This window comes from Rhodococcus sp. USK10, assembly GCF_019378875.1.
In the GTDB taxonomy this organism is placed as follows: domain Bacteria; phylum Actinomycetota; class Actinomycetes; order Mycobacteriales; family Mycobacteriaceae; genus Rhodococcus_F; species Rhodococcus_F pseudokoreensis.
Genome location: NZ_CP076048.1, coordinates 4,723,207 through 4,835,730, shown reverse-complemented (window position 1 = coordinate 4,835,730; position 112,524 = coordinate 4,723,207). Strand labels below are relative to the sequence as shown.

The following is a 112,524-nucleotide window of genomic DNA, read 5'->3' as shown; positions in this document are numbered from 1 at the left end:
GACGAGTCGGCCTTCGACCGGTACACGTCGATGCGGCAGTGTCCCGACAGTTCGAGCCGCAGCACCACGGAGTTCAGCGTGCTCCACCGGCGCCAGTAGCTGGCCGGGAACGCGTTGAAGTAGGTGCAGAACGACGCCTCCGACTCGGCGCCGACCGACAGCGACGTCCGCGACAGCGAATGCGCGCGGCGGCTGTTGGTCTTCGCTTCCTCCAGGTAGAGGGTGCGCACGTCCAGCGGTTCACCGGCGCGCGGCAGGATCACCCGCTGCAGCAGCGACTTGCCGAGAAGCGGCGCGTCCTCGGTGACCTTCTCCGATTCGAGCAGATGCCGGGCGCTCATTCGGCCTCCCCCACGAGGTCCGCACCGGATTCGAAATGCGGACGCAGCGAGTTGTCGAACATCGACAGCGCGCTGGCGATCGCCATGTGCATGTCCAGGTACTGGTAGGTGCCGAGACGGCCGCCGAACAGGACCTTGTTCGCGGCCATCTCCTCCTTGGCGCGGTCGCGGTAGGCGGCGAGCATGGCGCGGTCGTCCGGGGTGTTGATCGGGTAGTACGGCTCGTCCTTGCTCTCCGCGAACCGGGAGAACTCCCGCATGATGACCGTCTTGTCCTTGGGGTAGTCCCGCTCAGGGTGGAAGTGGCGGAACTCGTGGATCCGGGTGAAGGGCACGTCGGCGTCGTTGTAGTTCATGACCGGCGTTCCCTGGAAGTCACCGGTCTCGAGAACCTCGGTCTCGAAGTCGAGGGTGCGCCAGCCCAGCTCGCCCTCGGAGTAGTCGAAGTAGCGGTCGAGGGGGCCCGTGTAGACGACGGGGGCGCCGGGGCTCTCCGCGCGCAGGTCGTCGCGGACGTCGAACCAGTCGGTCTCGAGCCGGACCTCGATCTTCGGGTCCTTCGCCATGTTCTCGAGCCACGCGGTGTAGCCGTCGACGGGCAGGCCCTCGTACGTGTCGTTGAAGTACCGGTTGTCGAACGTGTACCGCACCGGCAGGCGGGTGATGTTGCCCGCGGGCAGATTCTTCGGATCCGTCTGCCACTGCTTGGCGGTGTAGTCGCGCACGAACGCCTCGTACAGCGGCCGGCCGATCAGGGAGATCGCCTTCTCCTCCAGGTTCGACGCCTCCTTGGAGTCGATCTCGGAGGACTGTTCGGCGATCAGCTTCCGCGCCTCGTCCGGGGTGAAGTAGCGCCCGAAGAACTGCGACACCAGACCCAGCCCCATCGGGAACTGGTACGCCTGGCCCTTGTGCAGCGCGAACACCCGGTGCTGGTAGTTGGTGAATTCGGTGAACTGGGTGACGTAGTCCCACACCCTCTTGTTCGAGGTGTGGAACAGGTGCGCTCCGTACTTGTGGATCTCGATGCCGGTCTCGGGCTCGGCCTCCGAATAGGCGTTTCCGCCCAGGTGATGACGGCGGTCGAGCACCAGCACACGCTTACCCAGCTGTGTTGCTGCACGCTCGGCGACGGTCAGTCCGAAAAATCCGGAGCCGACGACGATGAGGTCGTACCGGCCAGGGGCGGTTGTCTCTGGGGTTGCAGCGGTCACGATGAACCAGGGTAAGCGACTCCGCGACCTGTGCGCGGCCAAGGGGTGCAGGGACCCCTTCGGCACGCACGAGGAGTTCTCCCTGTATTCACCGGTTCTGCAGACCTCGTTGTTCCCGCCGACGCGGCGATCGCGCTTCATGAGCGGGTGCGCATCGTCCAGCTGGCGAACTTCTACGGACCGCGGTCGGGTGGGCTCCGCACCGCCCTCCACAACTGGGGTCACGGGTACGTCGAACGCGGACACGAGGTGATCCTCGTCGTCCCAGGTCAGCGCGACTGTGAGGAGCTGTTGCCGAGCGGAGTCCTGCGGATCACCCGGTCCGCCCCGACCATCCCGTGGACCGGGGGTTATCGCGTCGTCGATCCGCGCCGGGTGGCCGACGTCGTCACCGGTCTCGGACCGGACGTCCTGGAGGTATCCGACCGGCTGACGCTGCGCGGTTTCGGGGGCTGGGCCCGCGCCCGCGGAGTGCGCAGCGTCGTCGTGTCACACGAGCGCCTCGACCGGCTGCTCGGCCAGTTCGCTCCCCGGCGCGTGGCCCGCGGCTGGGCCGACGTCGCGAACCGCCGGATGGCGCGCAACTACGACGCCGTCGTCTGCACGACGGACTTCGCGAGCGAGGAGTTCACCCGGATCGGGGCCCCCAACCTGCACCGAGTTCCGCTCGGTGTCGACCTCGCGATGTTCCACCCCGGCAAACACGACCAGGTGATGCGAGACTCCTTCGCCGATCCGGCGCAGCGCTTCCTTCTGCACTGCGGCCGGTTGTCGGTGGAGAAGCAGGTGGAACGGAGCATCGACGCCGTCCGGTTGTTGCGGCGGCAGGGGCACGACGCCCGGCTCGTCATCGCGGGCGACGGCCCCCGGCGCGACGCGCTGCAGTACCGGGCCCGGGGGCTCCCCGTGCACTTCGCCGGGTTCATCAGCGACAAGGACCGCCTGGCGTCGCTGTTCGCGTCGGCGGACGTGTCGCTGGCGCCCGGACCGCACGAGACGTTCTGCCTGTCGGCGCTCGAGTCGCTGGCGGCGGGCACCCCGGTGGTCGCGTCACAGTCGTCGGCTCTCGCCGAGATCATCACACCCGGGTGCGGCGCCCTGGCCCGGGACCGGGGTCCGGCGTTCGCCGAAGCGGTGAGCGGCATCCTCGAGATCCCCTCGCGCACCCGCCGGGCGTCGGCCCGGCGGCGGGCCGAGGACTTCGGCTGGGCCGAGTCCGTCGACGGGATGCTCGCCGTGCTCGAGGGGTCCGCTCCTCTGTCTTCGGTCTAGCGTGTTCGGCCTAGCTGCCGCCGGTCGGGAGCCACTCGCGGAGCACGCTGGCGTCGATCACCTGCGCTCCCAGTTTCTTCGTCCAGATGATGGTTCCATTGGTGAACATCCGGAACTTGCCCGCCTCCGACGGCAGCATCATCTCGGGACCGATCGGCGCGCCGAGTGTGCTGTTGACGCCGCCGAGTTCCTTGTACTTCTCGGCGATCGGCGAACCCTCGGTGGTGCCGACGGTGTCCTCGTCCTCGCCCGCGGAAGCGAGGATGGACGGATCGGGTTCGCCGGGGACGGCAGGCGGCGCCGGCACCGCGAGTCCGTCACCGAGCGTGAACCAGTCGGACTTGAGCTTCAGCTTCGCCCTCGCCTCGGCGCCGGTCGCCTCGGCGGTCCCCGACGTTCCGACCACCTTCACACCGGTGACGCGTCCGCCGTCGACCCCGAAGTTGTTGCGCGTGACCACCTCGAACGATTCGAGTTCGCCGACGTTGAACGCGGACGCGATGTCGCCCGCGGTGAGGGTCACCACCCAGTCGTGGTTCGGCGACACCGTGTCGCCCTGGTCCTCGACGGCCGGGAACTCGCCACCCGCGGTGTATCCGCCTGTGGACGAGGAGAATTCGGCAGCGACGGGCTTGTTGTCCTTCGTCAGGATCATGCCCTTGGTGGAACGGACGGCATCCGTGGTCCGCGGGTCCTCCTTCGAGGAACCGCCGTAGACCTGGCAGCTCTGGGTGTCGCAGGTCTTCGCGTACTCTTCCCGATTCTCGGCGGCGGCGTAGGAGCGGGCCGCGACGGCCTGCGCCCGAAGCGCCTCGGCCCCACCGGTGTCGGCCCAGCCGGCCTTCGCCTCGGCAGGCACCACACCCAGCAGGTAGTCGTCCATGTCGACGACGTTGACGGTGCGCACGGCGGCGCCGTCGAGCGCGACCCCGAGGGCACCGCGGTAGGGGGTGTCACCGGCGCACAGCTTGAGGTGCTCGTTCGCGGGACGGTCCGGGGCGAGGTCGATCGGGTCGACCCACGGGTGGTCGGTGGCGTCCTGCCACAGGACGTCGCCTGCACATCCGCGGGTGACGACGACGTTGGCGCCGCCGTCCGCGGTCGGGGTCAGGTGGACGGCCTCGCCCGGTCCGACGGGCTTGCCGGCGACGACCGCGCCGGCGTCGGAGTAGACGTCGAGCGGCTGGTCGTCGCGCGCCTGCAGCCGGACGCTGATCTGTGCGTCGGCGAGGGTGCCGAGCGTGGTGCCGCCGTAGTAGTGGCCGAGGATGCGCTCGGCCGCCCACCCCTGATCCTTCGCGTATCCGTAGGCGCCCCACTGGCCCATCCCGCGGCCGTGGCCGTTGCCGTGCCCGGACAGCGTGAACGGCGTGTCGGACGCGACGGTTTCCCGGACGTCCTGACCGGAGGAGCGCACCTGCAGGACCACGCCGGTGACGGCGCCGACGACGAGGACGGGTGCGATGCCGAGCGCCGACGCGCGCAGAAGTGTGGCCCTGAACCCGCGCCGGGCGGGAGGGCCCGCGATGTACCGCCTCCTGCGAGTCCAGGCAGGTCTACCTGCACGAACCCCGAATTCGGTCTTCGCCATCACTGCACTCCTCATCGCTGAACAACGAGCGCTGAGACGGGGCGTGCACCTCGTCTCAGCGGGTCCGAGAAATTCGGGATAAAGTCTCAATGTAAGGTTGAGCGTTATGGACCTGTGTGACTAGTGTGGCAAGAGTGATTGGAGTTAGCAACAACAGTCTCTTCCGTCACACAAGCATCACGAGTTGCAGACACGCGAGGTCGCTCGCAGGAAACTACAACTGAGGAGAGTCCCCCTTGCCGCACCGTCGACCGAAGCCCTCGATCGTCCTCGGGGCTGTCGCCGCGCTGGCTGTCGCAAGTCCCGTTGCGGTCTACGGCATCAGTAGCGCACCCTCGGACGTCCGATCCACGAACGAAACCTCCAACTCCGTTGTGTCCACCGAGATCGCGCAGGTAGTGCTGTCGCAGATCCCGGACATCGTGATTCCGCTGAAGGAACTGACCGGGCTGAACCTGCCGGACGTGAACATCGGCGACCTCCGGAACCTGAAGATCCCGCCGTACCTCCACATCCCCAGCAACGTGCAACTCCCCGGCGGAATCCAGATCCCCAGCCTGCAGATCCCGCTGAAAATCCCCGCCCCGGGCGACGTCTCCGACCCCGCGATCCTGCCCCCGGCCGATCAGCAGCCCGGCGCGATCGTCAAGGAACTGTCCCGCGACACCCCGTTCAGCATGGTGGCGCTCACGTCCGAAACCCTCGCGTCCGCGGAGTCGAAGGTCCGTGCGCTGCAGGCCGACGGAACGTGGGGACAGTGGGTCTCCCCCGACATGATCGACACCCGCCGCACCGACAAGACCGCGTCGGACGGCAAGGTCGCCACCGAACCCGTCTACGTCGGGCTGACGAAGGCGATCCAGATCCTGACCCCCACCTCCGCACCCGCGCAGGCAGGAACACCGGCACCGGACGCGGTCCCCGCTCCCGCCCCGGCACCCGAAGCCCCCGCTCCCGCACCGGCGCCCGCCGCCGACGGGGCCGCGCCGCTCGGGTACACCCCCGCCGCCGTCAACACGCCGCTGCGACAGCAGCCTGCCCGCGCGGGCGCCGACGACGTCACCGCCGTACTGATCGAACCGGGCAGCAGCCCCGGCGACTCCACACTCAGCGACATCGCGAGCCCGCTCGACAGCGGCGGCCCGAAGGTCATCAGCCGCCAGCAGTGGGGCGCGGACGAGTCGATCCGCTGCCAGGACCCCGACTACGACGACTTCATCGGCGGTGCCACCGTGCACCACACCGCGGGCGCCAACGACTACTCGAAGGCCGAATCGGCCGAGATCGTCCGGGCGATCTACGCGTACCACGCGCAGACGCTCGGCTGGTGCGACATCGGCTACAACGCGCTGGTCGACAAATACGGCCAGATCTTCGAGGGCCGCGCAGGCGGTCTCGACCGTCCCGTCCAGGGCGCACACGCGGGCGGGTTCAACGAGAACACCACCGGTGTCGCGATGATGGGCGACTTCTCGTCCGAGGATCCGCCGCAGGCCACGCTCGACGCCGTCGGCAAGTTTCTCGGCTGGAAGCTCGGCAAGGCCGGGCTCGACCCGCTCGGTGAGACGACGATGTACTCCGAGGGCACCGAGTTCACTCCGTACGCGGAGGGTGAGGCCGTCGACCTCCCGGTGATCTTCGCGCACCGCGACGTCGGCAACACGTCCTGCCCGGGCGACGCGGCGTACTCGCACATGGACGAGATCCGGCAGATCGCGGCCGCCAACCTGAGCGGCGGCGGCAACGCCTCGCTGGCCTCGGATGCACCTGCGGGTGAGGCTCCGGCGCCGTCCGGCGGTCCGGGCACGGATGCCAGCGGCAGCCTCGGCGCCGGGATCCCCGCCCTGGTCACCGAATTGCTGCGGCTCACCGATCCATCGCCGGTCGCCCAGAAGTGGGTCGCGGAAGGCGGCGACACCGGCAGGCTCGGCCAGGCCATCACGGGACTACTGCAGGCCAAGGCCGGGAACTCCGGCGCAGAGTTCGCCAACGGCGCCATCTTCACCTCGCCCAACGGCGGCGTGTGGGCGGTCCTCGGCCAGATCTTCAAGACGTGGCAGAACCTCGGGGCCGACAACGGCGAACTGGGCCTGCCGACCAGTGACGAGTACACGATCCCGGGCGGTCTGCGCACCGACTTCGAGAACGGCTCGCTGATCTTCAACGAGCTCACCGGCATCGTCACCAAGGTGTTGAAGACGTACAACGACACCTACGCGGAGGCCTACAAGAACGGCGCCCGGGTCGACGCCGCGGCCCCCGTCGCACCGCCCGCGGACCCGGCACAGACTCCGCCGGCTCCCGCCGAGCCCGCACCGGCGCCGGCTCCTGAACCGGCGCCTGCGCCCGAACCGGCTCCCGCGCCCTCTCCCGTCGAGCCGGCACCGGTTCCGGCCGGCTGACCGGATTTACCCCCTCTCGGGCGCTGGTGGTCTCAGGACCACCAGCGCTCGAGTACTTTCGCGACCCCGTCGTCCCAGTTGGTGGCCGTCACCTCGTCGGCGGCGGCCTTGGCGTCGGGGTGGGCGTTCTCGACGGCGACACCGCGGCCCGCGAGGTTCAGCATCGGAATGTCGTTGGGCATGTCACCGAACGCCACGATCTGCGACGCCGTCACGCCGAGCCGTTCCGCGACCAGCGCGAGACCGGACGCCTTCGTGATGCCCGCCGCCGACAGTTCGATCAGCCCGTTGTCGGTGGAGAACGTGACGTCGGCGCGGCGCCCGATGTGCGGCGCCAGCGCGTCGACCATCGCCTGACTGGACATTTCCGGCACCCGGATCAGCAACTTCACCGCGGGGGCCGCGACGACCTCGTTCTCGGACATCTCGGTGTTGTCGGGGTTGAGCCAGGCGTGCTGGTAGCCGGGGGAACTGACGAACTGCGGTGTCGCGGCGTCGTGGGCGCTGACCCCGACCCGCTCGGCCGCGAGCCCGGCACCGGGCAGCACGTCGAGCGCGATCGCCGACAACCAGGTGAGGGTGTCCACGTCGAGGGTCGCGGCACTGAGCACGCGGTCGCTGTCACTGTCGTAGATGACGGCGCCGTTCGCGCAGACGGCGAGCGGCGCGTAGCCGAGGCCCTCGACCACGGGATGGATCCAGCGCGGCGGCCTGCCGGTGGCCAGCACGAAGGGTGTCCCCGACGCGACGACCGACGCGACGGCGTCCCGGGTGCGGGCGCTGATGCGCTCGTCCTCCCCGATCAGGGTGCCGTCGACATCGGACGCTACAAGGCTCGGTCGGTCTGGGCTCACCCAGCCATTCTGCCTGCCGGGCCGGCGACGCCGCCGGGCGGCCGTTACCGGGACCGGCGTTCCTCCGCCTCGCGGCGGTCCATCTCGGCGGCCTCCTCGATGGTGGGCGCGCTGCCGCCGAGGCGCCGGGGCACCCAGTCCGCGCCCGCCGGGTGGTCGAATCCGTCCTGCACCCGGCGCAGGATCGCGTCCATCTCCGCGTGCAGGGTCTCGGTGAGGGCGTCCGCCGGTTCGCGCGGCTCGATCGGCCGTCCCACCTCGACGGTCACGGGGAACCGATGCCGCCCAAGATTTTTCGGCCTGCCCTTCGTGGCGATCCGCTGGGCACCCCACACGATGACGGGCACGATCGGCACCCCGGCGTCGAGGGCCATGCGCGCCGCACCCGACTTCAGTTCCTTGATCTCGAAGCTCCGGCTGATGGTCGCCTCCGGGTACACGCCCACCAGTTCGCCCTCGCGCAGTCGCTCCACCGCGGCGAGGTAGGCGCCCGCTCCCGCGGTCCGGTCGACGGGGATGACGCCGCATCCGCGCATCAGGAACGCCATCACCTTGTTGTTCGCCAGTTCGGCCTTGGCCATGAGCCGCAGTTTGCGGTCCACCGCGCCGACGGCCAGCGCCAACTGGACGAAATCCAGGTACCCGGTGTGATTGACCGCGAGCACCGCACCGCCCTCGGCTGGGATGTTGTCCAGGCCGACCCGGGTCATCCTCAGCCCCTGGAACAGGGACAACGCCTTGGCCGCCGACTCGACGGCCGTATAGACAGGCTCCACCGCCACCGTCTAGCTACCGGTCTCCCTGGCCCGACGGGACTGCGCCTTCGCCTCGGCGTCGGCGGCGTCCATCTTGTTCGCCTCGTCGAGCGTCGGTGCGCTGCCGCCGAGACGCGCAGGCACCCAGTACTCGCCTGCCGGGTGCTCGTACCCCTGCTGGAGGTCGGCGAGCATCGCCGTCATCGTGGCGTGCAGCTTCTCGGTCAGCTCGGATGCGGGCTCGAACGGCTGGATCGGCTCACCGACGGCGATCGAGATGGGAGTGTTCGTGCGGCCCAGCCGCTTCGGGAACCCCTTGGTCCACACCCGCTGCGCACCCCAGATGACCATCGGGACGATCGGCACGTTCGCCTCGATCGCCATGCGGGCGGCACCCGACTTGAATTCCTTGATCTCGAAGCTCCGGCTGATGGTGGCCTCCGGGTAGACGCCCACCAGCTCGCCGCGACGCAGGAAGTCGACGGCCGCCTTGTACGAATCCGAACCCGCCGACCGGTCGACGGGAATGTGCTTGAGCGCGCGCATGATCGGGCCCGAGATCTTGTTGTCGAACACTTCCTTCTTCGCCATGAAGCGCACGTAGCGCTTCACGCTGCGGACCGGAAGTCCGGCGTAGGTGAAGTCCATGTAGCCGGTGTGATTGATCGCGATCACCGCCCCACCCGTCGCCGGAATGTGCTGATCACCCTTGACCGTGAACTTCAGCCCCTCGAGGGTGAATACGGTGCGGGCGATGCCGATGACGGTTCGGTAGACGGGTTCCACAATCGGCTAGCGTAGCCGGGTATCCGCGATCTGGCCCGCCGTCGGGGACGGACATTGGGTGGGGAGTCGAGAGAAAGGGCGCGCTGGAGATGGGTGTCAGGGGTAGGAGGGCGCTCATCGCGCCGGTCGTCGCGGTGATCCTCGGGGCGGGAGTGGCGTGCGATTCGCAGTCCGGCATCCCGACGGAGGAGCCCCCGGCCGACACCGTGTCCGCGCCCACCTCCGCGGCCGAGCCCACGACCACGGCGCCGCCGGCCCCCGTGCCGCAGGTGGTCGTCGGCGAGGTGCCCGGCAACCCCGCAGCGGTGGACGCCGTCCGCGCCTGGGCCACCGACCTGGTCACCCGCCCCGCCGCCGTCCCCGCGAAATGCTGGACGCTGCCGGCCGCGCAGGCCGCCGACCAGTACGCCGACACGGCCGCGATCCTCGGGGCGCTCGCGCAACCCGGCGTCGACGGGCAGTTCGCGGTGTCGTGGACGGGCGGCGGCACCACGGTGTCCGTCAAACGCAGCGAGATCGCGTCCGGCTACGCCTGCCCGCACGTCCACCCCGCCGGGACCGTCGACTTCTACACCCCCGCCGACGCCGAATACGCCGTCACCCGGTTCCTGTCGCGGGAGTCCGGGGCGCCGGTGAACCGGGCGGACACCGAGACCGCCTACCCGCTGATCTGCCCCGGCCTGAGCCCGTGGGATCCGGCGGGCACGGGCGCGGGTGGCCGGCCGCCGCTCCGGCTCGACCCCGACGTCCTGGCCGGGACCACCGCGTTCGCCGCCGACGCGATGACCGCCACACCCGTCCGCGGCGACTACCTGGACGTGTCCGTTCCGGTCACCGACGTGTCCGGTGTGACCGTCACCAAGCAGATCACGCTGTCCATCGGACCCGACGGTTATTGCCTGGGCGAAGTGACCTGACCCCACGTGAGTGGCACGGTGTGCTGGAGCGCGCATTGTCACTCACCTGGGGGGAACGCCTACCCTGGAACAGTCGCTCAGCTCCCAGGAGGCATACCAGTGCAGGTCACCAGCGTCGGACACGCCGGATTCCACATCCAGACCGAGGCAGGCTCGATCCTGTGCGACCCCTGGGTGAACCCCGCGTACTTCGGGTCCTGGTTCCCGTTCCCGGACAACACCCAGCTCGACTGGGACACCCTCGGCAACTGCGACTACCTGTACGTCTCGCACCTGCACAAGGACCACTTCGACCCGGAGAACCTGGCCAAGCACGTCGACAAGGACGCGACGGTGCTGCTCCCCGACTATCCGGTGCCGGACCTCAGGCGTGAGCTCGAGGCGCTGGGCTTCCACAAGTTCTTCGAGACCGAGGACTCCGTCAAACACACGGTCACCGGCCCCAAGGGTGACCTGGACATCATGATCATCGCGCTGCGTGCGCCCGCCGACGGTCCGATCGGCGACTCGGGTCTCGTGGTGTCCGACGGCGAGACCACCTGTTTCAACATGAACGACGCCCGGCCCGTCGACATGGACGTCCTGCACGACGAGTTCGGCCAGATCGACATCCACCTGCTGCAGTACTCGGGGGCCATCTGGTACCCGATGGTGTACGACATTCCGACCAAGACGAAGGCCAACTTCGGCAAGCAGAAGCGTCAGCGCGGCATGGACCGCTGCCGCAGCTACATCGAGCAGGTCGCGGCCACGTGGGTGGTGCCGTCCGCCGGACCGCCGGTGTTCCTCGACGACGCCCTGCGCTACCTCAACGACGACCGGGGCGACGAGGGCAACATCTTCCCCGACCAGATCACGTTCCTCGAGCAGATGCGGATCCACGGCAACGACGGCGGCATCCTCATGATCCCGGGGTCCACCGCGGACCTGAAGGGCGGCGAGCTGACGCTCACGCACCCGATCCCGGACGCCGAGGTCGACAAGATCTTCTCCGAGAAGGCCGCGTACATCGAGAGCATGGCGCAGCGGATGGCGCCGGTCCTCGCCGCCGAGAAGGCCACCTGGGCACCCGCCGAGGGGGAACCGCTGCTCGAGGCGCTGAAGGCGAAGTTCGAGCCGATCATGAAGCAGTCCGACCTGATCTGCGACGGCATCGGCTACCCCGTCGGCCTGGTGATGGGCGACGAGACCGTCGTCCTCGACTTCCCGGCGCGCACCGTCCGCCCGCGCGGCGAGAAGGACGGCAAGTACCGGTACGGCTTCCGCATCGCCCCCGAACTGGTGCGCACGGTGCTGCGCGACGACGAGCCCGACTGGGTGAACACCATCTTCCTGTCCACCCGCTTCGAGGCGTGGCGTGTCGGCGGGTACAACGAGTTCCTCTACACGTTCTTCAAGTGCCTCACCGACGAGCGCATCGCGTACGCCGACGGCTGGTTCGCCGAGGCCCACGACGACTCCGCGTCGATCGAACTCGGTGGTTACGAGATCCAGCGCCGCTGCCCGCACCTGAAGGCCGACCTGTCGAAGTTCGGCGTCGTCGACGGCACCAACCTCACCTGCAACCTGCACGGCTGGCAGTGGGACCTCGAGTCGGGGCGCTGCAAGACGTCCAAGGGGCACGAACTGCGGTCCACCAAGCTCTGACCGCGGCGGGCGAACGTATCCTTCGGCGCGCCCGAGGCGTCGAAAGGTACGTTCACCCGGCGGCGGCGGGTGTCGCCCGGTCTAGCCGACGGTCGGCGGTTGATCGACGAGCTGGGCCATGTAGAGCTGGTCGCCCATCTTGTCCATCAGCTCGATCTGCGTCTCGAGGTAGTCGATGTGATCCTCTTCTTCCTTGAGGATCCCCTCGAGCAGCTTCGCCGACGTGGCGTCGCCCTTCTCGCGGCACATCTGGATGCCCGGACGCAAGCGTTCGACGACCTCGACTTCGATGGAGAGGTCGGAGTGGAACTGCTCGCGCAGGTCCTGCCCGATGCGCAGCGGCAGCAGCTTCTGATAGTTCGGAAGCGCTTCGAGAAACAGGATCCGGTCGGTGAGGATCTCGGCGTGAGTCATCTCTTCGATGGACTCTGCGCGAGTCTTGTCCGCGAGTTTCGTGAAGCCCCAATTGGCTTGCATCTTCGAGTGCAGGAAGTACTGGTTGATCGCGGTCAGCTCACTGGTCAACTGTTCGTTGAGAAGAGCAATGATCTCGTCGTCGCCACGCATGACTTCTCCGTTCGCCCCGGTTGAGGCGAACGTACCACTGGCTATACGCCTGTGAGGCGAATCACGGGATTCAGTTGTGAGGCAGTTACGTCACGCGGCCGTGCTGCCGACGACCGTCCGCTCGCCCAGAATCTCCTTCAACCGATCTACGCAGGTTCCACATCCCCAGCCGGCGCCGCAACGCTCGCCGATCGCATCCGCGCTGTCGGCCCCGGCGGCACAGTGCTCATGCACTTCGTCTTCCGTCACGGCCCTGCAGATGCACACGAACATGTGGAGCTCCTTACCAACGAGATTAGGTAAGGGTTACATCATTCTGCCGTTCGCGCAAGGGTAGCCTTCCCAAAATCTCAGGAAAGCGCATCACGGTTTCAGAACATCCGTCCCGACGAACGGCACGAGCGCCTCCGGCACCCGCACGGTGCCGTCGGACTGCTGGTGGTTCTCCAGGATGGCGACGATCCACCGGGTGGTGGCGAGGGTGCCGTTGAGGGTTGCGGCCGTCTGCGGCTTCCCGTTCTCGTCGCGGTACCGCACGCCGAGGCGACGAGCCTGGAACGTCGTGCAGTTGGACGTCGACGTGAGCTCGCGGTACGCCTGCTGCGTCGGCACCCAGGCCTCGCAGTCGAACTTGCGAGCCGCCGACGACCCCAGGTCGCCGCCGGCCACGTCGATCACGCGGTACGGCACGTCGATGGCGGCGAGCATGTCGCGCTCCCACGCGAGCAGGCGCTGGTGCTCGGCGTCGGCGTCCTCGGGCTTGCAGTAGGTGAACATCTCCACCTTGTCGAACTGATGCACCCGGATGATGCCGCGGGTGTCCTTGCCGTAAGTGCCTGCCTCGCGGCGGAAGCACGTCGACCAGCCGGCGTACCGCTTGGGGCCGTCGGCGAGGTCGAGGATCTCCCCCGAGTGGTACCCGGCCAGCGGGACCTCGGACGTGCCGACGAGGTAGAGGTCGTCGTCGGCGAGGTGGTAGATCTCGTCCGCGTGGGCGCCAAGGAACCCGGTTCCCGCCATGATCTCCGGCCGCACCAGCACCGGCGGGATCATCATCTGGAAGCCGTTGGCCATCGCCTTCTGCGCGGCCAGCTGCAGCATTCCCAGCTGCAGCATGGCGCCGAAGCCGGTGAGGAAGTAGAAGCGGGCGCCCGAGACCTTGGCCCCGCGCTCCATGTCGATCAGGCCCAGCGACTCACCCAGCTCGAGGTGGTCCTTGGGTTCGAAGTCGAACGCCGGAATCTCCCCGACCGTCTCGAGTGTGACGAAGTCGTCCTCACCGCCGGCGGGGGCGCCGTCCTGGACGACGTTGGAGATCGCCCGGTGCGCGGCGTCGAGCGCGGCCTGCGCCTCGTGCTGCTCGGCCTCGGCCTGCTTCACCTTGGCCGCGAGTTCCTTGGATCCCTCGAGCAGCGCCGGACGCTCCTCCGGGGACGCCTGACCGACCTTCTTCCCGAACGCCTTCTGCTCGGCACGCAGGTTGTCGCCGGCGAGAACGGCGGCGCGACGGGACGCGTCGGCCTCGAGCAGCGCGTCGACCAGGGCGGGATCTTCGCCACGGGTGCGCTGCGACTCGCGGACGGCGTCGGGGTTCTCGCGGAGGAACTTCAGGTCAATCACGGCTTCAAACCCTACCGGGCGCCGCCGAGCGGCTCACTCCGGTTTCGGTTCCAGCAGGGTCAGGAGGTCCTCGCGGCCGAACATCCGGGCGGCGTCGACGGCGGTCGGATGGCCCGCGGTGGCGTCGGCACCACCGGCGACGAGCGCTCGCACCACGGCGTCCTCGCCCTTGAACAGCGCCCCTGCCAGCGGAGACTGCCCCTTGTCGTTGAGCCGGTCGACGTCGGCCCCGCGGTCGATCAGAACCTGAACGGCCTCGGCGTGACCGTGGTAGGCGGCCAGCATCACCAGCGTGTCGCCGTTCTGATTGGCGAGGTTCACCGGGACGCCCGCGTCGAGGTACGTGGCGAGGGACACGGCGTCGCCGGATCGTGCCGTATCGAACACGCGCCCGGCGAGCTCCTGCAGTTCGGGATCCACCGGTTCGGCGGAGCGTTGAGGGTCGTCACTCATGGTGATCGAAGTTACCCCGGGTTCGAGCCGATTGCGGGAGTTGTTCTGCTTCCTCGATCGGAACGGGCATTATGGAAATCGATGTCCTCAGATCAGTCGAACGGCGCCGACCCCCAGCCGCAGAATGCCGGGCAACCGGAGAAGGCTCCCCGCAGCATGTCCGCGACCACGACGCGTCGCGCGCTCGCGGCCGTCGCGGCAGGTGCCGTGGTGGCGGCGATCGCCACGGTCGCGATCGCCGGCGGTTTCAACCGGAGCGAGAACCTCCCCACGCACTCGACCGATGCCGGACCGCAGGCGACGGGTTCGGCGGAGGGCGACGCGTTCTCTTCGGCGACGGCAGGCGACTGCCTCGACTGGACGCCGTCGACCGACCCCCAGGAAGACCGGAAGGACGTCGCGAAGGTCGACTGCGCGGACGAGCACCGCTTCGAGGTGGCGGCACCGCTGGATCTCAGCGTGTACCCGGGGGCCGAGTTCGGTCCCGGTTCGCGTTACCCGGGTGCGCTGCGGTTCGCCGCGCTGCGGGACGAGCACTGCGTGCCCGCCGTCGACTCCTACCTCGGCGCGAAGTTCGATCCGTACGGCAAGTTCAGTGTGGGTCTGATGTTCCCCAGCGAGTCCGGCTGGGCGGCGGGCGAACGCACCCTGCGGTGCGGCCTCCAATTCTCCAGCACGGCAGGAACGTTGCTGCCGTTCACCGGGAAGGTGGCCGAGCAGGACCAATCCAACATCTGGGACCCGGGCACGTGCATCGGCATCAACCAGAACGTGCCGACCGATCCCGTCGACTGCGCGCAACCCCATGCCTTCGAAGTGATCTCCGTCGTCGACCTGGCCACTCAGTTCCCGTCGTCGATGCCGTCCGTCGAGGATCAGGACAAGTACCTCGAGGGCGTGTGCACGCAGGCCGCCAACGAATACCTCGGCTCCGCCGACGCGCTGCGGAACAAGACGCTCACGCTGTTCTGGGACAACCTGGAACTCGACAGCTGGCTCGCGGGCAGCCGGCGGGTGAACTGCTCGGTCGGCAAGGAGACCGACGCGGGCGGCTTCTCGACCATCACCGGTTCGGCGAAGGGTGAGATCCTCATCAACGGCGCCGCACCCGTGCCTCCGCCGCCGGTCCCGGAGGGCAGGTCGATGCCGACGCCGCTCCCCGGCGCGGCCCCGCCCCCCGGGAACTGATGTGGCGGTGAGCATGACGCCCGACCGATTCGAGGAATTGGTGGGCGACGCACTCGATCTGATCCCACCCCAGCTCGCGGCCGCGATCGACAACGTCGTCGTCCTGGTCGACGACCGCAACGACGAGGACCCGTATCTGCTGGGCCTCTACCACGGAATCGCGCTGACGGAACGGGACAGTCATTACGGCGGATCGCTGCCCGATACGATTACCGTCTATCGCGAGGCCCTCCTCGAAATCTGCAGTTCGGAGGAGGAAGTCGTCCACGAGGTAGCCGTAACCGTCATACACGAGGTTGCGCACTACTTCGGGATAGAAGAAGATCGCTTGCACGAGCTCGGCTGGGGATGAACGGTTTTCCCGAGAAGAAATTTCTCGGGATCGGGGGGAACCGAAGAGCGCGGTGCGGCGTCCAAGTGTGTAGGGACAGCTGCACATGCAGTTCGTTTGCCGGGGGGCAACTGCCTTCCGCCTGCCTAGGTCAGAAGGAGTTCGACGCACATGCCAGATCTGCACGTCGCACCTGAAGCACTCGTCGCCGCCGCCGTGGAACTCGACGCGCTCGCGGCGCGTCTCGAGACAGCGGTCGCTCTCAGCTCCGCGGCCATCCGCGTGCTCCCCTCCGGGAGCGAAGAGGTGTCCCTGCACGCGGCCGGTTACTTCAACACCGTCGCAAGCACGTTCACCCCCGCTGTCGCGCAGGGCATCCTCGAGATGCGCGAGACCGCGAACACGCTCCGCACCCAGGCCGCGTTGTATGTCGCCGAGGACGTCGCGCTCGGCGCGACCCTCGCTGCGGGCATGTGACGGCCGGCGCCTCGAAACCACCAGGAGATCAGACATGACCATGGGACTGACAGGTGTCATCTGGTTGCCCCGCGGGGCAACCGTCAACTCGACCACTCTCATCGCGGGCGCGGGACCGGTGCCGCTGAGCGTGGCGAGCGCGGCGTGGACGGCGCTGTCCACCAGCTTCGTCGATGCCAACCTCACGCTGGTCCGCGTGATGGCCGAACTCGCGGCCGGCTGGCAGGGTGTGTCCGCGGTCGCGGCACTCGCGAAGATCACGCCGTTCACGGTGTGGACGGCCGAATGCGCGGAACTCGCCGCGGACACGGCCGCGAAGGCAGGCCTCGAAGCGGGCGCGTACACCACCGCCGCGCTGATCATGCCGAGCATTCCCGAGATCGTCGCCGTGAAGACCGCGAAGGCCACCGCGTACACGACGGGTGGCGCGCTCAACGGCACCGCCGCGGCCGCGGAGGCCGCCGACCGTGCGATGGACATCCGCGCGGGGCTCGTGATGGAGGGTTACGAGGCCGCGTCGAACATCCTGGCGCTGAAACGCACCTATCGGCAGCCCCCTCGGATCGTCACCAAGGCCGATTCGAAGGAGGTCGGGAGTTTCGACGAAATCCCGTCCGACGGTGAATTCGATCCGACGCGCGCTGCCGCGGCCGCTGTGATGGCCGTGGGCCAGAATCCGGCCGTCACCACGGCCGCGTCGCAGGTCGGCAGCATCGCGGGCACCACCGTCTCCACCGCCACGTCGGCGGCGAGCAACATCGGTGGCGCGGCGTTGTCCGCGGTCACCGGTGGCGGCGCCCCGATGACGGTCGGTGCGCCGATGCTGTCCGGTGGCTCGTACGGCGGCGGTTCCGCGGCGACCAGTGCCGCGGCGGCCCGCACCTCTGTCGGTGGCATCGCGGCCGGCGCGGCAGGCGGGGCGACGCTGCCCGAGGGCTGGGGCCGGGCCGACGGCAGCGGCCAGGGCGCACGGCCCGGCGCACCGGCGGCCGCACCCGGCGGGGTGATCGGAGACGTTCGCGCCGACGTGAACCCGGCCGCGGCGGCGCGCGGCGGCACCGGCAACGGACCGATGTCGGTCGGTCGCGGGGCGGGCGCGGCCGGTTCACAGGACGACGACGAGCGGGAGACCCCCGACTACCTGAAGAACTTCGAGCACTTCTCGGACGGACGCACGGTCATCCCCTCGGTCATCGGCGCGAACCCCGACCACCGGGAGTCCGGACGGTGATCGACCTGGGCACCCAGCCGGGCGTACCGACCCTGCCGGCGGTGACCCTGAGCCTCGACGAAATGGATTATCTCGTCGACACGCTCGCGCTCGACGTGCTGCCGGTGGTGCTCGACGCCACCCCGCGGTACGACACGTACGACGCCAGGGACGCCGCGTTCCGCGGCGCCGCAGGCACCCTCGCCGCCCGGGATCTGCTCCCGGGCGGTGGGGTCCACCCCGAACTCGCCGACCGACTGCGGGTTCTGGCCCGGCCGTTGTGGGAGATCGCCCTGCGCTGGTACGTCGACGGCAGCATCTCGAGACTGTGCGTCTCCCAGGGTGAGGCACTGTCGGTGCTGGCGCTGCGGGCCGGCGACACGTACGTCGTCCAGGATGCGGGCACCGACATCTTCGCGCCGGTGATCGGCGCGCTGGGGGCGGTGGAACCGATGAACGTCGGCGTCGTCAACGCACCCACGGCCTCGCTCGGCGAGGCCTTCGATCAGGGCGGGGACGGCAAGTCGCTCGCGGCCGCGCTCGCCGCGCTCGGTGTGCCCGCGGTCGACGCGACCGTACTGGGCAACGCGATGGCCGGCTGCACCACCTACGCCGAGATCGTCGGAATCGTCTACGGCGACGGGCAATACGATCCGGTTGGCGGCCCCGTCACGGTGTTCGACACAGGGGCCGGGCGCATCGTCGGCACGTCCAGTGTGTCCGCGCACGGGGTGGCGTGGTCGTCGCTCAGCCCCGGCACCCCGCAACGCCTGCGGCAGGCGCTGGAGTCGCTGGCCGACCGGCTCCGCTGACTCATACCGGTTGCCGCTTCCACCACGCACCGGTCTCGCGGCGCTCTTTCCAGGTGGTGAACTCGTACCGGTACATACGGGCACGCACGTGTTTCGGCGGCCGATCAGGGAACGGGTTGTACTGCAACAACTTCAGGGTATCCGGGTCGTTGCGTAGCAGCCGCTCGACGAATCCCCGGAACCACGGTTCGGCGTAGCCGGGCGAGATCGCCGTGAACCAGAGCAGCCAGTCGAGCCGTAGGTGATACGGCGCGAACTGGCGCGGTCGCCGGTTGACGTCGCCCGGTTTCCCCTTGAAGCCGTACTCCTTCCACTCGGAATGCACGCCGAGGTGGGCGTCGGACGTACCCTCCACGATCACCTCGTACCGCACCCGGGTGATGCTGCCGAACGCTCCGTACGTGTTGACGAAGTGCCATTTGTTGAACGACGCATTCATCCGCTGCCCGTGGGAGATCAAGTTGCGAATCGGCCAGTAACTCAACACGACGACGAGCGTGGTCACCGCGATCACCAGCGCGGCGAACGGGACGGGCGCCGAGTCGCTGCCCGCCGGGACGTCGAGGGGCAGCACCGCCTCGTACACGCTGTCGGGGACGACGGACAGGCCGAGCACGATGGTCGTCCAGTTCAGCCACGAGAAGTTACCACTCGCCACCAGCCACAGCTGGGTGACGATCATGATCGTCGCGGCGACGGCGGCGACCGGTTGCGGCGCGAACAGCCCGAACGGCACCACCAACTGAGCGAAGTGGTTGCCGAGTACCTCCACGCGGTGCAGCGGCTTCGGCAGCCGGTGGAAGTACCAGCTGAACGGTCCGGGCATGGGCTGGGTTTCGTGGTGGTAGTACAGGCAGGTGAGGTTCTTCCAGCATCGGTCGCCGCGCATCTTGATCAGCCCGGCTCCGAATTCGAGGCGGAACAGCAACCACCTCAGCATGAGCAGCACCAGGATCGGCGGCCCGACCGACGCGTTGCCCAGGAAGATCGCCAGGAAACCCGCTTCGAGCAGCAGCGACTCCCAGCCGAAGCTGTACCAGAGCTGGGAGACGTTGACGATCGACAGATAGAGCACCCACAGGGCGAACCACACCAGCATGCACACGGCGAGCGGGACGACCTGCGTCAGACCGAGCAGCGCGGCGAGGGACAGTCCGGCGCCGGTCCAGCAGATCCCCTCGAAGAACCGGTCCGAGTAGTGCAGGTGGAAGATGCTCGGCGAACGCGTGAACGGGACGACGCGGAGAAACCTCGGGATGGGCAGCATCCCGGTGCTGCCGACGAGCGGCCGGAACTGGTTTCGCGCGGCCAGGAACGCGACGAGGTAGATCGCGGCGAGCCCCTCGGTGACGAGCAGCCGACCGAGCGAATAGTTTTCGCCAACGAACCAATCCACCGCCGTCACTCCTCGAGGACGGTTTCCTCCATCGTCGCGCAACCCCGGGTTGCGCGCAACGACGCCGACCGGCGGCGATCAGGTCGCTGTTGTCACCCCATCGGGTCGTCGGCGCCGGGGATCACCCGGTGCTCGAACGGCGGCTCCACGGTTCCCCAGCGCACGCACGCCCAGCCGCCGCCCGCGAGCGGGGTCAACTCCACCGTCTGGGTGTTGGCCAGGTGGTTGTTGGCGGCGAACAGGCCGGGCACCCCGGCGAGTTGTGCTGCCACGAGCCGGATGGCGGCGCCGTGGCTGACCAGCACGACGTCGCCCGAGGCCGCCGGGTCGTCGAGGTACTGCTCGCGCAGGGAGTCCACGACCGGGACGTACCGGTCGAGGATGTCGTTGGCGGATTCCCCGCCGGGAACCCGGGCGTCCAGTTCGCCGGTGTGCCACAGGTGGAACGTCTTCATGAACAGCTTGTGCGACTCCTCGTCGCTGCGGTCCTCGAGTTCGCCGGCCTGCGCCTCGTGCAGTCCTTCCCGCACCTGGACGGCGATGCCCGATGCCAGTTCCACGAACCGCGCCGTCTGCCGGGCGCGCAGTGCCTCCGAGGACACGAGGGCGGCCGTCGTCGCCTGCGCGGCGAGGTCGTTACCGAGCCGCTCCGCCTGGGAGAGTCCTTCGGGTGTCAGCCGGGCGCCGGGCAGCCTCGTGTCGAGCCTGCGCTCGACGTTCGCCTCGGTCTGCCCGTGCCGAACCAGGATCAGCTTGCCGCTCACGATTCCCTCTCTCCCTGACGGATTCGTTCGATCCAGTCCGCCGCGTCTCCGTCGGACGGCGGGGGCGGGCCGCTCGGGTTGGCGGCGGGCCAGGACCCGAGGAACCGCACGTGCGACTTCCGGTGCAGCGCACGGAACGCCTCGGCGACGAGCGGGTCGTCGATGTGCCCGATGCAGTCGACGAAGAAGCGGTAACGGCCGGGGGTGGTGCGCACCGGGCGTGATTCGATGCGGATGAGATCGATTCCGCGCGTCGCGAACTCGGAGAGCACACCGACGAGGGAGCCGGGGATGTTGTGCGGTTCGAGGACGGCGGAGGTGCGGTCTCCGCCGGTGCGGGCGGGCACCCGGGTGGGCGCGGTGACCAGAACGAATCGGGTGCGGGCGCTCTTCTCGTCGGCGACCCCGTCGGCGAGGCTGCGCAGCCCGAGCCGTTCGCCGGCGAGTGCGGTGGACACGGCGGCGTCGGCGAGGCCGTTCGCCACGTCCTCGGCGGCACCGGAGTTGGAGGACGCCGTCTGGAGTTGGGCTCCGGGGCAGTTCTCCTCCAGCCAGATTCGCACCTGACCGGCCGCCACCGGGTAAGCCCGCACGGTGCGCACCTGGTCGAGCCGTTCGACGCCCGCCCCGCCGAGGATCGTGAACGCCACGTCGAGTTCGGTCTCGGCCACGATCTGCAGGCGGTCGCCCAGCGCGAGCGTGTCCAGGGTGGGCACCACGGCCCCTTCGACGGAGCTCTCGATGGGAACGACGGCGCCGTCGACGACGCCGTCACGCACCATGGCCAGGGTGGCGGGCGGGCTCGTCGCGGCCACCCGTTCGACGGGCCCGTCGAAGGCACCCGCGGCCTCGAGCTGGGCGAGCGCCATCTCCGTGAAGGTTCCCGATGGTCCGAAATACGCGATCTTTGGCACGCCTACGAGATTACGCACCGAGCGTTGACGGTCCGGCGCATTGACGGTGAATGTTTACCGCAGACCTGCGTCCGCCAGCTCACGGGCGACGAGCACCGGGTCGTCGACCTCGACCCCGAGCAGCACCTCGCGGACGGCCTCCGCGGCCTCGGGGATCAGCGAGGTGAGCCTGGTGGGATCCGGGGTCGCGAGCGCCGCCCGCACGTCGTCGCCGCGGAGCGACGCGACCGTCCCAGACAGCAGCGCGAGCACCTCGGCGGTGTCACGTGCCCGCGCCACGTATCCGACGTCGGCGTGCGCGAGGACGGCGAGGAAGTCGGCGACCTCGCCGATGGAGTGCCCGCTCGCGAGTCCCGGGATGCGGCCGGCGTCCGCGAGGTGCTGCGCCATCTCGGCCAGGCCTGCGTCGTCGCTTCCGTCCGCGGTGACGAACACGGCGAGCGGTGACGGCAGCCGCAGCGCGACCGCGTCGCCGAGCTGGGCCGCCGGGCAGTCGAGGTGGAAGCGGACGGCCTCGTAGGAGGCCTGCTCACTGGTGCGGAGAACGGCCGGATCGACGTCGAGCCCCACGATCACACGGCCGGCGTCGGTGCCGACGGCGTCGAGCAGCGCGGACGCCGCGACCACCCGCGGCCCGAATGCGCCGCCGGCGCCCGGGCTCGTGTCCCCGGCACCGCTGAGCAGATCCGCGAGCAGCGACTGCGGTCCGCGGGAGCGCGGGACACCGAGGGAGAGAGGTATGGCCACCGCCCCACCGTATGCCCGTCTCGTGGACCGGAATCTTTTCGGGGTCTTGCCTCGCCGACTCCGTCACATTAGGTTAGGGTTACCTCAGTATCGCGGAACCCTGAAGGAGGCTCCATGCCCGTCACGACCACCGGTCCGTCCACCGCCGAGCGTGTGCGTAGCTCGTGCGCACGGACCCAGGACGCGGTACTCGCCGTCGAAGGCAGCGCACCGACCGTCACGTCGGTCCACCACCTGCGGTCCAGCGGCGACGTCGTCGTCGCGGTGCCCACCGAGTCGGCGGCCGCCACGCTGTCCTGGCTCGCCGGCGGCGGCGGCATCCCGGCCGTGCTCGAACTGACCGACAACTCACCGCTCGCGCTGCGTGAGCCCGTGCGGTCGCTCGTCTGGCTGCGCGGCACCCTCCACGCGCTGTGCGAGGCGCACACCCGCACCGTCGCCGACGAAGTGGCCTCCGAATACCCGCACCCCGGACTTCTCGACGTCGGGCACGATGCGACGCTGCTGCAACTGCGCCTCGAATCGGCGGTGGTCGCCGATTCGAGTGGCGCCGAACCCGTCGCCCTGGGCGATCTGCTCGCCGCCCGGCCCGACCCGTTCTGGGAGATGGAGACCTCCTGGCTCCAGCACCTCGACGAAGACCACCGCGACCTCATCGACATGCTGTCCCGCAAACTTCCACCGCACATGCGGCGCGGACGCGTCCGCCCCCTGGGCCTCGACCGGTACGGACTGCGGCTGCGCGTCGAGAACGAACACGGCGACCGCGACATCTGGATGCCGTTTTCCGCTCCGGTCGACGACACCGTTGCCCTGAGCAGGGCGATCCGGCTGCTGGTGGGATGCCCGTTCGTGAACGGACTCCGCGCGCGCGGCTGACCGGCCTTCCGGCACGCCGCACGCTAGCGTGTGCGGCGTGATCTCGCGCGCAACGCTCACCTCCTGGCTGCAGCCGGCCGCACCCGAACCGGCCGCCCCGGTGGCCACCGGCACCGAGCGCCGCGCCCTGTGGATCGAGATCACGATCGTCCTGCTCGTCACGTTCGGGACGAGCGGGCTGTCGGGACTGCTGTCGCTGACCGAATCGCTGCTGACACCGGGCAACCTCGCCGACCAGGCCGTCGCACTCAACGTCGCCCGCGCCGAGAACCAGATCATCGACGTCGCCCGGCAACTGCTCGGCATCGTGAAACTCCTCTCGTGGGCCGCCCTGGGGCTGTATCTCCTGTGGCGGAGCGGTGTCCGCCCGCGCGACGTCGGGCTCGGCCGATTCCGCTGGCGCCCCGACGCGACGCACGGTGTCGGGCTGGCCGCGCTCATCGGTCTGCCCGGGCTCGGCTTCTACCTGCTGGCCCGGGCGATCGGCGCCAACCTCACCGTCGTCCCCAGCACGATCGGGGACCACTGGTGGCGACTGCCCGCCCTGATCCTGTGGGCGATCGCGAACTCCGGCGCCGAGGAAGTGCTCGTCGTCGCGTATCTGATCACCCGGCTGCGGCAACTCCGGTGGAGCGAGAATTCGTCACTGCTGGCGTCGGCGCTGCTGCGGGGGACGTACCACCTCTACCAGGGCTTCGGCGGCGGGCTGGGCAACGTCGCGATGGGTCTGGTGTTCGGCCGGTACTGGCAGAAGACCGGACGGTTGTGGCCTCTCGTGATCGCGCACGCCACCATCGATTCGGTCGCGTTCGTCGGCTACGCCGCGCTGCGAGGGCACGTCGGCTGGATTCCGTAATCCGGCCGGACCAGTAAAGTCGTGCGGGTGACCGGCGACGCCCCCTATCCTCCGCTGCCGCCCCGTCCGCCTCGGCGGACGCCGGGCGGGCAGCAGGTGCCGCCACCCCAGAACCGCCGAATTCCGCCCCCTGACCAGCGAGTCCCTCCGCAGACGCGGCGAGTGCCGCCGCAGGGACCGCCGCAACAGGGGCCTCCTGCGCCCCGCCCGCGACACCCCGCACCCCGTCAGGGCCCCCGCCGCCGCAGGAGGGCACCCAGGTGATCCGCCGCGACGGCCGTGGCGCCCCGCCGCCGCCCCAGCAGGCGTGGTCGCAGGCCCCGGAACCGCAGCTGTCCCGCTCGGCCCCGCCGCAGGGTCCGCGCGGCTACGCACCCACCCAGACGCCGCAGCCGTACCGCGACGCGCCACCACCACCGCCGCCGCAACGGGTGCCCGACCGGCGTCCCCCGCGCACGCCACCACCACCCCCGCCGCCCGCACCGTCGCGGACCCCGGAGCCGCCGCAGCAGCGCAGGCCCCGGCGGCCACGGCACTGGGGGCGTCGCATCGGCATCCTGTTCCTGGTGCTGGTCCTGGCGCTCGCGGGCATGACCTACTACCTCGACAGTTCGCTGAACCGAATCGACGCACTGGCCGACTACCCCGGCAGGATCGGCGACACCCCCGGCACGAACTGGCTGCTGGTCGGTTCGGACAGCCGCACCGGGCTGACCCCCGAGCAGGAACAGCAGCTGTCGACCGGCGGCAACAGCGGTCCCGACCGAACCGACACCATCATCGTGGTGCACGTCCCCAGCGGCGGCGGCCCGGCGACGATGGTGAGCATTCCGCGCGACTCGTACGTGTCGATTCCCGGCTACGGCGAGGACAAGATCAACGCGTCGTTCGCATTCGGTGGTCCGCAACTGCTGACCCAGACGGTCGAGGAAGCGTCCGGTCTGCACATCGACCACTACGCGGAAATCGGGTTCGGTGGTTTCGCCGGCATCGTCGACGCGATCGGCGGCGTCGAGATGTGCCTGGACACCGCCATCGACGACCCGCTCGCGGGGATCAACCTCGCGCCCGGCTGCCAGGAACTGGCGGGAGCGGAGGCGCTCGGCTTCGTCCGCAGCCGCGCGACCGCGCTCGCCGACATCGACCGGATGAACCATCAGCGGATGTTCATGGCGGCGTTGATGTCGAAGGCCACCAGTCCGGCGACGTGGCTCAACCCGTTCCGTGTCTGGCCGCTCGTCACCGACACCGCCGCATCGTTGCGCGTCGACGAGAGCGACCACATCTGGAATCTCGCCGCACTCGCCTGGGCGGTCAAGGGCGACATGGTCACGACGACCGTCCCGGTCGGCGGTTTCGAGGACGTCGACGGCTCCGGGAACGTGTTGCTCTGGGATCACGACCGGGCGTCGCGGTTCTTCGACGCGCTGGCCAACGACCGTCAGGTTCCGGCCGAACTTGTCACCACCGGTCCGTGACGCCCGGCCGTAAACTGACATCCATGACGCAACCGGCGGCGAAAGCACCCAGCGAGTTCCATGCCCTCCTGCAGCAGCAGATCCGCAACGAATTCACCGCATCCCAGCAGTACATCGCGGTGGCCGTCTATTTCGACTCGCACGCTCTCCCGCAACTGGCTCGCCGCTTCTATTCGCAGGCCGCCGAGGAGCGCGGCCACGCGATGATGATGATCCAGTACCTGATCGACAACAACCTCGAGGTGAAAGTCACCGGCATCGACGACGTGGTCACCGATTTCGACTCGGTGCGCGCCCCCGTCGCACTCGCGGTGGAGCGCGAACGCGCCGTCACGGAACAGATCACCAAGCTCGCCCGCACGGCCCGCGAGAGCGGCGACTACCTCGGCGAGCGGTTCATCCAGTGGTTCCTCGAGGAACAGGTCGAGGAGGTCTCGGACATGCACACGCTCCTGACGATCGTCGAGCGTGCCGGCGACAACCTGTTCGACATCGAGGATTTCATCGCCCGCGAGATGAGCGGCAACGCGCCGGTCCGGCCGGGTGCGCCGAAGAGAGCGGGCGGCGGCGTCTGACCTGACGGGTCAGCAGCGGGTGGGCGCCGGTTCGCCGCGGAATCGCGCGGCCACGTATTCGTAGGCGTCCGGAAAGCCCACCACTGCCGTCGTCATGTGCTCGGATATCTCGTACGGGACGAACGTCAGCCGGGCGCCGGCAGCGCAATAGCGGTGCGCGGTCTCCGCGATCGAATCGAACGGCGTCAGCCCGTCGAGGGTGCCGTGCCACAGGTAGAGGGGCGCGGTCGGGACGCCCTCGAAGTAGCGCAGGCTGTTCTCGCGCAACACCTGGTGCGCACCCGAACTCGCCATGAGGCTGGTGGACGCGGCCAGCTGTCCGGCGCTGCGGAAGGCGCCGTGGAACAGCAGGAACCGGCGGCATTCGTTCGACATCCACTCGCGCAACCACAACCCGGTCTCGTTCAGCTGCGACGAGATAGGCAGCTGCTCCGGGTATTCGCGTTCCAAACCGATCGCGGCGGCGAACGCGAGCCCGAACCCCGGATGCGGATTGAACCCCAGACCCAGGGCCATCTGCTCGAGGTCCGCGGGAATCCCACCCGCCACCACCGCGTCGAGTTTCAATTCCGGCGCATACGTCGGGGCCAGTGCCGCCGCCCACGCGCTGGCCATGCCGCCCCCGGAATAGCCGGCCAGCGCCACCGGGCTGTGCGTCAACCCCAGTTCGGCGACCCGCTGCACCGCCCGCACGCTGTCGAGGGTGATCATGCCGCCGAGCTTTGCGGCGCCGTACGCGCCCGTCGGGCCGAGATGATCGGGCACCGACACCGCCCAGCCGCGCTGCAGACCCAGATACAGGCCCGGCGACTCCTGCAGTTCCAGATTGAACAACGAGTGCGACGGGGCGCATTTGGTGCCCAGTGAATTCACGATCGCCTGATACGACACGAGCGGAGGGTTCGCGACACCGCGGGGAAGCAGCACGGTGGTGACGGCGACGATCGGATGTCCCGCCGAGTTCGTCGACCGGAACGCGATCTGCCACCCGTCGGAGTTCGCATACATCCAGGTGTCGATCCGCCGTGTCCGCACGACGTCGCCGGGATTCAGGACACCGAGGTCGGCGGGGGCCGAATAGAAGGGGTCGGGGTCCGGCCAGGGATACAACGGGTCGGCTTGCGCGGGAACCGGAATCGTCACGCCCAGGAAAAGGACACCGAGAATCAACGCTATCCACGCACTGGATCGTCTCAACAATTGCCTGCCCCTCCGGGCCGCGCCGTCAGAACGGTGTGAATTTTATACAAGGGCCGGCGCCCGGCGACGCGGATTGCGCCGTTCCGTCCCACCGTTCGTCACCAGTTCACGTTAGGAAAATGAAATCAGAATGGTCCCGGAATTAGGTTGACTTTAGTTTGGGAACGCTTGCCAATATTAGGTCGAACTTGGATGACACGTGCTCTGACCAGCGATATTATCCATTTCATGACTTCGACCGACGCGCACAAGACGAAATTCCACGCTCTGCTTCACGACCAGATTCGCAACGAATTCAACGCGTCACACCAGTACATCGCGACTGCCGTCTATTTCGACAACTCCGACCTGCCGCAGCTGGCCAAGCACTTCTACAAGCAGGCCGTCGAAGAGCGCAACCACGCCATGATGATCGTCCAGTACTTCCTCGACCGCGACATCTCGGTGGAACTGTCGGGTGTCGACGCGGCGAAGGGCCAGTTCGAGAACGCACGCGAGCCGATCGCACTCGCTCTGACGCAGGAGAAGACGGTCACCGAGCAGATCGTGCAGCTGGCGAGCACCGCCCGCGAGGAGGGTGACTACCTCGGCGAGCAGTTCATGCAGTGGTTCCTCAAGGAGCAGGTCGAGGAGGTCGCGAGCATGACGACGCTGCTGACCATCGCCGACCGCGCGGGCAGCAACCTGTTCGACCTCGAGGAGTTCGTCGCACGCGAGATGAGCGGCCCGGCAGACACGTCCGGCGCCCCGCACGCGGCGGGCGGTTCCATCTAGGCGGCTCCGCCGCCTGTGAGTGGTTGACGAGTGCAGAGACTCGTTAACCACTCACAGGCGCGAAGCGCCTACCGCAGGGTGACCTGCCGGCCCCGCAGTCCGTCGCGGGCGCGTCGCTCCTCGGTGGTGAGGGGCGCGTCGACGGCCAGGGCCTCGGCCAGTCGCTGACCGAGTTCGACGGTGGCGGCGGCCCATTCGTTCGCGTGCTTCTCACGGTCCAGGTCGAACACCGGGACCAGCAGACCGTGCGTCCGGAACGACCCGGCGTAGCGCGAACCCTCACCGAGGTGCAGGCCACCGGTCGCGTGCACGCGTGCCAGGGCCAGCATCAGATCGTCCTCGTTCTCCGGGCGCACCCAGCGGATGTGCGCCTTCTCGCCCGCGTCGACCCACCACGCGGCGACGACACCCTCGGCCTCGACGCGCGCGGACGGCATGATCGCCGCGTTCGCGTGCTGCACGGTGGTCGCGACCTCGGGGGCCGGCTCCACGCCTTCGGGGATCCACCAGTTGAAATCCTGGTGCACGGTGATGTCGAGCGGGGTGTCCGCGTCGATCACGTCGGCCAGTGCCGGGGTGTCGGATCCGGGGTTGGCGGAGGCCAGCGATTCGCCGGCGGCGGCGTCACGGACCCAGGCGACGGACGCGGCCAGGTCGGCGCCGAGGTCGGCGGAATGCGCCTGGACCTGCACACCGACGAACCCGGTGGCACTGTCCCCCTCGTCGCGGACCAGCGCCGCGACGGCTCCGGGCAGCACCGTCGCGAGCGTCACCGGACGGGACGAATCCTTGACGGGAAGCGGGGCAGTCGCCGACGGGACGAACTCGCGCAGCGCCACCAGATCGCATTCGGCGGTGAGGCCTTCGAACGGCCGGGTCACGGCCGCCGCAGCGCTCTCCCGTTCCGCCTGCCGCTGCGCGAGCTTCTCGGCGCGGCCACTGTCGGGCTTCGGACCACTGTTTCTCTTGCTCTTCTTTGCCACGAGGCCAAAACCTACACGCCGACGCCGGTCCGGTCAGGAGGCCAGCCACTTCTTGGTGCGCCCGGGGTGGTTGGTGGCTACCCAGCTGACCCCGAGTTCGCGGCACAGTTCGACGTCGCTGCGGTTGTCGACGGTCCAGCAGTACGTGGCCCGTCCCGCGGCGGCGGCCTTGTCGACGATGTCCGGGTGTTCGTGCAGCGTTTTCACCGACGGACCGACCGCGGTGGCGCCGACGGTGGTCGCGGCTCCCCCGCCGAGGTACCGGGCGGATTCGCCGAGCAGGACGGTCGGGAGCATCGGCGCCGACCGCCGGATCCGCCAGACCGCTCCGGCGGAGAACGACATCACGACGGCGCGGGAGTGGTCGGCAGACGGGGGTGCCGCGATGCCGAAACGTTGCAGTTCGGCGAGGACCTTGCTTTCGACCAGGCCGCCGAAGCGCACCGGGTGCTTGGTTTCGATGAAGAGTTTCACCGGGCGCGCCGTCCAGTCCAGGGTGAGCGCGATCAGCGCGCTCAGCTCGAGCAGTTCGGCGGGCTCCTCCTCGGTTCCGTAGTTGAACTCCGTCAGTTCCTCGAGCGTCATCTCGCTGACGACGCCGGTGCCGGTGGACGTCCGGTCGACGGTGCGGTCGTGGACGCACACAAGGTGGCCGTCCCGGGTGAGCCGCACGTCGCACTCGAGTCCGTCCGCGCCTTCTTCCAGTGCCAGTTCGTAGGCGGCGAGCGTGTGTTCCGGCATGGCCGCGGATGCGCCTCGGTGGGCCACCACCAGGGGCCCGCGCCGGTCGGGGCTCACGACGCGACGGCTTCCCGGTCGGCGTTCCCGGACGACTTCTCGGTCTTCTCCGCCGACTTCCCGGCGAGCTTGTCCGCATCGGTCTGCGGCAGCGGATCGGTGGCGATCACCCAGCGCGTGACGGGTTCTTTCGCGCCCTTCAACGTCCGGCCCTCGAGCCGCCGGAGCACCATCAGCGTGAGGAGCGCGGTCGCCGACGCGACCAGCGCCGTGAACGCGGCCAGCAGGACGCCGTCCGCCATGGCCTGCAGGCCCGGCCTGGACCGCCAGAACCAGTTGAAGACGACGAGTACGGCGCCGAAGACCCACAGACTCCACCAGGCGCGGACCAGCAGGACTGCGCGGGGGTCGCGGCGGATCACCTCGAGCAGGAACACACCGGGCATGACCAGGTTCAGGCCCGGCACCGCGCACCCGACGACGACGTCGGTAGGCGTGCGGGGGTCGGATTTCTTCGCCCGGGCGAACGTGCGGCGACGCATGCGCAGCAGCCAGCACACTCCGGCGATGCCCGACAGCAGCGCGAAGAGCATCCCGCCGGCCTGGCCGAGGAACACCGCGATGTCGGACACGGCGAGCACGGTGGGGTCGATCAGCCGGGTCCGGTTGCGGAGGAGAACGGCGTACCGGCCCAGTTCGGCGAGCACTCCGAATGCGTACAGGCCCGTGGTGATTGCGAGGAAGCGCGCGGCCTTGCCGGCGAGCAGTTCCGGCCAGTCGCGGCGGGTGGAGGGCGCGTCGACGTGATCGTGGAGTCCCCAGCGGGGGATCTCGGTGTAGTGCGGGGTGGGGCTCGGTGTCGACGGCTCGTCGGCGAGACCGCTGCGCTGCAGCGGAGGTCGCGCGATCCAGCGGAATCCGCGGCTTGCGGGCGGCTGGTTGTGGTCGGTCCGGACGGGGGCGAGCAGCACACCGTGGCAGCGCGGGCACCACTGCGCCGGGGCGCCGAGGACCGGCCACCGGGCCGCGCACCGCGCGCACACCTGAACGACGACGCTCATGCCCTCCGCACCCACTTCACATTGCCGATTCTGTCACGGCCCGCGAATACGGGCAGCCCACGACCGAATCGTCCTTTTTGGGGAGAATGTGTGAGCTGCAGCACCAGAAATGCCGAGTTATCCACAGTTTCCACAGGTTCATGCACAGTTATGGACAGTGTGAGTAGTGCTTATACACAGGTCAGAGCGCATGTGAATCCGGCGTTGTTGACAGCTTCGGGTGAACGGTCCACAGCGGTGGATGAACTTGACATCGCAGCTCGGTGAACAACCGGTTTCGGGTGACCGACGGCTCGGCCCGGAATTACCCCTCCAGTTCGGATCGCCCGCGAAGCGACCCGAGAACTCCGGACCGGCCGTCGTCTCCCCCACCTGTGCCGGGCGAAAATATCCCGACACTTGATCTGACGCAGCCCGGCGCGGTTTGGTTCCACCCAATCTGTAATCTCGGAAACCGATGACGGAAGACGCCGGATCGCGGTGGCACCTCGGGCCCGCCCGTGTCCTCCGGGTGGCCGCCGCCCTGATCGTGGCGCAACTTCTCGTGCGGACGTGGGTGGCCGCGAACAGCGACTTCTACTGGGACGACCTGATCCTCGCCGGGCGCGGCGGCAGCCTCCCCCTGCTCTCGGGCGACCTCCTGCTCTACGACCACGACGGTCACCTCATGCCGGGGGCCTTCCTGGTGGCGGGTATCGCGACGCGGATCGCGCCGTATCAGTGGCTCCTGCCGATGCTGACGATGGTCGCGCTGCAGGCGATGGCGTCGTACGCGGTGTTCCGCTTACTTCGGAAGATCCTCGGTCCGCGGCCCGTGCTACTGGTTCCGCTGGCGCTCTATCTGTTCTCGCCGCTGACCGTGCCGGCGTTCGCGTGGTGGGCGGCGGCGCTCAACGCGCTGCCTCTGCAGATCGCGCTGGCGTGGGTGGCAGGCGACGCGCTCGAACTGTGCCGCACCGGACGGCGGCGGTACGCGGTGTCCGGCACGCTCGTGCTGATCGCGTCGCTGCTGTTCTTCGAGAAGTCCGTCGTCGTCCCGTTCGCCGCGTTCGCGACCGTCGCCCTGCTCGCCCACGTCGCCGAGCGGGAGCGGCCGCTGCGGTCGACGGTGCGGCGGGGCGCGGCCCTGTGGATCCCGTCGGCGGCGGTGCTCGCGGTGTGGGCCGCGTTCTACTTCTCCACCGTCGCGTCGCAGTGGGAGTGGGCGGGGGCGTCGCGCGCGTTGGAACTGCTCCACCACGGCACGTCGCTCGGACTGCTGCCCACGTTCGTGGGTGGGCCGTGGACGTGGGAGCGGTGGATTCCGAGCCCCCCGTGGGCCTCGCCGTCGACGGCGCTGGAGGTGATCGGCTGGGTCGCCCTCGTCGTGGCGGTCGCCGCGACGGTCCGGCTGAAGCGCCGGATCGGCTGGGTGTGGATCCTCACGGCGGCGTACTTCCTGCTGTCGGTGACGGCGATGGTCGTCACCCGGTGGGGCGCCGACACCACGTACGAGCTCGCGCAGACCCTGCGCTACTTCACCGACACCGCAGTGATCCTCGCGATCGCCGTCGCCGTGATCGCCCGCGCACCCCGTCGCCGCGCCGAACCGGTCCGGTTGCGACCCCTGGTGGCGGCCTGTGCCGTGGTCGCGTTCGTCGCGAGCAGCCTGTGGTCGACCTACACGTTCACCCGCAGCTGGGAGGAGAACCCGACCACCGACTACCTCGCGACCGCGCGTGCGTCGCTCGCCGACCGGAACGACGCGCCGATCCTCCAGCAACCCACGTCCATCTGGGTGCTGTTGCCGGTGGCGTACCCGAACAACCTGGTGAGCCGGGTCTTCGCCCCGCTCCGCGACCGCCCCGCGTTCTCCGACAGCACCCCCGACCTCCGGATGATCGACGACGCCGGTTCGGTGGTCGACGCCCAGGTGACGTGGGTGCGCGCGATCGAGCCCGGCCCCGTCCCGGACTGCGGGCACCTGGTGGACCGGCGCAGCTTCGACACGATTCCCCTCGACGGGCCGCTGACCGGCTGGGAGTGGACGGCGCAGCTCAACTACCTGGCCACGGCGGACGGTGAGATCGCCGTCGCGATGGAGGAGGGCAGCCCGGTGCGGGTGCCCGTGCGCCGCGGCCCGAATTCGGTGTTCGTGCGGCTCACCGGTGGCGGTCATGGCCTGCGCGTGAGCACCCTGACCCCGGACCTGTCCGTGTGCATCGGGGTGGGCCCGGTCGGGGTGGTCGTGCCGAAGTAGTTACCGCCCGTAGCGCGACCAGGCGACGCGGGTGTTCGCCGCACCGACGATCGCGGCGGCCACGTCGTCCCAGCTCGCGGCGGGCAGCCCGAGTTTCGCGAAGAGGGAGCGGCGCGGCCCGGTCATCTCGATCGTGGCGTCGGGGAATCGCTTCTCCACCACCTCGCGCAGGGTGCCGATCCCGTCGACGATGCCGAGTTCGACGGCACGGCGCCCCAGCCAGACGTCGCCGTCGAACAGTTCCGCCTCGGCCGCCTTCAGCTTGTCCCCGCGGCGGCCGACCACCCAGTCGCGGAACTCGTCGTGGATGCCTTCCTGGATCTGTTCGAGCCACTGCACGTCCTCGGACTTCTCCGCGAAGAACGGGTCGAGGCGGGCCTTCGCCTCGCCCGCCGAATGCAGCCGTCGTTCGATGCCCAGGCGGTCGATCAGTTCGGAGAACCCGAAGCCCGCGGAGATGACGCCGACGGAGCCGACGACCGACGTGGCGGTCGCGTAGATCTCGTCGGCCGCGCAGGCCAGCCAGTAGCCGCCGGACGCGACGACGTCCTCACAGAACGCGAGCACGGGCAGTTCGTGTTCGGTGGCGAGCTGACGGATACGGGCGGCGATGTATTCGCTCTGCGTCGGGGATCCGCCGGGACTGTTGATCAGCAGCGCCACCGCCTTCGCGCCGTGCGTGGTGAACGCGCGCCGCAACGGTTCCTCGACGGATTCCGCGCTCAGCACCCGCCCGAAACCCGCTCCGCCGGACGCGATCATCCCCTGCAGCCGCACGACCGGGACCACCCCGGCGGCGGAGCCCCCGAACGCGTCGGGCAGCTTGTCGGCCAGCGGTTTCGGCAGGTTCAGTGGGATCTTCGCCATGAAATCAGCGTACCGATCACGGATCGGGCAGAGTGGTTCACATGGAGTTGCGAATCTTTACCGAACCCCAGCAGGGTGCCACCTACGACGAACTTCTGGCGGTGGCGCAGGCCGCCGAACGTTTCGGGTACGGCGCGTTCTTCCGCTCGGATCACTACCTCGCGATGAACACCGAAGGCCTGCCCGGACCGACGGATGCGTGGATCACGCTGGCGGGCATCGCCCGCGAGACGTCCACGATCCGCCTCGGCACCCTCGTCACCTCCGCGACGTTCCGGTACCCGGGGCCGCTGGCGGTGTCGGTGGCGCAGGTCGATCAGATGAGCGGCGGTCGCGTCGACCTCGGCATCGGCGCCGGCTGGTACGAGGAGGAGCACCAGGCGTACGGCATCCCGTTCCCGCCGCTGAAGGAGCGGTTCGAGCGGCTCGAGGAGTCCCTCGCCGTGATCACGGGACTGTGGCGCACCCCGCTCGGGGAGACGTTCTCCTACGACGGGACGCATCTGACGGTCAAGAATTCGCCGGCACTCCCGAAGCCGCGGCAGCCGCAGGGTCCGCCCGTCCTGATCGGCGGCACCGGTAAGAAGAAGACCCCCGCGCTGGCCGCGAAGTACGCGAACGAGTTCAACGTCCCGTTCCAGTCGGTCGACGAGACGCGGGACGTGTTCGACCGGGTCCGGCTCGCATGCAAGACGATCGACCGCGACCCCGAGGAACTGGTGTATTCCAACGCGCTCGTCCTGTGCTGTGGGCGGACGGAGGAGGAGATCGCGAAGCGCGCCCTGAACATCGGACGCGAGGTCAGCGAACTGCGGGAGAACGGACTCGCCGGGTCGCCCGCCGAACTCGTCGACAAGATCGGCCGGTACGCGGAGGCCGGGTCGCAGCGGATCTACCTGCAGACCCTCGACCTCGCCGACCTCGACCACCTGGAACTGGTCGCCAGTGAGGTCGTCCCGCAGCTGAGCTAAGGGGAGGCGGAACCGCCCGTTCGAGACCGGCAGGTTCGTTCGGCGGGCTCAGCAACGTTCCGTTCCTTCCCCCGCGGTGGAATGCTCGAAGCACGCGTCCGGAACGACCGTGCGTCGACTCCACGAGGAGATGAACAGGTGCGATGAAGTACGTGATTACGTGGACGGTGCGTGAGGGCGGTTCCGCCGCCGAGAACGAGGAGGCCGCACGGCGGAGCCTCGAAGTGTTCGCAAGATGGACGCCGGCCGAAGGGGCGAACTTCCATCAGTTCCTCGGCCGCCTGGACGGCACCGGCGGATTCGCGTTCGTCGAGGCGGACGATCCGAACGACATCCTGGACGGTCCGACGAAGTTCGGGCCCTTCTTCGAGTTCCACGTCTACCCGGTCGCCGACATCGCCGTCACCACGCAGGCCGCGCAGCACGCGGTCGAGTTCCGGGGTGCGATCAGCTGATCCCGGCTCAGTGCCGGGTGGTCGAATCCAGGAACTGTCGGAGGTCGCGGTCCCACTGCGCGTCGCGGGAGCGGTTCAGGGAGGCGCGGCAGATGAGGAAGCCGGACAGCGCGATCATCATCACCGCGAACCAGGTGAACAGTCCGGCGATCACGCCGGCCACGCGGGCGGCGGACGACGACATCGGTTCGGTGGTGAGGTTACCGTCGGCGTTGACCCAGATGTCCTGCCTGGTTCCCGAGGGGGTGGCGGGGTCGACGGTGATGTCGGCGTGCCGGGTTTCGTTACCCCAGGTCCACTTGGCGGGGGCGGTGTCGACGCCCGACGGTGCGACGTCGGAGGTGACGGACACGCCGGTGGAGTCGGCGACCGTGGTGGCGGTGACGGTGCGGTAGTCCGCGACCTGCTTCTCCGCCAGCGTCAGCTGACTGTCGATGGTCCGGGCGCCGACGAGGATGGCGAGGGGCAGCATCGCGAAGGCGAGCACCACGACCGCGAGGGTGAGCATGTTCTCGATCCGGTCCGAGCGCCGGAGAAGCGGGTTGTGCCGCTGACGAGCCGACCGCTTGCGCAGCCCCCGCGCTTGAGAGTTGTACCACATTCCGGATCCGGTCCTCTCGCCGACAATTCCCTACCATCCAGAGTCGTACGCAAGGCAAACAAGATCAAGTCGATCCGGTGTGTTATTGGGCACTGTGCCGTAATACACTCATCTGCTTCCCGCCATCTCACGATGCTCCTTGGGGCTCATTCCGCGGACGCGTTTGAACGCAGCACTCAGCGCGAATGCGCTTCCGTACCCCACCCTCTGCGCCACCGACGCGACCGTGGCGTCGGGTTCGCGGAGCAGATCCGCGGCGAGTGACAGCCGCCAGCCTGCGAGGAAGGTCATAGGCGGTTCGCCGACGAGGTCCGTGAACCGGCGTGCGAGGGCCGCCCGCGACAGTCCGGTTTCCGCGGCGAGCGACTCTACCGTCCACTGGTGTGAGGGGTTGTTCTGGAGGATGCGCATCGCCTTGCCGACCACCGGGTCGCCCTGCGCCCGCACCCAGGACGGCGCTTCGGCCGCCGGCCTCGCGAACCAGGCGCGCAGCACTGCGATCAGCAGCAGGTCGAGGAGGCGGTCGAGGACCGCTTCCTGGCCGGGCTCGTCGCGCACCACTTCGTCGTGCATCAGCGTGACGAGCCGGGAGTCCCAGTCGGCGCGGCGCTGCACGACGAGTTCGGGGAGCGCGGACAGCAGCCGCCTGCTGATCTCGCCGGGGGTCTGATACGTGCCGGTCAGCATGACGGTGCGGCCGTTCGCACTGTTGCCCCAGGTGCGCACCCCGAGGTGCATCGCCTCGGCGAGCGGTTCGCCGCGGAGTGTCGTGCAACTCTGGTCGGGGTTGATGATCACGTGCGGAGGGGTGTCCGGGTGGTCGGCGACGACGTACCGCTCGGGGCCGCGGATGATCGCGACGTCGCCTTCGCTGAGCTGCACCGGTTCGCCGGTGTGCGGGAGAATCCAGGCTTCGCCGCGTCCCATCGCGACGAGGCTGAGGGGCGCGTGGTCGTCGATCTGCAGCGACCACGGCGGTTCCATGATCGATCGGAGCACGAACGCTCCGGTGGCGCGGGGACCACTGATGAGACCGGCGAGGGGATCCACACGTCCAGCGTAGACGCTCGCGTATGGAATGGCGCTTTTCAACCATGGAAAGTCTCGATGCCGCCGTCTTGACTGAACACATGACAACGACTCCGCACACCCTCGTCCTCACCGCCACCGGCAAGGTCGGCAGCCGCGCCCTCAACCGGGACACCTGGCGCCCGGCACTGGACGGCATCACGTCGGTCTACATCGCCTACTACCCGGACCTCGCGGCGCCGGGAGCGGCGGAGGTCGTCGAGGAGATCGCGGAGGCGGCCGGCCGCGAAATCCGTTACACACCAGTCACTTCGGAGGAGTGTTCGACGGATTTGGCAGGCCAGGGGGTACCGTCCGACGCGATCGGCCTGCTCACCTACCTGTTCGACGAGGTGCTGGACGGACGCAACGCCTCACTCACCGACGGGGTGGAACGCACACTGGGGCGCGCGCCCCGCGACTTTACCGACTACGTCCGCGCCGCGGCAGCGGCCGGGGTCTGGAGGGTCTGATCATGGAGCGTTATCTGACGATCGTCACGGCGGTCGGTGCCGGTGTGGTGGGCGGCGTGATGTTCGCGTTCTCCACGTTCATCATGACCGGGCTCGGACGTCTGGATCCGGCTCAGGGCATCTCGGCGATGCAGGCGATCAACCGCGAGGCGCCGAACTTCTGGTTCATGACGGCGCTGTTCGGCACCGCGCTGACGTCGATCGCGCTCGCGATCGTCAGCGTAGTGCGGCACGACGGATCCGCCGTCTACGCGGTGATCGCGTGCGCGCTGTATCTCGTGGGGATCGTCCTGACCATCGTCTACCACGTGCCGCACAACAACGCGCTGGACGCGATCGACCCCACTGCGGCGGGCTCGGCGGACTACTGGCGCGACTACGTGTCGGGTTGGACGGGGTGGAACCACGTGCGCACCGTCAGCGCCATCGCGGCGTCCGCGGTGCTCACGTGGTCCGCGACTCGTGGTCGATAGTCCGGGATCTACGAGGGCGGCAGGATGTCGGTCTGCGCCGGGACCTCGTCCTGCTTCAACAGGCCGACGGGGCAGCTGACGCCGGTGGCGTGCACGGGGCAGTATCCGCCGGGGTTCTTCGCGAGGTACTGCTGGTGGTAGTCCTCGGCGTAGTAGAACTGCGTGAGTGGGGCGATCTCCGTGGTGATCGCGCCGTACCCGGCCTCGGCGAGCCGCTTCTCGAACGCCTCACCGGTGGCCTCGGCGATCTCCACCTGCTGCTCGTCGATGGTGTAGATGGCCGAACGGTACTGCGTTCCCTGGTCGTTGCCCTGCCGCATGCCCTGCGTGGGATCGTGGTTCTCCCAGAACTCCTTGAGGATCTCGGCGTACGAGATCACCTTCGGGTCGAAGACCACGAGCACCACCTCGGTGTGCCCGGTGCGTCCCGAGCAGGTTTCCTCGTAGGTGGGGTTCGGCGTGTAGCCGCCGGCATACCCCACCGCGGTGGTGTAGACACCGTCGAGTTGCCAGAACTCCTTCTCGGCGCCCCAGAAACATCCCATGCCCAGCACCGCGGTCTGCATGCCCTCGGGGAACGGGGGTTTCAGGGGGTGACCGTTGACGTAGTGCGTCGCCGGAACCGGGATCGGCTGACTTCGTCCGGGGAGGGCGTCCTCGGCGGTGACCATCACGGACTTAGCGGCTGCTCGACCCAGAAGCTCGTCGTACCAAGACATGGTTCGATGCTACGCGCGGTGCCGGAGTGGTCTCCCGGGCGAGCGCCGACCGCATGCGCATCCGTTCGGCGCGGGCGGTGACCCAGCCCGTCGCGGGCACCTCCACCCACCGGTAGAGCGCCTCCGATACCAGCGCCGTCACCACCAGAAACGCGATGACGGCCCCGGTCTCGCCGAACGAGCCGACCGTGTGCTCGTACACCCGATAGAGGATCAGGGTGTGGACGAGGTAGATCGCGTAACTGCGGGTCGCGGTCCACCGCACGACGCCCCAGTGCGCCGCAGGTCCGTCGTACCGGCCCACCAGCACGACGCACGCGGTGACGACGGCGAACGTCCAGAGGTAGTGATCGCCCGCCCAATACACCCGGAAGTCGGTGGCGAGGCGGATCACCTCGACCTGGGCCAGCCCGGCGACGACGATCCACCGGCAGTCCGCGAGCCGCGCCCAGCCGAGGTAGATGATCTGCCCGAGGAACACGGCAGGAAGCGTCGCGGCGATCTTCGACAGCATCGGGACAGTGTACGGCTGCGGCGCGTACAGGTTGTAGAGCAGGATCAGGGCGCAGATCGAGGCACCGGCCATCGGCATCGCGATGGGCAGGGTGCGCAGCACGGGTCGCGCGGCGACGCAGGCGAAGTAGAACAGGATCTGCACGGCGAGGGTCCACGTGACCCCGAGCACCGCGACCTCCGGTTTGAGGAAGAACCCGCCGAGCACGAAACTCAGCGCGGCTTCGATGTTCGACACACCCTCCTGGCCGCTGAACATGCCGTTGATGCCGAGGCGGACCAAGACGATCGCGGCGAGGACGGCCACCCAGAATGCGGGAAGGATGCGGCCGAGCCGATTGAACAGGAAGTGCCCGGGTTCGTGGCGAATGGCCGAACGGGTGATCAGCAAACCGGTCAGCATCATGAAGACGGCGACCCCGAGGAACGACAGATGCTGGTTGAGTCCGCCCCGCTCGATGAAGATCTGATAGACCACGTCGATGAACCACCATCCGGTTCCGAGGTCGTCGATCAGATAGAACGAGATGTGCGAGTAAATCACGGCCAGAACTGCGAGAAAGCGGAGCAGATTCGCGCCCGTGAGTTCCACACGCGGCGCGGCCGCATGCGAATCTGCAACGGGTATCAGCGAAGGCATCGCGTCAGCTTAAGGTTCCGTTCACCGCTCGGACGAATTCTCACGACATTCAGTGTCGCCGCGCCAGCCTTTTTTCGGGTGCCCGAACTTTCCGTTCCGGGAATCGCTCCGTGACCCCAACTGTTGCGCAGGGTGTACCAATGAGATTGGGTATATACCCGAGAACGATTCGCCAAAGGCGGGTGTCAGACGCGTGTCCACGTGTCGTCGACACCCGGAAAACACCAGGGCTCACAGCCCGTTGATGAAGGGACCCTCGTGTCTGTTTACACGCTGCCGGAACTCCCGTACGACTATGCAGCTCTCGAGCCGCACATCTCCGGCAAGATCATGGAACTGCACCACGACAAGCATCACGCCGCGTACGTGACCGGTGCCAACACGGCGCTCGACAAGCTGGCCGAGCTCCGCGAGTCGGACACCCTGCCCGCCGTGGTCAACCTGCACGAGAAGAACCTCGCCTTCCACCTGGGCGGCCACACGAACCACACCGTCTTCTGGAACAACCTCTCCCCGGACGGCGGCGACAAGCCGACCGGTGAGCTCGCGGCCGCGATCGACGACCAGTTCGGCGGCTTCGACGCATTCCGCAACCACTTCTCGGCCAACGCCAACGCCATCCAGGGCTCCGGCTGGTCCATCCTGGCCTGGGATTCCATCGGCCAGCGCCTGCTCATCGTCCAGCTGTACGACCAGCAGGGCAACATCCCGATCGGCCTCACGCCGCTGCTGCTCCTCGACATGTGGGAGCACGCCTTCTACCTCGACTACCAGAACGTCAAGGGCGACTACGTCAAGGCCTTCTGGAACATCGTGAACTGGGCGGACGTCGCCGCTCGCTTCGAGAAGGCACGCACCCAGACCGCGGGCCTGATCGTCTAGTTCTCGCTTGTCACGGCCACGGGCGCGAAATCCCGTCCGAGCAGGCCGAGCGTCCAATAGGCTTTTCGAGTGACCGAGTTCAGCACCCCCGCCAGGGACGACACCGTCGTCCACGCCTTCCGCGACGACGCGCTCGGCGACCTCGACGCCACCGCCCTCGCGGCCCGGATCGCCGCCGGGGAGGTGTCGGTCCGCGAGGTGACGGAGGCGGCGATCGCGCGCGCCGAGTCGGTCGGGCCGGCCCTGAACGCCCTGGCGTTCGCCGACTTCGACCGAGCGCTGGCGGAGGCGGACCGCCCGCACGAAGGCGTCTTCGCCGGAGTGCCGACCGTCGTCAAGGACAACGTGGACGTCGCCGGAGTGCCCACCCAGCACGGCAGCGTCGCGTTCGCCGCGAAACCCGCCCGGGTGGACAGCGACTTCGTCACGCAGTACCTGTCCACGGGTGTGCTCTCGCTGGGCAAGAGCAGGCTGCCCGAGTTCGGGTTCAGTGCGTCCACCGAGTTCATGGACGCCGAGGCCGTGCACAATCCGTGGAATCCCGCGTTCTCGCCGGGTGCGTCCTCGGGTGGTTCGGCGGCGCTCGTCGCGTCGGGGGTGGTGCCCATCGCGCACGCCAACGACGGTGGCGGATCCATCCGCATCCCCGCCGCCGCCTGTGGGCTCGTCGGCCTGAAACCGTCCCGCGGGCGGACGGTCCCCGACGCCATGGACAAGACGCTGCCGATCCGGATCATCGCGCAGGGCGCCGTCACCCGCTCGGTTCGGGACACCGCGCGGTGGATGGCGGCCGCCGAACGCCACTACCGCAATCCCACGCTGCCGCCCATCCGGTTGGTCGAGGGGCCGAGCAGCACCCGACTGAAGGTCGGGGTGGTGGTCGATTCGGTCACCGCGTCCCGCACGGACGACGAGACCCGCAAGTCGGTCCACGCGACCGCCGATCTGCTCGCGGACCTCGGCCACCACGTCGAGGAGTGCCCGATGCCGGTGGGCACGTCGTTCGTCGAGGACTTCTGCATCTACTGGGGGTTCCTGTCGTTCGTCATCTCCAGCAACGGCAAGCGGATGCTCGGACCGGACTTCGACCGCGACGCCACCGACAACCTGACGCGTGGACTCGCCGCGATGTACCGCAAGAACATCGCGAAGACGCCGCGGGTGCTGTACCGGTTGCGGCGCACGTACCGCGAGTACGCGCAGATCTTCCAGAAATACGACGTGATCCTGTCCCCGACCCTGGCCCACACCACTCCGGAGCTCGGATACCTCTCGCCGACGCAGAGTTTCGAGGAACTGTTCGACAAGCTGATCGCCTACACCGCGTTCACGCCGCTGAACAACGCGTCGGGCGGGCCCGCCATCTCGCTGCCGATACACGAGACGTCCCGCGGTCTGCCGCTGGCGTCGCACTTCTCCGCCGACCACGGCGACGAGCGGACCCTGCTCGAGTTGGCGTTCGAACTCGAGCAGGCCGCCCCGTGGCGTCGGATCCAGGACGCCGGCTGACGGTCAGGCCCTGCGCCGCAGACCCATCCACACGACGGCACCGGCGAGCAGCACGGTGGTGATCCCGAAGGCGACGGCGAGGTGCTCGGCGGTGAGGATCGGCGCCGGTGCGGACAGGGTGCGCGTCACCGCGACCGGTTCGGCGAGCACCGTCGCCAACTGATTCTGCTGGGCCGCCGTCCGCACCGGCATCGCCGCGACCCCGTTGTTGAGGTCGGTGGACAGCTGCCCGGACAGCGTCTTCAGCTTCGCGAACCCGTCGACGATCTGCGAGGTGGCGCCTTCGAGCATCGCAGGCGCCTGATCGGCGATCGGGACGATGCCGTCGTTCAGTTGCCGTGCCCCGCTGCTCAGCTGATCGCTGGCGTCGGTGAGTTGACCCATCGCCACCCGCACGAGTTCGCCGAGGTCGGTGTCGGGGCCGACCTGCCCGCCGAGCAGACCCGGCACCGAACCCAGCTGGGAGGAGAGCAGGTCGAGGTCGGCACCGACCTGCCGGAGCGACGGGACCACATCCGGTGCTACGGGAGTGCCGTCGAGGACGCGGAACGCGTCGTCGATCCTGGTGCGCATCTGGGACGCGCTGTCGTTCGCCTCGCCCAGGGTCAGCCCGAGCGCGCTCAACCGGTCCGCGAGATTATTGGCCGTTCCCGATGTCTCGCCGACCACGCCCGCCACCTGATCCGCCACATCCAGCAGTTGCACCGAGCCGGCTCGCGCGGTCTCGAGATACGGGAGCAGGGTGTCGGCGCCCTCGGTGAGTTGTTGCGCCGCATCGTCCGCCGCGGCCGTCCCGGCCGCGAGGAACCCCGCCGTCATTCCCGCCTGCTGGAACCGCGTCCGCGACGAGGACATGTCCGCCAGCAGATCCGTGATGCCGTCCGCGCCGATCTGGGAGGACACCACCCCGGACAGTTCCTCGGACGCGGCGGAGTCGGAACCCGCGACGTCGACGTCGAGGGTCGCCTGCCGCGGCTTCGCACCCCACACCGAGGAGACGGCCTCGCTGAAGTCCTCGGGCACGGTCACCGTGGCGAACCAGTCGCCGTCCGCCGCCGCACTCGCGTCGACCACCTGCCAGTCGAAGGCCTCGTTCGCCTCGAGCTTCTCGATCAGGGTGTCGCTCGCCCGCACCGGTTTTCCGTCCACGGTCGCGCCGGCGTCGGTGTTGACGATCGCCACGGTCCGGCTGTCGGCCGAGCCGTCGCCGAGGAACACATATCCGAGCCCGCCTGCGGATGCCAGGACCAGACCTGCCATGGCGGCCGCGGCGACCCGCCGCGGTGTGAGGACCTTTCGCGTCGACTCGGCTCGGGCGTGATTCGCGGAATTCCGTGTGCGCTCAGAGGTCATTCCGGTGAGGGTAGGTGGCTTTCGTAGCGGCAGATTGTGACGAGTCTGAGGATTCTCTGAGACATCTTTTTCCGGCTGAGATTTCTACCCGGCGACGATCACCTCGTTCGCGGCCAGCGCGTCGGTGCGGGTCTGCAGCCGCGCACGCAGGGTCAGGGCGTCCGACGCAAGCTTCTCGGCGCTCAACCCGTCGGATACCGGTACGGTCTGCGCGATCTCGTCGAGGATCTCGACGGCCCGGCCGCTGCCGAACAACTGCGCGTAGAGGTCGCGGTACGCGTCGTCGTACACGCCCGTGAACGCCGCCGAAGCCAGAAACCGCTCCTTCAGCGCGTTCCCGCCACCGGGCATGCCGCCGCCGGGCATCTCACCACCGGGCATTCCACCGCCGAGGGCACCTTCCGGCGTGGCTCCGCCGCCCGAGCGGCCCCCGCCGCCCATTCCGATCGAGTCGTGCGGGCCCGCATCGGAGTTGCCGCTCAGCGCGAGGTTGAGATCCCAGGACACGACGGAGATCTTCTTCGTCCCCAGGTCGTACCAGAGGTAGTAGTTCTTGCCCGAACCCGCCATGTCGTCGCTGTTGACCAGCAGATTCTGGGTGGCGACGTACCGGGCGAAGGAGTCGACGTCCACCCGGTCGGCGAGTTCGGCGTCGAACTGCTCATCGGACGCACCGTCAAGCCACTTCAGGAACGTGATGATCGGCTGCAGGTCCTGCGAGCCTTCGGCGTTGACCTGGACGAACTGATCGGTGTAGGTGGTCTGGTCGTCGCCCTGATACGTGAAACTCGAGTTGGCGTCAGCCTTGTAGAGGACGCCGTCGCTGTCGAACAGCGAGTTCGCGTACCCCTCGTCCGGGTGCTCGAGCACGAGCCGGGTCTGCGCCGGCGACCCGTTCACCGAATACGTGGTGTAGGCGTACCGCTGGGTGGGCTGACCGGATTCGGCGGTCAGCGACAGCGCCACCGCCTCGTTCAGCACGGGCGAGCCCGGCCGGACCGACAGTTGCGTCATCCCCTGGTATGCCCGCCCCGACACGTACTTGTCGAAGCTGATCAGCAGTGGCAGCGACGCGGGGTCGTCGGCCGACAGCGCGACCATGCCGCCGCCGGCGCCTCCGCCCTCCGGCATCGCCATTCCCGCGGGAGGTTCCCGCCCCTCCGACGTCCTGGGTTGCCCGCCGCCCGGACCACCACCGAGGCCGCCGCCGGTCCCGCGGAGTCCCATCAGCGTGGAGTTGCCCTTCAGCCGCACCCCGACGTCGGTGACGAGGGTCCCGTCGATCGTGATGTCGGCGGTGATCCACTCCTTCTCGCCCTCGTCCCGGTAGGCGGCGATCATGTCGTCGTAATCGGATTGCGAGTACTCGATGCTCACGTCGTGCGAGCTCCCCGTGTCGAAGAAATCGACCGAGCCGGCGACGTTCTCGGTGATGTCGGAGGCGATGACCGTCGCGTCGCCGGTGATGTACGGCCGCACCCGCGCCTGACCGAACACGCCGACCGCCACCGCCACGAACGTGAGGAAGGCGGCGAGGATCTTCCAGTGCTGACGGAGCGGCGTCGGCAGCCGGTGGACGAGTCTGCGGCGCATCAGATGTCGGTTTGGTCGTAACCGGTGAGGACGGTGACCCGCTGACCCGTGTTGACCCCGCTGAGCGCCGAGATGAGTTCCGCCGGTTTCCTGCCCGGCTTCAACCGCGCCGTGTAATACAGCTCGGTGAGGGCGCCCGACCGCACCGACTCGGTGCTCACCAATTCGAACTCCTTGGTGTACTCGATCAGCACGTCCTCCACGAGGGCGGCGTACCCCGCCTCCGGCGGCACCTGCACCTTCACCACCTGCCGCTGCACGTCCAGCTTGAACATGTCGAACCGGCTCATCAGGACGAGCACGAGGCAGATCGCGACGGTGGCGGCGATGGCGAGCACGTAGAACCGGGTGCCCGTCGTCATGCCGATGGCCATCACCAGGAAGATGAATCCGACGTCGCGGGTTTCCTTGATCGCGTTGCGGAATCGCACCACCGACAGCGCGCCGACGAGCGCGAACGCGCGGGCGATGTTGGAACCGACCACCAGCATGATCAGGGTGATCACCATGCCGACCATCACGAGGGTCTGGACGTAGGACTGGCTGTAGGAGACGTTCTTGTGCGTCAGGCGATAGACGTACCCGATGATCGCCGACAACACGAACGACAACGCGAGCGAGACGACGATGTCGAACGTCGAGAACGTTCCACTGAGATCCTGGAGATCGAAATTCATGACGGGGTTCCGGTTTTCGCGAGGGTGCGACCGTGGCTGGCCGGGGACGGGAAGAGTTCGTCAGGCACGTGCGTGCGGGATCGGGGTGCAAGCCCGAACGCCTCCACGCTCTGGCAGTACTTCGACACCCGGACCACCGACATGTCCAGTCGCGCGGTGAGATCGGTGACCCAGTAGGGCACCCGCTCGTTGGCCTTGATCTCGACGATGCACAGGTGCGGCGGGATGATGAAACGGTTCTCGGCCGGTGCCGCGAAGTGGAAGTCGCGGTCGCGGCCGTGCACCCGGTGGTCGATCGTGACGCGCAGCCCCAGATCGGCGTCCGTGCCCACGAACGCTTCCCGGAGGTACCCGGTGGTGACGGTCGGGCACAGGTCGAGGTTGCCGACGAGCATCGTCACCTCGTTCACGAAGGGCCGGGCCGAGGGGTCGTGGTCGATCGGCCGGCGGGCGTTGCACAGCCGCATCGCATCCGAGTACGGCAGCCGGATCCGGCGCTTCTGCGTGACCCGGTTGACCCGCTGCTTGATCTCCACGTAGACGGGGGTCTCGGCGGTAGCCTCCGCTGGCGGCCCGTACAGCCGGACCCGCAGTTTGCGGCGGAACTTCAGGCCCTCGATCTTCTCCCAGTAGAAGCGCAGATTCTGGGTGTCGTAGTAGAGGCTCGTCACGGGGTAGCCGCCCACCGGCGAGAATTCGTCGGACGCCATGTGCGCGGCGAGCGCCTCGCGGAGGCGGGGAACGTCCGACTCCTGGGCGAGGTACTTGATCTCGTAGCGGTTGAACGCGTGCAGCGCGCTGGCGGTCTTCAGGTATCCGGACGCTTCCGGTTCGGGCGCGGACGATCCCATACTTTTTCGGCCTTTCGTCGGTGGGCTCTCCCACCTCAACCGCCGCGCCTCGAGTAAACCTGCAGTAAAGCTGGCAGTTTTCTGTACGCCGGGCCGTCAGATGCCGTTCACCCGTGAGTGGATTCGCGTTCACTGGGGACAATTAGCACTCACATGCTCTTGTGTGCCAGGCACTGTCGGGCGCATTCTTCAAGTACCCAACGAGGTGTGCAGAACGAATCATGTTCGCAGCGTGTCATCACACCGAGGAGGCAGAGATGAACAGGGACGGCTACATCGGCATCTCGCCCTTCCAGGCCGCGGGTACTTTGCGGGGATTCGTCATTTCGGGGCGCTGGCCCGACACCACCAAGGAATGGGCGCAGCTTCTGGCGCTCGCCGTACGGGTGGCGTGCGTTCCGGGGCTGCTCCACACCACCACGGTCTTCGGCGCGCACGAGGATCTGCCCGAGGAGCCCGAACCCGAGACGGTCGGTCTCGTGGTGGCGGAGGGCACCGTCCTCGGGGAGTTCGCGCTCGCCCCCGGCCGCTTCGCGGATCATCAGCCGCCGGCGCTGATGATGCTGCACCCGCCGTCGGAGACCACCCCGTCGCTCCCCGAGTGCGCGGGCGCCGCCTCGGGTTGCGTCCTGCTGCCGGGCCTGCCCCATCTCGGGCTCGAACACCGGGCGGCGTGGGTGGAGGCAGAGGCGGACGGGACGGTGACGTCCATGGTCAGCCGGGTCGGCATCGACCCGATCAGCGATCCCGACACCGCCGTTTTGGCTATGCTGCTGGCCTCGTGAGGGTACCCGAAGTTTGAGCCCCCGGGAGCCCAAACTTCTTGTCGCTTTTGCCTTTTCGTTCGACCCTCGCTAACGTGGGTCGCAACGAAGGGGAGTAGCCCCCAATCGCCTGTGTCGACATACTGGCGCGGCAATCTCGCACTGTGAGGTTCCGGGCCCGGCCTGGCGGACCGGTTCCGACACCGGTGGGCGAGACCTTCGGCCGACAGACGCATCGCCGCGTCTGCCAGGCCGGAGGAATCCATTCCATCCTCCGACCCACTACTGGAGGAGGATGTGCCGTGCTGACCGCCGCGCTGCTGAGTTTCGGCGTGATCTTCGTCGCCGAACTCGGCGACAAGTCCCAGCTGATGGCGATGACGTTCGCTCTGCGCTACCGCTGGTGGGTCGTGATCGCCGGCATCACCGTCGCGACCACCGTGGTCCACCTGGTGTCCGTGGCCGTCGGCCACTACCTCGGCGTCGCGCTGCCGACCGCGGCGATCAGCATCGTCGGCGGGATCGCCTTCCTCATCTTCGGCGCCTGGACGCTGCGCGGCGACAACCTCAGCGAAGACGAGCAACTCAAGGCCCGCCGCGCCACCCGCTCCGCGTTCCTCGCCGTCACGTCCGCCTTCTTCCTCGCCGAACTCGGCGACAAGACCATGCTCGCCACCATCACCCTCGCCACCGACCACGACACGATCGGCGTGTGGATCGGCTCGACCGTCGGCATGGTGGCGGCCGATGCCCTGGCCATCGTCGTCGGCGCCGTCCTGGGCAAGCATCTGCCCGAGAGCGTCATCCGCATCGGCGCGGCCGTACTGTTCTTCGCGTTCGGCGTCTGGCTGCTGCTCGAGGGCCTGTTCCCCGGCAACATTGCCGGTCCGATCGCCGGGGCCGCCGTCGTCGTTCTGGCGCTGGCCGGTGCGGCCGGACGCACCGCGTGGTCGCGGCGTCGTCGCGCTGCCGCGGCAGAGCCCGAACAGATGCAGCACCAGGACTGAACCCGGTCGACAAAGACGCGCCCCGGGGCAATACTCGGAGTCCTTGGAGTACCTCGCAGTTCTCACGGACGAGAGGGCGTGTGTGAACCATCCCGTAGCGAGCGGCAAGCCTGCGATTCTCACCGTCGACGACGACCCCGGGGTGTCGCGCGCCGTCGCCCGCGATCTGCGGCGCCGATACGGTGAGAAGTACCGCATCATCCGCGCCGAATCCGGCGAGTCCGCGCTCGACGCGATGAAGCAGATGAAGCTGCGCGGCGATCCCGTCGCGGCCATCCTCGCGGACTACCGCATGCCGGCGATGAGCGGGATCGAGTTCCTCGAGAAGGCCATGGACCTGTACCCGGTCGCGCGCCGGGTGCTGCTCACCGCGTACGCCGACACGGACGCGGCCATCGAGGCGATCAACGTCATCGACCTCGACCACTACCTGCTCAAACCGTGGGATCCGCCCGAAGAGAAGCTGTACCCGGTGGTCGACGCCCTGCTCGAGGCGTGGGCGTCGTCCGATCACCACCCCGCCGAGGAAACGAAGGTCGTGGGGCATCGCTGGGCGCCGCGGTCCTCGGAGGTGCGCGAGTTCCTGGCCCGCAACCAGCTGTCCTACCGCTGGTACATGTCGGACGAGCCGGAGGGCGGGCGGTTGCTCAGCGCCGCCGGCGAGGACGGCCGGCGCCTGCCGGTCGTGATCTGCGCCGACGGCGAATGCCTGGTGGAACCGTCGGACACCGAACTGGGCCGGCATCTCGGACTGCGGACCGACCCGTCGGAGAACTTCTACGACCTCGTCGTCGTCGGCGGAGGCCCGGCCGGTCTCGGCGCCGCCGTGTACGGCGCCTCGGAGGGGCTGCGCACCGCGCTGATCGAGCGGACGGCCACCGGTGGGCAGGCGGGGCAGAGTTCGCGCATCGAGAACTACCTCGGGTTCCCCGACGGCGTGTCCGGCGCGCAACTCGCCGAACGGGCCCGCAGGCAGGCCACCCGGTTCGGGGCCGAACTGATCACCACCCGCGACGTCGTGGCGCTCGAGGTCAACGGCTCGGCGCGGACGGTCCGGTTCGCGGACGGCGACACCGTCGACGCGCACACGATCATCCTGGCGACCGGCGTCTCGTACCGGCGACATCCCGCGCCCGGTGTCGACGACCTCACCGGCCGCGGCGTCTACTACGGTTCCGCAGTCACCGAGGCGGCCCGCTGCACCGACCAGGACGTATACATCGTCGGCGGGGCCAACTCCGCCGGACAGGCCGCCGTCTACCTGTCACGGGGCGCCCGGACGGTCACCATCGTCGTGCGGGCGCAGTCGCTCGAGGATTCGATGTCGTACTACCTCGTCCAGCAGATCGAACGGAACCCGCGCATCCGCGTGCGGCCGTGCACCGAGGTGATCGGCGTCGAGGGCGACGCGCACCTCGAGAAGATCCGGCTGCGCAACAACGCGACCGGGGACGAGCAGACCGTCGACGCCGGGTTCCTGTTCCTGTTCATCGGCGCCGCCCCGCGGACCGACTGGCTCGACGGCGTCGTCGCGCGGGACGAGAACGGGTTCGTCGTGTCCGGCCCCGATCTCGTCGTCGACGGCAAGCCGCCGCGCGGCTGGCCCCTCGACCGCCTCCCGCACCACCTCGAGACGAGTGTTCCGGGCATCTTCGCCGCCGGGGACGTGCGCTCGGAGTCGGCGAAGCGGGTGGCGTCGGCGGTCGGCGAAGGCGCCATGGCCGTGATGCTCGTCCACCGCTACATCGGCCAACCATGACCAGGGGCAGACCATGACCAGGGGCAGACCATGAGCCGACTTCCGTGCGATCCCCCCGAGCTGAGGACGCTGTTCCTCTTCGAGAAGCTCACCGACCACCAGCTCGAGCAGCTCTGCGAGAAGGGGCACGTCGAGCTGATCGAACCCGGGCCGGTGTTCGCGGAGGGTGAGGTCGCGACGTGCTTCTACGTGCTGATCGAGGGCGAACTCGTGCTGAGCAAGCTGTCGGGCGGCGAGGACATCGAGTTCAACCGGACGTCGCAGCGGGGCGTGTACTCCGGGGCCTGGCAGTCGTACCTCGGCGACCGCGCACCCCAGACGTACACCGCGTCGATGCGCGTCACCGCGCCGTCGAGGTTCTTCGTCCTCGACGCCGACCGGTTCGGGCAGCTGATGCGCGAATGGTTCCCGATGGCCGTGCACCTGCTGGAGGGACTGTTCTTCGGCAACCAGAACGCGAAGCAGGTCGTCGATCAGCGGGAGCGCCTCCTCGCGCTGGGGTCACTGTCGGCGGGGCTCACGCACGAGCTGAACAACCCGGCGGCCGCCGCGGTCCGGGCGACGGCGTCGCTACGCGACCGGGTATCGCACATGCGGCAGAAACTCGGTGTCATCGCGTCGGGGGTGTACGACCGGCAGGCGCTGGCCACGTTGATCCGGTTGCAGGAGGAGACCGCCGAACTGGTGGCGAAGGCGCCGACGCTCACCCCGCTCGAGGCGTCCGACCGCGAGGACGAACTCGGCGACTGGTTCGACGACCACGGCGTCTCCGGGGGCTGGGATCTGGCGCCCACGTTCGTGCAGGCGGGTCTCGACGTGCCGTGGCTGGAACGGATCGTCGCCAGTGTCGACGACGCAGCGATGGTCGAGAGCGCGATCCGCTGGCTCAACTACACCATCGAGACCGAACTGCTGATGAACGAGATCGCCGACTCCACCGCCCGGGTCTCCACGCTCGTGAACGCCGCGAAGCAGTACTCGCAGATGGACCGTGCCCCCTACCAGCGAATCGACCTGCGGGAACTGCTCGACAGCTCGCTGGTGATGCTCGGCCGCAAGATCGGCGACTCGGTCGCGGTGGTCAAGGAATACGATCCCACGCTGCCGCAGATCCCCGCCTACGCCGCCGAACTCAATCAGGTGTGGACGAACCTCATCGACAACGCGGTCGCCGCCATGGACGGCCACGGCACCCTCACCGTCCGGACCCGGCGCGACGGCGACATGGCGCTCATCGAGATCGGCGACACCGGACCGGGTGTGCCCGAAGAGATCCGGTCACGCATCTTCGAACCGTTCTTCACCACGAAACCCGTGGGCGAGGGAACCGGGCTCGGCCTCGACATCTCCTGGCGCATCGTCGTGAAGAAGCACCGCGGCGACCTGCGTGTGGAATCCGAACCGGGCGACACCCGGTTCCAGGTCCGCATTCCGATCGAACCCGAAGTCGCAGCAGCAGAAGGAGTCACCGATGGGTGAGCTGGACGGAATCGACCCGAGCGTGCCGCCGAGCGGGGAAGGCTGCGTCGAATGCGACAGCGCCGGCGGGTGGTGGGTGCACCTGCGCCGCTGCGCGCAGTGCGGTCACATCGGTTGCTGCGACTCCTCCCCGGAACAGCACGCCACCAAACACGCCGCCGACACCGGGCACCCCGTCGTGCGGAGCTTCGAACCGGGCGAGGCCTGGTTCTGGAACTACGCCACCGAGACGGCGTTCGAAGGTCCCGAACTGTCCCCGCCGCAACATCATCCGATCGACCAGACCGTCCCCGGTCCCGGCCCCCGGGTTCCGTCGGACTGGCAGGCGCACGTTCACTGACTCAGAGTTGCGCGAAACGCCGTGCAGTCTCCGCGTCCTGCTCGTCGTACCGGGCCAGCGCCGCTTCGAACTTCGCCTTCAGGTCCAGGGCGTAACGCTCGTGCGCGGCGAACGTCCCGACCGCCGAATTCTCTTCCGCGACGCCCGGGCCGCCGATCGCCGTCGCCCGGAACCGCGCGGCCAGTTCCGCCGCCGACCGCAGATGGGTTTCGCCGAGGCCGAAGTTCTCCGGCGCGAGCTCGCGGTGCGCCCGCTCCTGCAGATCCCGCATGTCCGCCGCCAGCACCTCGCACGCGGCGATGCATCGCACCAACGCGTCCCGATCCACTTCGAGCCAATCGTCAGTCATCCGTCCCCCTACGGTCGTCGCTCCACCCGCGAGAGAAACTACCCGCTCCCCCGCCGGCAATGCTTCCCTCGCCTCTGCCGTCACACCGAGCGACCGTTATGGTGCAGGTCACCAGGGTCGGCCAACGGAGGTCGCCGGAAACGAAGGATGCGCACTGTGGAAATTCAGGGAACCGCCGCACTGGTCACCGGAGCGGCCTCGGGCCTCGGTGCCGCCACCGCCAAGCGTCTCGCCGACGCCGGAGCCACCGTGTTCGGACTGGACCTGCAGCAGTCCATCGAACGGGCAGGCGACACCGTCCCCGACGGCGTCACCCTGATCGCCACCGACGTCACCAGCGGCGACGAGGTCCAGGCCGCGATCGAGAAGATCGTCGAGTCGGGTCTGCCGCTGCGCATCGTCGTCAACTGCGCCGGCGTCGGCTGGGCCGGCCGCATTCTGTCGAAGAAGGGCCCGCACGACCTCGAACTGTTCCGCACCGTCATCACCGTCAACCTGCTCGGCACGTTCAACGTGATGCGCCTCGCCGCCGACGCCATCTCCAAGACCGACACCGTCGACGAGTCCGGGCAGCGCGGCGTCGTCGTCAACACCGCGTCCGTCGCCGCATTCGAGGGGCAGATCGGCCAGATCGCCTACTCCGCGTCCAAGGGCGGGGTGCACGGCATGACCGTCCCCGCCGCCCGCGACCTCGCCCAGTTCGGCATCCGCGTCAACACCATCGCCCCCGGCATCATCGACACCCCCATGCTCGCCGGTGTCACCGACGAGTACCGCAAGGGCCTCGAAGCCGGCGTGCCGTTCCCGTCCCGCCTCGGACAGCCCGCCGAGTACGCACAACTGGTCCAGATGATCGTCGAACACGACTACCTCAACGGTGAGACCATTCGTATGGACGGCGCCCTGCGCATGGCGCCGCGGTAGGCGGCTCCGCCGCCCGTGCGTGGTTAACGAGTCTCTGGACTCTTCAACCGCGCACGGGCGCGAAGCGCCCTAGGAGGGCTGAAATGGGGTTCTACTCGGACCGGATCGTTCCGCGGCTCGTCGACATCAGTTGCGGGATGAAGTTCACGGAACCGACGCGGCGGCGCGTCTGCGCCGGGCTGCACGGGCGCGTGGTGGAGATCGGATTCGGATCGGGCCTCAACGTCCCGTTCTATCCGACCGCCGTCGAGTCGGTGAGCGCCGTCGAACCCGCCGATCTCGGCTGGAAGCTGGCAGGCAAGCGTCTGGCGGCGTCGACGACGCCGGTCGAAAGGTCCGGCCTCGACGGTCAGTCACTCCCCCTCCCCGACAACAGTTTCGATACCGCACTGTCCACCTGGACGATGTGCACCATCCCCGACGCCGACGCCGCGCTCCGAGAGGTCCGGCGGGTCCTGAAACCCGGCGGCACACTGCACTTCGTCGAGCACGGTCTCGCGCCGGAAGAGAACGTCCAGCGCTGGCAGCGCCGGCTCGAACCGATCCAGAAAACCGTCGCCGGCGGTTGCCACCTCACCCGCGACATCCCCGCCCTGGTCACGAACGCCGGTTTCGACATCCAGGACCTCGACCGCTTCTACGAGACAGCCACACCGAAAATCGTCGGCGCCTACTCACTCGGGATCGCGGCTTCGCCGCCCGTGCGCGCCTGAGGAGTCCGGGGGCTCGTCAACCACTCACGGGGCGCTAGGCTGCTGTCGATTCGTGAACAGACGAGGGGGGCTTCGTGGGAATGTTGAAAGCTGATCTGGAAGAGCTCGAACGGCTGGGGGGAACCTTGCACGGGCTGGCCGACGAGGCGGGCGGTCTGAGAACCGGCCCGGCGGCGGGCCCCTATTCGTCGTCCGCAGGCGGCGTGATGGCCTCGGTCATCGAGGCGTCGAGCATTTCCGCGGATCTCGTGGATGCAGCGCTCGTCCCGGCGATCAAGGAACGACTCGGCGAGACCGGGGACGTGATGATCCATGTCGCGCAGGAGTACCGGAACCAGGACGAATCGTCGGCCGACCGGTTCGTCGCCGCGTACACGAACGCCACCGGCGAGTGGAGCGGTGAAGCATGAGCCTCACTCGCACCCAGATCGAGTCCTGGAATCCCGCGACTCTGACCGAGATCGGTGACGCATGGATCGCTCTCGGCACGAAGGTCGAAGACCTCTTCACCCGATACGTCGACGGCGTAACCAGGGTCAACGACGCCTACTGGGAGGGTAAGACCGCCGAAGCCGCCCAGAACCGGGCGAACGCCGACAAGAAGACGGCACTTGTCGTGGTGGATCAACTGGAAGCACTCGCCAACCGTGCGAAGCAGGGTTTCCACGACGTCGACGCACCACTGCAGCGGGCGCGGATGGCGATCGTGGCCGCCGAGTCTGCGGGTTTCCGCGTAGCCGACGACCTGACGGTCACCGATCCCGGGACCCCCGATCCCGACAACGATCGCGTGAACGACATGATTGGGTGGCAACGCGACATCGCCGACGCCGCGTCGGCAACGGAGACTGCCGACGCAACCGTCAGGGACGCATTCGCTTCCGCTCGCGACGGGCTGCGGGCAACGTTCACCTCCGCCGCGGCGCTGGGCTCCGATCAGGGTGCGTCCGACGGGACGCAACTCGTCTCCGACCCCGCCGGATTGAATCCCGAACAGATCCAGAGGCTGACCGAGGCCGGGGAACTGACCCCCGAACAACTCGACGCCGTGAACTCCGGCAACGCCGCGACGATACCTGCGTCACAGATGGAGTACCTGAATCAGGTCAGCCGGTCACTGGACGGAAAGAGTCCACAGGAGATCCAGCAGATCATGGACAAACTGCCTCCGGACTCTGCGCGCGCCCTCGCGAACTCGCTTCAGATCGTGTCGAACGACAAGATCACCGCCACCGTCAAGGGCGACTCGCAGGTGCCGACAACCGGCGGCCTGAACCTGCTACCCGACAAGATGGTCGAATCGCTGACCCGGGACGATCTCGTGACCCGAGATTTCAAAATGGTCGGGGCAACCGGTGCATCCAGCGTCGAACTGCACGGAGTCGCCGACAACCAGGCGATCGCCGAAATCGTTCAGGCAGGCGATGCGCAGTACAAGAACGGCAGCAGCCTCGACCAGCACCTGCTGGACGTCGGACGCCAGTACCTCGACGCCCAGGTCGCGCACGAACAGAACCCGAACCACAAATTCGAGTACTTCACGGTCGACGGGCGGGGAACGGAGAACACGGCGATCACCGAAGGCATCTTCACCGCCGTCGGCGACGACAAGATCGCCGTCCAGCATGCGGTCACCCAGCCCGACACCGGCCAGAGTCTGGTTCGCGACGTCCTCACTCACAACTGGTCAGACAACGGGCAAGCGGCAGCCTCGATGTTCCGGTTCGACGACGCAGAGGCCACTGTCGAGGACCCCGGCAACCCGGCCGACGTCGAAGCCGCGACACGCAGCGGGCAGATCATGTCAGCCGTCGCCGAGAACATGAGCACCGACTGGGACACGCTCCGAGGGATCCCCGGCACCGACGGGCAAACCGTCGGGCAAGTCAACCCGGACCTCCTTCGGACCATGTCGCACAGCATGAGTCCGTACATCAGCGACCTCGCGGGCGCAGGCCGACCGGAGAACCCCGGCTTCGACATCGGCACCTGGGCAGACCCCGCCGACAACAACCACTTCGGCGGCTCGTCGAACGTATTCGCGGTGATGAACACCGATCCCGAGGCCGGAACGCACTTCACCCAGTACTCGATGCAGGAAATCCTTGCCGCCGAGGGCCGGTACGCACACGACCCCGCGGCGCCCCTGGCCGGTGGCGACCTCTCCACCGCAGGCCGAATCCACGGACTCATGGACAGGGGACTACTCCTCTCGACCGAGGACAGCTACAGCGACAAGGCCGAGCAGGCGCAGGCCATCTACGACCGCAAAGCTGCGGCCTACGGCGCTCTCACCAGCATCGGGTCCGTAGGCCTGGACCGCCTTCCCGGCGGGGAATTCATCAACACCATGATCGGCGCGGGCGGCGACCCCCTGCAGGACGCCGTCATCGGCAAGGCGCCGGGGCCGGCACCCTCCGTCGCCCTGGAAGCTCCGGACTTCTACCGCGACTACTACAACATTCTCCAAGCGACGCCGGAGCTTCCCGCGAGCTTCCGAGCGGATTACCCCTGGGCATTCGATTCGTCTGGCGGCCTCCTGTCCTGGGAGGACCTCCGTTCGAATGCCGAGCTGAAAGGTTACGGAAAAGACCCTCTCCAAACCATGTTCAGCAACCTCGGCGATCCCGCCGACGGGAATGGGGAACGTATCCGAAACGGCTACGACGACGTGGTACGCAACGATGGTTGATCGCGCGAGTTTCGCTCTCACCTTGGGAACCGTGGTTCTTCTGTCGACCAGCTGCGCCGAGGAAAACGCCCCTGAATCGGATCCACCTCCTCCGGCAGAGACAACGGTCTTGTACTCCAACGTCTGGTCCGGCGGGCCCGGTGTCGATCTGTCCAACCGTGGCGCCGAACTCATACGCGCGGCCTACGAGGCGGGAGAACTCACGTCCTATGTAGGCCTGAGCAACTCGTATCCCGGATATGAAAGCGCTGTCGGCGGGCCCGCGAGACACAGTAATCGCGACAAGGAGGAGTTCCTCACCTGGCGAGAACCCGAGGACACTCGCCAGGCTGCGGGAACGAACTTCGCACACATCGCTGACTTTGCAACCACGGATTCAAGCGTGGCAGCCACGGTATGTAGTTACGAGATCTTTTCCGAGCCGCACGCAAACATCACCCTGAATCCATTGAACGCGGCCTTCCGTGTCGAGCTCGAGCGAACCGCCGACGACGCGGGGCAGCCGGGAATTCCCGACACCGACCCCGCCCGGCAGGATCCTCGTGCGAATCGGGTGCCGACGTGGAATGTGTTCGAGGGCTGGAAGATCACCAAGCTCCACTACCTACGCCGGCTGGACGGTGATGTGATTCCCCAGGGGTGCACGGACTGGTGGCAGCAGCAGTTCCCGGCATTCGCGGCGAATGCGTCCGGCAACCTCGTTCCGCCTCCCGGTTTCGAGCCCCCGACGATGCCTGTCGCCGTCCAGTATCCGGAGTGGATCGGGCCCGCGAATTCGGAGTAGGCGGCTTCGCCGCCCGTGCGTGCGAAAGGAGTCCCTGGACCCGTCAACCACTCACGGAACCCGCCTCGGTGGCGGCATCGCCGGCGTGAGGGGTAGTGTTCGCCCGCGACGCGACTGTGGGGGTCGTGCAGTCACACCGTGCTGCGGCAGGGTGTGGCGCGAGATGTCAAGGGGGGATTCATGTTCGACCGTGAAGGCCTGCGGGTGCGTGAGCAAGAGCTGCAGGGTCAGATCGATTCGATGCTGGCCACACTCGACCGGCAGACGCAGGATCTGCATGCCGCTCAGCAACAGGTGACACAGCTACGCGTCACGGGTGAGTCCGCTGACGGGCTGGTGCAGGTGGTGGTGAACTCGGTCGGCGGAGTGATCGAGGTGCACCTGGCACCGGACGCGTTCCGGCGCTCGAGCCCCGAATCGCTGGGACGGGCGATGACCGACGCCGCCCGCCGCGCCGGCGTGGCCGCGCACGCGGAGTCGATGCGCATCATGGGATCGATCGTGTCCGCGACCGAGACCCTGCCGGATCTGCCGGACCTCGTTCCCGGCGCGCCGAGCGTGCGGGACTTCCTCCCGCCGCTGGTCCCCGAGGGCGGTGGTACCCCGGTGGATCCGGAACCGGCCCGGGACGATGACGGCGACGGGTCGTGGAGTCGGCCGCTGCTGCGGGACGGGTGGCAGTGAGCGCGCAGCTGTGGGTGGACCCTGCGCATCTGCGCGGCGTCGCACCCCGATTCGCCGCCCTGTCGCAGCGGATGACCGAGGTCGCCGCCACCTTGACCGCGACCCTCGACGGTGAGGGTGAGTGCTGGGGCGCCGACGAGACCGGGACGGCGTTCGCGAGCGGGTATCTGCCGTCCGCGGACGCGGCCGAACACTCACTGGGATTCGCCGTCGCCGCCTTGGCGGCGGTCGGGTCGAAGCTCCGGAGTACCGCCGACTCGTTCGACGACACCGACCGCGGCACCGCGTCCAGCCTCGCCGGGCTGTTCTGATGGGCATCGAGGTTCCGGGCGGGGTCCGCTGGTTGGCGGAGAAGGTGGTCGGGGCGGACTGGCCCGATGCGGACGAGACGGCGATGGAACGGCTCGGGCAGGGGTGGAAGGACGCCGGCACCTCGCTCGACGAGATCATCGACGAGGCCGATGCCGCGATCCGGTCGGCGTTGTCCGGTGTCAGTGGTGACGTCGAGACGGCGATGGCGCAGGAGTGGGCGCGGATCGGTGCGGACGGTGCGTTGCGCGAGTTGTCGGAGTTGTTCCACGAACTCGGGGACACCCTGGACTGGTCGGCCGACGACGTCCGGGTCGCGAAGCTGTCGATCATCGCGGCGCTGGTGGTGCTGGCGGCCGAACTCGTCGCGGTGGCCGTGGCCAGCGCGATGACGTTCGGTGCGGCAAGTCCGGCCGCGTTCGCGGCGGAGGCCGCCACGCAGGTCACCGTACGGATGATCATGCGGCAGCTGATCACCTCGATCCTCAGACGCGCCGCCGTCGGCGCTCTGAAGGGCGCGGCACAGGGTGCCGGCCTTCAAGCAATTCTGGAGACTGCCGTCCAGGTGTACGAGAACAAGGAAGGACGACGCGACGGATACGACCTCGGTAACATCGCCGAGGCCGGCGCGAAGGGTGTAGTCAGCGGGACCGTCGAAGGTGCGCTCAACGGTGTCGTCGGCATCGAGAAGATATACGACCCTCGCGGTGTCGTCACGGGATACGTCGGCGCCGAGGCGCAGAATGCGACGGTCGGAGTCAACCGGGCACCCGGATTTGTCGTGGATGAGGCACTTTCGCGAACAGGGCTCGACGATGCGATCGCCGACCTCAGCGGGCAGCCGGATGGGGACACACGATCGTGAGCGAAACCTGGACACTTCACGCGCGGGGGCCGGTTCCGGTAGGCCCTGAGCGATACCCGTCGCCTCGCCGACTCCGTCGCACGTTGGCATTCGTGATCGATGCCGGCCTCCATCTCGGCGCCGCCGTTCTCGCCGATAGCGTCGGGGGCGCTGTACTTCCACCCGAGGACTCCATGGTGGCGCTTGCTGTCGCCGTTGGCACGTGGATGCTGTTGTCCTTCGTGCACCGCACCGTTGTTCAATCGATCTATCACGTCACTTTGGGCAAGTGGCTTCTCGGTTTGTGCGTCATCCGACCAGCGGACGGTCGATGGCCCACCTTCGGCGCTCTGGTGTGGTGCTGGGTCCTGGGATTCGTGGCATTTCTGTTCCAGAACACACCCACCGAGGGCAAAGACGGGTTTCCGCTCGTGGTACGCCGCAGGGACGTTCACCAATAGGCGGCTTCGCCACCCGTGCGTGCGAAAGGAGTCCCTGGACTCGTCAACCACTCACGGGCGGCGGCGCCGCACGTCGTCGACGTAGAACAGGATGAGGGCGACGGTGAGGAGGGCGGCGGGGATCCAGGCGGCGGATCCGCCGAAGTAGCGGGTGGCGTACGCGCCGAGAACGGCACCGCCGGCGAAGCTGCTGATGATCGCGGCGTACACCCGGGTGTGCTGCCGTGATTCGGGGACCTTCTCGATGAATCCGGCGTACGCCGCTTCGGTGAAGCGCATGAGGTTGCCGGTGGTGGCGACGGCGATGTACGACAGCGATCCGATGGTGCGGAACAGGCCGAATTGCATGGCCGCGACGAACGCGATGGGAACGGTGACGAGCGCGTTGGGGACGTCCGGGGGGACGAACGCGACCGCGACGAGGACGACGATCTGCGCGACCATCGCGATCCGGATCGGGTGGTCGAAGACGCTGTGGGCGAGTTCGCCCTTGAGCAGGTGCGCGAATGCGACGCCGACGATGAACGCAAGGATCGGCCACAGGTGTGCGCGTGCGGCGTGGAAGTGTCGCTCGGACAGGTCGATGGCCATGAGGATGACGTTGCCGGTCTGGGCGTTCGCGAAGACGCCGCCACGGCTGACGTAGGTGTAGGCGTCGAGGAAGCCACCCGCGGCGGTGAGGAGCAGCGCGAACCGCAGCGTCGTGGATGTCTTCGGCAAGTCCACCTGACCACCCCTACCGTCGCGGGTCTGCTTGCAGCCTAGAGGTCGGAGGCGAGCGGGATCTCGTTCTCGGCCCGATCCGACATCCATTCGCGCAGTACTTTCGTGGCGATGACGTCGTCCTCGTTGTATTGCAGGAGTCGTTCGCGCTGTGTGAGGTCGGGTTCGCCGTCGTAGCCGACGGCTTCGCGGTACCAGCTCATCGATGCTTCGCCGCCGGCGTCGGCGTCGCGCCACCGGAATCCGGCGACGGGGGCGATCTTCTTGAGGCCCTTGCCGCCGGGGCAGATGAACTGGTCGCTGACGGCCTGGTAGATGTCGACCCATTGTGGGCTGTCGATGAATTCGCGGATCTCGGCTTCGGTGGGGATTCCGGGTGCCCCGGCGAACCGGCGGGCGGAGTCCAGCAACCATTTGTCCTCGGCGGACCGTGAATAGCAGTAGGCGGCGAAGGTTCTGCCGCTCAGCGCCGCCGCTTCCCGCTCCGCCATCAGCCACGTCCAGAATTCCGCGAACGACCGCGCCTCGTCCTGGGTCGGCACCGGATCCCAGCTGACGAACGGCCGGTACGCGGACACGCCGTCCACGTTGAGCAGCGTCCCCCACAGGTAGGCGCCGTGTTCTTGGTAGCTCTCCATGTCGACGTCGACCTCGACGTCGGCGCGTGTCACCCGGATCTCGGGGAAGCGTCGCACCAGCGGCGCCCCCGCGAGCCAGGCCTTGGCGGTGACGACGGCGTCCTCGAACGCGCCGTGCGGCCAGTCCTCGAGGGGTTCGCGGTCCCACGCCGCGAGGTCGTCGATGGTGTGGCATCCCGCGTCGCGCAGCATGTCGGCCCGGGAACCGGTGGCCACCAGGCTGACGTCGTGGGTCTGTGTGAGCTGTTCCTCGCATCCGGGCCACCACGGGCACGAACGGCATTCGCCGACCCGGGACGGCACGGTCGCCGATTCGCCGCGGGCGACGGCGAGCCGGTCGGCGAAGCGTTCGTCGTAGTCGTCGAGGATGGTGGTGAGGTCGTGCACGTAGATGACGTCGGAGCCGTAACCGATGGCGCCGGCCACCAGGGCGGGGCTCGCCAGCCCGTGCCGCTCGAGCATTCGGTAAACCTGAGCGACGCGCATCTGGTCGCGGACCTGGCTGCGGGGCTTCCGCGTCGAGTCCTCCTGCGGTTTCCATTCGAACATTCCCGATGTCACCGCGCCGCGGCCGGGATCGGTGACCTTGTGGTTGACGACGATCACCGGGATGTACCCACCGTGGTCCTCGTCGCGGAGCAGGATCTCGCAGCGGGCCCTCCGGCCGGCGTCGCGGTCGAGAGGGAGCACGGCTCCCCAGATGCGGTCCGCGCCCGCCTCGCATGCGGCGAGCGTGTCCTCGGCGCGCCGGCGCAGGCTCTGCTCGGTGTCGATCTGCACCCACCGTTCCGGTGCGTGCTCGGTGAGGGTCCGGCGGACGTCTTCGCGTTTGGCGGCCGCGGCATCCTGCCGTTGGCGGACGCCCGGGTCCTCCGGCGCGGCCGCGAGTTGTTCGGGGAACGCCGCGTCGAGGTGCACCCGGTGGCGGCACCGCGTCAGGGCGCTGGCATCGATCACCGTCCCCGACACCTTTCCGGGAGAGGCGTCGGGTTCTGATTGCTGACCGATATGGGAACACACGATGACGAAGATTATGTGCTCCCCTAGGCTGATCCCGAAGCACCGGATGCAGTTGGTAGCGTGGGCTCCGCTGAAACACCAGGAAAAGGGGTCTTTTCGATGGGGTTGTTGAAGAAACGTAAGTCCCGAGCCACCCGCAAGGCGGAAGCCAAGGCACTCCGGCACAAGGCTGGGGTGGAGGCGAAGCTGAGCGCGAGGAACGAACGGAAACGCGACAAGCAGGCCGCGAAGGCCGGGCGCAAGCTCGAGGCCGCCGAGCTGAAGTCGCTGAAGAAGGTCGAGAAGGCTCAGATCGCTGCGTTGAAGGCCGAGGAGAAGGCCGCCGCCCAGAAGGGTTTCACCGTTGCCTCCGTCCGCAAGTACCTCGGCGTCGCTCGACTGCTGACGCCGGTGCTGCTGCCGATCGCCTACCGCGCCGCCACCGTCGTGCGCGGGCAGATCGACGCCCGGCGTGCCGACCGGATGGGCATCGACGTCGACCAGCTCGCCAACTTCACCGGGCACGGCGCCAAGCTCAGCGCCCGCATCGCCGGTGCCGAAAGCACCACCACGGAGATCCTCGCGCAGAAGCCGGACGACGCGGAGACGCAGAAGTTCGCCGCCGCCATCCGCGACCGCCTCAGTGATCTCAACACCGCCGTCCGCGCGGCCGAGCAGATGCCGCAGGCCCGCCGCAAGGCCGCCCATCACGCCATCTCGTCCGAACTCGACGGAGTCGAAGCCGATCTCCTCGCCCGCCTCGGCGTGCGCTGAACGACCCGACCACTCGATGTCCCCGCCCGCCCCGCCGCGACCGCCACCCTTCGTGGGTCGGCGGTCGGTGCGCTCGTCGCCGGTCTCGCGGTCGCGGCGCACGGCATCGGCGGGGGCGGCCTTCACGAATCCGCGGCCCTGACCCTGCTGCTCGTCACGTGCAGCGGTGTCGGCGCGGTCACCGCACAACTGCCCGCCCGCTTCCACGGACCGCTCGCACTCGTGGCGGCCCTCGGCGCCGGCCAGGTTGCCGCGCACTTCGCGCTCACGCTCACCTCGCACATGCACTCGGCGGTCCCCGCCGTGCCGATGGTCGCCGCGCACGCGGCCGCCACCGTCGTCTGCGCGCTGCTGATCGCCAACGCCGAGCGGCTGTACGGTCCCCTCGTCCACGTCTGGCGGGTGGTTCTGCGCGGTGAACCGCAACCCGTCTCGGCAGCAAAAACGGCGCACCTCCCCGCGCGTCCCGCGAATCCCGTGGACGCCCTCCTGCGCGCGAGCATTTCGCGTCGCGGCCCACCGGTCCTGGTCTGATTCTCATCTTTTCTCCCTTCAGACCTTTCAAAGGACCTTTGATGAATTCCCTCGTTTCCCGTGCCCTTTTCACGGCCGGTGCGGCCGGTGGCGCCATGCTGCTCGCGGCCGGTGTGGCCGCTGCCCACGTGACCGTCGTCGCCCCCGGCGCCGCGCAGGGCGGCTACTCCGTCCTGACGTTCCGCGTTCCCACCGAGTCCGAGACGGCGTCCACCACCAAGCTGACCGTCACGCTCCCCGACCTGAAGTCGGCCCGCACCACACCGATGCCGGGGTGGACGTCCGTCGTCGAGAAGGACCCGGCGTCCCAGGTCGCGAAGTCCGTGACGTGGACCGCCGACCCCGGTGTCGGTGTCGCGCCCGGACAGTTCCAGCAGTTCGAGCTGTCCGCCGGACCGCTGCCGGAGCAGGAAGACGTGTCGTTCCCGGCCACCCAGACGTACAGCGACGGGGAGGTCGTCAACTGGGATCAGGCGGAAGGCCCCGACGGCGCGGAGCCCGACAAGCCGGCCCCCACCCTCACCCTCGCCGCGGCGAGCGGTGAAGACCACAGCCACGACGCCGGCGGCGCCACGACGTCCGAGGAGACCGAGACGACGGCGTCCGGCACCGACGACACGGCCCGCTGGCTCGGCGGCATCGGTCTGATCCTGGGCGCGCTCGGTGCGGCACTCGGTCTCGGCGCAATGGTCCGGAGCCGTCGAAAATGAGAAGGCACACCACTGTCACGTCGGTGAAGGTGATCGCGGTCGGACTGCTGACGATGCTCGCGAGCATGCTCGGCGCCGGCACCGCTCTCGCCCATTCCGTCGTGATCAGCTCCACCCCCGAGAACGGCGCGGAGATCGCGTCCGGTCCGGAACGGGTCAGCGTCACGTTCAACGAGGCGCTGCAGGAATCGTTCGCGTCGCTGACCGTGGTGGGACCCGACGGGAACCTGTGGACCAAGGGCGACCCCGTCGTCGAAGGGCCCACGGTCAGTGCCGAACTCGGCGAGCTGGGACCGGCAGGCGTGTACACCGTCGCGTTTCGCGTCACCTCCGCCGACGGGCATCCGGTGAGCGGCACCCGCACGTTCACCCTCACCAAGGAGGGGTCGGGCACACCCGGCGCCGCCGCCGACAGCTCCGGTGAATCCGGCAGCGGCGGAGTTCCGCTGTGGCCGTTCATCGTTGCCGGGGTGGTCGTGTTCGGCGGCGGACTGTGGTTCGCCCTCCGCAAGCCGCGCGGCGAGAACTGAGCGCGGTGGGTACGGCGCGACAGTCGTGGCTGCTGTTCGCCGTACCCACGTCGCTCGTCGGGGTCGCCTGCGGTTGGGCGCTGGCGCAACCGGAAGACCCGTCACCGTCGAGCGCGGTCCGGGCGCTGTGCCTGGTGCTCGGTTCGGCGGTCCTCGGGCTCGCTGCGCTGGGCTGGTGGAGTCGTGCGGACAGCCGTCCCCTCGTGCGGGACCAACGGCTGTGGCGGTTGTCGACCGCGATCGCCGGCGCGTGGATGCTCGCCGAGGCCGTGCTGCTGTCGATGACGGCGGCGGAGGCCGACGCCCTGGAGTTTTCGCAGTTGTCGGTCGGACGGTTCGGCGCGTACGTGACCGAGATCAGTGCGGGACGCGTCGACCTCGCCGTTCTCGTGTGCACGGCCACGGCCACCGTGTGGTCAGCGGTCGCGTTCCGCCGCAGCGATGCCCGGCTCCCCGTCCCGGTGGTGGTGCTCGCGGCACTGGCCCTGGTGGCCCGGCCGATCACCGGCCACATGTCGCAGCAGGTTCTCGGCTCGGTCCTCGACGTCGTCCACGCGCTGTCCGCCGCCGTGTGGTTCGGGCTCCTCGCCGCGCTCGCCCTGATGCTCCGGTCGCGTGGGGACTGGTCGTCGTGGCTGCCGCGGTACTCCGTCGTCGCGTGGCGGTGCGTGTGGCTGCTGACCGCGACCGGTGTGATCGACGCGGCCGTCCGGCTGGGTGGGGTGACGCCCCTGTTCGACACCGGCTACGGCCGCATCGTGCTCGCCAAGGCGGTGGCGTTGGCGGCGCTGCTCGGGCTCGGCTGGTGGTGGCGGCGAACGTGGGTCGTCCAGGCCGCCGCGCACCGGATCACCGCGGAAGGGTCCCTGCGGCGCGCGATCGTCGAGGTGGTGGTGATGGCCGTTCCGTTCGGTCTCGCCGCCGCTTTGGCCACCACCGCCTAACCCGTGAGTACTTGTTAACCACGGGCGGTTAACAAGTACTCACGGGCGCAGCAGGAGCTTCCCGCGGCTGCCGCCCTTCTCGCCGGCGCGCTGCGCGTCGGTCGCTTCGGCCAGAGGGAACGTGCGGGCCGGCGGGAGGGCCAGCTTCCCGTCCACGACGAGGGCGCCCAGCCTGCGCAGTGTCTCCGCGCTCCGGTCGCCGGCGTTGCCGGACGAGAAGGTGATTCCCAGCCCGAACGCGGCACCGTCCGACAGTGTCACGATCCGGTCGGTGCCCCCGCGCAGGTCCATCGCCGCGTCGAGCCCGCCGAAGCCGAGGTCGAGGACGGCGTCCACGCCGTTCGGGGCGAGTTCGCGGACCCGGTCCGCCAGTCCCTCGCCGTACGTCGTGGGGGTCACGCCCAGCTCCCGCAGCGTGTCGTGGTGTTTCTCGCTCGCGGTGCCGATCACAGTGACTCCCGCGTCCAGCGCCAGTTGCGCCGCAATGGTTCCCACCGCACCCGAGGCGCCGTTCACCAGCAGCGTCTCACCGGACTTCAGCCGCAGGAGCCGCAGCCCGCGATCCGCGGCCTCGCCCGCCACGGGGATGGTGGCCGCGTCCGTCCAGCTCAGCCCTTTCGGTTTCGGCACGACTATCGAGGCGAGCGCGTATTCGGCGTAGCCGCCGGTGTCGGACCAGCCGAACACGTCGTCGCCCACCAGCACACCGGTCGCGTCCGGCCCGACCGCGTCGACGACGCCGGCGACCTCGCTGCCGGGGATCTTCGGGAACTGCACGGACATCACCTCGGCCATCGATCCCGACCGCAGCTTCCAATCGATCGGGTTGACGCCTGCGGCCCTGATGAGGAGGCGCACCTGGTTTCCGGTGGGCTCGGGTACCGGAACGTCGTGGATCTCGAGCACCTCGGGACCGCCGTAGGACGAGTAGGAGACTGCCTTCATGGTCTGGTTCGAATTCGTCATGCCCTCAATCTCGTCCTCGGCGGTCCGTCGCGCCAGGAGTTCGGCCGGACTTCGCTTCCCAGACCCTGTCAATTAGTTTAGCGCTAAGATATAGTGGTCGGAGCAGCCCACCGAGAAAGCGAGCCTCCATGTCCCTCACCGAAGTCACCGCCCACCACCCCTACAGCCCGGCCGTGGTCGCGGGCGGACTGGCGTTCGTCTCCGGCGCACTGTCCGTCGACGCCGAGGGCACCGCCGTCCCGGGCCGCACCGAGGCGCTCGACGCCGCCGTCGACCGCATGGTCGATCGTCTCGCCACCGTCGGCGGGCAGCTGCAGGACGTCGTCAAGCTCACCTACTACGTCACCGACCTGTCGCTGCGCGAGGAGGCGAACCGCCAGTTCGAGCGCATCTTCGACGAGCCGCGTCCCGCGCGCACGTTCCTCGAGGTGAGCAGCCTCCCCTACGGCGCCATCGCCGAGATCGACGCCGTCGCGGCGGTCGCGGCCCACTGACGGCACCGGCGTCCGGCCGCGCCGCGGGTCCCCGTTCGAGCAATCGACGGGGACCCGCGGCGTCGCCGTCACTTATGCTCGTTTCGATATCTTGGTACTAAACAGATGAGACCCTCGAGAATCCAGGAGGTGCGCCCGGTGACGCAACGCCCCGTTCCAGATCGCGATGCCGTCGACGACATCGTCGACCAGTGGGCCCACCAGTGGCCGGACCTGGATGTGAGTCCGCTGAAAGTGCTGGGGCGCCTGCACCGTTCGTATCTGCGGTACCAGTCGTCCCTCGCCGCGGTGTTCGAGGAGCACGGCATCAACATGGCGTCGTTCGACGTCATGGCCGCCCTCCGACGTTCGGGTCCGCCGTATCGGATGACGTCCGGACAGTTGGCGGAGTCCGCCCTCGTCACCACCGGGGGTGTGACACTGCGCGTCGACCGTCTCGAGAAGGCGGGACTCGTGCAGCGGGAGCGCGACGCCGAGGACCGCCGCATCGTGCACGCGCAACTCACCGACGAGGGTCTGCGGGTGATCGAGAAGGTCGCGGAGGCCCACTTCGCCAACGAGTCCCAGATCCTCAGCGGGATGTCGAAGGACGATCAGGCGGCGCTGGCCGAATTGCTCCGCAAGCTCGAGCACTCGATCGTCGAGAACCAGGCCCCCACCGCCTGAGCGGAAAACTCAGCTGGCCGCGCGGGCGGTCAGATCGGCGACCTCACCGAATCCGATGAATCGTTCGGATGCGGCCGTCATCTCCACGATGAAGCGTCGCTGTTCGTCGGGCGACGCACCGATCAGGCGCGCCGCACCCGTCCACTGCGCCTCGGCCAGTTTGCGGGCGAGTTGGGCGGGTTCGGCGCACGGCGTCGCGATGCCGGCCTGGTTGAGTCGTTCGATGAACCGGATGTACCGGCCGAGGATCCGGTTGTGTGCCGCCTCGAGTTGTTCGCCGATCACGGGGTCGACGGCCGCGCGGTCCTCGATCATCGTGAACAGGCGGCCGCTGCTGTAGACGGTCTCGATGAACGCGGCGGTGGCGGCGCGCAGGACGCTGCGCGGGTCCGCGTCCGGCGGGACCGGGATGCGCTGGGCCTCGACGAACGTGTCGAACACTTCCGCCGCGACGGCACGGAAGGCATCGTCGCGGGACGCGAACCGGGCGCGGAACTCGGCCTCGGACACTCCGGCCGCAGCGGCGATGACCGCCTCGGTGGTGCGCTCGTATCCCAGTTCGGCGAAGCACCGGCCCGCCGCTTCGATCAGCGCAAGCCGACCCCGATCGTCACCGTTCGTAAGCACCGCTCGCGCCTCCTCGCACCCGGCCGGCGCCCGACGTGTCGGCCGTCACACATTCTTAGTTGACATTTCACTCGAGTCAACCCGCGCGACCTTACGCCTCCTGGAGCGCCTTCGCCTGGGCCTCGGCCTGCGCCCGGTACAGCCTGCGGAGCCGGATGACGCCGAGGTCGTGCTGGTACAGGTTCTCCGCCTGGTCCGCGTCGAATGCCATCGCCTCGAGCATGGTGCGGTCCTGCTCGAGCACCACCCAGTGCCGTTCCTCGAGCTTCGTCCGGTACAGGAACCGCCAGACGTCGCGCTCCCAGCCCTCGACGCGGCGGTACCGCCAGAAGAACACCGCGGTGGTCTCGGCGTCGATCGGCGTTCCCATGCCGACGATGCCGAACGACCCGCCCGGGCCCGCGGTCGGCGGGTACGGGATCTCGAGGTCCACCCAGTCGATGCCGGTCCGGCAGAATTCGACCCAGTCGAAGTTCACGCCCCGCTGGTCGGTCTTCTCGAAGAAGAACCCGCGGTCGGTTTCGCGGATCCGGAACTTCGCGGACGTCTCCCCGCCGAACATCGAATGCGATTCCCGGTGCAGGAACGCCCCGTGCATCGGGTCGAGCAAATTCTCCAGCGTGAACCGCCACGGCGCCTTCCACTCCGCGTAGCAGAGGAAGTGCGAGATGCCGTCGTCGGTGAGGCGCTCGGGCAGTTCGAGGGGTGCGGGTTCGGCGTCGGGGTCGGTGCCGAACCAGGCGAGCACGGCGCCGGCCACTTCCTGCACGGGGAGGCTGGTCACCAGCCGCTTGCCTTCGAGGTTGCAGCCGGGCATCCCGGGGACGGAGACGACGGTGCCGCCGCCGTCGACCTGCACACCGTGGTACTGGCAGGCGACGCGGTCGCCGAGGTGCTGCCCCTGCGACAGCGGGGCGCCGCGGTGCGGGCAGCGGTCGGCGAGCATGCGGAGGGTGCCGTCGGACTGGCGGAACAGCAGCCAGTCCTCGCCGAGGCGGCGGATCTTCTTCATGTCGCCGCGCGCGACGAAGTCGGACGGGCACACCGCGTGCCACTGGTCGCGCATCCCGGTCGCGAAGATCTCGTCGCCGGTCAGTGCCGCCTTGTGCAGTCGGTTCACCATGTCAGGCCCCCATCCGTCGGATCTCGTCCGTGAAAGTGTCGGTGGTCCAGGCGTCGCCGCCGGGACTGTGGATGCCGAGGGCGTTCAGGCCCTTCACCAGGCCTTCGAGGTGGTGCACCCCGGTGCCGAAGACCTCTTCGATCGCCCCGGCCAGTTTCCGTTCGTACGGGGTGGGCGCCGCGCCGGACTGGCGTGGTTGCAGATACAGGCTCATGGTTCTTCCCTTCTAGAGATCCAGCACGAGCTCGTCGGAGCGGGCGCGGGAAACGCAGATCATGATGGTGGTGCCGGACTCCTGCTCGGAGCTGGAGAGCAGGGAATCGCGGTGGTCGGGGGTGCCGGCGAGGACGCGGGTTTCGCAGGTCCCGCAGATGCCTTCGCGGCAGGAGTTGGGGACGTCGACGCCGGATTCCTCGAGGGTTTCGAGGATGGTCCGGTCGGGTGCGACGGTGGCGGAGATACCGGATCGTTCGCAGATCACGCGGACGGGACGGTCGCCGGCGAGGGTGTCGGCGGGGATCTCCTTGGCCTTGAACCGCTCGAGCCGGATCGCGCCGTCCGGCCAGGAGCCGGCGTACCCCTCGACCGCGCCGAGCAGTCCCTCGGGGCCGCAGGCGTAGACGAGCGTCTCCGCGCGGGCGGTGCCGAGGATGCCGGCCAGGTCGAGGATGCCGTCGGCCTCCTCGGTGACGACGTGGACGCGGTCGCCGTACGGGGACAGCTCGTCGAGGAACGCCATCGACGAGCGGGCGCGGCCGCCGTAGTGCAGTTCCCATTCGGCGCCCATGCGTTCGGCCTCGCCGATCATCGCGAGGATCGGCGTGATGCCGATGCCGCCGGCGATGAACACGTAGCGCGGCGACGGCAGGAGTTCGAAGTTGTTGCGGGGTACGCTCACCGACAGACTGTCGCCGGGCCGCAGCGTCTCGTGGACGTGCCGCGAACCGCCGCGGCCGGTCACCTCGTGGAGGATCGCGACGCGGTACCCGGTCTTGTCGTCGGGGTCTCCGCAGAGGGAGTACTGACGGATCGTCCCGCGGTTCAGGTGCAGGTCCAGGTGGGCGCCCGGCGTCCACCGGTCGACCGTGCCGCCGTCCTGCCGTTCGAGGCGGAGCGAGACGACGCCCGAGGACTCGACCCGCATCTGACGCACCATCATGGGGACGGTGTCTGCGTCTGTTGTCATCGCTCACTCCCAAGCTCGACCCGAAGGCATAGTTCCTTAGTGCTCAATAATTTAGCACTAAGATGTATTCTGCGCCACAGTCGAGGGGAAATTTCCGGGTCGGCTATTCGGCTTCGCGGTATCGCGCGGTCTGCTGCGACGGCCAAGAGTCCCACTCCGCCACAGCTTCCGCGGCCAATTCGGAGGGCATCCCGATCGGTGCCGTCGAGACCGACCGCCCACGAGTACCGGGTCGACCCGCCCGTACTCTCCGCGCGAGTGACGGAGCCGTCACGACCCACGAACGCTCTGGCGACCGGTGCCTGAATAGCGACTCCCTGCCCAACCACCTCGGCGTGCATACCGCTGGCTGTCCAGCCCCTGCCGTCCAGGTGGAGATGCTCGAGGTCGGCCCACGTTTCGTTCAATTCGCCCCGTCAATCCACGGCGTACCTGACAACCTGGACGCTCTGGCGCGCCCGATGACTACCTGCGCCGATCGCTTGATTCGTCGATCCTCAGCCCACGGCCCCAGGATCGCCTGAGAGCCAGGCTCCCGTTCGTCAGCTGTCATCTACAGTTCTGTCCACAGCGCACTGCGATCGCGCTACGATCCGCCGGTGACATTCGCCCTCGCGATGGCCCTCCTCCGGCTCGAATACCGGCTGGCGCGGTTGCCGCTGCAACTGGTCGAGGACGTCGCCGTCTCGCACCTGGACGAACAGGCACCCTCGCGGCTGGCCTTCGAACAGTTCCTCATCGACTGCGACCGCGCCGCCGCCTACCTCCTCAACGACGAGAACGCGGCAAGGCGCGCCGCCGACCTGAGACGGCACACCACCGCCGTCGGAGTGATCATTGCCCGCCAGCAGCGGCGCGCCGCTCACGAGACCGTGATCCTGCTCGCCGAGCAGCGCGCACGGTTCGTTGAACGCCGCCGCAGACGCCCCAGGGGCACCGACCCGGCCTGAACAAACAGCTCCCGGTACGCGGAGATGTGCGAGGGCTAACGCCAGCGCTCCCTCCACCGATACATATAGTGGTCGACCCCTCCAGGAAGCGAGAGGTCGACCACGAAGACAGTCGGGGAACCAACCGACACGAAGAAGGTGATCGTAATGGGTTCCGCTGGAATTGATTTCAATCTGGCGTTCCAAGCATTCCTGCACTGGCTGCACGTCATGTTCGGCCTGAACGTCGGCGTATAGGAGCGCCCTCCATGATCGACTCCCCGGGTTGCATCATCGTCGGGGGTCGATCGCCGTTTCTCCCATACAAAAACTGGTAGAAACATGGACGGAAAGGACTGTGCGTCAATACATTCGGCGCACTCGCAGCAGTAACCCTCGCCTCAGAGTGCAGCGACAGCGGTGGCGGCGACACAACCGAACAGGTCGCAGCCACACTGATGGGAGCAAGCATCGAAGCCTACTGCCTCGAATACACAGCAGGATGGGGAAAGTAAGCCAAGGCCAACTCTGAACCGACGGAAAGAATGGGCGATAGTGCCGACTACAAATGTCCTGCCGTCAGCGACTGTCTCCTAACCGGTTCCATTCACACGTCCGTTCAGGCCGCGGCCAATTCCAACGGCACCTGCCAGGCGTCGTATTCGTAGACCCAGTCGCCGTTGCCCGCGACCTTCAGCCACTCGTTGGACCGGGAGCCCCGCTGGATGCGGGAGGTCCGCTGCAGCCGGGTCTCCTGGTAGGTCTGCAGGGCGACTGCGGGGTCGTCGAACAGGCTCAGGCAGCGGGACAGGACGACGGCGTCTTCGATGGCCATACCGGCGCCCTGCGCCATGAACGGCATCATCGGATGTGCCGCGTCGCCGAGAAGCACGGCGCGCCCGTCGGTCCACGACGCCAGCGGGTCGCGAACGTAGAGAGCCGATTTCAGGACGTCGTCGCACGCGTCGAGCAAGGCTCGTGCCTCGGGGTGGAAGTCGCGGTACAGCTCGCGCAGTTCGGTGACGGAACCGGGTGTGGTCCACGATTCCTCGGTCCACTCCTCCTGGCCGCAGGTGGCGAAGACGAAGATGTCCTTGCCCTGGTTGAGGGGGAACGTCACGATCTGCGTCGCACTGTCGGGGCCCCACCACTTGGTGAAGCAGTCGAGGTTCGGCAGGTTGCCGACGCGTTCGGTGGGGACGACGGCGCGGAACGCCACGACCCCTGTGAACGTCGGCTGTTCGCGCCCGAGCAGCGAGGTCCGGACCGCCGAGTGGATGCCGTCGGCACCGACGATCACGTCCGCGGAAACGGCACTGCCGTCGGTGAACTCGATGCGGCCGTCCGCGACGCCGCTGACGCGGCGACCCATTTCGACGACACCCGACGGCAACCGGTTCTCGAGCGCGGACATGAGGTCGCCCCGGTGCATGGTCAACTGCGGTGCACCGTACTGCTGTTCCGCGCTGTCGCCCATCGGCAGCCGGGACGTCTCGGCTCCGGTGTCCCACGTGCGGCTGATCCGGAACTGCGGCCGGGCGGCGGAGTCGCGGATCGCCGGTCCGACGCCGAGTCCGTCGAGCGCCCGGACCGCGTTCGGGGTGAGGTTGATGTCGGCGCCGACGCGGGCGAACTGCCGCGTCTGCTCGTAGACCGTGACGTCGAGACCGAACTTGCGGAGGGCGATCGCCGTCGCCAGTCCGCCGATGCCGCCGCCGCAGACGGCGACCGTGGTCACTGTGCACCCTTTCCGGGCACCGTGACGGGCGGCGTGAACGGTGCCGGCATGTCGCCGTAGGCGTCGAGGTCGACCTCGACGATCACGGGGGCCTGCCGGGACACGGCGTCGGCGAGCACGCTGTGCGCCTCGGCCGCGCCGCCGATTCGCAGGTAGGGCACGCCGATCGACTGTGCCAGCAACGGGAAGTCGGGGGTGACGAGGTCGACGGCGTACGTGTCTTCGCCGCCGCCCTGCTGCATGTTGCGCAGCACGCCGTAGCCGCCGTCGTTGAACACGAGCAGCACCAGCCACGGCTTCTCCTGCGCCATGGTGAGGATCTCGCCGAAGTGGACGGCCAAGCCGCCGTCGCCGACGAGGGCCAGGGTGGGGCGGGTCTCGTCGGCCAGTGCGGAACCGATAGCCATGCCCAGGCCCTGCCCGATGCCGCCGCCGCGGGGGAAGACGTTGGACCTGGGGTCGAACATCGGCAGCAGCCGGTTGCCCCAGGAACTGGACGCGATGGTGACGTCGCGGGCGATCACGGAGTCCTTCGGGAACGCGGCGCGGACGGCGTCGCACAGCACGGCGTGGTCGCCGAGTCCGGCGCGCTGCCGGGTGCGGACCAGTTCCCTTGTCGCCCGCGCGCGTTCGGTCCACGACGCGTCGACCGGGGCCAGTTCGGACAGCGAGCGCAGGAACGTCGCGACGTCGGCGGTCACCCCGGCCTGCGCCGGGTACACGCGTCCGATCGCGGCGGCGTCGAGGTCGACCTGTACGTGCGCGGCGGGGACGGGCATGGAGTAGTCGCCGGTCTCGTTGGACCGGAAGTGGGTGCCCAGCGACAGCAGCAGGTCGGCGTCGGCGAGGAGTTCGCGCCCGGCTGGGGTGTTGCCGTAGTTGCCGATGCACAGCGGGTGGTCCTCCGGCACGGCGCCGCGCCCGGAGTTGCTGGTGAGCAACGGGACTCCCCACTGCTCCACCAGTTCGGTCAGCTCGGCACCGGCCGTGGCGACGCCGCCGCCCGCCCAGATCACCGGGCGTTCCGCCGACCGCAGCAGCGCGAAGGCGACGGCCAAGTCGTCGGCGTCCGGGGTGCGCAGCGGTTCGACGACCGGCTCGACCACGTCGATGACGTGCTCCGCGTACTGCAGGTCGATGGGCCATTCGATGCTCGACGGCCCGCCGGGCGCGGCGAGTGCGGCGGCGATACCTTCCCGCAACACCTTTCCGGCGCTGTCCGTGTCGAGGATGGTGGCGGCGTGCTTCGACGTCGCCGTCAACATCCCCAGCTGATCCTTGGTCTCGTGGATGAACCCGCGACCCGATCCCAGGTACCGGCTCTCGACGTTGCCCGTCACGTGCAGCACCGACGTTCCGGCGCTGAGCGATTCGATCAGCGACCCGGCCGCGTTACCGGCGCCCGTCCCGGTGCTCGTGATCGCACAGCCCAGTCCCCCGGTCGCCCGGGCGTATCCGTCGGCGGCGCTGACCGCGGTGGCCTCGTGCCGGACCGGCACGAACCGCAGGTGCTTGGCGACCGCCTGCACGAGGGGCTGGTTGTGCACGCTCACGATGCCGAAGACGGTGTCGACACCGGCTTCGCGCAGCACCTGGACGAGCAGGTCGCCCCCGTTTCCTACCGACATGGTGTTCCTCTCAGACATAGCGCGCGACGCCTCCGCAGACGTCGAGGCTGGTGCCCGTCACGTAGGACGAGCGGGGGGACAGCAGGGTCACGATCATGGCGGCCACCTCGTCGGCGCGGCCGAACCGGCCGAGGCCGATGCCGCGGTCCTGGGCGATCTCCGCCTCCCATTCGGCGAAGGTGGCGTCGGTGCCGGATTCCTCGTAGCGGCGGCGCCACTGACCGGTGTCGACCAGGCCGAGCGACACCGAGTTGACGCGGATGCCGTCGGCCGCGAGTTCCAGCGACAGCGACTTGCTGAGGTTCAGCAGCCCGGCCCGGGCGGCGCTGGTGGTGACCAGCCGCGGCTCGGGCTGGCGCGCGAGGACCGCCGAGATGTTGACGATGGACGCGGCGTCGGACTTGCGCAGCGCCGGCAACGCCGCGTCGACGGTGTTGAGGACGCTGGAGAACTTGAGGTCGAGTTCGTCGCGCCAGTCGTCGAGCGTCGCCTCACTGCGCGGGACCATGCGGGACTTGCCTGCGTTGTTGACCAGACCGTCGAGGCCGCCGAACCGGGCGACCCCGGCGTCGACGAGCGCGGCGATCGCGGCCGGGTCCCGGACGTCGCAGGACGCGGTCAGGACGCGGTCGCTGCCGGGCAGCGGCGCGATCACGGAGTCGAGCCGGTCGCGGTCGCGCGCGCAGGTGACGACGTTGGCACCCTCCTCGAGCAGCATTGCGACGGTGGCGAGCCCGACTCCCGAGCTTCCGCCGGTCACCAGGTGGGTGCGGTCTTTCAGTTGCAGGTCCACGACGTGGTCCCCTTCTCTAGTGCAGGACGAATCCGCCGTTGACGACGAGTTGCTGGCCGGTGATGTACGAGGCTTCCGGTCCCATCAGGAACGCGACGGCGCCGACGAGATCCGACGGCTGCTGCGGCCGTTCGAGCGCGCGATTGAGGCGGTACAGCTCGTGCCGGTGCTCCGGAACCTTCTGCGCCGATTCGCTTTCGGTCAGACCGGGCGAGACGGTGTTCACGGTGATGCCGTGCGGGCCGAGGTCGCGGGACATGGCGCGGGTCAGCGCGGCCACCCCGCCCTTGGATGCGATGTAGTGGGCGAGTCGCGGCGAACCGTACAGGGCGGCGTCGGAGCCGATGGTGACGACTCGTCCGCCTCCGTTCCCGATGATGGAGGGAACGATCGCCCTGCTCACGAGGAACGTGCCGCGCAGGTTGACGCCCAGCACACGGTCCCACTCGTCGATGTCGAGTTCGTGAATCGGTTTGCCGCCCACGCCGTCCGCGAGGGCCGCGTTGTTGACGAGGCCGTACAGCGGGCCACCCGAGGTGACGGTGGCCGCCATCGCGTCGACGGACTCCGCATCGCGGAGATCGACCCGCACGAACTGCGCCTTCACGCCGTCCGCGCGCAGGCATTCCGCCGCGGCCTCGCCCCAGTCCTCGCGGATGTCGGCGAGCCACAGGGTGGCGCCGTCCTCGCCGAGGCGGCGGGCCAGGGCGAGGCCGAGACCCCGCCCCGCCCCGGTGACGAGGACGCTGCGTCCGTCGAGACTCACGGTCAGTCCCGGGTGACGCCGTGCATGGCCGACGTCTCGGGGTACGTCGGGATCTGCGGCTTCTGGGCGCCGATGATGACGCAGAACAGGGCGTCCTTGTCGCCGTTGTTCTTCAGGCTGCGGGGCACCCCCGCCGGGACGACGATCATGTCGCGGTAGCCGAGGGTGCGCTTCTCCACCTGGCCGTCGCGGTGGACGCCGACCTCCACCTCACCCTCGAGGACGAAGAAGGCCTCTTCCGCGTCGTGGTGGGTGTGCTCCGGGCCCTCGGCGCCGGGGGGAAGCAGCATGTTGGAGAACGTGAATCCGCGCGAGCCGATGGTGCGGTTGTCATTCTCGTGGTTGCCGGTCGCGCCGGAGCCCACGTAGCGGATCTGCGCGCGCTTGAACTGGTCGCCTGCCTTGGCCTGGAAGCCCAGGGTGTCCCAGTCCTCGTGGCGGGAACCACGGGTGAGGATCAGCGAGTCGGTGAATTCCTTCAGATCGGCGGTGCCGTATTCGAGTGTCATGTCGTGCTCCTTCTCTAGAGGTGGTTGCGCAGGCGTTCGGTGATGTGGATGAAGGACTCGACCCAGGCGTCGAACGCGTCCGGTCGCTCCTGGTTCGCGAGGTGTCCGGCACCGCGGATGGTGACGAACACGGCGCCCGGAATTCCGCCCGCGAGAACCTGACTCGCGGGAACCCCGGTCACCCCGTCCTCATCCCCGCCGAGGACGAGGGTGGGGACGTCGATCTTCGGCAGATCGGCGGTGTGGTCGGTGGCGGCCATCGACTCGGCGGCGTACCCGTAGCCGGGCAGCCGGATCGACGACGCCATGATCGCCGTCGCGTTCGCCGTCAGTTCGTCATCGGCGGTTCCGGACAGCAGTCGCGGGGCACGTTCGGCGGCAAAGGCTTCCGCGCCCTCCTTTTCCAGGGTCGCGGCCCGGGCACGCATCCGGTCGGCAGCCTCGCCGTCTGCTCCCGAGCCGACGGTGGAACTGCCGAGCAGCAGACTCCGCACGAGGCCGGGGTGACGCAACGCCAGCCGGGTGGCGATCACGCCGCCCCACGACATTCCGAGGACGTGCGCCCCCGCGTCGCCGCAGCGGTCGCGGATCACGTCGGCGGCGGCGTCGGCGTAATCGTCGAGGTCGAACGGACGTCCCGGATCCTCGCTGCGACCGTAGCCGGGAGCGTCCCAGGCCAGCAGTCGCAACGATTCCGCGAGTTCGTCGAACTGCGGCGCGAAACTGTCTGCGCTGCCGCCGATTCCGTGCAGCATCAGCAGCGCGGGACCGGAGCCGGATTCGACGACGTGCGTCACGACGCCCGCCCGAGGTCGAACCGCTCGAACGCCCCGGGGTCGGGGACGCCGGCCATGTGGTCGCGGACCTGCTTGGACGGCGGGCCCGCGGTGCCCCACAGGTCGGAGAGTTCCGGAACCCGGCGCCACACCTTGCACAGCCACCGGTCCTCGTCGACCTGCGCGATGCCGGACGTGTACTCGCACACCAGCCCCGCCGGGTCGGCGAAGTAGGAGAACGTGTTGTCGCCGGGACCGTGCTTGCCCGGGCCCCACAGCGGCACGGTGCCGTGGTGACGCAACCGGCCGATGCCGCGCATGAAGTGATCCACGGTGGGCATCTCGTAGGCGACGTGGTTCACCGACGTCCACTCGGCCTGGTTGAACGCGATACTGTGATGGTCGGTGTTGCAGCGCAAGAACGCCATCTGGTGCTCGGACCAGTCGGAGACCCGCATCCCCAGGATGTCGCAGTAGAACGTCACCGCGGCATCGATGTCGACGGTGTTGAGCACGACGTGCGTGACGCCCACAGGGACGGCGTCGTCGCGGCCGAGCTTCGGGACCGCGAGCGCGTCGGCAAGCAGTTCGACGACACGACCCTCGGGGTCGACCAGGCTCACGCCGTAGCCGCCACCGAGGTCGTCGACCGGCCCCGGGCCGCTGACGATCGGGACGCCGCGCAGTTCGAGCCTGCGGGCGGCCTCGTCGACCTCGGCGGGTGTGGCGACGGCGAACGTGATGCGGCCGAGTCCGTTCCGTTCGGCCTGGGTGAGTTGCAGCGCGTGGTGGTGCTCGCCGGTCCCCCGCAGCCAGGCACCGTCCGTGCCCTGCTCGACCACGCGCAGTCCCCACACCTCCGAGTAGAAATCGGTGGATTCGAGGCTGGCCTGTGTGCGCAGTTCGACGGAGCGCAGGCACCGCAGCCGGGCTATGGGTTGGTTCATCGCAAGCCTCCAGTTGCTTAGGTCTCAATATCTTAGCGCTAAAGTAATAGGTCGTACAGAGGTGACGCGAATTTCTTTCCGGACGACCTATTTACATCAGTCCGCCCAGGGGTTGGGTTCCTCGTCGAGGCCCCAGTAGATGCTCTTCTGCCGCGAGTAGGCGGCGATGCCGCTGCGGCCCTTCTCCACCCCGAGTCCGCTCTCCTTGACGCCGCCGAACGGCGTGGAGATGCTGAACTGCTTGTACGTGTTGATCCACACGGTGCCGGCCTGGAGTCGGCGGGCGAGTTTCCAGGCGCGGCGGTAGTCGCCGGTCCAGATTCCCGATGCCAGCCCGAACACCGAATCATTCGCCTGCGCAACGAGGTCCGCTTCGCCGTCGAACGGCAGCACCACCAGGACGGGTCCGAAGATCTCCTCCTGGCACGTGCGTGAGCTGTTGGGCAGTCCGTCGATGATGGTCGGCAGGTAGTACGCGCCGTCGCGCAGTCGCTCGTCGTCGGGGATCGCCCCGCCGCACAGCACTCGGCCGCCTTCTTCGCGCGCGAGGTCGACGTACGCGGCGACGCTGTCGCGGTGCCTGCGGTGGACCATCGGCCCGACCTGGGTGTCGGGGTCACGGCCGGGTCCGAGTCGCAGTCGCTGCGTCTTGGCCACCAGCTTCTCGACGAACTTGTCGTAGACGCGGCGGTCGACGAACAGGCGGGATCCGGCGATGCAGCTCTGTCCGGTGGACGAGAAGACCCCGTACATCACGCCGTTGACGGCGGCGTCGAGGTCGGCGTCGTCGAGGACGATGGTCGGCGACTTTCCGCCGAGTTCCAGCGACACGGGCATCAGCTTGTCGGCTGCCGCGTGGGCGATGGAGCGTCCGGTGTTGGTGCCGCCGGTGAACGTCACCTTTCCGACGCCGGGGTGGGTGACGATGGCGTCGCCGACCACCGAGCCCTTGCCCGGCAGTACCGACAGCAGCCCGGCAGGCAGTTGTGTTTGGTCGATCAGCCGCGCCAGTTCAAGGGACACCAGCGGCGTCCACTCGGCGGGTTTGAGGACGACGGCGTTGCCGGCCGCCAGGGCGGGGGCGATCTTCTGCGCGTCGCTGGCCACCGGCGAGTTCCACGGCGCGATGGCTCCGACCACGCCGATGGGTTCGAGAACGCTCATCGTGAGGAAGTTGCCGCGCGGGGTGGTGAGGTCGTCGTCGGCGGTTTCGAGGACGGCGGCGAAGTAGCGGAACGTGCCAGCCGCGCTGCCGACGAGTGCGGTGGTCTCGGCGACCGTCTTGCCGGTGTTGTAGCTCTGCAGCAGTGCGAGCCGGGACGTGTTCGCCTCGATGGCGTCGGCGATGCGGTGCAGGTACTTCGCCCGCTGGTGCGGGAGCAGCGCGCGCCACGCCGGGTCGTCGGCGGCGGCGCGGCCCTTCCGGACCGCCTCGTCGGCGTCGTCGGCGGTGGCCTGGTGGATCACCTGGAGGGTCTCGCCATTCGATGGGTCCGTGACCGCGAAGGCGGGGCCGCTCGCCTGCCGCCACTGCCCGGCGACGAGGATCCGGTCGGCGACCGGGACGAACGGCAGTGTCTGTGGTGCGGTGTCGAGAATGGTCACTGGGAGATCTCCTCGAGGGTCTTTTCGCGGGTTTCGACGGCGAAGAAGCCGACCACCAGGGCACCGATCAGGGCGACCGCAGAGAACATTCCGAAGACGACGGTGAGCGTGCCGCCGCCGTCGAGGATGGCGCCGACGGCGAGTGGCCCGACGATGATGCCGAGGCGTCCGCTCGCTCCGCCGATCGCGCAGCCGATGGCGCGCATCCGGGTGGGGTACAGCTCCGCGGTGTAGACGTAGAGCGCCATGTTGACGGCGAAGACGAACAGGGCGGATCCGGCCGACCAGAACAGGACCTTCGTCGCGGTGTCGGCGCCGGTGGCGGCGAGCAGGAAGAGCAGCGACGAGCACAGGACCATCGACGCGGTGATGCAGATGCGGCGTCCGAGGTTGTCGATGAGGAACGCGACGAGGATGCAGCCGAGCAGGCCGGCGACGCTGGTGACGATGCTGTAGTGCAGGGCGGTGTCGACGCTGACATCGAATGCGGACCGGTAGAGCGTCGGCAGCCAGGACGCGATGCCGTAGTTGACGAAGTAGGCGCAGCCCCAGATCGCGGCGAGCATCAGCGTGCGGCGCAGGTAGACGCCCCGGAATGCCTCAGCGAAGGTTCCGCGGCGCACGTCGACGGTGACGGACGGCAACGGCTGCGGAGCCGGGAGCGTCTTGCCGTACTTCTCGGTGATCTCGTTCTCGATGCGGGTCATGGCGTTGTGCGCGTCTTCGTGGCGGCCGCGGGACGCGAGCCAGCGCGGCGACTCGGGAAGCTTCCACAACATCGGCAGCAGCAGGACGGGCAGCGCACCGAGCGCGAACAGGATCTTGTAGCCGTAGTTCGGGACCACCCACGCCGACACGATCGCCGACATCACGAGCCCGACGGGGAAGATCACCTCGTAGAGCAGCACGAATCGTCCGCGTTTGTGGGCTTTGGTGATCTCGCCGATGTAGCTCGCCGCCACCGGGACCTCGGCGCCGAGGCCGATGCCTTGCACGAATCGGAAGACGAGGAAGAGCTCCAGGGAGTCGGTGAACGCCATGCCCAGGCTCATCACCGCATAGAGCGCGAGCGAGAAGATGATGACGTTGAGCCGGCCGACGCGGTCGGCGAACCAGCCGCCGGCGAGCGCGCCGACAAGCATGCCGATGCCGCCGATGGCGATCACCCAGGCGATGTCGCCGGGGGTCAGGCCCCACTTGGGAATGAGGACGGGGAGCGAGTACGCGATCATCAACTGGTCGAAGCCGTCGAAGAACGTGACGGCGCCGACGATGACGCGGGCCTTGATGTGCCACCTGCTCATCGGCAGGCGTTCGAGTCGGGCGCTGATCATCTCAGCTGTGGCAGCCATGGCGGGCGATACCGTCGTCATGAGCATCCTCAGGGTCGGGTCGAGGCATTTACTTAAGCCCTCAAAGGCTTACCGCTAAGATGTAATCTCACGCACATGAGAAACGTCAACCCTTGACTTTGGAAGAAACATATTGTTCACACCTGTGAGTACTTGTTAACCGCCCGTGGTTAACAAGTACTCACGGGTGAGTGAGCCGTCGACCACGCGGTGGACTGCATCCATTCTGCACAGATGCGTGCTGTCGTGTGTCACCAGCAGCGTCGCGACCTCGCGTTCTCGCACGACACCGAGGATCAGATCCATGATCGCGGCGCCTCGTTCCTGGTCGAGCGCGCTGGTCGGCTCGTCGACGACCAGCAGCGACGGATCGTTCATCAGCGCCCGGGCGAGGTTGACCCGCTGTCGCTGCCCACCCGACAACTGCGCCGGCCGCTTTCCGGCGTGATCTGCGAGGCCGACGGCGTCGAGCAGGTCGCGAGCCTTCGCGCGCCCCGCCCGCCGCGGCACGAACCACCGCTGCCCGAGATGCGCCATCGCCTCGAGTTGCTCGAGGGCCGTCAGCGACGACACCAGGTTGGACTGCTGGAACACGATGCCGATCCTGTCGCGGCGCAGTGTGGACGCCTCGCGCCGGCTGAGAGTGGTGAGTTCGGTGTCGCCCAACCGGACGGAGCCCGAGTCGGGCCGGATCAGTGTCGACGCCACCGCGAGAAGCGTCGACTTTCCGGAACCGGACGGACCGGTGATCGCGGCGATCTCACCCCGGCCGAGGGTCAGCGACACGGAGTCGAGGGCAGTGACGCGTCCGGCGCCGTCCGGGTAGGTGAGGGTGACGTCGTCGAGCGTGAGGGCGGGTGTGGTCATCGTGTGCTCCCGAGTGCGGTGAGGGGGTCGGTGGTGAAGAGGAAGCGGAGCGCGAAGGCGGCGCCGAAGAGGCCGAGCCCGACGAGTGCGGTGGCGGGCAGGAGCGTGGTGGAGATGTCGAGCACGAACGGCACCGCGTCGCCGATCATCGACCCGGCCACGGCCGCCGTCGCGACACCGGCACCCACGCCGGCGAGCAGAACGACGAGCGCCTGCCCGAGCGCATCCCGCACGAGCGAGCCGGTGGACGCTCCGAGCGCCTTCAGCGTCGCGACGTCGGGGGTGCGCTGGAGTGTCCAGACCGTGAAGAACGCGCCGATGACCAGCGCGGAGATCGCGAACAGCATCACCGTCATCAACGTCAGTGACCCGTTCTCGGAGGTGTAGGAGCCGATGGCGGAGAAGGAGTCGGCCACGGTTCGGGAGGTCGTCGCCGCGAGGGAGTTCGTGGCGTCGTCCCCGCCCGACACCGCGAGCACCGTCGCCGCGCCCCCGCGCGGGTTCGCGTGTTGCCAGTCGGCGAGCGTCATCCACACGGCCGGGCTGTGGCCGTACCAGTCGTCGCCGCGGACCGCGGCGACGGTGAACGCCCGGCCGGCGATCGTCACCGTGTCGCCGGCGGATACCCCGAGCGACCGCGCCGCGCCGTCCCCGACGATCACGGTTCCCGGCACGGACGGTGCGCGGTCGCCCACACCGCCGTCCGCGCCGACGAGCGCCACCCCCTTCGTCGCACCTCCTGCTGCGGACGCCGAGCCTCGTCCCACCCCGATCGGGTGCACCGAGTCGGCGCTCCGCCGCCAGACGGCCACCTGCTCGGACGTCAGCGCGGACTCGTCGAACGACGGACCGTCGTCGGAGGCCGCGAAGACCACCGACTCGGCGTCGATACGTTCCACGACGGACACGTTCTGGTGGCGCAATCCGGCGGTGAGACCGCTGAGAAACGTGACGAGCAGCGCAATCAGCACCACGACGACGGATATCAGCGCGAAGCGACCCCGCGCGGCACGCAGGTCTCTCGATGCGACGAACACAGATGGTCCTCTCCGGATCACGACCGGCGCCGCAGTCGATGCGGGCCGGGGCGGCGCTCACGGCCTCCGAACTCACCGTGCCCCCGGCACGGCACGGTTCCATCGCACGTGGGATGGAATTCTCGGCGGTCGAAGGTCGGGTGCGGGTTCCGACTTTCGATGGATGCCGGGTGCGCTCACGTCGATAAGCTGGACGGGGTGCACCGCTCCCCTCTCACTCCCGTGTTCGCGGGACTCCAGCTCGGACTGCATGCGCTGACCGCGGCGCTCACTGCAGTCGTGATCTTGCGTGCCGTCCTCCTGGACGCGCCGAACGCGCCGGCGATCGTGGTGCTGTCGGTGGCGTTTCTCGCGGTGTACGCGGCGGGGGCGACGCGACGTCTGCGCGGGGGTTGGTGGCTCGCAGCGCTGACGGCACTGTGGGTGGCGCTGATGGTCCTCGCCCCCGACGCCGCCTATCTTGCGTTCGGACTGTTCTTCCTGTACCTGCATCTGCTGCCGCGACGATGGGGAGTCCTGGCGGTCGCAGCCGCGACCGTCGTGGCGGTGGCAGGCACCGGAATGCACCGCGGCTGGAGCGTCGCGGGTGTCGTCGGTCCGGTGATCGGTGCGTGCGTCGCGGTGGCGATCGGCCTCGGCTACCGGGCGTTGTACCGGGAGGCCGTCGAACGCGATCGCCTCATCGACGAATTGACCCGGACCCGAGCCGAACTCGCCGAGCAGGAACGTGCCGCCGGTTCCCTGGCCGAGCGTGAGCGGCTCGCACGCGAGATCCACGACACCGTCGCGCAGGATCTGTCGAGCATCCAGATGCTGCTCCACGCCGCGGAACGCGCGGACCCGGACCATCCCGCGCGGGACCGTATCCGGTTGGCGCGGGAGACCGCCGCCGACAGCCTCGCCGAAACCCGGCAGCTCATCGGCGATCTCACACCCGCCGTCCTCGACGGGCAGTCGCTCGCGGACGCGCTCGCGCGGATCTGCACGCAGGCGCGGAGCGACACCTTCGACACGATTGCCGTCGTCGTGGGGGATCCGGTGCGGTTGCCGATGCCCGTCGAGGCGGCGTTGGTGCGGATCGCGCAGGGCGCGGTGTCGAACGTGGTCCGGCACGCGCAGTCGTCCCGGATGGCGGTCACTCTCACCTACTACGAGGATGCGGTCCGGTTGGACGTCGTCGACGACGGCATCGGCTTCGATGTCGCACTGCTGGACCGTGAGCCGTCGAAAGCGTTCGGGCTGAATTCGATTCGCCGTCGCGTCGAGCTGCTCGACGGGTCGATGTCGGTGGAGTCGGAACCGGGACTGACCGCGGTCGCGGTGTCGTTCCCGCTCGAGGCCGGCGCATGATCCGACTGCTGCTCGCCGACGACCACGCGATCGTGCGCGCGGGCCTGCGCGCCCTGCTCGAGCACGAGGGCGACATCGAGGTGGTCGGCGAGGCGGCCACCGCCGACGCCGCCGTGGCGTTGTGCGCGACGACCCCGGTCGACCTCGTGCTCATGGACCTCCGGTTCGGCGCCGGCACGTCGGGGGTGGACGCCACCCGGAACCTGCGGTCCCTGCCGAATCCGCCGCACGTGCTGGTCGTCACGAACTACGACACGGATGCGGACATCCTCGACGCGATCGCCGCCGGCGCCGCCGGGTACCTGCTGAAGGACACTCCCCCGCCCGAACTCCTCGCCGCCGTCCGGGCCGCGTCGGCCGGCGACAGCGTGCTCTCCCCGGCCGTGGCGTCGAAACTGATGACACGCGTCCGCCGGCCGGCCACCAGCCTCAGCCCGCGGGAGATCCAGGTGCTGACGTTGGTGGCCGCGGGGCGATCCAATCGGGAGATCGGGAAGGAACTGTTTCTCTCCGAGACGACCGTGAAGTCCCATCTCGTTCACATCTTCGGCAAACTCGGCGTCAAGTCTCGGACCTCCGCAATCGCCCGCGCCCGCGAGCTCGGCACCCTCCCCAGGTGAGCGGCAAAGCGTCCGGACGCACACTTTGCCGCTCACATGCGTTTACGCTGGGAAAATGGACCCACCGGTCGTCCAGTACGTCCAGCGTGACGGACACGCGCTGGCGTATCAGGTGGTGGGCGGCGGCGCGCTGGACGTCGTGTGGCTGTTCGAGATCAACATGCACCTCGACCTCATGTGGACCGACCCGCAGATCCATTACCTGATGGAACGCGGCAGCACGTTCGCCCGCACCGCGTATTTCCAGCAGCGGGGGCTGGGACTGTCCGAACCGGTCGACCACTTGCCGACGCTCGAGGAGCAGGCCGACGACATCGTCGCGGTGATGGACGCGATCGGGATGCGTGAGGCAATGCTGGTGGGTGTGGCCAGCGCGAGCGGCGCCGTGGCGCTCGTGGCGGCGCGGTCGCCGGAACGGGTCACCGGGGTGGTGCTGATCCAGCCGTTCGCCGAGCGGCTGATCGGCGGCGACCACGTACCGGACGGCTGGACGGCCACCGAGCGGGACCAGTTCGTCGCCGCATGGCGCGCGGCCACGGAGTCGTGGGGGTCGGGCGCGACCGTGCCGCTGTGGGATCCCCTCGAGGATTCCCCGTTCAACCGGCGGCTGATGGCGATGCTCGAGCGGAACTCCGCGGCACCGGCCGTCGCGCGCGCCCACATGGAGTGGATTTTCCGCCTCGACTACTCGGACATTCTGCCGTCGATCCAGTGCCCGGCCCGGGTTGTGCTCGTCTCCGGTAGTCCCGTCCCCGCGACGGCCTCCCGGTACGTCGCCACCCATATTCCCCGCGGCACCTTCCACCTGCTGCCGCCTGCGCCGCCCGGCGCGTCGCTCGGCGAGGCGTGGAAGCCGATCATCGATCACGTCGAGCAAGTCGCCACCGGCGGGCATCCGACACCGGACGCTGGACAGTTCGTCGCGTCCGTGCTGTTCACCGACGTCGTCGGGTCGACGGAGATGCTCGCCCGGATCGGCGACGCCGCCTACCGCGAACTCCGCGCCACCCACGAACGGCAGGTCCGCGACGCGGTGGAAAACGCGGGCGGACGTCTCCTCAACGTGGCGGGCGACGGCACGTTCAGCATCTTCGACGGCCCCGCCGCGGCGGTCCGGTGCGCGCGGACTGTCGTCGACGACGCGTGCACCCTCGGCCTCGAGGTGCGGGCCGGCGTGCACACCGGACAGGTCGAGCGGAATGGACCCGACGTCAGCGGGATGACCGTCCACGTCGGCGCGCGCATCGGTTCCGCGGCCGGGGCCGGGGAGGTACTGGTGTCGCGGACCGTGCGCGACCTCGTGGTGGGGTCGGGACTGCGCTTCGCCGACGTGGGCGAACGCGAACTCAAGGGCGTGCCGGGCCGGTGGCCCTTGTACTCCCTCACCGACGCCGACCACGCGCCCCGGACCGTCCCGCGACTCGCACCGAAGCTGAGCATGATCGACCAGGCCGTCCTGCGGACCGCGAAGCGGGCACCGCAGGCACTGCGCGCGCTCGTCGGCGTGGCCTATGCGAGGCAGCGCAAGCTGTCCCGCTGATGCGGCGAAGTGTCTCCTTTCGAGGACTACACGCGATGTGCTCGCGGCCATAGCGTTTCACTCACTGTTGCCCCCGTCACACAGGAGTGATCATGAGCAGGCTGAAGTTCGGAACGTTTCTGGCGCCGATCCACACACCGGGTCAGAACCCGACGCTGTTGTTGCAGCGCGACCTGGAGTTGGTTCAGTTACTCGAGAGGCTGGGCTACGACGAGGCCTGGTTCGGCGAGCACCATTCGGCGGGCTCCGAAATCTACGCGTCCCCGGAAATCATGATCGCCGCCGCCGGCGAACGGACCAGCCGCATCAAGCTGGGGACGGGCGTGACGTCGGTGTCGTACCACAACCCCCTGTGGGCGGCGGAGCGGATGGTGATGCTCGACCACCTGACCCACGGTCGCGTCCTGTTCGGCCTCGGTCCCGGGTCCCTGCCGACCGATGCGGCGATGCTCGGCCTGTCGCAGATCGACACCCGCGAACTGCTCGCGGAGAACACCGACATCATCATGCGTCTGCTGCGGGGTGAGACGGTGAGCGCGAAGACGCGGACCCACACGCTCGTCGATGCGTGCATTCAGATGGCGCCGTACTCCTCTCCCCTGTTCGACGTCGTCGTCGCCGCGATCGCCTCCCCGACGGGAGCGCGACTGGCCGGCCATCACGGTATCGGCCTGCTGTCGATCGCCGCGACGCTGACCGCGGACGGATTCAGTGCTCTGCAACATCATTGGGGAATGCTCGAGGAATTCGCGACGCTCGCGGGCCGGAGCGAGGACGTCGATCGCTCCAAGTGGCGGCTGGTGGGACCCTTCCACATCGCCGAAACGCGGGAGCAGGCCTACCGCGACGTCGAGCACGGCATCGAACACTGGTTCAAGTACCTGCAGCACGTCGCCGCGTTCCCGCAGATGGCGGTCGAGGGTGAGAACAAGCGCGAGATGATCGATTTCATCAACAATTCGGGAATCGGCGTCATCGGCACCGCCGAGGAGGCCCGCGCACAGGTCCAGCGTCTCGTCGATCAGTCGGGCGGTTTCGGCACTCTGCTTCTGCAGGGCCATGATTGGGCCAACCCGCAGGCCACCGCGCGGTCGTACGAGCTGTTCGCCCAGGACGTCATGCCGTTCTTCCAGGGTCAGGCGCAGCCACTGCTCGACGCGGACGAGCGGGCCCGCCGCGTGCGGGAGGGGCAGGCGGACGAGCACCGGAAGGCCGTCGCGCACATGACGAAGAAGTACGAAGCCGAGCTGGGACGGGTGTAGGGCGATGGCCGAGATCAGCATTCAGAAGCAGTTCCCCGTCGGCGCCGACACGATCTGGGCCCGCGTCGGCGACCCGGGATCGGTCGCCGAATGGATTCCGTCGGTGGCGGCCGCCCGGATGGAGCAGGGGATCCGCCACATCGTCTTCGCCGACGGTCAGCCCGCCCGTGAGCGGATCGCCGAGCACAGTGACAGCGAACGCCGGTACACCTACGAGTACATCGACGGCCCATTGCCGTTGACGCACTACCGGTCCACCATCTCCGTGCTCGGCACGTCCGCCGAGTCCTGCACTGTGGATTGGGCCGCGACGTTCGCCGCGGACTCGGCGGAGGTCGAGTCGGAGCTGACGACGGCGATCGAATCGATCTATCGCGCTGCGCTCGACGAGTTGTCGATCCTCGTCTCGAATTCGTCCGTCCGCGGATAGACCTTGTTCGGAGTCCGCTTCCGTCCGGCGGACTCCGAACATTCAGCACCGAAGGAGGTACCGATGCGAACCCCCACCTCACCGCACATCACCGCCACCACCCCCGAACACATCCGGGATGCCTACCGCACCGTCCTCGGAAAATTCTGCACCGGCGTCGTCGCCGTCACGGCAGTCGACGACACCGGCAACCCCGTCGGACTGACCGTCGGCTCCTTCAGCTCCGTCTCCCTCGACCCCGCCCTCGTCGCGTTCTTCGTCGGCCGGGGTTCGACGACCTTCCCCAACGTGGCCGCCTCCGGCCGGTTCTGCGCCAACATCCTCGCCGCCGACCAGCACGAACTGGGCCGCACGTTCGCCCGCAGCGGCGCGGACAAGTTCCGCGGAATCGACTGGACCCCCGCCACCACGGGATCACCGCGCCTCGCCGGCGCCCACGCCTGGGTCGACTGCCACATCGACCTCGTCCAAGCTGTCGGCGACCACGACCTCGTCGTCGGCCGTGTCGTCGAACTCGGCGCCACCGACACCCCCGACCCGCTGCTGTTCTACACGTCCACGTTCCACCAGCTCACCCCCGCGGGCCCGGCATGACTGCGGTCGAGCCGGTTCCCTGCGTCGTCCGCTGCGCCGACGCCGTCGTCCCCACCGATCACGGCGCGTTCACCGCGATCGCCTACCGCTCGGCCACCGGGATCGAGCACCTGGCCATGGTGTTCGGCGACCCGACCGTCGGCACCGCCCTGACCCGCGTCCACAGCGAATGCCTCACCGGCGACGTCCTCGGGTCGCGGCGCTGCGACTGCGGCCCGCAACTGTCCGCCGCGCTGGAGCGCATCGCCGACGCCGGCGCCGGGGTGCTGCTGTACCTGCGGGGGCACGAGGGCCGCGGCATCGGGCTGGCCGCGAAGATCGCCGCCTACCAACTCCAGGACTGGTTGGGCCTCGACACCGTCGACGCGAACCTGCGACTCGGGTTGCCCGTCGACGCCCGCGACTACGCCGACGCCGCGGCCATCCTCCGCGACCTGCGCGTCGACCGGATCGATCTGCTCAGCAACAATCCGGCCAAGGCCGCCGGGCTTGCCGCGGCCGGCGTCACCGTCGCGGGCACCACGCCGCTCGAGATCGCGGCGAACGATCACAACGCCCGGTACCTGGCAACGAAGCGGGATCGGCTCGGCCACAACCTCACCCACGCACATCTCGTCACCCGCCACTGACACGTCAGGAGAAACCATGGAACGCACCCCACTGAGTCACGTATTCGAGAAGATGTCGGTGATGCACTCGACCGCGCGCTGGGCGGAGACATTCGACGACCTCACCGAGGCCCTCGGCCCCGCCGGGTTCAGCGACGGGAGTGCGTGGGCGAAGTTCACGACCCTGTGCCTGTCCGACGAGACGGACGTGCCGCCCTGGTGCCTGCTGGGGAAGACGCACGACGTCGCCGCGGCCGCGACGCTCGCACGCGACGCGGGATGGGATGTGGGCGAACCGGCCGTCGGCGATCACGAATGCCGGGTGGTGCTTCGATCACCCCACGGGCTGACCGTCATCGCCTATTCGCCGCTCACACCGTAGGTCGCCGGCCGCGCCGGAGCACGCACGCGGCCAGCGACGCCCGGTTCTTCAAACCCGTGGCCTCGAAGATTCGGCTCACATACTTCTTCACGGTGAATTCGGACAGCGAGAGCACCTCGGCGATCTCGTTGTTGCTGAGGCCGTCGCTCACCAACTCGGCCACCTGCATCTGGCGCGGGGTCAGGCTGCCCAGCGGATCGACGGGGCCGTCGTCCCCCGCCAGCCGTAACGACCTGCTCTGGGCGCGGAGTTGGCGAGCGAGACACTGCACTGCCAGAGTCTCACTCGCATCCCAGCTCCGTTCACGATCGAACATGCCGACCAGAGCTTCGCCGTCGGCGAGCCGGAGGTGCAGCGCCGACGCCGTTCCCATTCCGTGCGGGTGCAGGTAGTCCTCGACGTAGGAGCGTTGCGGCGCGGGCAGCGCATGCAGGTGGTCCAGGGAAATGAACCCGGTATCGGTCAGCGAGCGGCGCGCCTCGGGGAGCGCGAAGATGTCCTTGTCGCGCCAGCAGGCGTGATACTCGTGCAGCAGCGGGGAGGCGGCACCCGTCAGCAGCGGAGCGGGGTCGGCGAAGATGTCGGCAAATGTCGGTCCGAAGAAGAACGTGACGTCGCGGACCCGGAACACCGTCGCAATGGATTCCACGACGGTCCGCTTGTAGTCGGCGGGGTCGTCGACGTCGCAGCACGATTCGAGGACCTCGAGGATGCCGTCCATCTGCGAGCGGGACAGCACGTCCCTCCAGGATCCGGTACCCATGTTCGCCTCCGATCCCCAGGTGAGTGGCAAAGCGTGCCCGACCACACTTTGCCACTCACGTCACCTCAGGCTGCGACGGTGGACCGGCGGGCAGCCGACTGCTGGACGTCCGGAGACGAGTACTTCCGGACGATCGCGACGAGGCACAGCAGCCCGACGGTTCCGGCGCCGGCGAGGAAGGCCCCGACCCGCCAGGCGTTGGCGGCGTCGCCGTTGATGAGCAGCACCATGACCATCGGGGAGAAGCCGCCGATGATGGCGGAGATCTGGTAGCCGAGGGACGCTCCGGAGAACCGGATCTCGGGTGGGAACAGTTCCGCGAACAGCGTTCCCTGCGTTCCGGTCTGGAACGACATGACGATCACCGCGCCGAAGACGGCCAGCGCGAACGGCCACAGTGCGCCCTGGCTCGAGTGTCCGATCATCAGCCACATCGGAATTCCCCACAGCAGCATCCCGGCGGTGCCGATGCCGAAGATCAGCTTCCGGCCGTAGAGGTCGGAGAGGTATCCGGCCAACGGGACCAGCGGAATCATCAGGACGCAGGCGGCGAGGATGAACCCGAGGACGGTGGATCGTTCGATCCCCAGATAGGTGGTGGCGAACTGCACGGAGCCGGTGATCATCGTGTAGAAGAAGATGACGCCGATGGCGTTCGCTCCGGCGGCGGTGAGGACGGTGCCGGGGTTCTTGCGCAGCACCTGCAGGATCGGCGACTTCCGTGCCACCGGCGCCTCGGCCAGCTTCTTCGACAGCTCCTGGAACTCGGGGGTCTCCTCCAGGTAGCGGTGGATGAGGAACGCGACCGGGAGCATCACGAGACTGATCCAGAACGGGATGCGCCACGCCCAGGCGAGAAACGACTCGGAGTCGAACATCGCTGTGATGACGAGGAAGACGACGTTTCCGAGGACGACGCCGATGGGCACACCGAGCTGCGCGAAGCTGCCGTAGAACCCGCGACGTCCGGCGGGCGCGTTCTCGGTGGCGAGGAGGACGGCGCCGCCCCACTGCGCCCCGACCGCGAGACCCTGGCAGATCCGCAGGGTCACGAGAATCGTGGGTGCGAGCCACACGAGCTGGGTGTTGGGCACGAGACCGATCAGTGAGGTGGCGACGGCCATCATCACGATGGCGGCCACGAGAACGGGTTTGCGGCCGACCTTGTCGCCGAAGTGGCCGGCGAGCACACCGCCGATGGGCCGGGCGATGAACCCGACCGCCACGGTCGCGAACGAGTTGAGTGCGGCGACGACCTGACTGTCGGTCGCGAAAAACGTGGTGTTGAAGACGAGCGCGGCCGCGGTGGCGTAGATGAAGAAGTCGTACCACTCGAGCGACGTCGAGATGGCGGCGGCGAAGGACGCGCGGGCCGCGCGCGGCTTCGGCGGGACCGCATGCGAGGCGGTGGGCATGGGGGTCTCCTGCTCAGTCTTGGGCAATGGAACCGAACGTGTCTCGGAGGACGCGCTTGAGGATCTTGCCGCTCGGGTTCTTCGGTAGGGAGTCGGCGACGATCACGTATTTGGGCACCTTGTAGCCGGCGAGCCGGGCGCGGCAGTGCTCGACGACGTCTTTCTCGTCGAGTTCGACGCCGGCGGACGGAACCACGACGGCGGCGACCGCTTCGATCCACCGGGGGTGCGGCACCGCGAAGACGGCGGCCTCACCGACGCCGTCGAGTTCGTACAGTGTTTCCTCGACCTCGCGGGTGGCGACGTTCTCGCCGCCGGTCTTGATCATGTCCTTCTTGCGGTCGACCACCCACAGGTACCCGTCCTCGTCGAGGTAGCCGAGGTCACCGGAGTGGAACCAGCCGCCCGCGAACGCTTCCGCGGTCTTCTCGGGTTGCCCGAGATAGCCGACGGTGGCGTGGGGGCTGCGGTGCACGATCTCGCCGACCTCCCCCGCGGGCAGCGGCAGGTTGCGGTCGTCCACGATCCGCGTCTCCACGTTGAGGGCGGGTTTGCCCGCCGAACCGCCGCGCGTCTCTTGATCTTCCGGTCCGAGGGCCGTGGCGAGCGACGCCATCTCGGTCTGCCCGTAAAAGTTCCACAACCGGATGCCCGGCAACCGGCGGTTCATCTCCCGCAGGATCTCCACCGGCAACGGCGACGCCCCGTAGTAGCCCTTGCGCAGCGACCGCAGGTCGGTGTGCTCGAACTCCGGCGACTGCAGCAGCGAGATCCACACCGTCGGCGGGCAGAACAGGTTGGTCACCCGCTCGATCTCGATGGTGCGCAGCAGCACCCGGGGGTCGGGTCCGTCGACGATGATGCTCGTCGCGCCGAGATAGATGTCGGTGCTGAGGAAGTTGTCGAGCTGGGCGCAGTGGTACAGCGGCAGTGCGTGCACCTCCACGTCTTCGCTGCTCATGCCGCCGGTGACGATGCAACTGATGTACTGCCACATCAGCGACCGGCTGGTGAGCATCGCCCCTTTCGGCCGCGATTCGGTGCCCGACGTGTACATGATGCGGACGACGTCGTCGTCCTCCACGAACACCTCGGGTGGCGATGCGACCGCACCGTGCGTCCAGCCGGCCACCGAGACCCACCCGTCCGGAACCCCCGCCCCGGCCAGTGGGATCGCCGCCCGCACCCGGACGCTTCCCTTCGACTCCGCGAGCGCCGTCTCGGCGACGGGCACCAGCGCGTCCTCGACGACGAACGCGTCGGCGGCGCAGTCGTCGAGGATGTACCCGATCTCCCCGCCGGTCAGCATGAAGTTGACGGGGACGAGGACGACCCCGAGCCGGGCGGTCGCGAAGTTCAGCACCGGGTACTGCCAGCAGTTGTGCGACAGCAACGCCAGCCGGTCGCCCCGTGTCAGGCCCTCGGCGTGCAGGGCCGCCGCGACCCGGTCGATCACGGCGTCGAATTCGGCGAACGTGAGCCGGACGTCGCGGTGCACCACGGCGAGCTTGTGCGGGAAACGCGCCGCGGACCGACGTGGAATGTCGCCGATGCTCTGCTGCCGGGCGCGCGTCCTGTCCTCGGTCACCCGCGGACTTCTTTCAGGACCGGCGTGGCGGCGAACTCGGCGCGGGCGAGCGAGCGGCGGTGCACCTGGTCGGGGCCGTCGGCGATCTGCAGGAACCGGGCCTGCGCGTACAGGACCGGCAGGATCGTGTCCTGCGACAGTCCGGCGCCACCGAAGATCTGCATCGCGTCGTCGACGATCCGCTTGACGGTCAGCGGGACCATCACCTTGGCGGCGGCGATGTCGTGGCGGGCCGCCTTGGTGCCCTCGACGTCCATCCGCCAGGCGGCCCGCAGCACCAGCAACCGGGCGGCGTCGAGGTGGATCCGGGCGTCCGCGACGGTCGCCTGCACGACGCCCTCGTCCGCGAGCGGTTTGCCGAACGCGACGCGGGTGCGGGCGCGTTCGGTCATCAGCGCGATGGCCCGTTCGGCCATCCCGATCAGTCGCATGCAGTGGTGGATGCGCCCCGGACCGAGCCGGGCCTGCGCGACGGCGAAGCCCTTGCCGCGCGGACCGAGGAGGTTCGCCTTGGGGACGCGGACCTTGTCGAAGACGACCTCGCCGTGGCCGCCCTCGTGGCGGTCGGTGAAGCCGAGCACGGTGGTGGACCGGACAATCGTCAGTCCGGGCGTGTCCATCGGGACGAGAACGATGCTGTGCCGGTTGCCGACCGGGGCGTCGGGGTCGGTGACGCCCATGACCATGGCCACCCGGCAGTCGTCGCGCAGCGCCGCGGTGGACCACCACTTGCGCCCGGTCAGCACCCAGTCGTCGCCGTCCTCGGCGATCTCGAGGCGGACGTTGTTGGCGTCCGAACTCGCGACGTCCGGTTCGGTCATCGAGAAGCACGAGCGGAATTCGCCGTCGAGCAGCGGGGCGAGCCATTCCTGCTTCTGCTCGGCGGTGCCGTAGAGGTGCAGCAGTTCCATGTTGCCGGTGTCCGGCGGATTGCAGTTGAACGCCTCGGGGGCGATCAGCGGGCTCCAGCCGGTGAGTTCGGCGAGCGGCGCGTACTCGAGGTTGGTCAGGCCTGCGCCCTCGCGGGCGGGGAGGAAGAGGTTCCACAGGCCCTCGCGTTTGGCGGCGGCCTTCAGGTCGGCGACGATCGGCGGCGCACCCCAGTGGTCCGGTTTGGACGCGAGCTGTTCCTCGGCGATCGCCTCGGCGGGCAGCACCCGCTCCTGCATGAACTTCGTCAGCTTCGCCTGCAGTTCCACGACTTTCGGGCTGTACTCGAATTCCACTTCCGTGGCTCCAATCTGTTTCGGTGATGCCGCGGTCAGCGGCGAAGCTCGGACACGGGCGACGCCGCGGCGAGGTCGAGCGCGCGCTGCAACAGCGGGCCGACCATGTCGCCGACGTCGTCGAAACCCCCACCGACGGTGTCGCCCTGCGCGTGCCGGGCGTTGATGCCCTCGAGGATGACGGCGATCTTGAAGTCGGCGAACACCGTGTACCAGTCGATGTCGGGAATTTCGATGCCGCGCTGTGTGGCGTAGCGGTCGAGAAGTTCGGTGCGGGTGGGGAAACCGTCCAGGCGGGCGAGGCCCTTGGTCACCGGGTTGTCGACCGCTCCGGGCTGGTCCCAGAAGCTCAGCATGATCCCGACGTCGGCGAGGGTGTCGCCGAGGGTGGCCATTTCCCAGTCCAGGACGGCGACGATCTTCCCGGCGTCGCCGCGGGACGCGAGCACGTTGTCGAGTTTGACGTCGCCGTGGACGATGCCCGGGAAGTGTGAGGTGGGCAGCGCGCGGCGCAGCTTGTCGAGCAGCACGGCCACCTCGGGTCGATCGGCGGCGCGCGAGGCCTCCCATTGCCGGGACCAGCGGTCGAGTTGGCGTTCCAGGTAGCCGTCGGGGCGTCCGAACGAGCCGAGCCCGACCGCGTCCGGGTCGACGTCGTGGAGCGCGGCCAGGGTGTCGGCCAGATCCAGTCCGAGCCGGCGGCGCTCACCGGGGGTGAGTGCGGACGCCTGCTCGACCGTCCCGACGGGCATGCCGTCCACCAGTTCCATGAGGTAGAACGACGCGCCGAGCACGTCCGCGTCCTCGCACAGCAGCACCGCTTCGGGCACCGGGACGGCGGTTCCGGCCAGCCCCCGGATCACGGTGAACTCGCGTTTCATGTCGTGGGCGCTCGGCAGGACGTGCCCGTACGGGGGACGCCGCAGCACCCACGTCCGGTCGGCGTCGGCGACCCGGTAGGTGGGGTTGGAACGGCCGCCGCTGATGAGCGAGAGGGTGAGGTCGCCGCTCACGCCGCCGTCGAGTGCGCCGTCGAGGTAGTGGGCGAGGGCGGTGAGATCGACGCCTGCCGAATCCTCCCGGCCCTCGTGGGTGTCCGCTTCGGCGTGGGACGTCGTCATCCGCTGCGTCCTTTCCAGTCCTTCGATGTTCAGCCAAACGCTCGTTCGGCCAGTTCCCATCATCAGCCGAACGAGCGCCGGAAGTCAATATCCTTATACTCTGCGATTAACAGCCGAGAGTCCAGAAGATCGGATCGCTTGCCAAGCGATCGTTCAGTTGGCATGATCCACGGGAAGTGATGCACGTCTCATCCGCCTCGAAAGGTCAGGACACCTATGACGGACCAGTTGACCGGGTCTGCTGCCACCACCGAATGGCGTGCCGAAGACCGCGTCCGAGCACGTCGCGCCGCGATCGCAGGCGGAGTGGGCACCCTCATCGAGTACTACGACTTCAGCCTGTACGGCTATCTCGCGATCGTGATGGCGCCGCTGTTCTTCCCCAGCAGCGACCCGGCCACCGCGCTGCTGTCGGCGCTCGCCGTGTTCGGCACCGCCTACCTCATGCGCCCGCTCGGCGGCATCGTGTTCGGGCACATCGGCGACCGGTTCGGGCGGAAGAAGGCCCTCCTCGCGACGCTCGTCTGCATGGGCCTCGGCAGCATGGCGATGGGATTCCTGCCCACCCACGCGCAGGCCGGGATCTGGGCCACGGTGCTGCTCGTCGTCGTCCGGATGGTCCAGGGATTCTCGGCCGGCGGCGAGGTCGGCGGCTCGGCCACGTTCATCTCCGAATCGGCGCCGCGGCATCTCAAGGCCACCTACGGCGCGTTCACCCCGCTCGGCTCCACGATGGGGTTCGCGATGGCCGCCGCGGTCGCGGGCACGGTGTCGGCGTTCACCACCGACGTGCAACTCGAGAGCTGGGGATGGCGGGTCCCGTTCCTGCTCGCGCTGCCGCTGACGCTGCTCTGCCTGTGGGCCCGCACCCGGGTCGAGGAAACCCACGGTGAGGACGCCGATTCCGGGCCTGCCCAGGCGCCCGTCGTCGCCGTCTTCCGGCGTCAGCCGCTCGCTCTCCTGCAGTCGGTCGGAATCAGTGTGGCGTGCAACGGAACCGCATACATCGGCCTCACCTACATGAGCATCCATCTGATGAAGAGCCTCGGCTACGAACGCACCCCGGTGTACTGGATCGCGACCGCCGTCATCGGCGTCGTCGCACTCGCGATGCCGCTCGGCGGCGTCCTCGCCGACCGCATCGGACGGTTGCGGTTCACCGTGATCAGCTTCGCCGGATTCGCGATCGTCACCTACCCCGCCATGGCCGTCATGCACCACAGCCTGTGGATCGCCGCGATCGCCTATCTGCTGATCATGGTCAACACCATCGGAGCCCAGGTCGGCTCGTACACGCTCATGCCGCTGCTGTTCGACAAGGACGTCCGCTTCACCGGTGTCGCGATGGGCTGGAACCTCGGTGTCGTCATCGCCGGCGGCACCGCCCCCTTCGTCGCCGTCTGGCTCGTGGCGAAGACCGGAAACATCCTCTCTCCCGCCGTCTTCGTGATCGTGGCGGCGGTGATCGGACTGGTCTCGGTGGCCGGCGTGGCACGGCGGTCCAAGGTCGCGCAGGAGCAACTCGGCTGACGCCGAGACGATTTCACCACTCGAGATCCACCACGAATGGGAGTAACCATGTATCCCGGCGCTCATGCTGCCACCACACCCGACAAGCCGGCCGTCATCATGGCAGGCACCGGGCAGACGGTCACCTTCGCCGAACTCGAGTCCCGCTCGGTCCGCATCGCCCGCCACCTGCACACCCTCGGCCTGCGCCGCGGGGATCACGTCGCGGTTCTGGCCACGAACACCCCCGCCATCTTCGACATCTACTGGGCCGCCATGCGTTCCGGGCTCTACCTCACCATGGTGAACTGGCATCTCACGCCGCCGGAGATCGCGTACGTCGTCGACGATTGCGGTGCCAGGGCGCTGATCGTCGACGCCGCACTCGACGCGGTCACCGGTGAACTTCCCGCCCTCACCCCCGGTGTCGAGCACCGACTGGCGTTCGGGGGAACGATTCCCGGCTACGCCTCCCTCGACGCCGCCGCGGCCGCGGAGTCCGACGTTCCGCTGCCCGACCAGCCGCGCGGTGCGGACATGCTGTACTCCTCCGGCACCACCGGCCGCCCGAAGGGCATCAAACCGGAGTTGCCGGCACGGCAGATCCAGGACCCGGGCGACACCATGACCGGGATGAACGCGACGGTGTGGGGAGTCACACCCGACACCGTCTACCTGTCACCCGCCCCGCTGTACCACGCCGCACCGCTGCGCACCTGCGCGTCGGTGCAGGCCCTCGGCGGCACCGTCGTCGTGATGGACCGCTTCGACGCCGAGAAGGCGCTCGCGTACATCGAGCAGTACCGCGTCACGTACAGCCAGTGGGTGCCCACGATGTTCGTCCGCATGCTGAAACTCCCCGCGGAGACCCGGGAGAAGTACGACGTCTCCAGCCTGCGCGTCGCCGTGCACGCCGCCGCCCCGTGCCCGGTGGACGTGAAACGGCAGATGATCGACTGGTGGGGTCCGATCCTGTCGGAGTACTACTCGTCCACCGAACTCAACGGCATGACCCTGGTGAATTCGGAGGAATGGCTCTGCAGGCCCGGCACGGTCGGCCGCGCCGCGCTCGGCGTCGCCCACATCTGCGGCGACGACGGTGCCGACCTCGCACCTTGTGAGGTGGGCACCCTCTACTTCGAGCGGGACACCCTGCCGTTCGAATATCACAACGCCCCCGAGAAGACGCGCGACGCCCAGCACCCGCAGCACCCGACGTGGACCACCACCGGCGACGTCGGCTACCTCGACGAGGACGGGTATCTGTTCCTCACCGACCGGAAGTCGTTCATGATCATCTCCGGCGGCGTCAACATCTATCCGCAGGAGATCGAGAACACCCTCACCGAACATCCCGCCGTCCTCGACGTCGCGGTGATCGGGATCCCGGACGAGGAGATGGGCGAATCGGTGCTGGCCGTCGTCCAGACCGTTCCGGGAGAGACCGGGGACGACGCGCTGGCCGGCGCACTCCTCGACCACGTGCGGGGACGGCTCGCCCGGTTCAAGGTGCCCCGGACCGTCGTCTTCAGCGACGACCTCCCCCGCACCCCCACGGGGAAGCTCGTCAAGGGCACGCTACGAGATCGCTACGCCGCCGGGGTGCACGCCTGAACCGTCAGCCGGCGACCGGTTCCGGCCGGCGCCGGCGGTCGAGAAGGACGGCGATCGTGAGGACGATCAGTCCGGCGACGCCGAGCAGGGCGCCGACGGCGGCCGGGGCGGTGTAGCCGTATCCGGCGGCGATCACGACGCCACCGATCCACGCACCACCCGCATTGGCGAGGTTGAACGCGCTGTGGATCAGCGTCGACGCGAGCGTCTTCGCGTCACCCGCCGCGTCCATCAGCCGCGATTGGACGGCCGGGAAGATCGACGTCACCGCCATGCCGATGAAGAACAGCACGATCAGCGCCGTCACCGGGTTGTGTGCGGCGACGACGAACAGGGCGAGGACGCAGATCAGGGCGATCATGCACCCGAACAGCCCGGGGACCACCGCGTTGTCGGCGATGCGCCCACCCACGACGTTGCCGAGGATCATCCCCGAACCGAACAGCATCAACGCCACCGGCACCATCGAGTGCGGCAGCCCGGACACGTCGGTGAGCGTCGAACTGATGTACGTGTACACCGCGAACGAGCCACCGAACCCGACCGTCGCGAAAATCAGCGTCATCCACACCTGTCCCCGGCGCAGCGCCCCGAGTTCGGCCACCGGGTTGCTCACGTGCACCCCGGCCAGCGGCGGGACGAGACGCGCCAGTGCCACCAGCGTCACGATTCCGATGAGCACCACGAACGCGAACGCGGACCGCCAGCCGAGGATCTGGCCGAAGAACGCCGTCGCGGGCACCCCGATCACGTTGGCGACGGACAGACCCATCATCACGGTCGCGACCGCCTTGGCACGCTTGCCCGGTTCCGCGAGGTGCGCGGCGACGAGCGCCGCGACGCCGAAGTACGCGCCGTGCGGCAACCCGGCGAGGAATCGGGCGGCGAGCAGCGTTTCGTATCCGGGGGCGAGCGCGGTCGCGAGATTGCCGATCACGAACGTGCCCATCAACGCGATGAGCAGCGTGCGCCGCTCCACGCGGGCGGCCAGTGCCGCGATGACGGGCGCCCCGACGACGACACCGAGCGCGTACGCGGACACGAAGTGCCCGGCCACCGGCTCCGACACCCCCGTCGCGGAAGCCATCGCCGGTAACAGGCCCATGGACGCGAATTCCGTTGTGCCGATACCGAACCCGCCGAGGGCAAGCGCGAGCATCGCGCCCCGCCGACTCGGTGACGGAATCCGCGGACGCAGAGACGGACGAGCGGTGACCGCAGGTTCGGTGAGGTGAACTGCAGGCGGCGTCATGGCAGCAAGACTCCCGTCGGGCTGATCGTAGGATCGGCGAGCACGTCCAATGGACTCGCCTGAGGATGAACCGGGCCGAGATGGTGGCAATCCGGCTCGTCCCAGTATGGGTGAGGCCGCAAGTGAATTAACAATCCGCGCGGGCGTGATTCCACTCACCGGGCCCGCAGGTGAGATGTGGGCCCGGCGCACCGGACCGGAGCGACCTACGTCACGTGATGTGCTGCAGGATCACCGTGTGGACGTGGTGGGCCTTGTCCATGCCGCGGAAATCGGCCTCGTACGTGGTCTGGGCGACGTCGACGGCGATGCTGCTGGACGAGAAGAACTGGCCGGCCCACGACTTGTTGCTGAGGAACGAGACGGACCGGATGTTCTTGTACGGGATCGACGTGATCGCGGTGCGCTTGCCGACGAAGCTCTTGTCCTGGATCACGACGCGCAGGTTCGTGATCGCGAGGAAGCCGGTGCCCGCGCCGATGCAGTCGTACACGGCGATGATCGTCTCGCCAGGGAGAATCCCCTGCTGGACCTGTTTCAGCTGTTCCGACTTGTCGAAGATCGGTTCGGTCACGGCTCCTCCTTCGACGTCGGTGCAGACTCGTCCGTCGGTGCAGACTCGTCCATGATCTCAGAAAGTTCGTCGAAGGTGACGTGGATTCCCTGGCGCGGGACCGCGCGTTGCGCCTTCGCCTGGTCGGTGAACGTCCGCTTGTCGCCGTCCACGAGTTCCGCCTTGTCGGTGAACGGCACGAGCAGCGCCCGCGGATGCAGCCTGTCGACGCGGACGACGTTGATCTCCACACACACGACGACGGCCGCGGCGGCGAGGAAGAGGAACGCCAGCAGTCCCAGCACGACGGCGAACACCCCGTTCGTCACGGACGCCGTGCTCACCACTTTGCTGACGTAGTACGCACCGAACGACTGCAGCACCTGCCACAGCACGGCCGCCGCGACGGCACCGGGCGCCACGTCGGCGACGGACAGCGGACGGGCGGTGGCGAGCCGGAACGCGAGGACGAAGATCGCCGAGTTGATCGCGATCGCGGCGAGCATCAGCAGCACCGTGAACGAACCGGACAGGTGCGTCGCGGCGCCGATCCCGGCGACCGCGGCCGTCCCCAGGATCGCGAGCCCGATGGTGCCGAGCAGCAGCAGACCCCGCAGCCGTCCGCGGATCGGGTCGGGGCGCATGTTGCGCGGAACAGACCAGGCCGTGTTCATGGCGTTCTGGCAGGCCAGCGCCACACCGAGGCCGCCGTAGAGGGCTCCGACCAGGCCGATCACCAGGCCGGTCACTCCGCCGCCGATCCGGTGCGGGTCGGCCAGGTCGGCTCCGATGACGGGGAACTGGCTGAGCGCCGAGTCGATGATGTCCTGCTGCAGTTCGGGATGCCCGGACAGCACGAACCCGAGCACCGTGGACAGCAGCAGCAGGAGGGGAAAGAGCGAGATGAACCCGTAGTAGGCGATCAACGCCGCGAGATACACGCCCTGATCGTCGAGGAACTTGTACGCGACGGCGATCGGGAAACCCATCGCCGGATATCGCTGCTGGAGAGCGTCGAGTCTTCGGGCGAATTTCATGCGATCAGACGGCCGGTTTCACCATCGCGAGGGCGAGGTCGGCGTAGCGCTCGGCGAGTTCTTCGGGTTTCAGGGGACCGTCGGCGTGCCACCACGTGCACACCGACTGACCCATGTTGATGATGCCGCGAACCGCGTCCCGTGGGTATTCGGTCGCGAAGTCGCCCTCCTCGACGCCACGCTCGATGACGTCGCGGAAGAGGTGCTCCTGTTCATCACGGAGGGCGACGACGAGCCGGCGGCCCGGATCGTCGAGGCTGCGGATCTCGGTGGCACCGACCATCGCGTCCCGCTGCCGGGTGGTGTGGAACATGACCCACGCCCGCATCAGCGCCTGCAACTGGTCGGCGGGGGCGCCGCCCGAACGCAGCAGCGCGCCCCGGGTCATCGCGATGGCGTCGTGCAGTGCGCGCACCATGATGTCCTGCAGGATCTCCTGCTTCGACGCGAAGTGGTGGTAGATCGACGCGACGGTGATGTCGGCGCCGCGCGCGATGTCGCGCATGGACGTGCCGTGATAGCCGCGTTCGTTCATGTTGGCGACCGCGGAGTCGAGGATCACCTGCCGCCCGGTACCCGTGCTCGTGGCGGCCACCTTTGCAGCGCACATCCCTGGTTACTCCGTCCCCGCTCCGATCGTCACACGACCACACCAGAGTAGTGGGTCCCGTCACAGATTCCGCTCTAGCGATCGTTCGGTAGCGATGTCATGCTGGTGCGATGGATCACATCGGACTCGCCGTCGCCGACGGCATCGCGACGATCACCCTCAACCGGCCCGACCAGCTCAACGCATTCACCACCACGATGGAGAACGAGCTGATCGCCGCATACGACCAACTCGACGCGGACGACACGGTCCGGGCGATCGTGCTCACCGGAGCCGGACGAGCGTTCTGCGCGGGCGCCGACCTGTCGGCCGGTACCGCCACGTTCGACCAATGGCAGGACGAGGACGAGGGTGCCGACGCCCGTCGCGACGGCGGCGGCCGGGTGGTGCTCCGGATGTTCGAATCCCGCAAGCCGATCATCGCCGCGATCAACGGGCCCGCCGTGGGCGTGGGCATCACGATGACCCTCGCCGCCGACTTCCGCCTCGCCGCCGACGACGCCCGCATCGGATTCGTGTTCAACCGCCGCGGCATCGTGCCCGAATCCTGCTCGACGTGGTTCCTCCCGCGCCTCGTCCCGCTGCAGACGGCCCTCGACTGGGTGTACTCCGGCCGGGTGTTCCCCGCGACGGAAGCCCACGACGCCGGCCTCGTGTACAAGCTGTATCCGCGCGAGTCCCTGCTCGACGAGGCCTACGCGCTGGCCCGGAGCCTCACCGAGCACTCCGCCCCGGTGTCCGTGGCGCTGTCCCGCCAGATGATGTGGCGGGCGCTCGGCGCCGAGCATCCGATGATCGCGCACCGCGTCGAAACCCGCGGCATCAACATCCGCGGCATCGGGCCGGACGCCCGGGAGGGCATCTCCGCGTTCCTCGAGAAGCGGCCCGCCGTGTTCCCCGACAGCGTCCGTGACGACCTGCCGGACGTGTTCGGCGAAGACCTTCCGACCCCGGCGTTCCGCGGATGACCGCCGCACAGCCGGCCCGGCCCGCCGTCGTCGACCGCTGGCACCACGTCGTCGACCACCGCGACCTCGCCGCACTCGACGCCCTGATCGCGGACGACGCCGTGTTCTCCTCCCCCGCGGTCTTCACTCCGCAGGAAGGGAAGCCGAAGGTCCTGGCCTACCTCGGCGCCGCCCTGACCGTCTTCGACGGCACCGGATTCCGGTACGTCGAGGAGTGGTACGGCGACCGTTCGGCGGTCCTGGAATTCGCGACCGAACTCGACGGCATCCATGTCAACGGCATCGACCTGATCCATTGGAACGACCGCGACCGGATCACGTCGTTCAAGGTGATGGTTCGGCCCGTCAAGGGCCTGCAGGCGCTCATCCCACTGATGGCCGCCCAGCTGTCCCAGTCGTAAAACCCTGCACCACTGCATCACTCATCACTGCATGAAGGAGAAATTCATGAGCCTGCCCCCGATCCTGCAAGACCGGCTCCGCCTGCCCGTGGTGGCGTCGCCGATGTTCATCGTCTCGGGTCCCGACCTGGTGATCGCCCAATCCACCTCCGGCGTCGTCGGATCCTTCCCCTCCCTCAACGCCCGCCCGCAGCCCGTGCTGCGTGAATGGCTCACCCGCATCACCGAAGCACTCGCCAAACACGACGCCAACAACCCCGAAACACCGTCCGCCCCCTACGCGGTCAACCTCATCGTCCACAAGAGCAACGACCGCCTCGACGAAGACCTCGCCACCATCGTCGAATTCGAGGTCCCGATCGTCATCACCTCCCTCGGTGCCCGCGCCGACGTCAACGACGCCATCCACAGCTACGGCGGCATCGTCCTCCACGACGTCATCAACAACAAGTTCGCGAAGAAGGCCGTGGAGAAGGGCGCCGACGGCCTCATCGCTGTCGCCGCCGGCGCGGGCGGACACGCGGGAACCTTGTCGCCGTTCGCGCTGATCCAGGAGATCCGCGAATGGTTCGACGGACCGCTCCTGCTGTCGGGGTCCATCGCCCACGGCCGCTCGGTCCTCGCCGCGCAGGCCGCCGGCGCCGACCTCGCCTACGTCGGCTCCGCGTTCATCGCCACCGAAGAGGCCAACGCCGATCAGGGCTACAAGCAGATGATCGTCGACTCCACCGCCTCCGACATCGTCTACTCCAACCTGTTCACCGGCGTGCACGGCAACTACCTGCGCGGCAGCATCGAGGCCGCCGGACTCGACCCGAACAACCTCGCCGTCTCCGACCCGTCCGCCATGGACTTCGGCGTCGGTGAGGACGCGGACACCGCCACGAAGTCCGAAGCCAAGCCGTGGCGCGACATCTGGGGCGCCGGGCAGGGCATCGGCGCCGTGGACGCCGTCGTCCCGGCGGCGCAGATCGTCGAACGCCTCGGCCGTGAGTACGCCGACGCGAGGGCCCGCCTGGGATAGGCGCTTCGCGCCCGTGCGCGGTTAAGGAGTCCAGAGACTCGTCAACCACGCACGGGCGGCGGAGCCGCCTACCCGGCCGCGATGTCGCGACCGATGATTTCCTTCATGATCTCGGTGGTTCCGCCGTAGATCGTCTGGATCCGGCTGTCGACGTACGCGCGGCCGATGGGGTACTCCATCATGTAGCCGTAGCCGCCGTGCAACTGGACGCAGCGGTCGACGACGCGCTTCTGCAGTTCACTGGCCCACCACTTGCCCTTCGCCGCGTCGACGGCGGTGAGTTCGCCGGCGTTCAAGGCGAGGACGCACCGGTCGATGTGCGATTCGGTCACCTCGATCTCGGTGAGCATCTCCGCCAGCGCGAACCGGGTGTTCTGCAGATCCCCGATCGGCTTGCCGAACGCCTTGCGCTCGAACACGTAGTCCCGGGTCCACCGATAGGCGGCCTTCGCGACGGTGATCGCGTTGACGGCGATCGAGATACGTTCGAGGGGCAGGTTTTCCATGAGGTGGACGAAGCCGCGCCCCTCGGTGCCGAGCAGGTTGGCCGCGGGCACCCGCACGTCCTCGAACACGAGTTCGGCGGTGTCCTGTCCGGCCAGGCCGACCTTGTGCAGTTTGCGGCCCCGGCTGAAGCCGGGCATGCCCCGCTCCACGACCAGGAGTGAGAAGCCCTTGGAGCCGGCGTTCGGGTCGGTGCGGGCCACGACGATGACGACGTCGGAGTGAATACCGTTGGTGATGAACGTCTTCTGACCGTTGATCACCCAGTCGTCGCCGTCTCGCACCGCGGTGGTCTTGATGCCCTGCAGGTCGCTTCCGGTGCCCGGTTCGGTCATCGCGATCGCACCGATCAGTTCGCCCGCGGCCATGCCGGGCAGCCACCGCTGCTTCTGTTCGTGCGTGCCGAGATTCGCGATGTACGGGATGGCGATGTCGTCCTGGAGCGCCAGTCCCGAACCGAACGACGTCGTCGCGGTGCGGGCGATCTCCTCGGCGACGATGTACCGGAACCGGAAGTCGGTGACACCGGAGCCGCCGAACTCCTCCGGCACGGCGAGTCCGACGATCCCCGACTTCCCGGCGGCCAGCCACGCCGAGCGGTCGATCAGCCGGTCGGCTTCCCACCGTTCGTAGTGCGGTTCGATCTCGCGGGCGAGGAACTCGCGCACCGTTTCCCGGTACGCTTCGTGATCCTTCTCGAAGATGGTGCGCTGCATGACTTCTCTCCTACAGATGAATCAGGCGCTGACGGGAACCGACAGGCCGGCGAGGCGCTCCGCGATCAGCGCCTCCGCCTCGTCGACGATGCGTTCGACGAGTTCACCGGCGGTCGGGATGTCGTGGATGATGCCCTGGACGGTGCCTGCGGTCCAGATGCCCGCCTCGGGGTCGCCGTTCTCGAACACGGTGCGCCCACGGGCGCCGGCGACGAGTTCCCGGACGTCCTCGAATTTGCCTCCGCGGTCCAGGATCTCGACGACCTCCCGGCTCACGGTGTTGCTCGCGACGCGGGCGGTGTTCCGCAGCGGCCGGAAGATCAACTCTGTGTCGGTCTCCTTGGCGGCGACGATCGCTTCCTTGATGTTCTGGTGGATCGGCGATTCGGCGGTGCACATGAAGCGGGTGCCCATGTTGATCCCGTCGGCGCCGAGCGCGAGGGCGGCGACCAGCCCACGCCCGTCCGCGAATCCGCCCGACGCGACCATCGGGATGGTGATCTGTTCGGCGGCGGCGGCGATGAGCACCAGCCCGGGGATGTCGTCCTCGCCGGGGTGGCCGGCGCATTCGAAGCCGTCGATGCTGATGCCGTCGACACCGCTGTCCTGGGCCTTGATCGCGTGCCGCACGCTGGTGCACTTGTGCAGCACCTTCACGCCTGCGGCGTGGAAGTCGGGCAGGTGCGGGGCGGGGTTGGAGCCGGCCGTCTCGACGATCTTGATGCCGGAGTCGATGATGACCTGCCGGTACTCCTCGTACGGCGGCGGCGTGATCGCCGGCAGGATCGTCAGGTTCACGCCGAAGGGCTGGTCGGTGAGTTCGCGGGTGCGGGCGATCTCCTTGGCGAGGTCGTCCGGGGTCGGCTGGGTCAGTGCGGTCAGCAGACCCAGCGCTCCGGCGTTGGCGACGGCGGCGACGAGTTCGGCGCGACCGACCCACTGCATACCGCCCTGCACGATCGGGTGGCGGACGCCGAAGGTCTTGGTGAATGCGGTGGACAGCATGGCACGGCTCCTCTGGGAAACGGTCAGTGAGCGGGTAGATACCCGACGGTGTGGAGAGCGATGTCGACGTAGCGGCCGGCGACCTGCTCGGGAGTCAGTGCTCCGCCGAGCTGATACCACCGCGGAATCGACTGGAACATCCCGAGGAGAGCGCGTACGGTCTCGGGGACGTCGCCGCTGTGGAACACGTCGCGGGCGACGCCGTCGGCGACGAGGTCGACCATCATCAGTTCGAGCCGCTTGCGGGTTGCTGCGTAGCGACTGCGGCTGTCGGCGGAGACGTGCCGCAGCTCGGTGTCGAGGGAGACGTGCCGCACCCGGTACGTCATGTACAGGACGATGGCCTCGACGACGTTGGCGAATTGCGCCACCACGTCGTCGCCGGCCTCGCGGGCGGCTGCCTCGGCGCGTTCGTTCAGTTCGCGCATCTGCAGTTCGAACAGGGCCACGAGAACGGCTTCCTTGCTCTCGTGGTGGTAGTACAGGGCGGGGACGGTCACCCCGACACGACGGGCGATCTGCCGCACCGTCGTGCCGTGGTAACCGTTCTCGTTGAACAGCTCCAGTGCCTGCTCGAGGATGGGCGTCATCGTCAGGGCCTCGAAGGCCCGCCAGTCGGCGTACACCGTCTCGGTGGTGGCGGGCCCGTCCTCGCGCAGAGTCACAGGTCGCCGATCAGCGCGGTGCCATGCGGATGGCGCCGTCGAGACGGATGGTCTCACCGTTGAGCATCGGGTTCGACACGATGTGTGCGGCGAGGGCGCCGTACTCCGACGGGTCGCCGAGACGCGAGGGGTGCGGCACCTGGCCACCGAGCGACTGCTGCGCGGCCTCCGGCAGGGATCCGAGCAGCGGCGTCTTGAACAGGCCGGGAGCGATCGTGTTGACGCGGATCAGCAGCGAGGCGAGGTCGCGGGCGATCGGCAGGGTCATGCCGACGACGCCGCCCTTGGACGCGGAGTACGCGGCCTGACCGATCTGACCCTCGTACGCGGCGACGGACGCGGTGTTGATGATGACGCCGCGCTCGCCCTCGATCGGCTCGTTCTTCGAGATGCGCTCGGCGGCAAGACGGATCACGTTGAACGTGCCGATCAGGTTGACGGTGACGATCTTGGTGAAGTCGGCGAGCGGGAACGCGCCGTTCTTGCTCACGGTCTTGATGGCGTTGCCGATGCCGGCGCAGTTCACGGCGACACGCAGCGGTCCGAGCGACTCCGCGACGTCGAGTGCGGCGGACACGTCGACCTCGCTGGTGACGTCGCCCGCGGCGAAGCGCACGCGGTCGCCGAGTTCCTTGGCGACGGTCTCACCGTCGGAGGAGGGCAGGTCGATGATGACGACGCTGGCGCCGTCGGCGAGCAGTGCCTTGGTGGTGGCCAGGCCGAGGCCGGAGGCACCGCCGGTGACGAGTGCGACGCTGTCGTTGACGATCATGTCTTACCTTTCGGAAGCAGGGTTTTCGGGGGGTGTGGGTCAGATGCGTTCGATGATGGTGGCGTTGGCCATGCCCGCGCCCTCGCACATGGTCTGCAGGCCGTAGCGTCCGCCGGTCGCCTCGAGGTTGTTGACGAGGGTGCTCAGCAGGCGGGTGCCCGACGACCCGAGCGCGTGCCCGAGCGAGATGGCGCCGCCCCACGGGTTGAGCTTGGCCGGGTCGGCACCGAACTCGTGCGCCCATGCCAGCGGCACCGGCGCGAACGCCTCGTTGACCTCGTAGGCGTCGATGTCGTCGATGCTCAGCCCCGACTTGGCGAGGATCTTCTTCGTCGCCGGGATCGGCGCGGTGAGCATGAACACCGGGTCGTCACCGGCGACGGCGAACGAGTGGAACCGTGCCCGCGGGGTCAGACCCAGCTTCGACGCCATCTCTTCGCTCATGATCAGCGCGGCGGACGCACCGTCGGTCAGCGGCGACGAGTTGCCCGGGGTGATGTGCCACTGCGCCTCGGGGAACCGGGCCGCGTACTTCTCCGAGTAGAACGACGACTTCAGCCCGGACAGGCCCTCGGCGGTGGTCGTGGCGCGCACCGTCTCGTCGACGGTGTGCGTGACCGTCTCACCGGCGGCGTTGGTCACGTCGATCGGGACGATCTCCTTGGCGAACAACCCCTTCGACGCGGCGTCGGCGGCACGCTGATGCGACTGCGCGGAGAAACTGTCGAGGGTGTCGCGGTCGAACTTCCACTTGGCGGCGATCAGTTCCGCGGAGATGCCCTGGTTGACAAGGCCTTCCGGGTAGCGGGCGGCGATGCCCGGGCCGGACGCGTCCTGCCCGATGGTGGTCGTACCCATCGGAACCCGCGACATCGACTCGACACCCGCGGCGATCACGATGTCGTAGGCGCCGGCGATCACGCCCTGCGCCGCGAAGTGCGCCGCCTGCTGGCTCGAGCCGCACTGGCGGTCGACGGTGGTCGCCGGAACCGAATCCGGGAACCCGGCCGACAGAACCGCGGTCCGGGTGATGTTGAGGGCCTGCTCACCGGCCTGGCCGACACAGCCGCCGATGACGTCGTCGACCAGCACGGGGTCGATGCCGTTCCGTTCGACGATGGTGCGCAGCACGTGCGCGAGCAGTTCCACCGGGTGCGTACCCGACAGCGCACCGCCGGGTTTGCCCTTGCCGGAGGCGAGGCGGACGACGTCCACGATGACAGCGTTGGTCATGATGTTCCCTTTCGATTGTGTGCGAGCCCACCCGTGAGTACTTGTTAACCGCCCGCGGTTAACAAGTACTCACGGGTCAGCGGCCCTGCCAGACCGGCTGGCGCTTCTCGGCGAACGCGGTGGGACCTTCCTTGGCGTCCGCGCTGGTGAAGATGGTGGCGATGGCGGCGGTGTTCGCCTCCCATGCCCCGTCGCCCCAGTCGGGTTCGGTTGCGGTGCGGTGGATCATGGCCTTCGATTCGCGCACCGACAGGGGTGCGTTGGCGGCGATCTGCTCGGCGAGTTCGAGTGCGACGTCGAGGGCGGTGCCCGCCGGGGCGACCCGGTTGACCAGGCCCAGTTCCTTGCCCTGCGCCGCGGTGATCGGTTCGCCGGTCAGCGCGATCTCCAGCGCGACCTTCTTGGGGATCTGCTGCTGCAGGCGGATCACCCCACCCGCAGCGGCGAACAGTCCGCGCTTGACCTCGGGAAGCCCGAGTTTCGCTTCCTCGTCGACGACCGCGAGGTCGCTGGCCAGCACCAATTCGGTGCCGCCGCCGAGGGCGAAGCCGTTGACCGCGGCGATGGTCGGCTTGCTGATCCAGTGTTGCGCGTATCCGGCGAATCCCCATTCGGGGTGCCCCTCCGCGGCGATGTTCCCACCCGTGGAGAGGGCCTTGAGGTCGGCGCCTGCGCAGAACGCGCGGCCGGACCCGGTCACCACGACCACCCGTACGTCGGGGTCGTTCTCGGCCTGCTCGAGCAGATTGCCCACGGCGGTCGACAACGCGCCGTTCACCGCATTCAGCGCTTTGGGGCGGTTCAGCGTGATGATGCCGATGCCTCCGCGCCGCTCCCACAGTGCGGCTGCCTCCACCGTCTCGGTCTGTTCTGGCACGTCTCATCCTCCGACTCGGCCTGATTACTGATCGCTCGTTAAAGTTAGTACCACGCCGCCGAGCGCACGGTCAATGGCCGACTTTATCTAGCGCCCGTTCAGTAGCGTCTGGTATGGATAGTCAGGGACCGACGGAGGAGATCACCACGTGTATGCCCAGCAACTGACCAGCGCTTCCGGCCCCGCCGGAGTACAGCTCGCCGAGATCGACGAACCCGACGGAACCGGACGTGTCGTCGTCGATCTGCACGCCGCGGGCGTGGCCTTTCCCGACCTGCTGCAGACCACCGGCAGCTATCAGATCGTCCGCGACTTGCCCTTCGTGCTGGGACTCGAGGGCGCGGGCGTCGTCCGCAGCGCCCCCGCGGACAGCGGCATCCGGGCAGGACAGCGGGTGGCCGTCCTCGCGACGGACGGTGCGTGGCAGCAGACCGTCGCGGTGGAACCCGACTCGGTGTTCCCGCTCCCCGACTCGGTGTCGCTCGAGGCGGGCGCCGGCTTCCTGCTGAACTACCTCACCGTGCACTTCGCCCTCGACGAGCGTGCCCGCTACCGCGCAGGCGAGACCGTGCTGGTGCACGGCGCCGCCGGCGGTGTCGGGGTGGCCGCGCTGCAGGTCGCGGCCGCGCTGGGACTCGAGACGATCGCCGTGGTCAGCACGGAGGAGAAGGCCGGGATCGCGAAGGCCAACCGCGCCGATCACGTCGTCCTCGTGGACGGGTGGAAGGACCGGGTCCACGACCTCACCGAGGGCCGCGGCGTCGACATCATCCTCGACCCGGTGGGCGGCGACCGCTTCACCGACAGCCTGCGCAGCCTCGCACCCAACGGGCGGCTCGTGGTCCTCGGTTTCACCGGCGGCGAGATCCCCACCGTCAAGGTCAATCGGCTTCTGCTGCGCAACATCTCGGTTCTCGGCGCGGGATGGGGCGAATACGTGCGCACCCACCCCGGCTACACGGGCCGGCAGTGGGCGGCCCTGAGCCCGCTCCTCGAATCCGGCGCGCTCCGGATCACCGAACCCACCGTCTACTCGTTCGAACACGCCGGCGACGCACTGCGGACACTCGAAACCCGTTCCGCCACCGGCAAGATCGCCCTCTCCGTCCGCCCTTCCTGACTAAGGATCCTCATGACCTCCGACATTCCCGGCGTGCACACGACCGTCGACAACGGCGTCCTCCGCGTCACCCTCGACCGCCCGTCCCGCATGAACGCCGTCACCACCG

Annotated in this window: 118 protein-coding genes and 1 pseudogene (2 of these 119 cut by a window edge); 58 read left to right on the top strand and 61 right to left on the bottom strand. The window is 68.5% G+C overall.

Going from position 1 to position 112,524, the window contains the following annotated elements:
- Both I1A62_RS29335 and glf read right to left on the bottom strand, forming a co-directional pair.
- Positions 1 to 341, bottom strand: the 5' end (the start) of a protein-coding gene (locus I1A62_RS29335; RefSeq protein WP_219455759.1) for a glycosyltransferase. It extends 1,576 nt beyond the left edge of the window; only the first 341 of its 1,917 coding nucleotides appear in the window; it begins with the start codon at positions 339 to 341; its stop codon lies off the left edge, out of view.
- Positions 338 to 1,555: a UDP-galactopyranose mutase gene (gene glf / locus I1A62_RS29330; protein ID WP_124390702.1), complete on the bottom strand. Its 1,218-nt coding sequence runs from the start codon at positions 1,553 to 1,555 to the stop codon at positions 338 to 340. Before glf ends, I1A62_RS29335 begins: the two co-directional genes overlap by 4 nt.
- Before the next feature lie 147 nt (positions 1,556 to 1,702).
- Here glf and I1A62_RS29325 point away from each other — a divergent pair, with 147 nt between their 5' ends.
- The gene (locus I1A62_RS29325; RefSeq protein ID WP_219455757.1) at positions 1,703 to 2,827 is read left to right on the top strand and encodes a glycosyltransferase; all 1,125 of its coding nucleotides are present in this window, start codon (positions 1,703 to 1,705) and stop codon (positions 2,825 to 2,827) included.
- Positions 2,828 to 2,837: 10 nt separating this feature from the next.
- On the opposite strand, the gene I1A62_RS29320 is transcribed toward I1A62_RS29325, so the two are convergent.
- Positions 2,838 to 4,418: a SpoIID/LytB domain-containing protein gene (locus I1A62_RS29320; protein WP_124390704.1), complete on the bottom strand. Its 1,581-nt coding sequence runs from the start codon at positions 4,416 to 4,418 to the stop codon at positions 2,838 to 2,840.
- 236 nt (positions 4,419 to 4,654) lie between these two features.
- On the opposite strand from I1A62_RS29320, the gene I1A62_RS29315 reads away from it, so the two are divergent.
- Positions 4,655 to 6,820 (top strand): N-acetylmuramoyl-L-alanine amidase, encoded by a 2,166-nt coding sequence (locus I1A62_RS29315; RefSeq protein WP_219455755.1) that lies wholly within the window; start codon positions 4,655 to 4,657, stop codon positions 6,818 to 6,820.
- Positions 6,821 to 6,852: 32 nt separating this feature from the next.
- On the opposite strand, the gene I1A62_RS29310 is transcribed toward I1A62_RS29315, so the two are convergent.
- The 3 genes from I1A62_RS29310 to I1A62_RS29300 are packed head-to-tail and all read right to left on the bottom strand — an operon-like array spanning position 6,853 to position 9,215.
- A complete protein-coding gene (locus tag I1A62_RS29310; protein WP_072938619.1) occupies positions 6,853 to 7,674 on the bottom strand; it encodes a Cof-type HAD-IIB family hydrolase in 822 nt (273 codons plus the stop codon).
- A 44-nt stretch (positions 7,675 to 7,718) separates the two neighbouring features.
- The gene (locus tag I1A62_RS29305) at positions 7,719 to 8,450 is read right to left on the bottom strand and encodes a 1-acyl-sn-glycerol-3-phosphate acyltransferase (protein ID WP_219455753.1); all 732 of its coding nucleotides are present in this window, start codon (positions 8,448 to 8,450) and stop codon (positions 7,719 to 7,721) included.
- Between the two features lie 9 nt (positions 8,451 to 8,459).
- On the bottom strand, positions 8,460 to 9,215 hold the full coding sequence (locus I1A62_RS29300) for a 1-acyl-sn-glycerol-3-phosphate acyltransferase (RefSeq protein ID WP_124390707.1): 756 nt from the start codon (positions 9,213 to 9,215) through the stop codon (positions 8,460 to 8,462).
- 89 nt (positions 9,216 to 9,304) lie between these two features.
- Between I1A62_RS29300 and I1A62_RS29295 the strand changes: the two genes are divergently transcribed.
- Positions 9,305 to 10,132, top strand: coding sequence for a hypothetical protein (locus tag I1A62_RS29295; RefSeq protein WP_219455751.1), 828 nt, complete (start codon positions 9,305 to 9,307; stop codon positions 10,130 to 10,132).
- A gap of 99 nt (positions 10,133 to 10,231) precedes the next feature.
- Positions 10,232 to 11,779, top strand: coding sequence for a Rieske 2Fe-2S domain-containing protein (locus I1A62_RS29290; RefSeq protein ID WP_206007577.1), 1,548 nt, complete (start codon positions 10,232 to 10,234; stop codon positions 11,777 to 11,779).
- A gap of 81 nt (positions 11,780 to 11,860) precedes the next feature.
- Here I1A62_RS29290 and bfr read toward each other — a convergent pair whose 3' ends face one another.
- The 4 genes from bfr to I1A62_RS29270 all read right to left on the bottom strand — a co-directional run bounded on the left by bfr (position 11,861) and on the right by I1A62_RS29270 (position 14,419).
- Positions 11,861 to 12,346, bottom strand: coding sequence for a bacterioferritin (bfr, locus tag I1A62_RS29285; protein ID WP_072938629.1), 486 nt, complete (start codon positions 12,344 to 12,346; stop codon positions 11,861 to 11,863).
- A 90-nt stretch (positions 12,347 to 12,436) separates the two neighbouring features.
- On the bottom strand, positions 12,437 to 12,619 hold the full coding sequence (locus I1A62_RS29280; RefSeq protein WP_219455749.1) for a bacterioferritin-associated ferredoxin: 183 nt from the start codon (positions 12,617 to 12,619) through the stop codon (positions 12,437 to 12,439).
- 90 nt (positions 12,620 to 12,709) lie between these two features.
- Positions 12,710 to 13,966: a serine--tRNA ligase gene (gene serS, locus I1A62_RS29275; protein WP_219455747.1), complete on the bottom strand. Its 1,257-nt coding sequence runs from the start codon at positions 13,964 to 13,966 to the stop codon at positions 12,710 to 12,712.
- A 33-nt stretch (positions 13,967 to 13,999) separates the two neighbouring features.
- Positions 14,000 to 14,419, bottom strand: a complete 420-nt coding sequence (locus I1A62_RS29270; RefSeq protein ID WP_219455745.1) for an ankyrin repeat domain-containing protein — start codon at positions 14,417 to 14,419, stop codon at positions 14,000 to 14,002.
- 81 nt (positions 14,420 to 14,500) lie between these two features.
- Here I1A62_RS29270 and I1A62_RS29265 point away from each other — a divergent pair, with 81 nt between their 5' ends.
- The 5 genes from I1A62_RS29265 to I1A62_RS29245 all read left to right on the top strand — a co-directional run bounded on the left by I1A62_RS29265 (position 14,501) and on the right by I1A62_RS29245 (position 18,437).
- On the top strand, positions 14,501 to 15,607 hold the full coding sequence (locus tag I1A62_RS29265; protein ID WP_124390710.1) for a septum formation family protein: 1,107 nt from the start codon (positions 14,501 to 14,503) through the stop codon (positions 15,605 to 15,607).
- A gap of 1 nt (position 15,608) precedes the next feature.
- Positions 15,609 to 15,959 (top strand): metallopeptidase family protein, encoded by a 351-nt coding sequence (locus I1A62_RS29260; RefSeq protein WP_124390711.1) that lies wholly within the window; start codon positions 15,609 to 15,611, stop codon positions 15,957 to 15,959.
- Positions 15,960 to 16,109: 150 nt separating this feature from the next.
- On the top strand, positions 16,110 to 16,415 hold the full coding sequence (locus I1A62_RS29255; RefSeq protein WP_087561195.1) for a PE family protein: 306 nt from the start codon (positions 16,110 to 16,112) through the stop codon (positions 16,413 to 16,415).
- 34 nt (positions 16,416 to 16,449) lie between these two features.
- The gene (locus I1A62_RS29250) at positions 16,450 to 17,646 is read left to right on the top strand and encodes a PPE family protein (RefSeq protein ID WP_124390712.1); all 1,197 of its coding nucleotides are present in this window, start codon (positions 16,450 to 16,452) and stop codon (positions 17,644 to 17,646) included.
- On the top strand, positions 17,643 to 18,437 hold the full coding sequence (locus tag I1A62_RS29245; RefSeq protein WP_219455743.1) for an ESX secretion-associated protein EspG: 795 nt from the start codon (positions 17,643 to 17,645) through the stop codon (positions 18,435 to 18,437). The genes I1A62_RS29250 and I1A62_RS29245 overlap by 4 nt, the downstream gene beginning before the upstream one ends.
- A gap of 1 nt (position 18,438) precedes the next feature.
- Here the strand turns inward: I1A62_RS29245 and I1A62_RS29240 are convergent, their stop codons facing one another.
- The 4 genes from I1A62_RS29240 to I1A62_RS29225 all read right to left on the bottom strand — a co-directional run bounded on the left by I1A62_RS29240 (position 18,439) and on the right by I1A62_RS29225 (position 22,258).
- Positions 18,439 to 19,842 (bottom strand): lipase maturation factor family protein, encoded by a 1,404-nt coding sequence (locus I1A62_RS29240; protein WP_124390714.1) that lies wholly within the window; start codon positions 19,840 to 19,842, stop codon positions 18,439 to 18,441.
- An 83-nt stretch (positions 19,843 to 19,925) separates the two neighbouring features.
- Entirely contained in the window at positions 19,926 to 20,597 is a 672-nt protein-coding gene (locus I1A62_RS29235; RefSeq protein ID WP_124390715.1) for a histidine phosphatase family protein, read from the bottom strand.
- A complete protein-coding gene (gene pheA / locus I1A62_RS29230) occupies positions 20,594 to 21,511 on the bottom strand; it encodes a prephenate dehydratase (RefSeq protein WP_124390716.1) in 918 nt (305 codons plus the stop codon). Before pheA ends, I1A62_RS29235 begins: the two co-directional genes overlap by 4 nt.
- A 54-nt stretch (positions 21,512 to 21,565) precedes the next feature.
- Entirely contained in the window at positions 21,566 to 22,258 is a 693-nt protein-coding gene (locus I1A62_RS29225) for a hypothetical protein (RefSeq protein WP_124390717.1), read from the bottom strand.
- A gap of 114 nt (positions 22,259 to 22,372) precedes the next feature.
- Here I1A62_RS29225 and I1A62_RS29220 point away from each other — a divergent pair, with 114 nt between their 5' ends.
- The 4 genes from I1A62_RS29220 to I1A62_RS29205 all read left to right on the top strand — a co-directional run bounded on the left by I1A62_RS29220 (position 22,373) and on the right by I1A62_RS29205 (position 26,046).
- Positions 22,373 to 23,137, top strand: a complete 765-nt coding sequence (locus tag I1A62_RS29220) for a DUF2470 domain-containing protein (protein ID WP_219455742.1) — start codon at positions 22,373 to 22,375, stop codon at positions 23,135 to 23,137.
- Positions 23,138 to 23,174: 37 nt separating this feature from the next.
- Positions 23,175 to 23,993, top strand: coding sequence for a CPBP family intramembrane glutamic endopeptidase (locus I1A62_RS29215; protein ID WP_219455740.1), 819 nt, complete (start codon positions 23,175 to 23,177; stop codon positions 23,991 to 23,993).
- A 260-nt stretch (positions 23,994 to 24,253) separates the two neighbouring features.
- Positions 24,254 to 25,471 carry an LCP family protein gene (locus I1A62_RS29210; protein ID WP_225857985.1) on the top strand — a complete coding sequence of 406 codons (1,218 nt, stop codon included), beginning with the start codon at positions 24,254 to 24,256 and terminating at the stop codon, positions 25,469 to 25,471.
- A 23-nt stretch (positions 25,472 to 25,494) separates the two neighbouring features.
- Positions 25,495 to 26,046 (top strand): ferritin, encoded by a 552-nt coding sequence (locus I1A62_RS29205; RefSeq protein WP_192581772.1) that lies wholly within the window; start codon positions 25,495 to 25,497, stop codon positions 26,044 to 26,046.
- Between the two features lie 9 nt (positions 26,047 to 26,055).
- Here the strand turns inward: I1A62_RS29205 and I1A62_RS29200 are convergent, their stop codons facing one another.
- Positions 26,056 to 27,246: a lipase family protein gene (locus tag I1A62_RS29200; protein WP_124390722.1), complete on the bottom strand. Its 1,191-nt coding sequence runs from the start codon at positions 27,244 to 27,246 to the stop codon at positions 26,056 to 26,058.
- 228 nt (positions 27,247 to 27,474) lie between these two features.
- Between I1A62_RS29200 and I1A62_RS29195 the strand changes: the two genes are divergently transcribed.
- Positions 27,475 to 28,020, top strand: coding sequence for a ferritin (locus I1A62_RS29195; RefSeq protein WP_124390723.1), 546 nt, complete (start codon positions 27,475 to 27,477; stop codon positions 28,018 to 28,020).
- Positions 28,021 to 28,088: 68 nt separating this feature from the next.
- Here the strand turns inward: I1A62_RS29195 and I1A62_RS29190 are convergent, their stop codons facing one another.
- The 3 genes from I1A62_RS29190 to I1A62_RS29180 are packed head-to-tail and all read right to left on the bottom strand — an operon-like array spanning position 28,089 to position 30,802.
- A complete protein-coding gene (locus I1A62_RS29190; RefSeq protein WP_124390724.1) occupies positions 28,089 to 29,003 on the bottom strand; it encodes a DUF5926 family protein in 915 nt (304 codons plus the stop codon).
- 33 nt (positions 29,004 to 29,036) lie between these two features.
- Positions 29,037 to 29,801, bottom strand: a complete 765-nt coding sequence (locus tag I1A62_RS29185; RefSeq protein WP_124390725.1) for a glycerophosphodiester phosphodiesterase — start codon at positions 29,799 to 29,801, stop codon at positions 29,037 to 29,039.
- Positions 29,798 to 30,802: a DUF4328 domain-containing protein gene (locus I1A62_RS29180; protein ID WP_219455738.1), complete on the bottom strand. Its 1,005-nt coding sequence runs from the start codon at positions 30,800 to 30,802 to the stop codon at positions 29,798 to 29,800. The genes I1A62_RS29185 and I1A62_RS29180 overlap by 4 nt, the downstream gene beginning before the upstream one ends.
- 457 nt (positions 30,803 to 31,259) lie before the next feature.
- On the opposite strand from I1A62_RS29180, the gene I1A62_RS29175 reads away from it, so the two are divergent.
- Positions 31,260 to 33,041: a hypothetical protein gene (locus I1A62_RS29175; protein WP_219455736.1), complete on the top strand. Its 1,782-nt coding sequence runs from the start codon at positions 31,260 to 31,262 to the stop codon at positions 33,039 to 33,041.
- Here the strand turns inward: I1A62_RS29175 and I1A62_RS29170 are convergent, their stop codons facing one another.
- Positions 33,042 to 33,908, bottom strand: coding sequence for a S49 family peptidase (locus tag I1A62_RS29170; protein WP_072938680.1), 867 nt, complete (start codon positions 33,906 to 33,908; stop codon positions 33,042 to 33,044).
- 41 nt (positions 33,909 to 33,949) lie between these two features.
- Between I1A62_RS29170 and I1A62_RS29165 the strand changes: the two genes are divergently transcribed.
- Together I1A62_RS29165 and I1A62_RS29160 are read left to right on the top strand one after the other, a co-directional pair.
- Entirely contained in the window at positions 33,950 to 34,879 is a 930-nt protein-coding gene (locus I1A62_RS29165; protein WP_124392094.1) for an LLM class F420-dependent oxidoreductase, read from the top strand.
- A gap of 143 nt (positions 34,880 to 35,022) precedes the next feature.
- Complete coding sequence (locus I1A62_RS29160; RefSeq protein WP_072938686.1) at positions 35,023 to 35,334, top strand: DUF3303 domain-containing protein; 312 nt, start codon at positions 35,023 to 35,025, stop codon at positions 35,332 to 35,334.
- 7 nt (positions 35,335 to 35,341) lie between these two features.
- On the opposite strand, the gene I1A62_RS29155 is transcribed toward I1A62_RS29160, so the two are convergent.
- Both I1A62_RS29155 and I1A62_RS29150 read right to left on the bottom strand, forming a co-directional pair.
- Positions 35,342 to 35,935, bottom strand: coding sequence for a hypothetical protein (locus I1A62_RS29155; protein ID WP_219455735.1), 594 nt, complete (start codon positions 35,933 to 35,935; stop codon positions 35,342 to 35,344).
- A gap of 108 nt (positions 35,936 to 36,043) precedes the next feature.
- Positions 36,044 to 36,985: an AraC family transcriptional regulator gene (locus I1A62_RS29150; RefSeq protein WP_219455733.1), complete on the bottom strand. Its 942-nt coding sequence runs from the start codon at positions 36,983 to 36,985 to the stop codon at positions 36,044 to 36,046.
- Positions 36,986 to 37,065: 80 nt separating this feature from the next.
- On the opposite strand from I1A62_RS29150, the gene I1A62_RS29145 reads away from it, so the two are divergent.
- A complete protein-coding gene (locus I1A62_RS29145; protein WP_219455731.1) occupies positions 37,066 to 37,476 on the top strand; it encodes a hypothetical protein in 411 nt (136 codons plus the stop codon).
- 2 nt (positions 37,477 to 37,478) lie between these two features.
- Positions 37,479 to 37,949, top strand: coding sequence for a DUF1772 domain-containing protein (locus I1A62_RS29140; protein ID WP_087561174.1), 471 nt, complete (start codon positions 37,479 to 37,481; stop codon positions 37,947 to 37,949).
- 8 nt (positions 37,950 to 37,957) lie between these two features.
- Here the strand turns inward: I1A62_RS29140 and msrA are convergent, their stop codons facing one another.
- Positions 37,958 to 38,668, bottom strand: a complete 711-nt coding sequence (gene msrA, locus I1A62_RS29135; protein WP_219455729.1) for a peptide-methionine (S)-S-oxide reductase MsrA — start codon at positions 38,666 to 38,668, stop codon at positions 37,958 to 37,960.
- Complete coding sequence (locus I1A62_RS29130) at positions 38,628 to 39,821, bottom strand: acyltransferase (protein ID WP_219455728.1); 1,194 nt, start codon at positions 39,819 to 39,821, stop codon at positions 38,628 to 38,630. The genes msrA and I1A62_RS29130 overlap by 41 nt, the downstream gene beginning before the upstream one ends.
- A gap of 258 nt (positions 39,822 to 40,079) precedes the next feature.
- On the opposite strand from I1A62_RS29130, the gene I1A62_RS29125 reads away from it, so the two are divergent.
- On the top strand, positions 40,080 to 40,703 hold the full coding sequence (locus tag I1A62_RS29125) for a superoxide dismutase (RefSeq protein ID WP_012691075.1): 624 nt from the start codon (positions 40,080 to 40,082) through the stop codon (positions 40,701 to 40,703).
- 69 nt (positions 40,704 to 40,772) lie between these two features.
- Positions 40,773 to 42,212: an amidase gene (locus I1A62_RS29120; RefSeq protein ID WP_219455726.1), complete on the top strand. Its 1,440-nt coding sequence runs from the start codon at positions 40,773 to 40,775 to the stop codon at positions 42,210 to 42,212.
- Positions 42,213 to 42,215: 3 nt separating this feature from the next.
- On the opposite strand, the gene I1A62_RS29115 is transcribed toward I1A62_RS29120, so the two are convergent.
- From I1A62_RS29115 to I1A62_RS29100, 4 genes are all read right to left on the bottom strand, one after another.
- Entirely contained in the window at positions 42,216 to 43,565 is a 1,350-nt protein-coding gene (locus tag I1A62_RS29115) for a hypothetical protein (RefSeq protein WP_219455724.1), read from the bottom strand.
- Positions 43,566 to 43,649: 84 nt separating this feature from the next.
- Positions 43,650 to 45,158, bottom strand: a complete 1,509-nt coding sequence (locus tag I1A62_RS29110) for a CotH kinase family protein (RefSeq protein WP_219455722.1) — start codon at positions 45,156 to 45,158, stop codon at positions 43,650 to 43,652.
- Complete coding sequence (locus I1A62_RS29105; RefSeq protein ID WP_219455720.1) at positions 45,158 to 45,835, bottom strand: DUF4956 domain-containing protein; 678 nt, start codon at positions 45,833 to 45,835, stop codon at positions 45,158 to 45,160. The genes I1A62_RS29110 and I1A62_RS29105 overlap by 1 nt, the downstream gene beginning before the upstream one ends.
- Positions 45,832 to 46,686: a polyphosphate polymerase domain-containing protein gene (locus I1A62_RS29100; protein WP_219455718.1), complete on the bottom strand. Its 855-nt coding sequence runs from the start codon at positions 46,684 to 46,686 to the stop codon at positions 45,832 to 45,834. The genes I1A62_RS29105 and I1A62_RS29100 overlap by 4 nt, the downstream gene beginning before the upstream one ends.
- 257 nt (positions 46,687 to 46,943) lie before the next feature.
- Between I1A62_RS29100 and I1A62_RS29095 the strand changes: the two genes are divergently transcribed.
- The 5 genes from I1A62_RS29095 to I1A62_RS29075 all read left to right on the top strand — a co-directional run bounded on the left by I1A62_RS29095 (position 46,944) and on the right by I1A62_RS29075 (position 52,035).
- Complete coding sequence (locus I1A62_RS29095) at positions 46,944 to 47,471, top strand: hypothetical protein (protein ID WP_005248897.1); 528 nt, start codon at positions 46,944 to 46,946, stop codon at positions 47,469 to 47,471.
- Between the two features lie 281 nt (positions 47,472 to 47,752).
- Positions 47,753 to 48,457: a TMEM165/GDT1 family protein gene (locus I1A62_RS29090; RefSeq protein WP_124392081.1), complete on the top strand. Its 705-nt coding sequence runs from the start codon at positions 47,753 to 47,755 to the stop codon at positions 48,455 to 48,457.
- 82 nt (positions 48,458 to 48,539) lie between these two features.
- A complete protein-coding gene (locus I1A62_RS29085; RefSeq protein WP_072938720.1) occupies positions 48,540 to 50,216 on the top strand; it encodes an FAD-dependent oxidoreductase in 1,677 nt (558 codons plus the stop codon).
- 30 nt (positions 50,217 to 50,246) lie between these two features.
- Positions 50,247 to 51,695 carry an ATP-binding protein gene (locus I1A62_RS29080; protein ID WP_219455717.1) on the top strand — a complete coding sequence of 483 codons (1,449 nt, stop codon included), beginning with the start codon at positions 50,247 to 50,249 and terminating at the stop codon, positions 51,693 to 51,695.
- On the top strand, positions 51,688 to 52,035 hold the full coding sequence (locus I1A62_RS29075; RefSeq protein WP_124392079.1) for a UBP-type zinc finger domain-containing protein: 348 nt from the start codon (positions 51,688 to 51,690) through the stop codon (positions 52,033 to 52,035). The genes I1A62_RS29080 and I1A62_RS29075 overlap by 8 nt, the downstream gene beginning before the upstream one ends.
- A gap of 1 nt (position 52,036) precedes the next feature.
- Here the strand turns inward: I1A62_RS29075 and I1A62_RS29070 are convergent, their stop codons facing one another.
- Positions 52,037 to 52,384 carry a hypothetical protein gene (locus tag I1A62_RS29070; RefSeq protein WP_124392078.1) on the bottom strand — a complete coding sequence of 116 codons (348 nt, stop codon included), beginning with the start codon at positions 52,382 to 52,384 and terminating at the stop codon, positions 52,037 to 52,039.
- Positions 52,385 to 52,540: 156 nt separating this feature from the next.
- On the opposite strand from I1A62_RS29070, the gene I1A62_RS29065 reads away from it, so the two are divergent.
- The 9 genes from I1A62_RS29065 (at position 52,541) to I1A62_RS29025 (ending at position 59,795) form a co-directional block, all read left to right on the top strand.
- Positions 52,541 to 53,308, top strand: a complete 768-nt coding sequence (locus I1A62_RS29065) for an SDR family NAD(P)-dependent oxidoreductase (RefSeq protein ID WP_124392077.1) — start codon at positions 52,541 to 52,543, stop codon at positions 53,306 to 53,308.
- A gap of 83 nt (positions 53,309 to 53,391) precedes the next feature.
- Positions 53,392 to 54,021, top strand: a complete 630-nt coding sequence (locus I1A62_RS29060; protein ID WP_219455715.1) for a class I SAM-dependent methyltransferase — start codon at positions 53,392 to 53,394, stop codon at positions 54,019 to 54,021.
- An 80-nt stretch (positions 54,022 to 54,101) separates the two neighbouring features.
- Positions 54,102 to 54,431, top strand: a complete 330-nt coding sequence (locus tag I1A62_RS29055; protein ID WP_124392100.1) for a hypothetical protein — start codon at positions 54,102 to 54,104, stop codon at positions 54,429 to 54,431.
- Positions 54,428 to 56,713: a hypothetical protein gene (locus I1A62_RS29050; RefSeq protein WP_219455714.1), complete on the top strand. Its 2,286-nt coding sequence runs from the start codon at positions 54,428 to 54,430 to the stop codon at positions 56,711 to 56,713. The genes I1A62_RS29055 and I1A62_RS29050 overlap by 4 nt, the downstream gene beginning before the upstream one ends.
- Complete coding sequence (locus tag I1A62_RS29045) at positions 56,706 to 57,497, top strand: hypothetical protein (protein ID WP_219455712.1); 792 nt, start codon at positions 56,706 to 56,708, stop codon at positions 57,495 to 57,497. The genes I1A62_RS29050 and I1A62_RS29045 overlap by 8 nt, the downstream gene beginning before the upstream one ends.
- A gap of 180 nt (positions 57,498 to 57,677) precedes the next feature.
- Positions 57,678 to 58,181, top strand: a complete 504-nt coding sequence (locus tag I1A62_RS29040) for a YbaB/EbfC family nucleoid-associated protein (RefSeq protein ID WP_219455710.1) — start codon at positions 57,678 to 57,680, stop codon at positions 58,179 to 58,181.
- A complete protein-coding gene (locus tag I1A62_RS29035) occupies positions 58,178 to 58,492 on the top strand; it encodes a WXG100 family type VII secretion target (RefSeq protein WP_124392072.1) in 315 nt (104 codons plus the stop codon). Before I1A62_RS29040 ends, I1A62_RS29035 begins: the two co-directional genes overlap by 4 nt.
- The gene (locus I1A62_RS29030; RefSeq protein WP_219455709.1) at positions 58,492 to 59,355 is read left to right on the top strand and encodes a hypothetical protein; all 864 of its coding nucleotides are present in this window, start codon (positions 58,492 to 58,494) and stop codon (positions 59,353 to 59,355) included. The genes I1A62_RS29035 and I1A62_RS29030 overlap by 1 nt, the downstream gene beginning before the upstream one ends.
- Entirely contained in the window at positions 59,352 to 59,795 is a 444-nt protein-coding gene (locus I1A62_RS29025; RefSeq protein WP_257890574.1) for an RDD family protein, read from the top strand. The genes I1A62_RS29030 and I1A62_RS29025 overlap by 4 nt, the downstream gene beginning before the upstream one ends.
- Positions 59,796 to 59,846: 51 nt before the next feature.
- Here the strand turns inward: I1A62_RS29025 and I1A62_RS29020 are convergent, their stop codons facing one another.
- Both I1A62_RS29020 and I1A62_RS29015 read right to left on the bottom strand, forming a co-directional pair.
- Positions 59,847 to 60,521: a YoaK family protein gene (locus I1A62_RS29020; RefSeq protein WP_087561942.1), complete on the bottom strand. Its 675-nt coding sequence runs from the start codon at positions 60,519 to 60,521 to the stop codon at positions 59,847 to 59,849.
- Between the two features lie 35 nt (positions 60,522 to 60,556).
- Positions 60,557 to 62,113 (bottom strand): TM0106 family RecB-like putative nuclease, encoded by a 1,557-nt coding sequence (locus I1A62_RS29015; RefSeq protein WP_124392069.1) that lies wholly within the window; start codon positions 62,111 to 62,113, stop codon positions 60,557 to 60,559.
- 162 nt (positions 62,114 to 62,275) lie between these two features.
- On the opposite strand from I1A62_RS29015, the gene I1A62_RS29010 reads away from it, so the two are divergent.
- The 5 genes from I1A62_RS29010 (at position 62,276) to I1A62_RS28990 (ending at position 65,647) form a co-directional block, all read left to right on the top strand.
- Positions 62,276 to 62,929 (top strand): DUF6474 family protein, encoded by a 654-nt coding sequence (locus I1A62_RS29010; protein WP_219455707.1) that lies wholly within the window; start codon positions 62,276 to 62,278, stop codon positions 62,927 to 62,929.
- Positions 62,930 to 63,151: 222 nt separating this feature from the next.
- Positions 63,152 to 63,463: a hypothetical protein gene (locus I1A62_RS46595; protein ID WP_257890573.1), complete on the top strand. Its 312-nt coding sequence runs from the start codon at positions 63,152 to 63,154 to the stop codon at positions 63,461 to 63,463.
- A 41-nt stretch (positions 63,464 to 63,504) separates the two neighbouring features.
- On the top strand, positions 63,505 to 64,173 hold the full coding sequence (locus I1A62_RS29000) for a YcnI family protein (RefSeq protein ID WP_219455705.1): 669 nt from the start codon (positions 63,505 to 63,507) through the stop codon (positions 64,171 to 64,173).
- Entirely contained in the window at positions 64,170 to 64,703 is a 534-nt protein-coding gene (locus I1A62_RS28995; RefSeq protein ID WP_219455703.1) for a copper resistance CopC family protein, read from the top strand. The genes I1A62_RS29000 and I1A62_RS28995 overlap by 4 nt, the downstream gene beginning before the upstream one ends.
- 5 nt (positions 64,704 to 64,708) lie before the next feature.
- A complete protein-coding gene (locus I1A62_RS28990) occupies positions 64,709 to 65,647 on the top strand; it encodes a CopD family protein (RefSeq protein ID WP_219455702.1) in 939 nt (312 codons plus the stop codon).
- A gap of 39 nt (positions 65,648 to 65,686) precedes the next feature.
- Here I1A62_RS28990 and I1A62_RS28985 read toward each other — a convergent pair whose 3' ends face one another.
- A complete protein-coding gene (locus I1A62_RS28985; RefSeq protein WP_124392063.1) occupies positions 65,687 to 66,613 on the bottom strand; it encodes an NADP-dependent oxidoreductase in 927 nt (308 codons plus the stop codon).
- 128 nt (positions 66,614 to 66,741) lie between these two features.
- Between I1A62_RS28985 and I1A62_RS28980 the strand changes: the two genes are divergently transcribed.
- Together I1A62_RS28980 and I1A62_RS28975 are read left to right on the top strand one after the other, a co-directional pair.
- Positions 66,742 to 67,107: a RidA family protein gene (locus tag I1A62_RS28980; RefSeq protein WP_219455700.1), complete on the top strand. Its 366-nt coding sequence runs from the start codon at positions 66,742 to 66,744 to the stop codon at positions 67,105 to 67,107.
- Positions 67,108 to 67,212: 105 nt separating this feature from the next.
- Positions 67,213 to 67,773, top strand: coding sequence for a MarR family winged helix-turn-helix transcriptional regulator (locus I1A62_RS28975; protein WP_174705575.1), 561 nt, complete (start codon positions 67,213 to 67,215; stop codon positions 67,771 to 67,773).
- 9 nt (positions 67,774 to 67,782) lie between these two features.
- Here I1A62_RS28975 and I1A62_RS28970 read toward each other — a convergent pair whose 3' ends face one another.
- The 4 genes from I1A62_RS28970 to I1A62_RS28955 form a co-directional block, all read right to left on the bottom strand.
- A complete protein-coding gene (locus tag I1A62_RS28970) occupies positions 67,783 to 68,400 on the bottom strand; it encodes a TetR/AcrR family transcriptional regulator (protein ID WP_124392062.1) in 618 nt (205 codons plus the stop codon).
- A gap of 91 nt (positions 68,401 to 68,491) precedes the next feature.
- Positions 68,492 to 69,523, bottom strand: coding sequence for an aromatic ring-hydroxylating dioxygenase subunit alpha (locus tag I1A62_RS28965; RefSeq protein ID WP_206007627.1), 1,032 nt, complete (start codon positions 69,521 to 69,523; stop codon positions 68,492 to 68,494).
- Between the two features lies 1 nt (position 69,524).
- Positions 69,525 to 69,737, bottom strand: a complete 213-nt coding sequence (locus I1A62_RS28960) for a recombinase-like helix-turn-helix domain-containing protein (RefSeq protein ID WP_072949161.1) — start codon at positions 69,735 to 69,737, stop codon at positions 69,525 to 69,527.
- A gap of 12 nt (positions 69,738 to 69,749) precedes the next feature.
- Positions 69,750 to 70,709 (bottom strand): PDR/VanB family oxidoreductase, encoded by a 960-nt coding sequence (locus I1A62_RS28955; RefSeq protein ID WP_192581851.1) that lies wholly within the window; start codon positions 70,707 to 70,709, stop codon positions 69,750 to 69,752.
- Between the two features lie 617 nt (positions 70,710 to 71,326).
- Between I1A62_RS28955 and I1A62_RS28950 the strand changes: the two genes are divergently transcribed.
- On the top strand, positions 71,327 to 71,659 hold the full coding sequence (locus tag I1A62_RS28950; RefSeq protein ID WP_374710845.1) for a hypothetical protein: 333 nt from the start codon (positions 71,327 to 71,329) through the stop codon (positions 71,657 to 71,659).
- 598 nt (positions 71,660 to 72,257) lie between these two features.
- Here the strand turns inward: I1A62_RS28950 and I1A62_RS28945 are convergent.
- The 11 genes from I1A62_RS28945 to I1A62_RS28895 form a co-directional block, all read right to left on the bottom strand.
- Positions 72,258 to 73,376 (bottom strand): FAD-dependent monooxygenase, encoded by a 1,119-nt coding sequence (locus tag I1A62_RS28945; RefSeq protein WP_219455699.1) that lies wholly within the window; start codon positions 73,374 to 73,376, stop codon positions 72,258 to 72,260.
- Entirely contained in the window at positions 73,373 to 75,022 is a 1,650-nt protein-coding gene (locus I1A62_RS28940; RefSeq protein WP_219455697.1) for a thiamine pyrophosphate-binding protein, read from the bottom strand. The genes I1A62_RS28945 and I1A62_RS28940 overlap by 4 nt, the downstream gene beginning before the upstream one ends.
- The gene (locus tag I1A62_RS28935) at positions 75,015 to 75,797 is read right to left on the bottom strand and encodes an SDR family oxidoreductase (protein WP_219455696.1); all 783 of its coding nucleotides are present in this window, start codon (positions 75,795 to 75,797) and stop codon (positions 75,015 to 75,017) included. Before I1A62_RS28935 ends, I1A62_RS28940 begins: the two co-directional genes overlap by 8 nt.
- A gap of 16 nt (positions 75,798 to 75,813) precedes the next feature.
- Positions 75,814 to 76,563, bottom strand: coding sequence for a 3-oxoacyl-ACP reductase family protein (locus I1A62_RS28930; RefSeq protein ID WP_124392055.1), 750 nt, complete (start codon positions 76,561 to 76,563; stop codon positions 75,814 to 75,816).
- A 2-nt stretch (positions 76,564 to 76,565) separates the two neighbouring features.
- Positions 76,566 to 77,072, bottom strand: a complete 507-nt coding sequence (locus tag I1A62_RS28925; protein WP_072949171.1) for a cupin domain-containing protein — start codon at positions 77,070 to 77,072, stop codon at positions 76,566 to 76,568.
- A gap of 14 nt (positions 77,073 to 77,086) precedes the next feature.
- A complete protein-coding gene (locus I1A62_RS28920) occupies positions 77,087 to 77,869 on the bottom strand; it encodes an alpha/beta fold hydrolase (RefSeq protein WP_219455694.1) in 783 nt (260 codons plus the stop codon).
- Positions 77,866 to 78,795, bottom strand: coding sequence for a VOC family protein (locus I1A62_RS28915; RefSeq protein WP_219455692.1), 930 nt, complete (start codon positions 78,793 to 78,795; stop codon positions 77,866 to 77,868). The genes I1A62_RS28920 and I1A62_RS28915 overlap by 4 nt, the downstream gene beginning before the upstream one ends.
- Before the next feature lie 96 nt (positions 78,796 to 78,891).
- Entirely contained in the window at positions 78,892 to 80,400 is a 1,509-nt protein-coding gene (locus I1A62_RS28910; protein WP_219455690.1) for an aldehyde dehydrogenase, read from the bottom strand.
- The gene (locus I1A62_RS28905) at positions 80,397 to 81,779 is read right to left on the bottom strand and encodes an MFS transporter (protein ID WP_219455688.1); all 1,383 of its coding nucleotides are present in this window, start codon (positions 81,777 to 81,779) and stop codon (positions 80,397 to 80,399) included. The genes I1A62_RS28910 and I1A62_RS28905 overlap by 4 nt, the downstream gene beginning before the upstream one ends.
- Before the next feature lie 129 nt (positions 81,780 to 81,908).
- Positions 81,909 to 82,619, bottom strand: coding sequence for an ABC transporter ATP-binding protein (locus I1A62_RS28900; protein WP_124392050.1), 711 nt, complete (start codon positions 82,617 to 82,619; stop codon positions 81,909 to 81,911).
- On the bottom strand, positions 82,616 to 83,656 hold the full coding sequence (locus I1A62_RS28895; RefSeq protein WP_219455687.1) for an ABC transporter permease: 1,041 nt from the start codon (positions 83,654 to 83,656) through the stop codon (positions 82,616 to 82,618). Before I1A62_RS28895 ends, I1A62_RS28900 begins: the two co-directional genes overlap by 4 nt.
- A 159-nt stretch (positions 83,657 to 83,815) precedes the next feature.
- On the opposite strand from I1A62_RS28895, the gene I1A62_RS28890 reads away from it, so the two are divergent.
- From I1A62_RS28890 to I1A62_RS28855, 8 genes and pseudogenes are all read left to right on the top strand, one after another.
- Positions 83,816 to 85,006, top strand: a complete 1,191-nt coding sequence (locus tag I1A62_RS28890) for a sensor histidine kinase (protein ID WP_219455685.1) — start codon at positions 83,816 to 83,818, stop codon at positions 85,004 to 85,006.
- Positions 85,003 to 85,626 (top strand): response regulator transcription factor, encoded by a 624-nt coding sequence (locus I1A62_RS28885; RefSeq protein ID WP_219455683.1) that lies wholly within the window; start codon positions 85,003 to 85,005, stop codon positions 85,624 to 85,626. The genes I1A62_RS28890 and I1A62_RS28885 overlap by 4 nt, the downstream gene beginning before the upstream one ends.
- Before the next feature lie 55 nt (positions 85,627 to 85,681).
- Complete coding sequence (locus tag I1A62_RS28880) at positions 85,682 to 87,166, top strand: adenylate/guanylate cyclase domain-containing protein (protein ID WP_219455681.1); 1,485 nt, start codon at positions 85,682 to 85,684, stop codon at positions 87,164 to 87,166.
- Between the two features lie 92 nt (positions 87,167 to 87,258).
- Positions 87,259 to 88,428 carry an LLM class flavin-dependent oxidoreductase gene (locus I1A62_RS28875; RefSeq protein WP_072949192.1) on the top strand — a complete coding sequence of 390 codons (1,170 nt, stop codon included), beginning with the start codon at positions 87,259 to 87,261 and terminating at the stop codon, positions 88,426 to 88,428.
- Positions 88,429 to 88,432: 4 nt separating this feature from the next.
- Positions 88,433 to 88,858 carry an SRPBCC family protein gene (locus I1A62_RS28870; protein ID WP_219455679.1) on the top strand — a complete coding sequence of 142 codons (426 nt, stop codon included), beginning with the start codon at positions 88,433 to 88,435 and terminating at the stop codon, positions 88,856 to 88,858.
- 63 nt (positions 88,859 to 88,921) lie between these two features.
- Entirely contained in the window at positions 88,922 to 89,452 is a 531-nt protein-coding gene (locus I1A62_RS28865) for a flavin reductase family protein (RefSeq protein ID WP_219455677.1), read from the top strand.
- A pseudogene (locus I1A62_RS28860) lies at positions 89,443 to 90,081 on the top strand (GTP cyclohydrolase II); the annotation flags it as partial. The gene I1A62_RS28865 and the pseudogene I1A62_RS28860, both read left to right, overlap by 10 nt.
- Before the next feature lie 16 nt (positions 90,082 to 90,097).
- On the top strand, positions 90,098 to 90,442 hold the full coding sequence (locus tag I1A62_RS28855) for a hypothetical protein (RefSeq protein ID WP_124392043.1): 345 nt from the start codon (positions 90,098 to 90,100) through the stop codon (positions 90,440 to 90,442).
- Here I1A62_RS28855 and I1A62_RS28850 read toward each other — a convergent pair.
- From I1A62_RS28850 to I1A62_RS28830, 5 genes are all read right to left on the bottom strand, one after another.
- Positions 90,432 to 91,205, bottom strand: a complete 774-nt coding sequence (locus I1A62_RS28850) for a LuxR C-terminal-related transcriptional regulator (protein ID WP_219455676.1) — start codon at positions 91,203 to 91,205, stop codon at positions 90,432 to 90,434. The genes I1A62_RS28855 and I1A62_RS28850 overlap by 11 nt on opposite strands.
- Before the next feature lie 65 nt (positions 91,206 to 91,270).
- Positions 91,271 to 92,620 (bottom strand): MFS transporter, encoded by a 1,350-nt coding sequence (locus I1A62_RS28845; RefSeq protein WP_219455674.1) that lies wholly within the window; start codon positions 92,618 to 92,620, stop codon positions 91,271 to 91,273.
- Positions 92,621 to 92,633: 13 nt separating this feature from the next.
- Complete coding sequence (locus tag I1A62_RS28840; protein ID WP_219455672.1) at positions 92,634 to 94,208, bottom strand: acyl-CoA synthetase; 1,575 nt, start codon at positions 94,206 to 94,208, stop codon at positions 92,634 to 92,636.
- Entirely contained in the window at positions 94,205 to 95,434 is a 1,230-nt protein-coding gene (locus tag I1A62_RS28835) for an acyl-CoA dehydrogenase family protein (protein ID WP_219455670.1), read from the bottom strand. Before I1A62_RS28835 ends, I1A62_RS28840 begins: the two co-directional genes overlap by 4 nt.
- Before the next feature lie 35 nt (positions 95,435 to 95,469).
- The gene (locus tag I1A62_RS28830; RefSeq protein WP_219455668.1) at positions 95,470 to 96,555 is read right to left on the bottom strand and encodes a phosphotransferase family protein; all 1,086 of its coding nucleotides are present in this window, start codon (positions 96,553 to 96,555) and stop codon (positions 95,470 to 95,472) included.
- 216 nt (positions 96,556 to 96,771) lie between these two features.
- Here I1A62_RS28830 and I1A62_RS28825 point away from each other — a divergent pair, with 216 nt between their 5' ends.
- Complete coding sequence (locus tag I1A62_RS28825) at positions 96,772 to 98,085, top strand: MFS transporter (RefSeq protein WP_124392037.1); 1,314 nt, start codon at positions 96,772 to 96,774, stop codon at positions 98,083 to 98,085.
- A gap of 48 nt (positions 98,086 to 98,133) precedes the next feature.
- Positions 98,134 to 99,678 carry an acyl-CoA synthetase gene (locus I1A62_RS28820; RefSeq protein ID WP_219461497.1) on the top strand — a complete coding sequence of 515 codons (1,545 nt, stop codon included), beginning with the start codon at positions 98,134 to 98,136 and terminating at the stop codon, positions 99,676 to 99,678.
- Positions 99,679 to 99,682: 4 nt separating this feature from the next.
- Here the strand turns inward: I1A62_RS28820 and I1A62_RS28815 are convergent, their stop codons facing one another.
- The 4 genes from I1A62_RS28815 to I1A62_RS28800 form a co-directional block, all read right to left on the bottom strand.
- On the bottom strand, positions 99,683 to 100,930 hold the full coding sequence (locus I1A62_RS28815; RefSeq protein ID WP_257890571.1) for an MFS transporter: 1,248 nt from the start codon (positions 100,928 to 100,930) through the stop codon (positions 99,683 to 99,685).
- 211 nt (positions 100,931 to 101,141) lie between these two features.
- Positions 101,142 to 101,504: a PH domain-containing protein gene (locus I1A62_RS28810; RefSeq protein WP_124392035.1), complete on the bottom strand. Its 363-nt coding sequence runs from the start codon at positions 101,502 to 101,504 to the stop codon at positions 101,142 to 101,144.
- Positions 101,501 to 102,520: a YihY/virulence factor BrkB family protein gene (locus tag I1A62_RS28805; protein WP_257890570.1), complete on the bottom strand. Its 1,020-nt coding sequence runs from the start codon at positions 102,518 to 102,520 to the stop codon at positions 101,501 to 101,503. The genes I1A62_RS28810 and I1A62_RS28805 overlap by 4 nt, the downstream gene beginning before the upstream one ends.
- Positions 102,521 to 102,524: 4 nt before the next feature.
- The gene (locus I1A62_RS28800) at positions 102,525 to 103,130 is read right to left on the bottom strand and encodes a TetR/AcrR family transcriptional regulator (protein WP_072949220.1); all 606 of its coding nucleotides are present in this window, start codon (positions 103,128 to 103,130) and stop codon (positions 102,525 to 102,527) included.
- Between the two features lie 110 nt (positions 103,131 to 103,240).
- On the opposite strand from I1A62_RS28800, the gene I1A62_RS28795 reads away from it, so the two are divergent.
- The 3 genes from I1A62_RS28795 to I1A62_RS28785 are packed head-to-tail and all read left to right on the top strand — an operon-like array spanning position 103,241 to position 105,523.
- On the top strand, positions 103,241 to 104,098 hold the full coding sequence (locus I1A62_RS28795) for a crotonase/enoyl-CoA hydratase family protein (protein ID WP_124392033.1): 858 nt from the start codon (positions 103,241 to 103,243) through the stop codon (positions 104,096 to 104,098).
- Positions 104,095 to 104,499 carry a nuclear transport factor 2 family protein gene (locus I1A62_RS28790; RefSeq protein WP_219455666.1) on the top strand — a complete coding sequence of 135 codons (405 nt, stop codon included), beginning with the start codon at positions 104,095 to 104,097 and terminating at the stop codon, positions 104,497 to 104,499. The genes I1A62_RS28795 and I1A62_RS28790 overlap by 4 nt, the downstream gene beginning before the upstream one ends.
- 46 nt (positions 104,500 to 104,545) lie before the next feature.
- Positions 104,546 to 105,523: a nitronate monooxygenase family protein gene (locus tag I1A62_RS28785; protein WP_219455665.1), complete on the top strand. Its 978-nt coding sequence runs from the start codon at positions 104,546 to 104,548 to the stop codon at positions 105,521 to 105,523.
- 68 nt (positions 105,524 to 105,591) lie between these two features.
- Here I1A62_RS28785 and I1A62_RS28780 read toward each other — a convergent pair whose 3' ends face one another.
- From I1A62_RS28780 to I1A62_RS28755, 6 genes are all read right to left on the bottom strand, one after another.
- A complete protein-coding gene (locus I1A62_RS28780; protein ID WP_124392030.1) occupies positions 105,592 to 106,743 on the bottom strand; it encodes an acyl-CoA dehydrogenase family protein in 1,152 nt (383 codons plus the stop codon).
- Positions 106,744 to 106,764: 21 nt separating this feature from the next.
- On the bottom strand, positions 106,765 to 107,748 hold the full coding sequence (locus I1A62_RS28775) for a nitronate monooxygenase family protein (RefSeq protein WP_219455663.1): 984 nt from the start codon (positions 107,746 to 107,748) through the stop codon (positions 106,765 to 106,767).
- 23 nt (positions 107,749 to 107,771) lie between these two features.
- Complete coding sequence (locus I1A62_RS28770; protein ID WP_124392028.1) at positions 107,772 to 108,413, bottom strand: TetR/AcrR family transcriptional regulator; 642 nt, start codon at positions 108,411 to 108,413, stop codon at positions 107,772 to 107,774.
- A 10-nt stretch (positions 108,414 to 108,423) separates the two neighbouring features.
- Positions 108,424 to 109,185 (bottom strand): 3-hydroxyacyl-CoA dehydrogenase, encoded by a 762-nt coding sequence (locus I1A62_RS28765; protein WP_219455661.1) that lies wholly within the window; start codon positions 109,183 to 109,185, stop codon positions 108,424 to 108,426.
- A 39-nt stretch (positions 109,186 to 109,224) separates the two neighbouring features.
- Positions 109,225 to 110,418: an acetyl-CoA C-acyltransferase gene (locus tag I1A62_RS28760; protein WP_219455659.1), complete on the bottom strand. Its 1,194-nt coding sequence runs from the start codon at positions 110,416 to 110,418 to the stop codon at positions 109,225 to 109,227.
- A 76-nt stretch (positions 110,419 to 110,494) separates the two neighbouring features.
- On the bottom strand, positions 110,495 to 111,295 hold the full coding sequence (locus tag I1A62_RS28755; protein ID WP_124392026.1) for a crotonase/enoyl-CoA hydratase family protein: 801 nt from the start codon (positions 111,293 to 111,295) through the stop codon (positions 110,495 to 110,497).
- Positions 111,296 to 111,443: 148 nt separating this feature from the next.
- On the opposite strand from I1A62_RS28755, the gene I1A62_RS28750 reads away from it, so the two are divergent.
- Together I1A62_RS28750 and I1A62_RS28745 are read left to right on the top strand one after the other, a co-directional pair.
- Complete coding sequence (locus I1A62_RS28750) at positions 111,444 to 112,415, top strand: NADPH:quinone oxidoreductase family protein (RefSeq protein WP_124392025.1); 972 nt, start codon at positions 111,444 to 111,446, stop codon at positions 112,413 to 112,415.
- Between the two features lie 12 nt (positions 112,416 to 112,427).
- A protein-coding gene (locus tag I1A62_RS28745; RefSeq protein WP_219455656.1) for an enoyl-CoA hydratase crosses the window boundary here: on the top strand, positions 112,428 to 112,524 show its 5' portion. 686 nt of this gene lie beyond the right edge of the window; the window shows 97 of its 783 coding nt (coding positions 1-97); its start codon is at positions 112,428 to 112,430; its stop codon lies beyond the right edge, outside the window.

Bases quoted from the DNA above. Each gene is read 5' to 3' on its own strand.
- I1A62_RS29070 (WP_124392078.1), bottom strand. From the start codon at position 52,384: ATGACTGACGATTGGCTCGAAGTGGATCGGGACGCGTTGGTGCGATGC.
- I1A62_RS28995 (WP_219455703.1), top strand. From the start codon at position 64,170: ATGAGAAGGCACACCACTGTCACGTCGGTGAAGGTGATCGCGGTCGGA.
- I1A62_RS29080 (WP_219455717.1), top strand. From the start codon at position 50,247: ATGAGCCGACTTCCGTGCGATCCCCCCGAGCTGAGGACGCTGTTCCTC.
- I1A62_RS28875 (WP_072949192.1), top strand. From the start codon at position 87,259: ATGAGCAGGCTGAAGTTCGGAACGTTTCTGGCGCCGATCCACACACCG.
- I1A62_RS28845 (WP_219455674.1), bottom strand. From the start codon at position 92,620: ATGCCCACCGCCTCGCATGCGGTCCCGCCGAAGCCGCGCGCGGCCCGC.
- I1A62_RS29055 (WP_124392100.1), top strand. From the start codon at position 54,102: ATGTTGAAAGCTGATCTGGAAGAGCTCGAACGGCTGGGGGGAACCTTG.
- I1A62_RS29110 (WP_219455722.1), bottom strand. From the start codon at position 45,158: ATGCGCCGCAGACTCGTCCACCGGCTGCCGACGCCGCTCCGTCAGCAC.
- I1A62_RS29320 (WP_124390704.1), bottom strand. From the start codon at position 4,418: ATGGCGAAGACCGAATTCGGGGTTCGTGCAGGTAGACCTGCCTGGACT.
- I1A62_RS29175 (WP_219455736.1), top strand. From the start codon at position 31,260: ATGACGGAAGACGCCGGATCGCGGTGGCACCTCGGGCCCGCCCGTGTC.
- I1A62_RS29060 (WP_219455715.1), top strand. From the start codon at position 53,392: ATGGGGTTCTACTCGGACCGGATCGTTCCGCGGCTCGTCGACATCAGT.
- I1A62_RS28830 (WP_219455668.1), bottom strand. From the start codon at position 96,555: ATGACGACGTCCCACGCCGAAGCGGACACCCACGAGGGCCGGGAGGAT.
- I1A62_RS29010 (WP_219455707.1), top strand. From the start codon at position 62,276: ATGGGGTTGTTGAAGAAACGTAAGTCCCGAGCCACCCGCAAGGCGGAA.
- I1A62_RS29045 (WP_219455712.1), top strand. From the start codon at position 56,706: ATGGTTGATCGCGCGAGTTTCGCTCTCACCTTGGGAACCGTGGTTCTT.
- I1A62_RS28865 (WP_219455677.1), top strand. From the start codon at position 88,922: ATGCGAACCCCCACCTCACCGCACATCACCGCCACCACCCCCGAACAC.
- I1A62_RS29170 (WP_072938680.1), bottom strand. From the start codon at position 33,908: ATGGCGAAGATCCCACTGAACCTGCCGAAACCGCTGGCCGACAAGCTG.
- I1A62_RS28925 (WP_072949171.1), bottom strand. From the start codon at position 77,072: ATGACACTCGAATACGGCACCGCCGATCTGAAGGAATTCACCGACTCG.
- I1A62_RS28955 (WP_192581851.1), bottom strand. From the start codon at position 70,709: ATGACAACAGACGCAGACACCGTCCCCATGATGGTGCGTCAGATGCGG.
- I1A62_RS28940 (WP_219455697.1), bottom strand. From the start codon at position 75,022: ATGTCTGAGAGGAACACCATGTCGGTAGGAAACGGGGGCGACCTGCTC.
- I1A62_RS29280 (WP_219455749.1), bottom strand. From the start codon at position 12,619: ATGTTCGTGTGCATCTGCAGGGCCGTGACGGAAGACGAAGTGCATGAG.
- I1A62_RS29095 (WP_005248897.1), top strand. From the start codon at position 46,944: ATGAACAGGGACGGCTACATCGGCATCTCGCCCTTCCAGGCCGCGGGT.
- I1A62_RS29180 (WP_219455738.1), bottom strand. From the start codon at position 30,802: ATGAGCGTCGTCGTTCAGGTGTGCGCGCGGTGCGCGGCCCGGTGGCCG.
- msrA (WP_219455729.1), bottom strand. From the start codon at position 38,668: ATGTCTTGGTACGACGAGCTTCTGGGTCGAGCAGCCGCTAAGTCCGTG.
- I1A62_RS28880 (WP_219455681.1), top strand. From the start codon at position 85,682: ATGGACCCACCGGTCGTCCAGTACGTCCAGCGTGACGGACACGCGCTG.
- I1A62_RS28870 (WP_219455679.1), top strand. From the start codon at position 88,433: ATGGCCGAGATCAGCATTCAGAAGCAGTTCCCCGTCGGCGCCGACACG.
- I1A62_RS29000 (WP_219455705.1), top strand. From the start codon at position 63,505: ATGAATTCCCTCGTTTCCCGTGCCCTTTTCACGGCCGGTGCGGCCGGT.
- I1A62_RS29165 (WP_124392094.1), top strand. From the start codon at position 33,950: ATGGAGTTGCGAATCTTTACCGAACCCCAGCAGGGTGCCACCTACGAC.
- I1A62_RS29220 (WP_219455742.1), top strand. From the start codon at position 22,373: ATGCCCGTCACGACCACCGGTCCGTCCACCGCCGAGCGTGTGCGTAGC.
- I1A62_RS28900 (WP_124392050.1), bottom strand. From the start codon at position 82,619: ATGACCACACCCGCCCTCACGCTCGACGACGTCACCCTCACCTACCCG.
- I1A62_RS29270 (WP_219455745.1), bottom strand. From the start codon at position 14,419: ATGAGTGACGACCCTCAACGCTCCGCCGAACCGGTGGATCCCGAACTG.
- I1A62_RS29160 (WP_072938686.1), top strand. From the start codon at position 35,023: ATGAAGTACGTGATTACGTGGACGGTGCGTGAGGGCGGTTCCGCCGCC.
- I1A62_RS29040 (WP_219455710.1), top strand. From the start codon at position 57,678: ATGTTCGACCGTGAAGGCCTGCGGGTGCGTGAGCAAGAGCTGCAGGGT.
- I1A62_RS29130 (WP_219455728.1), bottom strand. From the start codon at position 39,821: ATGCCTTCGCTGATACCCGTTGCAGATTCGCATGCGGCCGCGCCGCGT.
- I1A62_RS28855 (WP_124392043.1), top strand. From the start codon at position 90,098: ATGGAACGCACCCCACTGAGTCACGTATTCGAGAAGATGTCGGTGATG.
- I1A62_RS28775 (WP_219455663.1), bottom strand. From the start codon at position 107,748: ATGCTGTCCACCGCATTCACCAAGACCTTCGGCGTCCGCCACCCGATC.
- I1A62_RS28980 (WP_219455700.1), top strand. From the start codon at position 66,742: ATGTCCCTCACCGAAGTCACCGCCCACCACCCCTACAGCCCGGCCGTG.
- bfr (WP_072938629.1), bottom strand. From the start codon at position 12,346: ATGCGTGGCGACGACGAGATCATTGCTCTTCTCAACGAACAGTTGACC.
- I1A62_RS29115 (WP_219455724.1), bottom strand. From the start codon at position 43,565: ATGACCTCTGAGCGCACACGGAATTCCGCGAATCACGCCCGAGCCGAG.
- I1A62_RS28765 (WP_219455661.1), bottom strand. From the start codon at position 109,185: ATGATCGTCAACGACAGCGTCGCACTCGTCACCGGCGGTGCCTCCGGC.
- I1A62_RS28950 (WP_374710845.1), top strand. From the start codon at position 71,327: ATGGCCCTCCTCCGGCTCGAATACCGGCTGGCGCGGTTGCCGCTGCAA.
- I1A62_RS28780 (WP_124392030.1), bottom strand. From the start codon at position 106,743: ATGCAGCGCACCATCTTCGAGAAGGATCACGAAGCGTACCGGGAAACG.
- I1A62_RS29105 (WP_219455720.1), bottom strand. From the start codon at position 45,835: ATGAATTTCGATCTCCAGGATCTCAGTGGAACGTTCTCGACGTTCGAC.
- I1A62_RS29255 (WP_087561195.1), top strand. From the start codon at position 16,110: ATGCCAGATCTGCACGTCGCACCTGAAGCACTCGTCGCCGCCGCCGTG.
- I1A62_RS29250 (WP_124390712.1), top strand. From the start codon at position 16,450: ATGACCATGGGACTGACAGGTGTCATCTGGTTGCCCCGCGGGGCAACC.
- I1A62_RS28760 (WP_219455659.1), bottom strand. From the start codon at position 110,418: ATGACCAACGCTGTCATCGTGGACGTCGTCCGCCTCGCCTCCGGCAAG.
- I1A62_RS29100 (WP_219455718.1), bottom strand. From the start codon at position 46,686: ATGGGATCGTCCGCGCCCGAACCGGAAGCGTCCGGATACCTGAAGACC.
- I1A62_RS28890 (WP_219455685.1), top strand. From the start codon at position 83,816: ATGGATGCCGGGTGCGCTCACGTCGATAAGCTGGACGGGGTGCACCGC.
- I1A62_RS28785 (WP_219455665.1), top strand. From the start codon at position 104,546: ATGAGCCTGCCCCCGATCCTGCAAGACCGGCTCCGCCTGCCCGTGGTG.
- I1A62_RS28795 (WP_124392033.1), top strand. From the start codon at position 103,241: ATGGATCACATCGGACTCGCCGTCGCCGACGGCATCGCGACGATCACC.
- I1A62_RS29205 (WP_192581772.1), top strand. From the start codon at position 25,495: ATGACGCAACCGGCGGCGAAAGCACCCAGCGAGTTCCATGCCCTCCTG.
- I1A62_RS28915 (WP_219455692.1), bottom strand. From the start codon at position 78,795: ATGAACCAACCCATAGCCCGGCTGCGGTGCCTGCGCTCCGTCGAACTG.
- I1A62_RS29030 (WP_219455709.1), top strand. From the start codon at position 58,492: ATGGGCATCGAGGTTCCGGGCGGGGTCCGCTGGTTGGCGGAGAAGGTG.
- I1A62_RS28790 (WP_219455666.1), top strand. From the start codon at position 104,095: ATGACCGCCGCACAGCCGGCCCGGCCCGCCGTCGTCGACCGCTGGCAC.
- I1A62_RS28805 (WP_257890570.1), bottom strand. From the start codon at position 102,520: ATGAAATTCGCCCGAAGACTCGACGCTCTCCAGCAGCGATATCCGGCG.
- I1A62_RS29295 (WP_219455751.1), top strand. From the start codon at position 9,305: ATGGGTGTCAGGGGTAGGAGGGCGCTCATCGCGCCGGTCGTCGCGGTG.
- I1A62_RS29050 (WP_219455714.1), top strand. From the start codon at position 54,428: ATGAGCCTCACTCGCACCCAGATCGAGTCCTGGAATCCCGCGACTCTG.
- I1A62_RS28820 (WP_219461497.1), top strand. From the start codon at position 98,134: ATGTATCCCGGCGCTCATGCTGCCACCACACCCGACAAGCCGGCCGTC.
- I1A62_RS28905 (WP_219455688.1), bottom strand. From the start codon at position 81,779: ATGCTCATGACGACGGTATCGCCCGCCATGGCTGCCACAGCTGAGATG.
- I1A62_RS28960 (WP_072949161.1), bottom strand. From the start codon at position 69,737: ATGAGCCTGTATCTGCAACCACGCCAGTCCGGCGCGGCGCCCACCCCG.
- I1A62_RS29145 (WP_219455731.1), top strand. From the start codon at position 37,066: ATGACAACGACTCCGCACACCCTCGTCCTCACCGCCACCGGCAAGGTC.
- I1A62_RS28885 (WP_219455683.1), top strand. From the start codon at position 85,003: ATGATCCGACTGCTGCTCGCCGACGACCACGCGATCGTGCGCGCGGGC.
- I1A62_RS29140 (WP_087561174.1), top strand. From the start codon at position 37,479: ATGGAGCGTTATCTGACGATCGTCACGGCGGTCGGTGCCGGTGTGGTG.
- I1A62_RS29265 (WP_124390710.1), top strand. From the start codon at position 14,501: ATGTCCTCAGATCAGTCGAACGGCGCCGACCCCCAGCCGCAGAATGCC.
- I1A62_RS28965 (WP_206007627.1), bottom strand. From the start codon at position 69,523: ATGGTGAACCGACTGCACAAGGCGGCACTGACCGGCGACGAGATCTTC.
- I1A62_RS28825 (WP_124392037.1), top strand. From the start codon at position 96,772: ATGACGGACCAGTTGACCGGGTCTGCTGCCACCACCGAATGGCGTGCC.
- I1A62_RS28850 (WP_219455676.1), bottom strand. From the start codon at position 91,205: ATGGGTACCGGATCCTGGAGGGACGTGCTGTCCCGCTCGCAGATGGAC.
- I1A62_RS28985 (WP_124392063.1), bottom strand. From the start codon at position 66,613: ATGACGAATTCGAACCAGACCATGAAGGCAGTCTCCTACTCGTCCTAC.
- I1A62_RS29155 (WP_219455735.1), bottom strand. From the start codon at position 35,935: ATGTGGTACAACTCTCAAGCGCGGGGGCTGCGCAAGCGGTCGGCTCGT.
- I1A62_RS28975 (WP_174705575.1), top strand. From the start codon at position 67,213: ATGAGACCCTCGAGAATCCAGGAGGTGCGCCCGGTGACGCAACGCCCC.
- I1A62_RS28815 (WP_257890571.1), bottom strand. From the start codon at position 100,930: ATGACGCCGCCTGCAGTTCACCTCACCGAACCTGCGGTCACCGCTCGT.
- I1A62_RS28800 (WP_072949220.1), bottom strand. From the start codon at position 103,130: ATGTGCGCTGCAAAGGTGGCCGCCACGAGCACGGGTACCGGGCGGCAG.
- I1A62_RS29075 (WP_124392079.1), top strand. From the start codon at position 51,688: ATGGGTGAGCTGGACGGAATCGACCCGAGCGTGCCGCCGAGCGGGGAA.
- I1A62_RS29195 (WP_124390723.1), top strand. From the start codon at position 27,475: ATGACTTCGACCGACGCGCACAAGACGAAATTCCACGCTCTGCTTCAC.